The organism is Piscinibacter sp. PDB5-1 (genome assembly GCF_056676035.1).
Genome location: NZ_JBWVZL010000005.1, coordinates 443,883 through 543,090 on the forward strand (window position 1 = coordinate 443,883; position 99,208 = coordinate 543,090).

Here is a 99,208-nt window from a genome sequence, read left to right on the forward strand (position 1 = left end):
CAAACACCCTGCCGTGCGCGTGGGCACTGCGGGGGCTGGGCGGCTCAGCGGTCAGCGGTCAGCGGGCGGCGTCGGGCCGCAAGTCGATGGTGAGTACGCCATCGCGCTGCTGCCAGCGCAGGCGGCCGAGCACGTCCATGCCCAGCAGCGGGTGGCCGTCCAGGCTGGGCAGGGCGGCGATGCGCAGGCGCTCGGCGCGCACGCCGCCTTGCAGTTCGAGGTTGGCCTCGACGAGCTGGCCGGTGACGGGGCCGTTGGCGGTGTTCGACTGGATCTCGCCGCGCGCCGGCAGGCCCAGTTCGCGGGCAAGTTGTGTCGAAATGGCCGTGCCCGTGGCGCCGGTGTCGATCAGGAAGTCCACCCGCTGGCCGTTGATGCGGCCGGGCCAGTGGTAGTGCCCGTCGGCCGAGCGGCGGATCTCGACCACCTCGCCCTCGGCATGAAAACGGGCCTGCTGGGCACGGTGCTGCAGGGCCTGGATGCCCAGAAACACCGCCACGCCGACCAGCAGCCACACCGTGACGACCTTGAGACTGGAGGGAAGCTCGTTTGACATGACGCAAGTGTCGCCCGCCGCCCGGCCAACCCCGATTTGCGGTCCCTCAGGTCGGTGGGCGCACGCCTGCAAAGTGTTGTGAACTCACTCACGGATACACCGAAGCAATCACTGGCATCGCATCCTAGGGATGGCGCTCTTGCCAACTTCAAGTCCGGAGTTTTCGACATGAATCTCATCAAAACAGCACGCTTCAACCGCTGGTCCCAAGACGCTTCGGCGGTGCGGGCCTACGCGGCGCAGCGGAAGCTGTCGGGGGCGGGTACGTTCTTCATCAGCCGCGACCGCAGCGACGGGGCCTACATCGAGGTGGACCGCCACCGACTCATCAACTTTTCGAGCTTCGACTACCTCGGGCTCACCCAGCACCCGCGTGTGCTGGCTGCCTCGCACGCGGCGCTCGACCGCTTCGGCAGCTCGTCGTCCGCCAGCCGCGTGGTGGCCGGGCAGACGGCGGTGCACGACGCGCTGGACGCGCACATTGCCGACTTCCTGGGCACTGAGGCGGCGATCACCTTCAACAGCGGCTTCGCCACCAACGCCAGCACCATCGGCTTTCTGTTCGACGCGCACGACCTCATCATCCACGACAACCTGATGCACCAGAGCGGGCTCGAAGGCATCCGCCTGTCGGGCGCGCAGCGCCTGAGCTTCAAGCACAACGACGTGCGTGCGCTCGAAGCCGTGCTCAAGCGCGAGGCGCACAAGTACCGCAAGGTGCTGGTGCTGGTCGAAGGCGCCTACAGCATGGACGGCGACGTGTGTCCGCTGCGCGAAATCGTCGCGCTCAAGCAGCGCTACGGCTTCCACCTGATGGTCGATGAGGCGCACTCGCTGGGCACGCTGGGCGCCACCGGCCGCGGCATCGCCGAGCATGCCGGCGTGAACCGCGACGACGTGGACCTGTGGATGGGCACCTTGTCGAAGTCGCTGGCCAGCTGCGGCGGCTACATCTCGGGCCGCGCCGAGCTCATCGACTACCTGCGTGGCAACTGCCCGGCCTATGTGTTCAGCACCGCCTTGCCGCCCATCGGCGCAGCGGCGGCGGACGCGGCCTTGTCCGTGATCGAAGCCGAGCCCGAGCGTGTGCGCCTGCTGCAGGCCCGCGTGCGCCAGGCGCAGCAGGCCGCGTTCGGGCTGCGCCTGAACATCGGCACCTGCGACGAGGCGCCCATCCTGCCGGTGATGCTGGGTGAACGCGAGCTGGCGCTGGCCGCATCGTTCACGCTGTACCACCGCGGCGTGTGCGCGCACCCGCTGATCTACCCGGCGGTGCCCAAGGGCCTGGCGCGCCTGCGCTTCTTCATCACCGCGCTGCACACCGAAGAAGAAATCGGCCAGGCGCTCGAAGCCGTGGCCGCGGTCGTGCGCGAGGCCGAGCAGGCCGAGGGCGGTGTGGACGAACCGGTGCGGGTGATCGCCGACACGGCGCGCGAGGCGGCGCCGCAAGGCGAGGTCGAGCACGAGGCCGAAGCGGCCTGAACGGCGAGGCGAACGCTGGGCCGACGGGCCCAGCGTGTCTCAGGACTCGCCGTGGACGTGCGCGACCGTCTGGTCGATGGCGCCAAATACGCTGGCCCCGTCGAGCCCCTTCATCTCGATGCGGATCGTGTCGCCGAAGCGCATGAACTCGGTCTTGGGCTCGCCGCTCTCGATGGTTTCGATGGCGCGCTTTTCGGCGATGCACGAGTAGCCGTGCGACCAGTCCTTGTTGCTCACCGTGCCACTGCCGACGATGCTGCCGGCGCGCACGTTGCGTGTCTTGGCCATGTGGGCGATCAACTGGCCGAAGTGGAAGGTCATCTCGTCGCCCGCGTCGCACAGGCCCACGCGTTTGCCGTTCCAGGTGCTTTGCAGCGCGAGGTGCACGCGCCCGCCCTTCCAGGCGGCGCCCAGCTCGTCGGGCGTCACGGCCACCGGGCTGAAGGCGGTGGCGGGCTTGCTCTGGAAGAAACCGAAGCCCTTGGCCAGTTCGGCCGGAATGAGGTTTCGCAAGGACACGTCGTTGGCCAGCATCACGAAGCGGATGGCGTCGAGCGCCGCGTCGGCATCGGTGCCCATCGGCACGTCGCCGGTCACCACCGCGACCTCGGCCTCGAAGTCGATGCCCATCTTCTCGCTCGGCAGCAGGATGTCGTCGCACGGCCCGATGAAGTCGTCGCTGCCGCCCTGGTACATCAGCGGGTCGGTGTAGAAGCTCTCAGGCACCTCGGCGCCGCGCGCCTTGCGCACCAGCTCGACGTGGTTGATGAAGGCCGAGCCATCGGCCCACTGGTAGGCGCGCGGCAAAGGCGCCATGCACATCTTCGGATCGAAGGGAAACGCGTGCCGCGCCTTGCCATGGTTCAGCGTGGTCGCCAGGTCTTCGAGCTGCGGCGAGAGGAAGCCCCAGTCGTCGAGCACCTGCTGCAGGCGCGTCGCAATGCCGCTCGCATAATGGGCCGTGCTCAGGTCGCGCGAGACAACAACCAGTTGCCCGTCGCGCGAGCCGTCCTTGTAGGTCGCAAGTTTCATGGTGTGTGATTGCGGCGCTGAATGCCGAAGCCTCTATTGTCGATGCAGCCTTGAGGGCCCCGGGTGACGCGGCCCACGGCGCGGCGCGCGCTGCTGGTTTCGGTGGCGGTGGGCTTGCTGATGCACGCCGCGCTGCTGCAAGGCTTCGCGGCGGGTGAATGGGACGATGGCTCCGATCGCGTGAGCGGTGTCTTGCCTGCGGTGCAGGTGCGCAGCGTGGCCCCCGAGGCGCCGCCGACGACGGTCGCTGCCGTACCGGCCCCGGTCGCGGCGAACCAGCGGCCCGCACTGCGCCGGCCTTCAGCGCCCGCTGTGGCACCCGCCGACCCACCGATGCTTGTGCCGTCCCTGCCGGCCGACACCTCGCTGGACGAAGCGCCTGAGCCATCGCCCGAGCCGAGCAGCGAGCCCGAATCCCCGGTCCTCACGCTGGCCGATGCAGCATCCGCGGCTGACACCGGTGCGGCTGTACCCGAGGTCGCCGATGCCGTCCTTGTGGCGCGCGCCTCTGCCGCCTTGCCTTCGGCGTCGGCCCCGGCTGCCGGCGAAGCCTTGCCGACCTATCGCACCACGTTGCCGCCCCCGGTCACCCTGAGTTATGGCGCACAAAGCGGCCGGCTCAGCGGCACCGCCCAACTGGTGTGGAAGCCGAATGCGACGCGTTACGAGGCGCATCTGGAAATGCTCGTGTCGGGCGTCATCGTCCGCACCTGGCACAGCGAGGGGGCGATTGACGCCGCCGGCATTGCCCCCGAACGCTTCACCGATGAGCGGCGCTTTCGCAGCGCACAGGCCGCCAACTTTCGCCGTGACAGCGCGCGCATCACCTTCTCGGGCCCGTCGAACGAATACCCGCTGCACACCGGCACGCAAGACCGCCTGACCTGGCTGCTGCAGGTGCCGGGCATCGTCGCGGCCAACCCCCAGCGCTTCAAGCCGGGCAGCCAGATCCGCCTGTTCGTGGTGGGCGCCCGGGGCGACGCCGACGTGTGGGTGCTGCGCGTGCAGGGCAGCGACGACCTGCGCCTGGCCGATGGCCGCAGCGTGCGCGCCCTGCGCGTGGTGCGCGAAGCCTCGGGCGAACACGGCACCCAGGCCGAGGTGTGGCTCGACCCCACGCGGCACCACCTGCCGGTGCGCGTGCTCATCGGCAACCAGACGCTGGAACTTCTCGACGGTCTGCCGGCTCCACCCTGACGTGATTGCCTCACCCCCCAGCAAGCATGGGGATGCGCTCCCACCGGGTCGGCTTGAAGATTGCTCCAACGACCCGAACTTCGGTGCGAAGGAGAAGCCTCATGCAGATGCTCTACAACTCGGACAGTTTCGTGGTCGTGTCTTTCGACACCCCGATGGGCGACGCGCCCGAGGGGGACGATCGCCTCACGCGCGGCGGCTACGAGATCGTCGACAAGTTCGCGGGCAAAGAGATCTTCATCGAGGGCGCGATGGCCGAAAGCTTCAAGGACGGCGTCGCCGCCTTGATGGAGACCTCGCCCTCCGAGGAAGAGATGGACGACTACATCGGCCGCTACAGCTCCTTGATGCAGCAGCCGGTCGTGCTGCACTGAGGGCACGGGCCTTCTTTTCGCGGGCCCTGCCGCCAGCCGGCGGGCCCACGTCATCTGCGTGAATTGCCGCACGTTCGACTGGCGACCCTGAGCCCATGAGGCCGCGCGCCTCCGTATAAGACGCACTCCACAAGCCCGCGCGCCGTGCAGGGCTTGTGGCTTCGCGCACAGTGCGCCAAGATCGTTCGTGTGCGTTTGCGCTGCGGCGCACAACGGACCCCTCGTTCCGCAGGAGGTGCCATGGCAGCCCGTCACCTTGACGCCCGTGTGGTGTTGTCACCCGGCTTGGTCGAAGCCCCGGTGCTCGACCGCATGTGCTCGCAGTTCGTGTTGACGCTGACCGTGCGGCACGCCTCGCGCTTCAACGTGCGGCGCGACTGGAACAGCCTGCTCGCGCTCACCGGCCGGCACCTCGTGTGGCCGACCTCGGTGCTGGCGCGCCTGCGTGAGTTTCTGAACAACCGCTGCAAGGGCAACGAACACTGGCGTGGCCACGAGGCCCTGGGCGACGAGGCGTTCATCGAACGCCACGGCGCTTGGCGCGGCCCGTATGAAGAAGGCACGCTCTTCTTTTACATCGACGAATACGTCAAGGACGCCCCCAAAGACCTGCTCGCCGTGCTTGGCGCCACCGCCGACTGGCTCGACCACAGCCTGAAGAAAGAAGCCACGCTGGTCGAGAAGAACATCGACGCGCTCGCCGGCCTCTTGCAGCTCAACCCCGCCGAACGCGCGCTGCTGCTCTACGGCACGCTGGCGCGCTACCAGCGCGATCTGCGCAGCCTCCTGGTCGAGTTCAAGGTCTCGAACGCGCAGGAGGCCTATGCGGCTATTGCCAGCGTGGCCGGCGTCAACGAGCAAGACGTCGCCGAAGCCTTGCGCGCCGGCTCGCGGCTCGAGCGCACGGGCATGGTCGAGAACCTCATCTCCGAGCACAACATCACCGACCTGGCCGACCTGATGAAGGTCAGCGAACAGCTGCCGCCGGTGCTGATGCGCCACTACGAAGGCCCGTCCGATTTGATGGCTGTGTTCACGCGGCCTGCCACACGCAGCAGCCTGCAGCCGAGCGATTTCGACTACGTGGGCGACGACCTGCAGGTACTCACTGCCTTGTTGCGCCACGCCGTGCAGCGCAAGGCGCCTGGCGTCAATGTGCTGCTCTACGGCCCGCCCGGCACCGGCAAGACCGAACTCGCCAAGGTGGCTGCGCAGGCCGCCGCGCTGGAACTGTACGAAGTTGAGTACGCCGACCGCGACGGCAACTCGCTCAGCGGGCGCGACCGCTACCGCTCGCTGCAGATCAGCCAGGTGTTCTTGAAGGGCAGCCCGCAGGTCGCGCTGCTGTTCGACGAGGTCGAAGACGTCTTCCCGCCGATCTCGACCGACGCGGCGCAGCTGATGGCGCGGCTCGACACCGGCGACGGCGCCGTGTCGGGCAGCGTGAGCGGCAAGGCCTGGGTCAACCAGATTCTCGAGACCAACCCGGTGCCGGTGATCTGGGTCACCAACCGCATCGAGCAGATCGACCCGGCGTTTCGCCGCCGCTTCCAGTACCACCTCGATCTCAAGAGCCCGCCGCCCGGGGCGCGCGAGGCGCTGGTGATGCGTGCGCTGCAGGGCGTGCCGGTGTCGGAAGGCTTCGCCGCGCGGCTGGCCGAGCGACGCGGGCTCACGCCGGCCCAGGTGCGCACGGCGGTGAAGTTCGCGCAACTGGCCACCGACATGGCGGCAGCGCTCAGCCCGCCGGGCGACGACGTGGCCGCGCAGATCGAGGCGCTGATCGAGCGCCAGTTGGGCAACGCCGACCGCGCGCTCGGCAACGTGCGTGCGAGCAAGGGCGAGCGCCGCGTCGTGACGCAGTACGACCTTTCGCTGGTCAACACCGAATCGCGCTTCGAGGTGCCTAAGATCGTCGAAGCGCTCAAGCGCAAGGGCTTCGGCACGCTGTGCTTCCACGGCGCACCGGGCACGGGCAAGACGGCGCTGGCCGAACACCTCGCGCACGAGTTGCAGCGCCCGCTGATGGTCCGGCAGGCGTCCGACATCGTCAGCAAGTTCGTCGGCGAGACCGAGCAGAACATGGCGCGCATGTTCGAGGAGGCGCAGACCGAGCAGGCCGTGCTGCTGCTCGACGAGGCCGACAGCTTTTTGCGCAGCCGGCGCATGGCCGAGCGCAACTACGAGATCAGCGAGGTCAACGAGATGCTGCAGGGCATGGAGCGCTTCTCGGGCGTGTTCATCTGCACCACCAACCTCTTCGACGACCTCGACGAGGCCGCGCTGCGCCGCTTCACCTTCAAGATCAAGTTCAAGCCGCTGACCGCCGAGCAGCGCGAGCGCATGTTCATTGCCGAGGCGCTGGACGGCGACGCGACGCGTTTGACGACCGAGCAGTCGCGCCGGCTGGCCCAGCTCGACGCGCTCGCGCCGGGCGACTTCGCGGCCGTCAAGCGGCAGGTCGATGTGCTGGGCGAGGTCTTCGAGCCCGACGAGTTCTTGTCACAACTCGAAGCCGAGCACCGGGTCAAACCCGAGGTGCGGCGGCAAAAAGGCATGGGATTCCTGCATTGATCCACATCCGGGGCCTCCTTGACTCAAGGCGCGGAGGGCCCCGCCGATAAGCCTCGGATGGAAAGACACCCGAGGCCCTGATGGACGGCACGACGCTTCCGTGGGCATTCCGCGCTGATTTGTGGGCCGCTGCCGCCGCGATGGCTGCGGGTTCGGCCTACGTCACGCTCGACCTGGCGCGGGGCATCACCTCGCGCCGGCGCAGTGCCGCCTTGCGCGCCCTGCTCGGGGCCGCGTTCGCACTGGCCTGTGGGGTCTGGGCTGGCCACCTGATCGTCATGGCCGATGAGCCGCTGCCTTTCCGCCTCGGCTACCAGGCGCCGTTGGCGTTCGTTTCGCTGGCGCTCACTTACGTTTGCATGGTCGCGGCCCTGAGCACTGGCGTTGGCAGCCCCACGCCCGGCCTGCGCTGGGCCGCCGCAGCGCTCGTGCTGGGCGCGGGGGCCTGCGTCGGCCCGATGCTGCTGCTGATGGCCCTGCACCTGGAGCCGGCGCTGAGGTGGAGCCCCGGCCTGCTGCTCGCGGGATGGGCCGCGACGAGTTTGCTCTCGGCCCTGGCACTGTGCGCCGCCGCGAAGCGTCACCGCGAACTGCCCTGGCTGCGCAGCCGGGCCTGGCACGTGCTGAGTGCGGCTTTCCTCGCCTGCGCGCTGCTGGTCGGCGACGCGGTGGTGTTCCAGGCTGCGCAGGTGCCGTTGCTGGCGCTGTCGTTCACCAGCGGCCGCCTGGCGAGTGCGACGCTGACGGCGCTGGCGACCATCGGGGTGCCGTCGATGCTGGCCTTGCTGCTGCTGGGCTCGGCGCTCGAAGCGCGCTTCAAGACCTTGCTCAAGCGCAGCCGCGACGAGCTGCGCCTGGCCGCGCAGACCGACCCGCTGACCGGGCTGCCCAACCGCGCGATGTTCGAAGAGCTGATGCACGGCGCCGGTCCGCGCGCCGATCGCCAGTCGCACCGACTCGCGCTCTTGTTCATCAACCTCGACGGCATGAAAGCGGTCAACGAATCGTTCGGCCAGGCGGCGGGCGACATGGTCCTGCGCGAGATCGGCCAGCGCTTGCGCGAGCTGATCGGCGAAGGCAACACCGTGGCCCGCGCCGGCGGCGACGAGTTCCTGGTGATGCTGGGCGGCAACCCGGGCGTCACCGACGCCTCGCAGCTCGCCTCGCGCGTGCTGAGCCGGCTGGCCGTGCCCTGCCAGATCGAAGACCACCAGGTCGCGGTGCCGTGTTCGATCGGCATTGCGATGTACCCCGAGCATGGCGCGATGTCCAAGCTCATTGCCCACGCCGACGCGGCCATGCAGGCCGCCAAGCGCAGCGGTGGCGCGACCTATTGCTTCTTCGAGGCGCGCATGGTGGCCGGCACGCGCGAGCAGATCGACCTGCTTCACGACCTGCGCCGCGCCATCGAAAACCAGGAGCTGGAGCTGTACTACCAGCCCAAGATCCACGCGCCCAGCGGCCAGATCACCGGCGCCGAGGCGCTGATGCGCTGGCACCACCCGACGCGCGGCATGGTGAGCCCGGGCGTGTTCATTCCGCTGGCCGAGCGCTTCGGCCTGATCAACGCGATGGGCAACTGGCTCATCGAAGACGTGTGCCGGCAGATCCGCGAGTGGCGCGACCAGGGCCTGCGCATGCGCGTGGCGATCAACCTGTCGGTGCACCAGTTGCGTCAGCCCGACCTGGTTGAGCGCATCGCCGACGCGCTGAAGCGCCATCGCATCGAGCCGGGCCTGCTGACCTGCGAGATCACCGAGTCGGCTGCGATGGAAGACATGCGCGTGACCCTGCAGGTGCTGGAGCAGCTCACCGCTGCCGGCGTGCACCTGTCGATCGACGACTTCGGCACGGGATATTCGAGCCTGAGCTACCTGCGTCAGCTGGCCGCTGAAGAATTGAAGATCGACCGCAGCTTCGTGATGGACCTGGAAACCAGCGTCGATGCCCGCGCCATCGTCGACGCGGTGGTCAAGCTCGCCCAGGCGCTCGGCCTGAAGGTCGTGGCCGAGGGCGTCGAGACGACGCAGCAGCAGGAAATCCTGCGTGGCCTGGGTTGCGACGAGCTGCAGGGCTTCTTGTTCGCCAAGCCGATGTCGGCCAAGGCGCTCGCGTTGTGGGCAACCAAGGACGAAGGCGGGCCGACTTCGCTGGACTTCCGGCCTTCCCTGTTCGGCGACACCCTGCCCGCCCACGCGGATTGACTGCCCCCCAGTCGCTGCGCTCCTGCCCCCAAGGGGCGCCGCCTGGCGGACCGGCAAAGCCGGCTCCGCTGGCGTTGCTTGATGTCGCAGTCGCTGCGCTTCTGCACGGCCTGTTGCAGCAAGACCCCTTGACACCCTTTCTACAATGCTCGGATGAGCACGCCCCGCTACACCCGAGCCGCCGCCCTGCCGGGCATCCTGCAACAGCGCATCGTCATCCTCGATGGCGCGATGGGCACGATGATCCAGCGCTACAAGCTGGGCGAGGCCGACTACCGCGGTGAGCGCTTCAAGGACCACCCCAAGGACCTGAAGGGCAACAACGAGCTGCTGATCTTCACGCGGCCCGACGTCATCAGCGAGATCCACGAGCAGTACCTCGCGGCCGGCGCCGACATCATCGAGACCAACACCTTCGGGGCGACCACCGTCGCGCAAGACGACTACGACCTGGCCGAGGTCGCGCGCGAGATGAACGTCGAAGGCGCACGCCTGGCGCGCGCCGCCTGCGACAAGTACAGCACCCCCGACAAGCCGCGCTTCGCGGCCGGCGCCCTGGGCCCGACACCCAAGACCGCCAGCATCAGCCCGGATGTGAACGACCCGGCGGCGCGCAACATCAACTTCGACCAGCTGAAGGCAGCCTACTACGAGCAGGCCGAGGGCTTGCTCGAAGGCGGGGCCGACCTCTTTCTCGTCGAAACCATCTTCGACACGCTGAACGCCAAGGCGGCGATCTTTGCGTTGGATGAGCTGATGGAAAACACCGGCGAGCGCCTGCCCGTCATCATTTCGGGCACCGTGACCGACGCCTCGGGGCGCATCCTCTCGGGCCAGACCGTCACCGCCTTCTGGCACAGCGTGCGCCACGCCAAGCCGATCGCCATCGGCCTCAACTGCGCGCTGGGCGCGACGCTGATGCGGCCGTACGTCGAAGAGTTGTCGCGCGTGGCAGGCGACACCTTCATCAGCTGCTACCCGAACGCCGGCCTGCCCAACCCGATGAGCGACACCGGCTTCGACGAGACGCCGGCCATCACGGGCGCGCTGGTCGAAGAGTTCGCGCAAGCCGGTTTTTTGAACATTGCCGGCGGTTGCTGCGGCACCACGCCCGACCACATCGCCGAGATCGCCAAGCGCGTGGGCAAGTACAAGCCGCGCTGCACGCACGGCGGCATGTTCAGCGAACTGTTGTCGGCGGCTTGACGGCGGCGGCGCTGCTGCGCGAGACGTTCGCGCCGCGGTCGCTGATCAAGATCTCGACGCGCCGGTTCTTCGAGCGGCCGGCCTCGTCGCCGTTGTCGGCAATCGGGTCGCGTGCCCCGCGCCCGGCCACCGCAAAACTCACCGGCGACAGGCCGCGTGCCACCAGCCAATCGCGCGTGGCGCCCGCGCGGTCGAGCGACAAGGTGTCGTTGGCCGCTGGCGAGCCCTTGCTGTCGGTGTGGCCGACCACACGGAACTGCGCCGCACCGAAGCCCCGCAACGCCACCACCACCTGGTCAAGCGCCGAGCGTGCGGCGGGTTTCAGCGCCGAACGGTTGGCTTCGAAGGCCATGTCGCCCGGCAGGGTCAGCCAGATGCGTTCGTCGTTGGTCTTGGCCACCGTGACGCCGCTGCCGCGCAAGGCCTGGTTGAGGCGGTCGTAGCTGGTCTGCATCTGCGCGGTCCAGCCCGTGCTGGCGGGCGGCTTGGCGCCATAGGCCGGCCCGGCAGCCGAGCCGGGTGCGACGCTGTCGTTCCTGGGCGTGGGCACGACCACGGTCTTCGGGGTGCCGCAGGCGGCCAGCAGGGCGGCGGCGGCCACGGTGGTGAGAAGCAGTCGGCGTGTCATCGTGAAGCGTTCCGGTGAAGGCCCCGATTGGACCGCGTTGCCAGCGGTCGTCCATCGGGCGAACGTGCAGTTTGGCCCTGGCTTTGTAACCAGGGTGCCAACAGGGGCTGCCGCTGCAACACGAGCTTGCATAAAATCGCCCACCTCCAAGGAGCGTTGCGACGGGTGCCCCACCGACCCGCCAGGCTTGGAAGCTCGCAACCACGCTCGCCCCCGCATGAATTCCCACGCATGCGCCGCGGGTGAGCACCGCGGTTCATGCCTTGAGCCCTGCCATGACCGCCACCCAAGCCACGCCTGAAACACCCGCCGTCCCGCCGATGAAGCTGTCGGGGCTGGAGCCGGTCGTCATCGGCGAGGGCTCGCTCTTCGTCAACATCGGCGAGCGCACCAACGTCACGGGCTCGAAGGCCTTCGCGCGGATGATCCTGAACGGCCAGTTCGAAGAGGCCCTGAGCGTCGCGCGCCAGCAGGTCGAAAACGGCGCCCAGGTCATCGACATCAACATGGACGAGGCCATGCTCGACGCCAAGGCGTCGATGGTGCGCTTCTTGAACCTGATCGCCAGCGAGCCCGAGATCTCGCGCGTGCCGATCATGGTGGACAGCTCGAAGTGGGACGTCATCGAGGCCGGCCTCAAGTGCATCCAGGGCAAGGGCATCGTCAACTCGATCTCGATGAAAGAGGGCGTCGAGGAGTTCAAGCGCCAGGCCAAGCTCGTGCGCCGCTACGGTGCCGCCGCCGTGGTGATGGCCTTCGACGAGAAGGGTCAGGCCGACACCTTCGCGCGCAAGATCGAGATCTGCGAGCGCGCGTACCGCATCCTGGTCGATGAGGTCGGCTTTCCGCCGGAAGACATCGTCTTCGACCCGAACATCTTCGCCATCGCGACTGGCATCGAAGAGCACGACAACTACGCGGTCGATTTCATCAACGCCACGCGCTGGATCAAGCAGAACCTGCCCGGCGCCAAGGTCAGCGGCGGCGTGTCGAACGTGAGCTTCAGCTTCCGCGGCAACGACCCGATGCGCGAGGCCATCCACACGGTCTTCCTGTACCACGCCATTCAAGCGGGCATGGACATGGGCATCGTCAACGCCGGGATGATGGGCGTGTACGACAACCTCGACCCGGTGCTGCGCGAGCGCGTCGAAGACGTCGTGCTGAACCGCCAGCCGGTCTACAAGGAAGGCGAGCCGCACCTCACGCCGAGCGAACGCCTGATCGAAATCGCCGAAACGGCCAAGGGCGCGGCCAAGGACGACAGCGCCAAGTACGCCTGGCGCGCCAAGCCGGTGGCCGAGCGCTTGAGCCACGCGCTGGTGCACGGCATCAACGAGTTCATCACCGAAGACACCGAAGAGGTCTACCAAGAGATCAAGGCCCGCGGCGGCCGCCCGCTGCACGTGATCGAAGGCCCGCTGATGGACGGCATGAACGTCGTCGGCGACCTGTTCGGCCAGGGCAAGATGTTCTTGCCGCAGGTGGTCAAGAGCGCCCGCGTGATGAAGCAGGCCGTGGCCCACCTGCTGCCCTACATCGAGGAAGAAAAGCGCCTCTTGATCGAAGGCGGCGGCGAGGCCAAACCCAAGGGCAAGATCGTCATCGCCACCGTGAAGGGCGACGTGCACGACATCGGCAAGAACATCGTGACCGTCGTGCTCCAGTGCAATAACTTCGAAGTCGTGAACATGGGTGTGATGGTCCCGTGCCAGGACATCCTCGCCAAGGCGAAGGAAGAGGGCGCCGACATCATCGGTCTGTCAGGGCTCATCACGCCGAGCCTCGAAGAAATGCAGCACGTGGCGTCTGAGATGCAGCGCGACGAGCACTTCCGCTCGCGCAAGACGCCGCTGCTGATTGGCGGCGCGACCACCAGCCGCGTGCACACCGCGGTGAAGATTTCGCCCAACTACGAAGGCCCGGTGGTCTACGTGCCCGACGCGAGCCGCAGCGTCAGCGTGTGCAGCGACCTGCTCAGCGACGAGAAGGCCGCTGCCTACATTGCCGAACTGAAGAGCGACTACGACAAGGTGCGCGAACAGCACGCCAACAAGAAGGCGACGCCGCTGGTCACGCTGGCGCAGGCGCGCGCGAACAAGACCAAGATCGACTGGGCCTCGTACGGGGCGACGACGCCGAAGTTCATCGGCCGGCGCGTGTTCAAGAACTACGACCTGGGCGAACTCGCGCAGTGCATCGACTGGGCGCCGTTCTTCCAGACCTGGGACCTGGCCGGCCCGTACCCGGCCATCCTCACCGACGAGGTCGTCGGCGAGTCGGCGCGTCGCGTCTACGGCGACGGCACGGCGATGCTGGCGCGCCTGATCAAGGGCCGCTGGCTGACGGCCAATGGTGTGATCGGGCTCTTCCCGGCCAACACGGTGGGCGACGACGACATCGAGATCTACACCGACGAGACCCGCAGCGAGGTGCTGATGACCTGGCGCGGCCTGCGCATGCAGACAGTGCGGCCGGTGGTCGATGGCGTGGCCCGGCCGAACCGCTGCCTGGCCGACTTCATCGCGCCCAAGGGCTCGGGCGTGGCCGACCACATCGGCCTCTTCGCGGTGACGGCCGGCATCGGCACCGAGAAGAAAGAGAAGCAGTTCCTCGACGACCACGACGACTACAGCGCCATCATGCTGAAGGCCCTGGCCGACCGGCTGGCCGAAGCCTTCGCCGAGCGCATGCACCAGCGCGTGCGCACCGACTTCTGGGGTTACGCCACCGACGAGGCCTTGAGCAACGACGAGTTGATCGCCGAGAAGTACAAGGGCATCCGCCCTGCGCCGGGCTACCCGGCCTGCCCCGACCACACGGTCAAGGGCGACATGTTCCGCGTGCTGCAGGCCGACGAGATCGGCATGCACCTGACCGAGAGCTGGGCCATGACGCCAGCGGCCAGCGTGAGCGGCTTCTACATCGCCCACCCCGACGCCACTTACTTCAACGTCGGCAAGATCGGCGACGACCAGCTGCACGACTGGGCCCAGCGCACCGGCCAGGACGAAGGCGCGGTGAAGCGCGCACTCGCGTCGCTGTTGTGAGTTGATCGCTGCGGCGCGCGCGTCGAAGGCGTGCCAGGGTGGGGGCCGCGCGGTGCAGGCGTGGGCGCGCTGCAAGTTCTTACGTGCGACGCATCCGCTTGCAAGGTGGCGAAAACACGGCGCTGTTTCAGATGCGACACGCGGTAAGCGGCCGCCAAACTGCCGATTTTTGACGTTCTCAGGGTCGTTGCAGGCCTGAACAATTCATCCCTTGTGCTTGGTACGCCGCGTGCGTGACCCCGGTCGATACGCGGTCTGTATCCGATCGAAAAAAGCCAGAGGGACGATCCAGTGAGACAGCAAGACAAGACGCCCCACGGGGCCAGCAGGCAGCGCACCGTGCGCTGTGTGATCGGTGCGGCGGCGCTCGCGATGCTCGTCGCCTGCGGCGGCGGCAAGCAAGAGGCAACGACCGCCAGCGACGGGCGCGAGCAGGAAGCCAGCTACCCCGCGCCCACCGGCTCGGACGTGCCGGCTTCGCGCGCGGCCGCGGCGCGGTTCCTGACCCAGGCGAGCTTCGGGCCGAGCGATGCATCGGTGCAGCGCGTGCTCGACATCGGCTACAGCCAGTGGATCGACGACCAGTGGATCAAGCCGGTCACCTCGCACCGCGCGATGTGGGACTCGCTCGACGCGGCGGCCAAGGCGGCCAATGCCACCTCGAGCGCCGGGCAAGACGGCTTCACCCATTCGTTCTGGCGCTCGGCGGTCATCGGTGATGACCAACTGCGCCAGCGCGTGGCTTTCGCGCTGTCCGAAATCTTCGTCATCTCGATGCAAGAGCCAGCGGTGGGCGACAACCCGCGCGCAGCGGCGGCCTACTACGACATGCTGGCCACCACGGGCCTGACCGACTACCGCTCGCTGCTCGAAGCCGTGACCTTGCACCCGATGATGGGCCGCTACCTCACGATGCTCGGCAACCGCAAGGCCGACACGCGCACCGGCCGCGTGCCCGACGAGAACTACGCGCGCGAAGTGATGCAGCTCTTCAGCATCGGCCTGTACGAGCTGAACCCCGACGGCACGCGCCGTCTGGTGGGCGGGCAGCCGGTCGAGACCTACACGGCCGCAGACATCGCCGGCCTGGCGAAGGTGTTCACCGGGTGGAGCTGGGCCTGCCCGGTGGCGCCGACGCTGACGTCGAGCCCGTGCTTCAGCAACGGCACGACGAATGGCCAGTCGGACCCCGACCGCACCTTCAAGCCGATGATTGCCTACCCGCAGTTCCACGCGATCGAAGAAAAGCAGTTCCTCGGCGTCACTGTGCCGGCGCAGGGCACCGAGCGCGCACCTGCGCCGAACCCGGCCGCCAGCCTGCGCGCGGCGCTCGACCGGCTGGCCACGCACCCCAACACGGCCCCCTTCATCAGCAAGCAGTTGATCCAGCGCCTGGTCACCAGCAACCCGAGCCCGACCTATGTGCGCGATGTGGCCCAGGTGTTCACCGACACCGGCGGCGACATGAAGGCCGTGGTCAAGGCCATCCTGCTGCACAGCGAGGCACGCACGATCACCAACACCGGTGGCAAGGTGCGCGAGCCGCTGCTGAAGCTGTCGGCCGTGTTGCGGGCCTTCCGCTTCACGTCGGACTCGGGGCATTACAAGGTCGGCAACACCGACGATCCGGGCCGGCTGTTCGCCCAGACGGCGCTGCGCTCACCGAGCGTCTTCAACTTCTACCGGCCGGGCTATGTGCCGCCGGGGTCGAACGCCGCAAGCCTGAACCTTGTCGCCCCCGAACTGCAGATCGCCCACGAGTCGGCCGCTGCGGGGTATGTGAACTCGATGCGTGAAGTGGTCAGCGCCGGCCTGGGGCAGACCAACCCGGCGCCCTTCAACCGGCGCGACATCCAGCCCGACTTCACCGCAGAGATGGCGGTGGCCGAGCGGCCGGCCGAGCTGGTGGAGTTGATGAACGCACGCCTGATGTACGGGACCATGCCGTCGTCGCTGAGGACCCTCATCACCAACGCGGTGAGCGCGATCGCCATTCCGACGCTGGGCGGCAGCGTGACGCAGACGCAGGTCAACGCCGCCAAGCGCAACCGCGTGAGTGCTGCGATCTTCCTGACGGTCGTGTCGCCTGAATTCCAGGTCCAGAAGTGACCAGGGGCCTTTGATCATGAAAAAACTCAACGCATCACGACGCCTGTTTCTTCAGCAAGCCGGGGCGCTGTCTTCTCTGGGCGCGGTTGGCGGTCCTCTGGCCCTCAACCTCGCCGCGATGGGCTCGGCGGCCGCGCAAACCGCCGGCGACTACAAGGCCATCGTGTGCCTGTTCATGTTCGGCGGCAACGACTCGTTGAACATGGTGCTGCCGACGGATGCCCCCTCGTTCGCCAACTACACCGCCGTGCGCAACCAGGCGCCCGATTCAATCGCGCTGCTGGCCCCGGGCACGCCGGCCGACGCCGCGGCAGCGGCCGGCTCGCCGGCTGGCCTGGGCGGCGTGCTGCCGATCGTGCCGACCAATGCACAGGGTCGCACCTTCGCGCTGCACCCGTCGATGGCGGCGGCACAGGCGCTGTTCAACACCGACAAGCGCCTGGCGATCTTGCCGAACACGGGTCCGCTCGTCATGCCGACGACGAAGGCGCAATACAGCCTGGCCACGCACCGGCGGCCGCCCAACCTCTTCTCGCACAACGACCAGAGCAACCACTGGCAGTCTTTCCGCGCCGAAGGTGCGACGCAGGGCTGGGGCGGGCGCATGGGCGACTACCTGGCCTCGATGAACACCAACGTGGTGTTCACGTCGATCTCGACCTCGGGCAATGCCGTGTGGCTGTCGGGGCAGTCGGTGCGCCAGTACCAGGTGGGCACCAGCGGCGCGGTGCGCATGGGGGTGACGGACAGCACCAACCGCATCTTCGGTTCGGCGGCCGTCGGGCAGGCCATGGCCGACGTCGTGCGCAACGGGCGCGGCGGCCACGCCTTCGAGGCGGACATCGCGGCCATCAACCGCCGCTCGATCGACGCCGAGGTGACCTTGCGCTCGGCGCTCACGGCGCCCGAGAGCCCGCTCTTCGGCACGGCCCCGGCCAGTGGCGGCTACAACCCGAGCAACGACCCCAAGCTTCGCTACACGCACCCGGTGACGGGCGTGGCGGCCTACAACGGCCTGGCGCAGCAGCTGCAGACGGTGGCTCGCATGGTGCAGGCGGCCCCGACCATCGGCACGCAGCGGCAGGTGTTCTTCGTCAGCATCGGCGGCTTCGACACGCACGACGCGCAGAACCGCAACCACGCCGACCTGATGGCGCGCGTGTCGCACGCGCTGGCGTATTTCGACCAGACGCTCGGCAACATCGGCCAGCGCAACGCGGTGACGCTGTTCACCGCGTCGGATTTCGGCCGCACCTTCACGAGCAATGGCGACGGCACCGACCACGGCTGGGGCGCGCACCACTTCGTGATGGGCGGTGCAGTGCGCGGCGGCGACCTGTACGGCAGCTTCCCCGTGCTCGGCGCGAAGAACGCGAACAACAACAACTTTGACAGCAGCCCCGACCAGATCGGCAACGGCGCGTTGATCCCGACCACCTCGGTCGATCAGCTCGGCGCGACGCTGGGCACCTGGTTCGGGCTGAGCCCGACGCAGTGCCTCGACGTCTTTCCTAACCTGTCGAACTTCAGCACACGCAACCTCGGCTTCATGACCTGAGCCACGCGGCCTCCCCGTGCAGCCTGGCCGGCCGCTTCAAGCGGTGGTCAACACACGCCGGTACTGAATGGCCTCGGCCAGGTGCGGTGTCTCGATGCGCGCGCTGCCCGCGAGGTCGGCCACCGTGCGTGCAATGCGCAGCACCCGGTGAAAGCTGCGTGCCGACCAGCCCAGGCGGGCCGCTGTCGTCTGCAGAAACTTCATGCCGGCGGCGTCGAGCGCGCAGTGCGTGTCGAGCGCCTGGCCCGACAGCGCGGCGTTCAGACTGGCCTGCCGCCCGAATTGCACGGCCTGGGCCTGCGTGACGCGCTGCGCGACCTGCGCCGAGCTGTCACCTTCGGGTGCGGCCGACAAGGTTTCGGGCGGCACCGCCGGCACCTCGACCTGCAGGTCGATGCGGTCGAGCAGCGGGCCGCTCAGCCGCGCCTGATAGCGCGCGATCACATCGGGTGAACAGCGGCAGGCCCGCAAGGGGTTGCCGTGGTGCCCACAAGGGCAGGGGTTCATCGCCGCCACGAGCTGAAAGCGCGCCGGAAAGCGCGCCTGCCGCGCCGCGCGCGAAATGACGATGTGGCCGGTCTCCATCGGGTCGCGCAGCGATTCAAGGCTGGCGCGGCTGAACTCGGGCAGCTCGTCGAGAAACAGCGTGCCTTCGTGCGCCAGCGAGATCTCGCCCGGCCGAGGCGGCGACCCGCCGCCCACGAGCGCGACCGCCGATGCGGTGGCATGCGGCGCCCGGTAGGGGCGCTCCATCCAACGGCTGGGCTCGAAGACGCCGACCAGGCTCATCACCGCGGCCGACTCGAGCGCCTGGTTCTCGTTGAGGGGTGGCATCAGCCCGGGCAGGCGGCGCGCCAGCATCGACTTGCCGGTGCCGGGCGGCCCGACCATCAAGAGGCTGTGCCCCCCGGCAGCGGCCACTTCGAGCGCGCGCTTGGCGCCGCTCTGGCCTTTGACCTCCCGCAGGTCCGGCGCGGCCGGCGAACAGGTGGGCGGCAACGCGCTGAAGTGCACCCGGGGCAGCGGACGTGCCGCTTCGCCCGGCAGCAGCGCCTGCACCACGTCGAGCAGGTGCGCGGCGCCGTGGATGCTCAGCCCTGGCACGCGGGCCGCCTCTTCGGCGCTGGCCTGGGGCAGCACGAGCGCACGCACGGGCGTCTCGGGCTGCGCGAGGGCGTGGCGGCGAAGGCCCATCGCCATGGCGAGCGCGCCGCGCACGGGGCGCAGGTCACCGGCTAGGGACAACTCGCCCCCGAACTCGTGTGCGTCGAGACGCGCCGCGTCGATCTGCTCGCTGGCGGCCAGGATGCCCAGCGCGATCGGCAAATCGAAGCGCCCGCTTTCCTTGGGCAGATCGGCCGGGGCGAGGTTGACGGTGATGCGCTTCGCGTACGGAAACGACAAGCCGCTGTTGACCAGCGCGGCGCGTACCCGCTCGCGGGCTTCTTTCACCTCGGTGTCCGCCAGGCCGACGATCGTGAAGCTGGGCAGGCCGTTGGCCAGATCGACTTCGACGGTGACGGCGGGTGCGTTCAGGCCGTCGAGCGAACGCGAGTGCACAACGGCGAGGGACATCGGGGACTCCATCCGGTTCGGCGCGCGGTCGGGTCGCCACGCGCTCGGCGGCGGATTCTCAAAGCCAGAACAGCGGCGTGGACCTCCCGCAGGGGTGCACCCTGACAGGGGAAGGCGAGGCGGCAGCACCTCACCAAGAGAGTGCGCGCACGTGGTCTTGCCCGAAAAAGGCACAAACATGGTGCCAAATTGCGGGCGGTGGAGGGCTGGTGGGCGAAGTCGGGGCGGTCATGCCCCAAAAAGTAGATGGCACAAAAGCTGCAAAAGTGCCCCCGCCTCTTGTCCACCCTCATCTCATGGAGATTTGAATGAAGAACCTGCTCGTTGGTGTGTCGCTCAGCCTGATTGCCGTTGCGGCTTCTGCCCAGGTCGCCACGAATTTCAGCGTGACCACCAACTACAAGTACCGGGGTCAAGACCAGACGTCCAACAAGCCTGCAGTGCAAGGTGGCTTTGATTACGCCATGGGCGGGTTCTACGTCGGCAACTGGAACTCGAGCATCGGCGCCACCGACGCCGGCATCGAGATGGATTTCTACGGCGGCTACAAGGGCGAGATCGCCAAAGGCCTGGGCTTCGACGTCGGCGCGCTGCACTACTACTACCCGCAGAAGGTCAAGGCCGGTGAATACAACACCACCGAGATCTACGGTGGCCTGAGCTTCGGCCCGGCGACGGCGAAGCTGTCGTACACGGTGAGCGACGAGTACTTCGGTGTGCCCGACGCCGACGGCACCCTGTACTTCGACCTGAGCGCCAACCACGAGATCACGAAGGGCCTGACCTTGAACGCCCACATCGGCGCGACCAAGTTCTCGAGCGACGCCCGCAACGCCGGCGCCGTCAACTACTTCGACTACAAGCTCGGCGCGACCTACGACCTGGGCTCGGGCTTCTCGGGCGGTGCCCACGTGGTCGGCGCCAACAAGAAAGACACCTACGGCGACATCAACAAGGCGCGCCTGATCCTCACGATCACCAAATCCATGTGATCTGGCGGCCTGGCCGCAGATCGTTTCCGAGTTCTCAACAGGAGTGTTGTTATGAAGATGGTGACTGCCATCGTCAAGCCGTTCAAGCTTGATGAAGTGCGTGAAGCCCTCAGCGCCATCGGCGTTCAAGGCATCACGGTGACCGAGGTGAAAGGCTTCGGTCGCCAGAAGGGGCATACCGAGCTGTACCGGGGTGCCGAGTACGTGGTCGATTTCCTGCCCAAGGTGAAGATCGAAGCGGCCGTAGACGACGGCATCGTGGACCGCGTCATCGAAGCCATCGAAGGTGCTGCACGCACCGGCAAGATCGGCGACGGCAAGATCTTCGTGTCGCCGCTGGAACAGGTCGTGCGCATTCGCACGGGTGAAACCGGCAAGGACGCGCTCTGACGACGCGCCATACAGAGAGACAACCATGAAGAAACTGATTGCTACCCTGGCCTTGGGGCTCGCAGCCCTGGGCTTCAGCGGCGCGGTGCTCGCGCAAGACGCCGCGTCGGCCCCGGCCGCTGCGGCTTCGATGGCGGCGGCGCCCGCCGAGGCGGCCTCGGCCGCCGCCACCCCGGCTGTTGAAGCGGCTTCGGCCGCTGCAGCCGCTCCGGCTGCAGCCGCTCCCGTGGCCAACAAGGGCGACGTGGCGTGGATCATCGTCGCCACGTTGCTCGTGATCCTGATGACCGTGCCCGGCCTCGCGCTGTTCTACGGCGGCCTCGTGCGCAGCAAGAACATGCTGTCGGTGCTGATGCAGGTGATGGTGACGTTCTCGCTGATCGTCGTGCTGTGGGTCATCTATGGCTACAGCCTCGCGTTCACCGAGGGCAATGCCTTCATCGGCGGGCTCGACCGGCTGTTCCTGAAGGGCGTGTTCGACCCGGCCACCGGCGCCTTCTCGATGGCCGCGACCTTCAGCAAGGGTGTCTACATCCCTGAGCTGCTGTTCGTTGCCTTCCAGGCCACGTTCGCCGGCATCACCTGCTGCCTGATCGTGGGCGCCTTCGCCGAGCGCATCAAGTTCTCGGCCGTGCTGCTGTTCATGGTGCTGTGGTTCACGTTCAGCTACGCGCCGATCGCCCACATGGTCTGGTTCTGGATGGGCCCGGACGCCTACTCGGCTGCCGGCGTCGTCGACGAGATGACCAGCAAGGCAGGCCTGATCTGGCAATGGGGCGCGCTCGACTTCGCGGGCGGTACCGTGGTGCACATCAACGCGGCCGTCGCCGGCCTCGTGGGTGCCTACATGGTGGGCAAGCGCATCGGCTACGGCAAAGAGGCGTTCACGCCGCACTCGCTGACGCTGACGATGGTCGGTGCCTCGATGCTGTGGGTGGGCTGGTTCGGCTTCAACGCGGGCTCGGCCCTCGAAGCTGGCAACAGCGCCGTGCTGGCCTTCATGAACACCTTCTCGGCCACCTCGGCGGCCGTGCTGGCCTGGTGCCTGGGTGAAGCGCTGCTCAAGGGCAAGGCCTCGATGCTGGGTGCTGCCTCGGGTGCCGTCGCCGGCCTCGTCGCCATCACCCCGGCCGCCGGCAACGTCGGCCTGATGGGCGCCCTGGTGATCGGTTTCATCGCCGGCTTCGCCTGCCTGTGGGGTGTGAACGGCCTGAAGAAGCTGCTCGGTGCCGATGACTCGCTCGACGTGTTCGGCGTGCACGGCGTCGGCGGCATCGTCGGTGCCCTGCTGACCGGCGTGTTCAACACGCAATCCCTGGGCGGCCCGGGCCTCGTGACCGACTGGGTCACGGCGACCGTCGGTTCGGCCTCGATCGGCGCGCAGGTGTGGATCCAGCTGAAGGGCGTGCTGCTGACCGTCGTGTGGTCGGGCGTCGTCTCGGTGATCGCCTTCAAGGTGGTCGACCTCGTCATCGGCCTGCGTGTGCCCGAAGAGGAAGAGCGCGAAGGCCTCGACATCACCTCGCACGGCGAAACGGCTTATCACAAGTGACGTGATCAGACCTTGATGCAAGAGTGATTGAGGACCGGGTGGCGCAAGGGGTGTCGCCCGGTCCTCAAGAGCAAGGCCACCGCAAGGTGGCCTTTTTTCATGGCCGGCGGCTTTTTCTCGCGCTGGGGGCGCTGGCGGCGTGGGGGGCGGGTGATCGGGGTTGTGCCCAGCCGACACACCCCCACTTGCCTAGAATTCGTCCACCTCTCCCACGCCTCGGGCCCCGTCCATGGTTCCTCACCTCATCACCGCGCTCACCGGCCCGATCAACGAACTGGAGCAGCGCATCCTCGAATCGCTGCCCGCCATCGAGCGCTGGTTCCGCCTCGAATGGATGGAGCACACGCCGCCGTTCTACACCTCGGTGGACGTGCGCAACGCCGGCTTCAAGCTCGCGCCCGTCGACACCAACCTCTTCCCCGGCGGCTTCAACAACCTCACGCAAGAGATGCTGCCGCTGGCCGTGCAGGCGGCGATGGCGGCGATCGAGAAGATCTGCCCCGAAGCGAAGAACCTGCTGCTGATCCCCGAGAAGCACACGCGCAACACCTTCTACCTGGCCAACGTCGCGCGGCTGAAGCAGATCTTTCACCAGGCCGGCCTGAACGTGCGCCTGGGCACGCTCGACGACACCATCAAGGCGCCCACGCAGATCGACCTGCCCGACGGCAGCTCGCTCACGGTCGAGCCGCTGGTGCGCACGCGGGGCCGCCTGGGGCTGAAAGACTTCGACCCCTGCACGATCCTGCTCAACAACGACCTGTCGGCGGGCATCCCGCCCATCCTCGAAAACCTGCACGAGCAGTACCTTCTGCCGCCGCTGCACGCGGGCTGGGCGGTGCGCCGCAAGACCAACCACTTCCAGGCCTATGAAGAGGTGGCGAAGAAGTTCGCCAAGCTGCTGGGCATGGACCCGTGGCTCATCAACCCGCTGTTCGCCCGCTGCGGCGAAGTCAACTTCACCGACGGCACCGGCGCCGACTGCCTGATGAGCAACGCCGAGGCGCTGCTGGCCAAGGTCAAGCGCAAGTACAAGGAATACGGCATCCAAGAGAAGCCGTTCATCATCGTCAAGGCCGACGCGGGCACCTACGGCATGGGCATCATGACCGTGCGCGACCCGAAGGAACTGGGCGATCTGAACCGCCGCTCGCGCAACAAGATGAGCGTCATCAAGGACGGCCAGGAGGTCAGCGAGGTCATCCTGCAAGAAGGCGTGCCGACCTACGAGCGCATGAACGACGCGGTCGCCGAGCCGGTGGTCTACATGATCGACCGCTACGTGGTCGGCGGCTTCTACCGGGTCAACGCCGAGCGCGGCATCGACGAGAACCTCAACTCCCCGGGGGCGAGCTTCGTGCCGCTGGCCTTCGCCGAGACCAACCAGCTGCCGCGCCCCGGCGCGAAGCCGGGCGCCAGCGCGCCGAACCGCTTCTACATGTACGGCGTGATCGCGCGCCTGGCGATGCTGGCGGCGAGCTACGAGCTGGAAGCGACGGACCCGGACGCCGAAATCTACGAGTAGGCCACCTCACCCCTGCGGAGAGGGGCGGGGCGAGGTTGTCGGCAGAAGATTGATTCAGCCGGCGGTTCTGCGCGGGCGCGAGCCCTCACCCCCATCCCTTCCCGCCGGCGTGGGGTGGGCGCCCCTGTGGCATTGCCGCGCAAATCTGAAGTTGCCGCGCCGCAACATCACCCTGTCAAGGCCGGTGGCGTGCGGGCCTCGGCGCACAATGTGCACCCTTCCGTCTCCTGAGCCGCCCCCTCCCGTGGGCCGCGGTGGATCGTGACCCAGCCTCGACCCAGCTCCGGCCTTGCGGCCCTCACGCTTGGCGCCATCGGCGTCGTTTATGGTGACATCGGCACCAGCCCGCTGTATGCGATGAAGGAGGTCTTCGCGCATGGGCGGGTGCCACTCACGCCCGACAACATCCTCGGCGTGCTGTCGCTGATGTTCTGGACCATCACCGTGGTGGTCTCCCTCAAGTACGTCGGGCTCATCCTGCGGGCCGACAACAACGGCGAAGGTGGCTTGATTGCCATGCTGGCGCTCGCGTCGCAGGCCGTGAAGGACCGCCCCCGGCTGCGCTCGTGGCTGCTGGTGCTGGGCATCTTCGGCACCGCGATCTTCTTCGGCGACGGCGTCATCACGCCGGCCATCTCGGTGCTGTCGGCGGTCGAGGGCATCGAGGTCGCCGCACCCGGCCTGCACCGCTACATCGTGCCGGTGACGCTGGTGGTGCTGACGCTGCTGTTCGTCGTGCAGCGCCATGGCACGGCGAGCATGGGCAAGTTCTTTGGGCCGGTGACGGCGCTGTGGTTCATCGTGATGGCGGTGCTGGGGCTGATGCACATCGGTGACGACCCGCGCGTGGTGCTCGCGCTCAGCCCGCACTACGCGATCGGCTTCATGCTGGCGCACCCCGGCGTGGCCTTCGTGGCGCTCGGCGCGGTGGTGCTGTGCGTCACCGGGGCCGAGGCGCTGTACGCCGACATGGGGCACTTCGGCAAGCGGCCGATCCGCATCGCGTGGTTTGCGCTGGTGATGCCGGCGCTGCTGATCAATTACTTCGGCCAGGGCGCGATGCTGCTCGCCCACCCCGAAAACGCGAGCAACCCGTTCTACGAGATGGCGCCCAAGTGGGCGCTGTACCCGCTGATCGCCATGGCGACCTGCGCCACCGTGATCGCCTCGCAGGCGCTCATCACCGCGGCCTTCTCGGTCACCAAGCAGGCCATCCAGCTCGGCTACCTGCCGCGACTGCGCATCCTGCACACCTCGGTGAAAGACACCGGCCAGATCTACGTGCCCTTCGTGAACTGGGGCCTGTACGTCTGTATCGTCTTCGCGGTCGTGCTGTTCGGCAGCAGCAGCAAGCTCGCCTCGGCCTACGGCATCGCGGTGACGATCGACATGCTGATCACCACGACGATGACCTTCTTCGTCATCCGCTACGGTTGGAAGTACCCCTGGGCGCTGTGCATCGCGGCCACCGGCTTCTTCTTCCTGGTCGATTTCGTCTTCTTCGCCGCCAACATCGTGAAGGTGATCGACGGCGGCTGGTTCCCGCTCGTGATCGGCGGCGTGATGTTCCTGCTGCTGATGACCTGGAAGCAGGGCCGCGAGCTGATGTACGCGCGGCTGCGCGAAGACTCCATCGACCTGAAGAGCTTCCTCGAAGCCGTGTTCGTGAACCCGCCCACGCGCGTCACCGGCACGGCCGTGTTTCTCGTCAGTGACCAGGGCATCACGCCCAACGCCTTGCTGCACAACCTGAAGCACAACAAGGTGCTGCACGACACCAACCTCTTCGTCACCGTGCGTCACCACGAGGTGCCGTGGATCAGCTTCGACCGGCGCTGCGAGATGGAGCCCCTGGGCAACAACTGCTGGCAGGTCACGCTGCACTTCGGCTTCAAGAACGAGCCCGACGTGCCCGAGGCGCTGCTGCTGCTGCGCGGCCAGGGTTGCCAGCTCGACGACATGGAGACCTCCTACTTCCTGTCGCGCGACATCGTCGTGCCCACCATCGGCGGCGGCATGACACCGTGGCGCGAGAAGCTCTTCGCCAGCATGCACCGCAACGCGGCCGCGGCGGCCGACTTCCTGAGCCTGCCGACCAACCGCGTGGTCGAGCTGGGTTCGAAGCTCGAGATCTGATCGCGGCGCTGTTCAGCGTTTGATCGCGCGATGACCCGCTCGCTGCTGCGCGACAGCTCCGTCTCCACCGTCACGGCGGGGTTCATCGCGGTGCTGGTGGGCTTCACCAGCTCGATCGCCATCGTCTTCCAGGCGGCCGTGGCGCTCGGGGCCGACACCGCGCAGGTCAGCTCGTGGATGTGGGCGCTCGGCGTGGGCATGGCCGTGTGCAGCATCGGCCCCTCGCTGTGGTGGCGCAAGCCGGTGATGATCGCGTGGTCCACGCCCGGTGCGGCGGTGCTCGCCACGGCCGGCGCGGGCGGGGCCTTCGGCATGCCCGAGGCGGTCGGTGCCTTCCTGGTGTCGGCGGCGCTGGTGGTCCTGGTCGGCGCGACCGGCTGGTTCGAACGCGTGATGGACCGCATCCCCATGCCCATGGCCAACGCGCTGCTGGCCGGCGTGCTGGCGCGCTTTGGGCTCGATGCCTTCGTCGCCGCGCAATCGGCCCTGGGCCTGGTGCTGGCGATGTTCGCGGCCTACCTCGTGGGGCGGCGCTTCTGGCCACGCTTCGCGGTGCCCGGCGTGCTGGCGCTCGGCGTGGCCTGGGTCGCGCTGGCGGGGCAGTTGCAGCTGCAGGCGGTGTCGTGGTCGCTGACCTGGCCGGTGTTCACCGCGCCGGTCTTCACGGGCTCGGCGCTCGTGAGCCTCGCGCTGCCGCTGTTCGTAGTGACCATGGCCTCGCAAAACCTGCCCGGCGTCGCCGCCATCCGCACCGCCGGCTACGACCTGCCGGTCTCGCGCCTGATCACGCTGAGCGGCGTGGCCACGCTGGTGCTCGCGCCCTTCGGCGGCTTCGCGCTCAACCTCTCGGCCATCACCGCGATGATCTGCATGGGCCGCGAGGCCCACGAAGACCCGGCACGCCGCTACGCCGCGGCCGTGGCCTGCGGGGCGATCTACCTGGTGATCGGTTGCTTCGGCGCGGCGGTGGCGGGGCTGCTGGTGGCCTTTCCGCGCGAGCTGGTCGCGGCCATCGCGGGCCTGGCCTTGCTGGGCAGCATCGGCGGCGGCCTGGCCGGTGCCTTGAAGGACGAGTCGCACCGCGAAGCCGCGCTCATCACCTTTCTCGTCACGCTCAGCGGGCTGAGCCTGTGGGGCATCGGCTCGGCCTTCTGGGGCGTGGTGGCCGGCGCGGTCGCGCTGTTTGTGCAAAAGTGGCGGCCCGCCTTGCCCTGATGACCCATCGGATTGCCATGAAGCTGCTGTTCGTCGCCGACCCTCTCGACGGGTTCAACACCCACAAAGACTCGACCTTCGCGATGATGCGCGAGGCCGCCTCGCGCGGGCACACGCTGCTGGCCTGCGAGCCCAAAGACCTGGTGTGGACACGCGGCGGCCGTGTCAGCGCCTGGCTGTGGCAGGTCACCCTCACCGGCGACGCGGTCAACTGGTACCTCGCCAAGGCCCATGGCGACCACCCCGTGGCGCTGGCCGATGTCGATGCGGTCGTGATGCGAAAGGACCCGCCCTTCGACCCCGAGTACTTCTACGCCACGCACCTGCTCGGCCAGGCCGAGCGCGAAGGGGCGCGCGTGTTCAACCGACCGGCCGCGCTGCGCGACCACCCCGAGAAGCTGGCGATCCTCGAATTTCCGCAGTTCATCGCACCGACGCTGGTGACGCGCAGCGAGGCCGAGGTGAAGCGCTTCCACGCCGAGCACAAGGACATCATCCTGAAGCCACTCGACGGCATGGGCGGCATGGGCATCTTCCGTGTCGGGCCCGATGGCCTGAACCTCGGCAGCATCACCGAGACGCTGAACCAGGGCGGCGCGCAGACGCTGATGGTGCAGCGCTACCTGCCCGCCATCGCCCAGGGCGACAAGCGCGTGCTGGTGATCGACGGCGAACCGGTGCCGTTTGCGCTGGCGCGCATCCCGCAGGGCAGCGAGATCCGCGGCAACCTCGCCGCCGGCGGCAAGGGCGTGGCGCAGCCGCTCACGGCGCGCGACCGCGAGATCGCCGAAGCGCTGGGGCCCGTGCTCGCCGCGCGCGGCCTGCTGCTGGTGGGGCTCGACGTGATCGGCGACTGCCTCACCGAGATCAACGTCACCAGCCCGACCTGCTTCCAAGAGATCACGCAGCAGACCGGCTTCGACGTGGCCGAGCGCTTCATCGATGCGCTGGAGGCAAAGCTCGCGGGGTGAGGCGGCAGCGGAGCTGGGGCCAAGTGTTTTCACCGCCAAGGCGCAAAGAACGCAAAGGTCGCCAAGAAAGAAGGAAGAGGCGCGGGGGCTCCGAGGCAACACCTTCTGAAACCCCTTGGCGTTCTTTGCGCCTTGGCGGTGAAAAAGACCACCCCACACCGCCGACCCACCTTTCAGCACACCCCCACCGAAACGCCACCCGGATAATCCGCCGCTTCGTTCTTCAATCGCCTCCGGGCATGCCATGGCCGTCCTCTCGCTTTCCAATGCCCACCTGGCTTTCGGCCACGTCGCCCTGCTCGACAACGCCGCGTTCTCGCTCGAAGCCGGCGAGCGCCTGGGCCTCATCGGCCGCAACGGTGCGGGCAAATCGTCTCTGCTGAAGATCATCGCGGGCATCGAGAAGCCCGACGACGGCCTCTTGCAGATGACCCAGGGCGTGCGCATCTGCTACGTGCCGCAAGAGCCGATCTTCGATGCCGCGGCCACCGTGTTCGACGTGGTCAGCGAAGGCGTGGCCGAGGCCAAGCGCGTGCGCCAGCAGTACGAAGAGCACGCCGAAGGCTGCGACCTCGACGCGCTGCAGACGCGCATCGAAGCCCTCGACGCGTGGACCTGGGAGCAGCGCGTGGACACCACGCTCGCGCAACTGCACCTCGACGGCGCGCGTGTCGTCGGTGAACTCTCGGGCGGCATGAAAAAGCGCGTGGCGCTCGCGCAGGCGCTGGTCGCCGTGCCCGAGGTGCTGCTGCTCGACGAGCCGACCAACCACCTCGACCTCGACTCCATCGCCTGGCTCGAAGAACTGCTGCGCGGCTTCAAGGGCAGCGTGATGCTGATCACCCACGACCGCGCCTTCCTCGACAACGTCTGCACCCGCATCATCGAGTTGGACCGCGGCCTGATCCGCAGCTACCCCGGCAACTTCAGCGCCTACGAGCGCACGAAAGAAGAACAGCTCGCGTCTGAAGCTCTGGCCAATGCGCGCGCCGACAAGCTGCTCGCGCAAGAAGAGGTGTGGATCCGCAAGGGCGTCGAAGCCCGACGCACCCGCAGCGTGGCGCGCATCGAGCGGCTGAAGGTGCTGCGCGACCAGCGCCAGAAACGGCGCGACTCGCTCGGCCAGGTGCGACTCGAAGTGGACTCGGGCGTGCCCAGCGGCAAGATCGTGGGCGAGTTGAAAGACGTGTCGCTGCGCTTTGGCGACAAGGTCATCGTCAAGGATTTCAGCGCCACCGTGCTGCGCGGCGACAAGGTCGGCCTGATCGGCCCCAACGGCGCGGGCAAGACCACGCTGCTCAAGCTCATCCTCGGTGAATTGCAGCCCGACAGCGGCACGGTGTGCCAGGGCGCGCGGCTCGAAGTCGCCTACTTCGACCAGATGCGCAGCACGCTCAACCTCGAAGCGACGCTGGCCGACACCATCAGCCCCGGCAGCGAATGGGTCGAGTTCAATGGCCAGCGCAAGCACGTCATGAGCTACCTGAACGACTTCTTGTTCTCACCCGAACGCGCGAACTCGCCCGTGCGCACGCTCAGCGGCGGCGAGCGCAACCGCCTGCTGCTGGCGCGCCTGTTCGCGCTGCCGGCCAACGTGCTGGTGCTCGACGAGCCGACCAACGACCTCGACATCGACACGCTCGAACTGCTCGAAGAACTGCTGCAGTCGTACGCGGGCACGGTGTTCTTGGTCAGCCACGACCGGCGCTTCCTCGACAACGTGGTCACCAGCACCATCGCGTGGGAAGGCGACGAATCGCCTGGCCTGTGGCGCGAGTACGAAGGCGGCTACGAAGACTGGAAGACCCAGCGCGCCCGCGCCCTGAGCCTGCGCGACAAGGCCAAACCGGCGGCTGCGGCGCCGGCCCCTGCTGCGGCTTCGGCACCGGCGGCCCCCGCGCCGGCCAAGCGCGCCAAGCTCAGCTACAAAGAGCAGCGCGAACTCGACGGCCTGCCCGCGCGCATCGAAGCGCTCGAAGCCGAACAAAAGCAGTTGAGCGAGCAACTGGCCGGCACCGAGATCTACATGGGCGACGCGAAGCTCCTGGCCCAGGCGCAGAAGCGTTACGCCGACCTCGACGGCGAGTTGCTCGCCGCGATGGAGCGCTGGGAAGAACTGGGCTCGAAATGAGCCAGGGCGCTGCCTCGACGGCACTGAGCTGGGATTGCATGCGAAGGAGTGTCGTCATCGCTTCTCTCTTGTTCAGCGCCCTGGGCGCCTTGGCCCAGTCGCCCCGGCCCGAGGCCGGCATCACCGTCGACAAGACATTCGCGGTGAGGCAGCTTGCCGCTGCACCCGTGCCCTGCATCGCCGTGGCGACAGACAGCGCCGAGGTCGAGGTGCTGCTGGGGAGGCGAGATCTGGAGGCGCTGGTCAAGGCCAGGCCGGCCGCCGACTGGGACACGATTCGCTTGAACAAGGCCGAACGTGAGGCCGGGCGCATGGCCCTGATCCACGGCAACCAGGCGAAGGCCCTGCTCGATGTGGCGACCGCTCCGCCCGATGAAAAGGGCTGTCAGACCGTCAGGGGGCCGTTGAGCGCCGATGTGCGCTACCTGCTCATCAGGGCGCTGGACCACGGACAAGCAGCCGTGCGCGATACCCGCAGCGGCCGACTGGTGCCGCATGTGCACGTCCGCTACTTCGGCGACCGCTGCGGGCCGATGTGCGGCCGGGGCGACATCCTGGTGCGTCTGCCCGATGCGGCAGCGCCGTTTCTCGCGGTGAGCTGGTGGGTGTCGTGAGCGCGCCCGCTCCCGGCCGCCGGCGCTGAAGTCAGCTCAAGACCGCAGCGCGCCGAACCACGAATCGGCCATGGCCGCCTTGTGCGTGCGGCTCAAGATCAGCCCCGACTGCAGGTACAGCGCGTTGAGCAGGCGCGCCGCGCGTTCGGTGTCGAAGCCCGGCCAGTCGGCGATCTCGCGCAGCGTGCTGCTCTTGCGCTGCAGCTTCTGCACCGCCGCGGCGAGCACGCCCGAGGCGCGCAGCACGCCCAAATCCAAGCCGGCGGCCACGCGGTAGACCACAGGACCGGCGATCTCGGGCAGCAGGCTCGTGCGCGAGCCGCGCAAGGCCAGTTCCCACAGCACCGGGCCCAGCGAGTGGTAGTGGTGCTCGTCGCCCACCAGCGACGCCTCGGCATCGCCGGGCGGCCGCAGCACCGCGGGCTCGACGTGCAGCACGCGCAGCTGCGTGGGGCGCTGTTCGAGCAGGTGGTTCAGGCTGATCGGGCAGTGCACCAGGCGTTCGCGCGCAAACACCGTCAGCGGCACGACCGATTCGCCCATCTGCAGGTGGATGACGACCTCTTGCGCGTGACGCACGCAGGCGGCCAGCACTTCGAGCACCTCGGACGACTGCCCGCCGCGCTCGAAGCGGCCCAGGTCGGCCAGCAGCGAGGGGCTCAGCGCCGACGCGTGCGGCCCTTCGGCCACCACGCCGAGCGCGCGGGGGCCGCCGGGCTCGTGCAGGTAGCGCTCGAAAGCGCTGACCCGCATCAGCTCGGGTTCGCCGAAGGGAATGGTGGGTTCGAACATCAATGGGAATTTGTCACGATCTGACACTGTAGAGGACGCCAATGTCCGGGGGCAAACCCTGCCCTGGGGGCCATGGGGTTTTGCGAACGCTCATGCGGAAGCGCCAGTTCGCCGCTCGCGGGCCCGCTGCAGGGCCGTCCAGAAGCGCGCGTCCTGCGTGGTGGCGAAGTTGATGCGCATCAGCGTGGTCGGCCGGGGTGTGGCGTGAAAGATCGAGCCGGGCGCGAGCAGCCAGCCGTCTTCGAGCATGTCGCGCGCGAGCCACTCGGTGTCCACCCCCACATCGACCCAGCCGAACAGGCCTTGCGGCGGCGCGACGAAGCGGCAGCCGGCCGCTTCGGTCAGGCGCACGCTGCGGGCGCGGGCAGCGTCGAGCTTTTGCACCACGCGCTCGGCGTGGCGGCGCAGCAGGCCCTGTTCGAGGCAGTGGGCGAGCGCCTGCTCGGTGAGGCCCGGCGTGCTGAGGCTGGTGAGCAGCTTGGTGTCGATGAAGCGGTCGGCCAAGGCGGGTGACGCGGCCAGGTAGCCCACGCGCCAGTTCGGCACCAGCACCTTCGAGAAGCCCGAGATGTAGACCGTGCGCTCCAGCCCGTCGAGGGCCGACAGGCGGGGCAGGTGCGGCGGCGCGAGGTGGGCGTAGGTGTCGTCTTCGGCGATCACGAAGTCGTTGGCCTGCGCGAGCTGCAAGAGCCGATGCGCGTGGCCCATCGACAGCGAGGCGCTGGTGGGGTTGTGCAGCACCGAGACGGTCACGTACAGGCGCGGGCGCTCGGCGGGTTTTTGCGCGTCGATCAGGCGCTGCATCACCGCGAGGTCGGGCCCCTCGGCGCCGCGTGGCACCGGCAGCACGCGCAGGCCCAGCGCCGCGAGCCGGGCGAATTCGACCGACCAGCCGGGCTCATCGACCAGCACGGTGTCGCCGGCACGCAGCAGCGTGCGGGTGACGACGTCGAGCGCCTGTGTGGCGCCGAGCGTGGTGACGATCTGCGCCGGCCCGGCCTTGATGCCCAGGTCGGCCAGGCGCTGGCCGAGCGCGCGGCGCAGGCGCAGGTCGCCGGCCGGCTCGCCATATTGCAGCGACAGCGCCGCGAGCTGGTCGCCGCTGGTGACACGGCGCAGCGCGCTGGCGAGCATGGGCAGGTCCAGCCATTCGACCGGCAGCGTGCCCAGGCCCGGCATGGCGCGCGCGCCGGCCGGCTGGAACATGTTGCGAGCGAGCGCGGTCGCGCTGACCGGTGGCAGTGGGCGCATCGCGGTCGGGGGGCGGGCCACGGACGCCGGGGCCGTGCTGCCGCGCACGAAGAAGCCGCGCTGCTTGCGCGCTTCGACCAGGCCGGCGGCGAGCAGGCGGTCGTAGGCGGCGACCACCGTGTGCGGGCTCACGCCATGGCGCCGCGCGCATTCGCGCACCGAGGGCAGCCGCGTGCCGGGCAGCATCAGTTGTTGGCGGATGCGCTCGGCAAAACGATCGGCGAGTTGTTCGGTGAGCGTCGCGTCGGCATGGCGCGACAGAACGGGCAGGGCGTCCATGGGCGTCGTCTGTGCTGGTGGCGAAGCCAGCACAGTGAGAGTGGTGTGCTGCAAAAGTGTACCGGTTGTGTGTTGGTGTCGGCGCCTAGACTGCCGCGCATGCTTCGACCTTCTTCCCCCGCAGCCGACGCCGCCGTGACACGCGGCATGGCCTATGGGCTTCTCGGCGTCGTGATCTTTGCGATGACCTTGCCGATGACGCGCTGGGCCGTCGGGCCGGCCAGTGACCCGCAACTGCCGCCGCTCTTCGTGGTGGCGGGCCGCGCGGCGCTCGCCGGGCTGCTGAGCGCGCTGTACCTGTGGGTCACGCGCGCGCCCGTGCTGCGCCGTGAAGACCTGCCCGCGACCCTGCTCTGCGCGGCCGGCACGGTGCTGGGTTTTCCGCTCGGGCTGGGCTGGGCGGTGCGCGAGGTCGAGGCGATGCACGCGGCGGTCATCACCGGGGTCTTGCCGCTGGCCACGGCGGTGGCGGCGAGCCTGGCCTTTCGCCAGCGGGCGTCGGCCGGCTTCTGGGGCTGCGCGGTGGCCGGCTGTGCGCTGGTCCTGGCGTTTGCCGCACGCGAGAGCAACGGGCTGCGCAGCGGCGACGCCTGGCTGCTGTTCGCGCTGCTGAGCGCCGCGATCGGCTACGTGGCCGGCGCGCGCCTGTCGCAGCGGGTGTCCCCGGCCCAGGCGATCTGCTGGGTGCTGGTGGTCTGTCTGCCCATCACCGGGCCGGTGGCCGTGGCGACCTGGCCGCGCACGCCGGTGCTGCCCAGCGCCTGGTGGGGCTTTGCCTACGTCACGCTGTTTTCGATGTGGCTCGGCTTCTTCGCGTGGTACCGCGGCCTGGCGCTCGGTGGCAGCCTGCGCGTGAGCCAGGTGCAACTGGTGCAGCCCTTCGTGACGATGCTGGTCGCCGTGCCCTTGCTGGGCGAGCGCCTGCGCTGGGATGCGCTGGTGTTCCTGCTCGCCGTGGTCGTGGTGGCCGCCCTCGGCCGGCGCATGCCGGTGGGTGCACCGGGCTCGGCGGCGGGCGTGTTCTCTTCTTTCAGGCGTGTGCCCCCATGACATCCATCGACCACCCCTGGCGGCTTGCGCGACGTGCGCAGCGCATGAACCCCTCGATCATTCGAGAGATCCTCAAGGTGACCGAACGGCCCGGCGTCATCTCGCTGGCCGGTGGCTTGCCGGCGCCTGAGGGGTTTCCCGTCGAGGCGGTGCGGGAGGCCAGCGCGCGCGTGCTGCGCGACGCGCCCCGCGAGGCGCTGCAATACGCCGCGAGCGAAGGCTTCGGGCCCTTGCGCGAGTGGGTGGCGCAGCACCTGCGCGAGGCGCAGGGCATGGTGGTGGACGCGGCGCAGGTGCTCATCACCACCGGTTCGCAGCAGGGGCTCGACCTGGCCGGCAAGGTGCTGATCGATGTGGGCAGCCGGGTGGCCGTCGAGTCGCCGACCTACCTGGGCGCTTTGCAGGCCTTCGCGCCCAGCGAGCCCGAGTTCGTGCCCGTGGCCTGCGACGGCGAAGGGCCCGTGCCCGAGGCGCTGGCACAGGGCGAAGGCGCACGGTTTCTGTACGTGCTGCCGACCTTCCAGAACCCGAGCGGCCGCTGCATGGGTGACGCGCGGCGCGATGCGCTGGTCAACGCCGCCCAGCGCATCGGCCTGCCGCTGCTCGAAGACAACCCCTACGGCGACCTGTGGTTCGACGCCCCGCCGCCGCGCGCGCTGGCCTCGCGCTGGGCCGAGGGCACGCTGTACCTGGGCTCGTTCTCGAAGGTGCTCGCGCCGGGCCTGCGGCTGGGCTACGTGGTGGCGCCGCCGGCGCTGTACCCGAAGCTCTTGCAAGCCAAGCAGGCGGCCGACCTGCACACCCCTGGCTTCAACCAGCGCCTCGTGCACGAGCTGGTGCGTGACGGCTTTCTCGACGCCCATGTGCCCGCCGTGCGGGCGCGCTACCGGGCGCAGCGCGACGCCATGCAGCGCGCGCTGCAACGCCACCTGCCGCCCGGCTGCCGCTGGGACGTGCCGCTGGGCGGCATGTTCTTCTGGGTGCAATGGCCGCCTGGCACCGATACCCTCGCGCTCTTGCCCCACGCCGTGCAGCGCGGCGTGGCCTTCGTGCCGGGCGCGGCGTTCGAGGCCGACGCCCAGGCGGTGAGCGCCTGGATGCGGCTGTCGTTCGTGACGGCCGCCCCCGACGACATCGACCGCGGCATCGCGGCCCTGGCCGAGGCCTGGGCCGCGCAGGCCTGACGCGTGGGCCGGACGCGTGGGCCGAACGCGCCCCGTGCATCCCAACTCGGAGACCCCATGAGCCCCTTTCGCTTCAACCAGGTCGATGTGTTCACCGACCGCCCCTTGCGCGGCAACCCGCTGGCCGTGGTGCACGGGGCCGACGCGCTGAGCGATGCGCAGATGCAGGACTTCGCGCGCTGGACCAACCTGTCCGAGACCACCTTCCTGTTGCAGCCCACCGACCCCCGCGCCGATTACCGGGTGCGCATCTTCACGCCCACGCGCGAGCTGCCTTTCGCCGGCCACCCCACGCTCGGCAGCTGCCATGCGTGGCTGGAGGCGGGCGGCGCGCCGCGGGCGCCGGACGAGCTGTTCCAGCAATGTGGCGTGGGGCTGGTGCGGCTGCGGCGTGAGGGCACGCGCACGGCCTTCGAGGCGCCGCCGGTGCGCATCGAGCCGGTCGATGCGGGCGTGCTGGGTGCGGTGATGGCGGCGCTGGGGGTGGACCCGTCGGCGGTGGCCGATGCCCGGTGGCTCGACAACGGCGTGCGCTGGCTGACGCTGCGCCTGCGTGACGCGCAGCAGGTGCTGGCGCTGGAGCCCGACCACGCCGCCCTGCGCCATCTGGCCGAAGTGGGTGTGGTGGGTCCGCACGCCAACGGGGATGAATGCCAGTTCGAACTGCGCGCGTTCGCCGACCCCATCGGCGTGCCCGAAGACCCCGTCACCGGCAGCCTCAACGCGAGCGTCGCGCAATGGCTGATGGCCACCGGCGATGCGCCGACGGCGTATGTGGCCGCTCAGGGCACCCGCCTGCACCGCGCCGGCCGCGTGCACCTGCAGCAGCGCGACGGCGCGGTGTGGGTCGGTGGCGATTGCGTCAGCTGCGTGCGGGGCGAACTGCGCCTGTGAGGCGTCTTTGAGTCGGCCCCGCCGAAGCCTCAGCGCCGCCAGCGCCAGGCCTGCGCGAGGCCTTGCCAGGCCTTCGCTTGTTCGGGATCTTGCTCGCGGCTGAGGCGCAGGTAACGGCGCGCAACCACGAAGGCGATCGACGCCAGCAGCGCGGCCAAGGTCGTTCCCATCACGATCAGCGCGCGGGCGGGCTTGGACTTGCGGTCGGGCGGCTGGGCCACGTCCACCTGCTGCAACGCGGGGCCGTCCTTGGCTTCGTCCAGCTTGGCGACCTCGAACTGGCGCAGCATGCTCGCGAGCATCGTTTCCTGGAACTTCACCTCGCGCAGCGCCCGCACGTAGTCCACCGACGCGGCCGGCAGGCGGCCCACCGGGATGTCGATGCTGCCGCTGCGGCCGGCTTTGCCGCCGGACGACGACTCCATGCGCGCCAGCTCGCCGCGCAGGGCCGAGAGTTCGGAGCTGAGGCGCTGCAGGTCGGGGTTCTGGGCCGTGCTCATGGTGCGCATCACCTTCAGCTGCACCTCGCGTTCGGCGATGCGTGCCTTCAGGCCCGCGACCGCTTCGATGATGGCTTCGGCCTGCTTTTCGAGCACCACCATGCCCGACTTCTCTTGCACCTGACGCAGCGCCTGCTCGGCCTGGATCAGGTTTTCTTTCGACTCCTTCAACTGATCCGCAAAGAACACCCGGCGTTGCTGCGCCTCGGACACCGCCAGGCGACCGAGCAGCTTGGTGATTTCGCTGGCGTGGGCGTTGGCCAAGTCGGCCGCGAACTTGGGGTCTTTGTCGTCCACCTCGACGGTGATCACGCCGGACTTCTTGTCCGACGAGACGCGGATGTACTTGGGCAGCGTCTTGCGCAGCACCTCGTAGGTCTCGATCTCGTAGCGCTTGCGCAGGCCGAAGCGCTTGTCGAGCGCACGGTGCACCGTGTCGCTCTTGAGCAGGGCCACATACAACTCGTCGGGTGTTTTCGACGCCAAGCTGCCCGCGACACCCCCAAGCGCTCCCAACGCGGCCAGCGCGGCCGCCGAGCTGCTTTGCTGCTGCGAATTCGGTGGCAGCAGCGTCGTGCGCGCGGTGTAGATGTCAGGCTTGAGCAGAGCAACCGCGACCGAGCCCACGATGGCCAGGCTCACGGCCACGGCGATCAGAAGCTTGCCCTCGCCGATCCAGGTGAGCAGGTCCACCAGCGAGACCGTGGGGCCATCGTCCAGTTCGTCATCTTGCGATGCCGGCGGCGCGGAGAGGAGGGCGTCACGAGAAGCGTTCATGGCGCTCAGTTCTTTCGCAGGGTTTCGATGGCGGCTGCGCCCAAGCCGAACTGGTAGAAGATCTGCGACCAGTCTTTCAGGTTGCGCACGAAAGCGCGCCCCCAGGTTTCGAAATCGACTTGGCTCGGGACGATGATCGCGTCCCCCGGGTTGAGTTTCTGGCTGCGGATGCCGCCCAAGCCCAGGAAGCCCCGGTTGGCGGCGTGGTCCACGGTGCCGTCAGCGCGCAGGATGAAGATGGCCGACCCGTCCGCCGTTTCATCCAGACCCGCGATGTCCAGGTAGTCACCGGCGGTGCGGTCAGGTTTCCAAAGGAAGGAATTGTTGTTGACCACGGCGCCGGCTGCGGTCACGAAGCCTGGGCGCGGGGGGACGACGATGCGGTCGGCGTTCTCCAGCGGCAAGTCGGGCAGCTCGTCGGGCGAGTAAACGCCCGGCTGGAGTTCCAGTGCAATCCGGCCGTTGGGACGCATGCGGTTCAGGCGGGCCAACTGCGCATTCGTGGCCGATGCGTTGACCTGTGACGACGCCGTGTCTCGCTGGTTGGCCGTGTCTCTGGCCATCTGTGTCGCGGCGGCCGCTTCGAGCCGCGCCAGCGCCGCGTCGAGGTTTTGCTGCTGCTTGATCCGCGTTTCTTCGCGGGTGAACTCCAGCCCATAGACGTAGGCCTGGGGTGTGAAGCCGCCGGCACGCAGCACCAGTTGTCGCAGCGTTTCGCCGGGCAACACCTGGTAGACACCCGGTGAATTCACCTCGCCCTCCAGCGACACGAGGCGGGTTTGCCGAGACACCGGCACCTTGACGTCCTTCTGGCTGTAGATGGTGACCACATCACCGGCCAGCAGTTCGATGTTGTGGGCGGCGTCGCCCGCCAGCACCGCTTTGCCGAGGTTGAACGCTATCACCTGCGTACTCAGGTCGGCGGGATTCAGGCGCTCGACCACCGCGTAGTCCCAGTTGAGTTCGTCGAACAGGGCTGCCGGCGCCTTGCGCGCCTTTTCGACCATGCGCTGGTCGTCGCGCAGCCGGCGAAGTTCATTCGATTCGCCCTCGCCCTCGCCGCCGCTCTCGCTAACGCGCGACTCGCCATCGCGCAGCGGCTTCCAATCTGCCCCGTCGTTGGCCTCGTTCTGCACCAGCAGGTTCTTGCGACGGTAGAAGTCGGGCGAAATCAGGGCGTCCTTGTCCGGGATGAGGTCGCGGATGCGCATGCCGGGCGTGAACGGATAACGCAGCGGCTGGGCCACGTGGCCCTTCAGCGTGACCTCGTTCGAGAACTTGGGCGAGATCGGCAGGAGCGCGAGCACATCGCCGTTGCGCAGCACCTTCTTGCGTCCGGTCTCGTCGAGCTTGAATTCCTCGACAGAGCGAGCCCCCCCGGACTGCGTTGCGTCGATGCGCTCCAGATGCACGCGGTGCGGATTGGCCAGCACCGAGGCGCCACCGGCGTAGCGCAGCAGATCGGTCAAGGTCTCCTGCGAGGACTTCAGTTCATAAATCGCTGGCGTGTCCAAAGCCCCGTGCAGCGCCACTTGCGGCCCCGCCGGCTGGAACACCACCACGTCGCCGGCCATCAATTGCAGGTCCTTGGACTTGTCGCCTTGCACCAGGAACTCGTACATGTCGAGCTCGGACACGACCCGTCCATCGCGCCGCAACAGCACCTTGCGCATCGACCCGTTCGCGCCCGGGCCTCCCGCAGCGACCACGGCCGACAGCAACGTCGACTGGCTCGACAGGGTGAACACCCCCGGCAGCCGGGCCGGACCCACCACGAAGACCTTCACGCCACGCAACTGGCCCAGCGACACGCTGAGGCTGAAGTTCGTGTACAGACGCCCGATCTGAGCGCGCAGGTGGCGCTCGAGATCGGCCGCCTTCGTTCCCGCGACGGTGAAGCTGCCCACCTTCGGCAGGTTGATCTGCCCGTTGCGGTCCACGGTGGCGCGGTAGTCCACGTCGATGCCGCCCCAGGCGCGCACGAGGATCTCGTCCCCGGGGCCGACCGTGTAGTCCGCCGAGACCGGCACGTTGTCCACCGGCGCAAACGAATCCGCCGCGTCGTCGAAGAAGCGGGTGCCGAAGACCGGGATCACGCGACCCGTGCTGGCTTCGACGAAGCGCTGGAAGGCGCTGGGTGCCCGGGGCGCGAGCCGCGCGCTGCTGCGGTTCGGGTTGAGCGGTGCTGCGCCTTTCTGCCCCTCCATCGAAGAGGCGCCCGATCGATCGCCGCGCTCACCCGCTGCGCGCCGGGCTGCGGCGTTGCGAACGCTGCGATCGTTGGCTTGTGAATTGGCCGGGGTGGCGCCACGTTCCATGCGCTCCGACGCCCGGTCCGTCGTTGACGAGGGCATTTCCGACGGTGAATAGCCCGGCGCGTTGAAGGTCTGTCCCGGCTCGTTCTCCTCGGCCCCCGACGCCCCGCCGATCAACACCACACCCGAAAGAAATGCGGCCGTCAGGCGCGCAGCAGTGCGAAGGCAAAACGAAGTCATGCGCATTGGATCCGGAGAGGGCCGCACTCGCGGCGGGAGACGGGTCTTCGGCCGCATCGTTTGTGTTGCGGCGACCCCCGTCTTTCGAGCAGCCGCGAATGGTAGCGGATGGCTTGCGAGGCCTCGCGTGCCCCGCTGGGGGCGGATGCCGCAGCTAAACTGGGCCGCTCCCCCTCGAGCGGATCGCATGCAAGACACCCCGCAGATTCGGCTTTCCACGCCCGACTCGCCCGAGTCGCTGGAGGCGGTGCGCGACATCTTTCGTGAGTACGCGGCCAGCCTTGGCATCGACCTGTGCTTTCAGGATTTCGAGGCTGAACTTGCCCACCTGCCGGGCGCCTACGCCGCACCGGGCGGGCAGTTGCTGCTGGCCTGGGTGGACGACGAGGTCGCCGGCTGCGCCGCCATGCGCCCGTTGCGCGACAGCGACTATGCGAACGCGTGCGAGATGAAGCGTCTCTACGTGCGCCCCGCCTTCCGCCGCTTCGGCCTCGGGCGCTTGCTGGCGCAGGCCCTGCTCGACGAAGCGCGGCGCGCAGGGTACTCATCCATGGTGCTCGACACCCTCGACGACATGGAGGCGGCGCGCGGCCTCTACGCCACGCTCGGTTTCAGCGACATCCCGCCCTACTACTACAACCCGATCCCTGGCGCGCACTACCTCAAGGCGGACCTGGACTGAAGCCACGGCCATGGACAGCCCCTCATCGAACCTGGTCGCGCCCGTCATCGAGCGCGTCACCGAACACCCGGCTGCGCTGGGCGAGTCGCCCGTGTGGCACCCCGCGGCGCAGGTGCTCTATTACTGCGACATTCCGGGCCGAGCGGTCCGTTGTTGGAATCCATCGACGTGTGTCGAGCGCTGCTGGCCGATCGACAGCGAGGTCGGAAGCCTGGCCCCCATCGCCCACAGCGACGACCTCCTGCTCGCATGTCGCGATGGCCTTTGGCGCTTCGACACGCGCACCGGCCGCCGTCATCTTCTCGTGCTGCCGCCCTACGATCCCGCGCAAGAGCGCTTCAACGACGGCAAGTGCGACCCGCAGGGGCGCTTCTGGGTCGGCACCCTGCACGACGCGCGCCAACCGCTTGCTTCGCTGCATTGCTTCGACGGGCACCAATTGCAGCTGAAGGCATCGGGCATCACCACCTCCAATGGCTTGGCGTGGAGCCCCGACCAGCGCACGCTCTACTGGAGCGACACCCGCGTCCACACGGTGTATGCCATGGACGTCGATCCCGACACCGGGGTGCTCGGCGCAGACCGCCGGGTCTTCGCCCGATTCCCGGGTCCGAACGAGGCGTCGGAAAAACGCCTCGGCGTGTACGGGGGGCGCCCCGACGGCGCAGCGGTCGATGTTGCCGGTCGCTACTGGGTGGCGATGTTCGAAGGAGCCCGGCTGTTGTGCCTGGCCCCCGATGGCGCACTCGTCCACGACATCGCACTGCCGGTCCAGTGCCCCACGATGCCCTGCTTCGGTGGTGTCGACCTGCGCACGCTCTACATCACCACCGCGCGCAACAAGCGACCTGCAGACGAGTTGGCGCGTCAGCCGTGGGCGGGCTACGTGCTGCGCTTGAGGGTGGACATCCCGGGTCTTCCCGCGAACGCTTTTCGCTGGCCCGACTGACCCCGCCCGGGTGAGGTCCCAAGAGGTCCTGGAACGTCGTGCAACGACGAATGCGGAAATGAGCGGGTTTCCACGTATAATTCCAAGGCTTTGCTGACGCCGCACCCCAAATCTCGGTCATGAGCGACCCCATCGACCATGACCGAAGCCCCGAAGAAGGGCCAGATGCGGATCACGAGCCGCCTTTCAAGGTGCTGACGCGAGAGGAAGCGGCGGCACTCAGGGCAACAAATCCGGTGGTTTCGCCTTGGCGAATCGTTGCGGCGCAAGCCGCGGCGGGTTTGCTGTGTGCGTTGGTCGTCGCTGCGGTCACGCAGCGGTGGGCAGCCGTCGGGTCGGCGCTGTATGGCGCTGCTGTCGTGGTAATTCCGGGCGCCTTGCTGGCGCGTGGCATTGCCCGAGGGGCAAGAAGTCCAGCGGCTGCGGCTGCCGGCTTCATGTTCTGGGAGTTGGTAAAGATTGCGTTGGCGGTGGCCATGTTGGTGGCGGCCGCCAAATTTGCGCCCAACCTGAGTTGGCCGGCCTTGCTGGTGGCGATGGTGGTGTGTACGAAGTTGGGTTGGCTGGCGCTTTGGCGCCGCCGCTGATGGATCAAACAAGAGAGTCGTTCGACATGGCTGCCGATAACGCTGCTCACACTTCCGGCCCCAGCGCTGGTGAATACATCCAGCACCACCTGCAGCATCTGCAGAAGAACTTCTCCTTTGAAAGCGTCAAGCAGACGTCCATCGTGGACTTCAGCGTTTTCAACCTCGATTCCCTCGTCTACTCGATCCTGCTCGGCGTGATCGGCTGCTTCGTGCTGTGGCGCGTGGCGCGCAACGCCACCTCCGGTGTGCCCGGGCGCTTCCAGGCGGCGATCGAAATCCTGGCCGAAATGGTCGAGAACCAGGCCAAGGGCGTGATCCACAACGCCAAGAGCCGCAAGCTTGTGTCGCCGCTCGCGCTGACGGTGTTCATCTGGATCTTCCTGATGAACTTCATGGACATGCTGCCGGTCGACCTGCTGCCGCAAATTTGGCACAGCGCCGGCCCGGCGCTCGGTTTCAAGGACTACATGCGCGTCGTGCCGACCGCTGACCTCTCCACCACGCTCGGTCTGTCGACCAGTGTGCTGATGGTCGTGCTGTTCTACAGCGTGAAGATCAAAGGCGCCGGCGGATGGGCGCACGAACTTGTCGCCGCCCCGTTCGGCGACAAGTGGTTCCTCTATCCGGTGAACTTCCTCATGCAAATGATCGAGTTCATCGCCAAGACCGTTTCGCACGGCATGCGGCTGTTCGGCAACATGTTCGCAGGCGAACTGGTGTTCATGCTGATCGCGCTGATGGGTGGCGTGTGGGCGTGGCAGTTCAACCCTCTGGCCGGTGGTTTCTGGCTGGGTGTTGGGCACGTGGTGGCGGGCACCATCTGGACCCTCTTCCACATTCTCGTGATCACGCTGCAAGCCTTCATCTTCATGATGCTGACGCTGATTTACGTGGGCCAGGCGCACGACGCGCACTGATCTATCTCCCCTTTCTTCCTCTCTCGTTTTTTATTCCAACTTAGGAGCAATCATGGAAAACATCCTCGGTCTCGTCGCGCTGGCTTGTGGTCTGATCGTTGGCCTCGGCGCCATCGGTGCCTCGATCGGCATCGCGCTGATGGGTGGCAAGTTCCTCGAAGCCTCGGCTCGCCAGCCTGAGCTGATGAACGAACTGCAAACCAAGATGTTCGTTCTGGCCGGCCTGATCGACGCCGCCTTCCTGATCGGCGTGGCCATCGCCCTGCTGTTCGCCTTCGCGAACCCGTTCGTGATCGCCTGATTTCCTGGCTTCCCTTTCACACTTCCACGGTTGAAAGGATCGTGCAGTGAATATCAACGCAACCCTGTTCCTACAAGCGATCGTCTTCGCGATCCTTGTCTGGTTCACCATGCGCTACATCTGGCCGCCTTTGACCAAGGCGCTGGACGAGCGTGCCGCCAAGATCGCCGAAGGGCTGTCGGCGGCCGACAAGGCCAAGACCGAACTCGCTGCCACGCAGCAGAAGGTCGGCGCCCAGCTGTCGGCTGCGCGTGACGATGCCACCAAGCGCCTGGCCGATGCCGAGCGCCTGGCGCAATCGATGATCGAAGAGGCCAAGGGTCGTGCCAACGACGAAGCCGCCAAGATCATCGCGTCGGCCAAGGCCGAGGCGCAGCAGGAATCCGTGCGTGCACGTGAAGCCCTGCGCGACCAGGTTGCCGCACTGGCCGTCAAGGGTGCCGAGCAGATCCTCAAGAAGGAAGTCAACGCCGGCGCCCACGCCGACATGTTGAACCGCCTGAAGACCGAGCTGTGAGGTGACCCATGGCTGAGCTTGCAACCATCGCCCGCCCGTACGCCGAAGCCTTGTTCAAGGCTTCGGTCAACGCCGACCTGAACGCGCTGGCGCAGCAGGTGCAGTCGCTGGCCGAAGTGGCCGGCAATGCCCAGTTGCGTCAGTTCGCTGCCAACCCCAAGGTCACGGCCCAGCAGGTGTTCGACCTCGTCACTTCGGTGCTGAAGTCGCCCCTGTCGAGCCAGGCGCAGAACCTGCTGCGCACCATGGTCGAGAACGACCGCCTGGCTGCCTTGCCTGAAGTGGCATCGCAGTTCCAGCAGCTCGTGAACGCCAAGTCTGGCGTGTCGCGTGCGGTGATCCACAGCGCGTTCGCGATCGATGCGGCACAGCTGGGCGATGTGGTCGCGGCGCTCGAAAAGCGCTTCGGTCGCAAGCTCGACGCCAGCGTCGTGGTCGAACCCGAGCTGATTGGCGGCGTTCGCGTGGTGGTCGGTGACGAGGTGCTCGACACCTCGGTCAAGGCCCGTCTTGAACAAATGAAGGTGGCGCTCACGGCGTAAGCCGCAAGCCCGCCGTTGCCCATCGGCCATCCAAGCTGCGACGAAGGCGCTTCGCCCTGCGCAGACCGGAGAGAAGCAATGCAACTGAATCCCGCAGAAATTTCCGAACTGATCAAGAGCCGCATCGAGGGCCTCGGCGCCTCGGCGGACATCCGCAACCAGGGCACCGTGGTGTCCGTCACCGACGGCATCGTCCGCATCCACGGCCTGTCGGACGTGATGCAGGGTGAAATGCTGGAGTTCCCGGCGACTGCGGACGGCACGCCCACCTTCGGTCTGGCCCTGAACCTCGAGCGCGACTCCGTCGGCTCGGTGATCCTGGGTGCCTACGAGCACATCTCGGAAGGCGACACCGTCAAGTGCACGGGCCGCATCCTCGAAGTGCCCATCGGCCCCGAACTCAAGGGCCGCGTGGTCAACGCGCTCGGCCAGCCGATCGACGGCAAGGGCCCGATCAACACCAAGCTGACCGCCCCGATCGAAAAGATCGCCCCGGGCGTGATCGCGCGGAAGTCGGTGGACCAGCCGATGCAGACCGGCCTCAAGTCGATCGACTCGATGGTGCCGATCGGCCGTGGCCAGCGCGAGCTGATCATCGGCGACCGCCAGACCGGCAAGACCGCCGTGGCGATCGACGCGATCATCAACCAGAAGGGTCAGAACATGACCTGCATCTACGTTGCGATCGGCCAGAAGGCATCGTCGATCAAGAACGTGGTGCGCGCGCTGGAAGCCAACGGCGCGATGGAATACACCATCGTCGTGGCCGCCTCGGCCGCCGAATCGGCCGCCATGCAGTACGTGTCGGCCTACTCGGGCTGCACGATGGGTGAGTACTTCCGCGACCGCGGCGAAGACGCCCTGATCGTGTACGACGACCTGTCGAAGCAAGCCGTGGCCTACCGCCAGGTCTCGCTGCTGCTGCGCCGCCCGCCGGGCCGCGAAGCCTTCCCTGGCGACGTGTTCTATCTGCACAGCCGCCTGCTGGAGCGCGCCGCCCGCGTGAACGCCGACTACGTCGAAGCCTTCACCAAGGGTGAAGTCAAGGGCAAGACCGGTTCGCTGACCGCGCTGCCGATCATCGAAACGCAAGCCGGCGACGTCTCGGCCTTCGTTCCGACCAACGTGATCTCGATCACCGATGGCCAGATCTTCCTGGAAACCAACCTGTTCAACGCCGGCATCCGCCCCGCCATCAACGCCGGTATCTCGGTGTCGCGCGTCGGTGGTGCTGCGCAGACCAAGGTGATCAAGGGCCTGTCCGGCGGCATCCGTACCGACTTGGCGCAGTACCGTGAACTGGCCGCGTTCGCGCAGTTCGCGTCTGACCTCGACGAAGCGACCCGCAAGCAGCTCGACCGCGGTGCCCGCGTCACCGAATTGCTCAAGCAGGCGCAGTACTCGCCGCTGTCGATCAGCCTGATGGGCTCGACGCTGTTCGCCGTGAACAAGGGCTTCCTTGATGACATCGACGTCAAGAAGGTTCTCGCGTTCGAACACGGCCTGCACCAGCACCTGAAGACGAGCCATGCCGCGCTGCTGAAGAAGATCGAAGACAGCAAGCAGCTCGACAAGGACGCCGAGGCCGAGCTGACCAGCGCGATCACCGCGTTCAAGAAGTCCTTCGCCTAAAGCGCGCCGGAGCCCCGACCTCAACCCCCGGGGCGTCCCGTCGTGCAACCTGACAGGAACTAGATATGGCAGCAGGCAAGGAAATACGCGGCAAGATCAAATCGGTGGAAAACACCAAGAAGATCACCAAGGCCATGGAGATGGTGTCCGTCTCCAAGATGCGCAAGGCCCAGGACCGCATGCGCGCGGCACGCCCCTACGCTGAAAAAGTTCGCAGCCTCGCTGCGAACCTGGCGCAGGCGACGCCCGAGTACAAGCACCCGTTCATGGTCCAGAACGACGGCGCGAAGACGGTGGGTTTCATCGTCGTCACGACCGACAAGGGCCTGTGCGGTGGTTTGAACACCAACGTGCTGCGCGCGGTGACGGCCAAGTTGAAGGACGTGACCGGGCAGGGCATGAAGGCCGAGGCTGTCGCCATTGGCGGCAAGGGTCTGGGGTTTCTGAACCGCATCGGCGCGAACGTGGTGTCGCAGGTTTCGCAGCTCGGTGACAAGCCGCACCTCGACAAGCTGATCGGCCCCGTGAAGGTGCTGCTCGACGCGTATGCCGAAGGCAAGCTCTCGGCGGTGTACCTCTGCTACACCCGTTTCATCAACACGATGAAGCAGGAAGCCATGGTGCAGCAGCTGTTGCCGCTGGCGCCTGAGGCCCTGGCCACCGAGAAGTCGGCCCACGACTGGGACTACATCTACGAGCCCGATGCGCCGTCCGTGATCGACGACCTGCTGGTGCGTTACACCGAAGCTTTGGTGTACCAGGCGGTTGCCGAGAACATGGCCTCCGAACACTCGGCCCGCATGGTCGCCATGAAGGCGGCCACCGACAACGCGGGCACCGTGATTGCCGACCTGAAGCTGGTCTACAACAAGACGCGTCAGGCAGGCATCACGAAAGAACTGTCCGAAATCGTGGCCGGTGCGGCTGCCGTCTGATCGGCACCCCGCTCTTTCACGGCTTCACGGTTTGCACATCAAGATTTGAGATTCAAAGGAAACAACATGGCTGACGGCAAGATTGTTCAGTGCATCGGCGCGGTGGTGGACGTCGAGTTCCCCCGCAACGAAATGCCCAAGGTGTACGACGCCCTGAAGATGGTGGGCACCGACCTGACGCTCGAAGTGCAGCAGCAGCTGGGCGACGGCGTGGTCCGCACGATTGCGCTGGGTTCGTCCGACGGCCTGCGCCGTGGCCTGACCGTGCAGAACACAGGTGCCGCGATCGCGGTGCCCGTGGGCCGCGCGACGCTGGGTCGCATCATGGACGTGCTGGGTTCGCCGATCGACGAACGCGGCCCCGTCAGCCAGGAGCTGACCGCTTCGATCCACCGCAAGCCGCCGGCCTACGACGAGCTGAGCCCGTCGCAAGACCTGCTCGAAACCGGCATCAAGGTGATCGACCTGATCTGCCCGTTCGCCAAGGGCGGCAAGGTGGGCCTGTTCGGTGGCGCCGGCGTCGGCAAGACCGTGAACATGATGGAACTCATCAACAACATCGCCAAGGCCCACAGCGGTCTGTCGGTGTTCGCTGGTGTGGGCGAGCGCACCCGTGAGGGCAACGACTTCTATCACGAGATGGCCGACTCGGGCGTCGTGAACCTCGAGAAGCTCGAAGACTCGAAGGTGGCCATGGTCTACGGCCAGATGAACGAGCCCCCGGGCAACCGTCTGCGCGTGGCCCTGACCGGCCTGACCATCGCCGAGTCGTTCCGCGACGAAGGCAAGGACGTGCTGTTCTTCGTGGACAACATCTACCGCTACACGCTGGCCGGTACCGAAGTGTCGGCTCTGCTGGGTCGTATGCCTTCGGCCGTGGGCTACCAGCCGACGCTGGCCGAAGAAATGGGCCGCCTGCAAGAGCGCATCACCTCGACCAAGGTCGGCTCGATCACCTCGATCCAGGCCGTGTACGTCCCTGCGGACGACCTGACCGACCCGTCGCCGGCCACGACCTTCGCCCACTTGGACTCGACCGTCGTGCTGTCGCGTGACATCGCCTCGCTGGGCATCTACCCCGCCGTGGACCCGCTCGACTCGACCTCGCGCCAGCTCGACCCGAACGTGGTCGGCGAAGACCACTACAACACCGCCCGCGCGGTGCAAGGCACGCTGCAGCGCTACAAAGAGCTGCGCGACATCATCGCCATTCTGGGCATGGACGAACTGTCGCCGGAAGACAAGCTGACCGTGGCCCGCGCCCGGAAGATCCAGCGTTTCCTGTCGCAGCCGTTCCACGTCGCCGAAGTGTTCACCGGCTCGCCGGGCAAGTACGTGCCGCTGAAGGAAACCATCCGTGGTTTCAAGATGATCGCCAGCGGCGAGTGCGACAGCCTGCCGGAACAAGCGTTCTACATGGTCGGCACGATCGACGAAGCCTTCGAAAAAGCGAAGAAGCTGCAATAAGCAGCGCACTCGGGCGGGATGCGGCGCTGCCGCGCTCGCCAGACATGAGTCTGGCTCCGCGTGGCGCTTTGCCTCCCACCCGACTGCTTGCTTCTGGCACCTTCTTCTTCGCTAGGAATCATTCATGGCAACCATTCACGTTGACGTCGTCTCCGCAGAAGAGAGCATCTTCTCGGGCGAGGCCAAATTCGTCGCGCTGCCGGGCGAAAACGGCGAATTGGGCATCCTGCCCCGACATACGCCGCTGATCACCCGCATCAAGCCGGGCGCGGTGCGCATTGAGCGTGCCGACAACGGCCAGGAAGAGTTCGTGTTCGTCGCCGGTGGCATCCTCGAAGTGCAGCCGGGCACGGTCACCGTGCTGGCCGACACCGCCATCCGTGGCAAGGACCTGGACGAAGCCAAGGCCACCGAGGCCAAGAAGCTCGCCGAAGAAGCGGTGAAGAACGCCAAGAGCGACCTCGACCTGGCGACGGCACAGAACGAACTGCTCACGCTGGCTGCGCAACTGGCAGCGCTGCGCAAGTACCGCAAAAAGTGACCCGCTGCTGACGCACCGCCCGCGACAGCGGTGCCTCATCAAAACCCGCCCCTGCCACCGCAGCGGCGGGTTTTTGCTTTCTGCGTGCGCGCTTTCGGGGTGTGGTCGGACGAGAGAAAGCGTTCGCGGCTGCGCTGGCCTTGCATCGGCACCGGCAGGGCCACGGCGCGACCTCGGGACTGCCCGCATTGCCGAGCGGGGGGCCGTCGCCGTCCAATGGGTCGGCTCTTCGTTCCGTCGCGGACGGGCAGCACCGCAGCGGCTCCTCAGGACCGCGCTCGACAACATCAGGAGACAGATCATGTTCAAACAACTTCGTCGCGGCGTGATCGCCGCCGGCCTGCTGGCGGCCGCGTGCCTGCCGGCCTCGGCCGCTTTCTGGAACCTCACGGGTGACATCGGCGTGCACGACCCGTCGATCATCAAGGAGGGCACCGCCTGGTACACCTTCAGCACCGGGCAGGGCATTCAGGTGCTGCGCGGCGACAGCACTGGCCGCAACTGGACGCGTGCGCCGCAGATCTTCCTGACGCCACCCTCGTGGTGGAAGACCTACGTGCCGGGCCAGGCCACCAACGACGTGTGGGCGCCCGACATCCACAACTACAACGGCAAGGTCTGGCTGTATTACTCGATCTCGACCTTCGGCAAGAACACCTCGGCCATCGGCCTCGCCTCGGCGACCAGCGTGGGCGCCGGCCGCTGGACCGACAACGGCTTGGTGATCCGCAGCACCAGCGCGAACGACTACAACGCGATCGACCCGAATCTTGTGATCGACGCGAGCGGCAACCCGTGGCTGGCGTTCGGGTCGTTCTGGAGCGGGCTGAAGATCGTGCGCCTCGACAAGACGACGATGAAGCCCACGGGCTCGCTGACCTCGATCGCCAAGCGCAGCGCAGGCATCGAAGCGCCAGCCATCATCTACCGCAACGGCTACTACTACCTGTTCGCGTCGATCGACAAGTGCTGCTCGGGCGTGAACAGCACCTACAAGATCATTTACGGCCGCTCGCGCAGCATCACCGGCCCCTACCTCGACAAGGCCGGCCGCCGCCTGCTCGATGGCGCCGGCACGGTGCTGGACACCGGCAACACGCGCTGGAAAGGCCCGGGCGGCCAGGACGTGGGGGATGGCGTGATCGCGCGCCACGCCTACGACGCCACCGACAACGGCAACCCCAAGCTGCTGATCAACGACTTGAACTGGACTTCGGACGGCTGGCCGGCCTATTGAGGTTGAGCCTTCGCGCAGCCGGCCGTCACCGCGCTGCGCGAAGGCGAGGGGCCACGCCGCGGCCACCGATGGCGGCATCCGCACACGTCATGGGTTCGTCGCCTGGATGACCGGGCTCAGCACCACCAAGCGGTCGCCGTAGGCCACGATCCGCCCGCTGCCTGGGTGCACGGCCAGGCCCTTGAACCGCGCCGTGCTGCGCAGGGGCACGGGCTGCCAGGTCAGCCCGGCGTCGGTCGAGCGCAGCAGCAGGCCGTCGCGGCCGATCAGCAGCAGGGCGTCCGTGTGAGGCTCATTGATCAATGCCCGCAGCTGCGTCGTCGTGGAGAGGGCGATCGCCGTCCAGCGCTCGCCGCCATCGACCGAACGCAGCAAGCTGCCTTCGACCCCGGTGATGAAGAGGGCGCCGCTGCGGGCATCGCGCGAGATGCGGCGCAGGTCGTGGCGGCTGCCGGTGTCGATGCGATGCCAGCTGCGCCCCTGGTCGGTTGAGCGCAGCACCGTGCCTTGCGCGCCCACTAGCCACCCATGGCCGGTGGTGGGGTCGAAGAGGCCTGCCGTGAGCGACTGCGTGTTGGGCGATGCGACCGCAGCCCAGTTCGGCTCGTCCTCGGTTGCGTCGCCGTCCAGCCGCAAGATGGCGCCGCCCTCGCCAAAGGCGACCAGGCTGCCGCTGCGGGCATCGGCCATGGCGCCGGCAAAGTCAGCGGTGCTCGCGGCGGTTTGCGCCGGCGTCAGCATGCGCGTCTTGCGCCCCCCGTCGCGCACCTGCAGCACCGTGCCGCCGTTGCCGACCAGGTAGGCGTCTCCGTTGCGCGGGTGCGCGACGGCGGCCACGAACACGGGGCCTTGGGCGTCGCTGCGGTGCTGCCAGGTCTGGCCACCGTCCGCCGTGGCCAGCATCGAGGCCTGCCCCCCGGCGGCGATGAGTGCGCCGCTGCGGGGTTCTTCGACCGCATCGAACAGGTAGGCCGGTTCGGCCAGCTCGTGCATCGTGCGCGGCATCCAGCCCATGCCGCCGTCGCGCGAGATGGCCACGGTGCGGTGCGTGCCGAAAGCGATGAGGTGACCGCTGCGCCGGTCGTGCGCCACGTGGTGAACGTATCGGCCCAGGCCGGGGCGCACCGTGCGCCAGCTGCGCCCGGCGTCATCCGAGGCGATCACGAGCCCTCCGGGGCCGACCGCGATGAAGCGACCGCTGAGGGCATCGACCGCCAGGGCATCGAGGTTGTCCGGCACAGGTGTGGGCATGCGCTGCCAACTGCGGCCCTGGTCGGCCGAGCGCAGTGCCAGCCCCTTGTCGCCCACGGCGACCCACACCGCTTCGCGCGGGTGTTCGGCCACTGCCGAGAGGTATTCGCGCGGCGTGGCACGGTGCAGCGACCAGCGCTGCCCGTTGGCGGCTGCTGTGGCCAGCAGGCCGCCATTGCCCACCGCGACGAGGCGACCTTCGCGCGAGCGCATCAAGGCGCTGATGTAGTCGGGTTGTGGCAGGTGGGTGACCTGCCACCGCTGGCCGCCGTCGCGCGTGAGCAGCACGCGGCCTTCGGACGTGGCCGCGTGCACATGCCCGCGGCGCGCATCCACGACGGCGGCGGTGAAAGCATGACTTGCGCGTCCGCCGCTGTGCGACCAGGTGCGCCCGCCGTCGCACGAGCGGGCCATGACGCCGCGCTCGCCCAGGCCGAGGAAGCATCGGTGGCTGGGGTCGTATACCGCCACCCCGAAGCTGGCCGATGTGACCTGCGGCACCTGCTGCCAGCGTGTGCCGGCATCGGCCGAAAACATCAGGCGCCCGCGCACCCCCACCGCGAGCAACGCGTCGGCGCCATCGCTGGCGAGGGCGAGCAGGTCCTGGTCATCGCCGGTGAGTCGCTCTTGCCACCGTTGGCCCCGGTCGTCGGACGTGGCGATGCGGCCTTCGAGTCCCACAGCCACCAAGCGCTGGCCGCCGCGGGCGAGGGCGAGCGCACGCACGGCCGGTGCGAAGACCGCGGTCTCGCTGTCGTGCCACTGCCGGCCGGCGTCGTCGCTGCGCCACACGGCGCCATCGGTGCCTGCCGCCCACACGGGCCCGCCCGGTGCGGCGTGCAGCAGGTAAAGGTTCGGGTTGACGACGTGAGCGCGGTACGCAGGGCTCGGCGCAGCCGCGGCCGCGCTGGCCGGCCGCGGAGCCACTTGCGCCGACGCCCCCACCGCGACCGCCGATGCCGCAAGCAGCGCCAGCACCGCCTGCCGCCAGGACCACTGGCGCGTCATTGGCCGGGCGCCTTGGCGCGTGGGACGTTCGTGGGCATCGACACGCCGCCGTGCGCGGTTGCGCCAGCGAGGCCTGGCACGACACCCGCGGCGACAAACGCGCGACGGGCTTTGAAGAAGCGGAGGAATGCGGAAGTCAGGTGGCGCATGCGGACCGCGGCCCCGTTGGGCCGCCTGAGATGACCTCGCGGCTGCGGGCGTTTGGTATGGGCCGTGCGGCGCACCCGCAGATCAGCAAGCCGTGGTCGGGATTGGAATGCGCGCTGCGAGTGGGCCCGCGAGCACGTCATCCCAGCGGCGTCCCTCGCGATCGGCGAAGGACGCCTGGCTGGATCAGTAGGCCTTCACGTCGGTCGTGCGGACGTTGCAGGCCGCGGTGCCCCAGCGCTCGCCGATCTTGGTGGACTCGCTGCCCTTTTGCACCCCCCGGTACTCGACGCAGACCTTGGGCGTGCCGGGGCGGTAGCCCTTGATCTGCAGCGTGCGAATGGTGGCCACGTCGCCGTAGTTGCTGTTGACGCCGGCCACTTCGGACACCTTCTCGATCTTGGTGTTGGCGAGGTTCAGGCGACGCGGGCCACCGTTGTTTTCGCAGTTGCCGCATGAACGGTACAGCTTGCCGATCGAGCCTTTGGCGGTGAAGCCATCGATGCTGATCGTGCTGCCCTTGCCGTTGTGCTGGAAGACCTTGTCGGACGCATTGGCGGCCGACCCGCCGCGCACGCGCATGATCTTGCCGCTTCCGCCCTTCATGGTGGCCGCGTCTTCGCAGACGTCCTGCCAGACCACGTTGTTGATGTTGCAGTTGCCTTCGCAGTGCACGCCGTCGGCCGCCTTGGCGGTGATGACCACGTTCTGCAACGTGGCGCCATCGCGCAGCAGAAACACCGGCTGTTGCGACTCGGAGGCGCCGTCGCACGAGGTGCCGTAACTGCGGCCGCCGCCGTCGAATGTTCCCGTGACGATGGTCGTGGCCGAAGCCGCGAACGACAGGGCCGCCAGCACGGTGGCGGCCATGAATTTCTTGCTCATTGCTTTGTCTCCTCTGATGGGTTTGATGACTGCGCTCGTCTGATAGAGCACATCGGAATTGGACGTTTGGGCCAAGAGCGACACCATCGGTTCGAACCCGCAACATCGAACGACAAGTCCCGGGGGAGGGCAAACCGTCTCGACCGGCGGGCCGCTGATGTTCGCGTCCACCTCGTCAGTGGCGGCGGCGTCAGAGCCCGCGGCTGGTGCGCTGGCGCTTCCACCACTGGTGGAGGCTTGTCCACCAGCGAGATTGCGCTGGACGCGCGGAGCCTTGCGACACCGGGGGTGGACGAGCGGGGAGGATTGCCGTCGCGCCGACTGCCGTGTCCTCGGGATGCGGCTTCTGCGCCGAGGCAGTCAAGCCATCGCCGGGTGGTGTGGTATCGGCTGTCGAGCATGCGCTTGTCTTCATCAGAGGAGCGGCGAGTTGCGTCGGCAGCACGGCGGTCTCACCCCTGTGCACTGGACTTTCGGCAGGCGAAGAATCCGGTGGCGGATCACGTTGCAAGACGGCGGACTCCGCCAGCAACCCAGTGGCGGTTGCGGGCGCGTGCAAAGCGGTGGATGTGGGCGGTGGAGGTGGTGCGAGTGGCGGCGCCGCCGCATGGCGCAAGGCGCTGCCCGGTTGATCCAGCACCATGGCTGCAGCCGTGCCGGCCACCACTCCGGCCAGCACATCCAGCGGACTTGCCACGTGGCCGGCCGCTGCCTTGACCACGTGCGTGTAGATCATGGTCGTGCTGACATCGCTGTGGCCAAGCAGCTCTTGCACCGTGCGGATGTCGGTGCCCGATTGCAGCAAGTGGGTGGCGAACGAGTGACGCAGCGTGTGCACACTGGCAGCTTTGGCAATGTCGGCCTGCTTGAGGGCGTGCTTCAGCGCCCGTTGCAGCCGCTGTTCCGACGCGTGGTGCCTTCGGCGCTCACCCGTCCGCGGATCGGTCGAAATCTGGGGCGCCGGGAAAACCCATTGCCACTGCCACGACTTGCCCGCCATCGGGTACTTGCGCCCCAACGCGGCTGGCATGTGGACGCCGGCGCAGGCCGACGCGCAATCCTGCATCCACAAAGCGCGCGCGTACTGCAACTGCTGACGCAACGGTTCGTGCAGCGACTGAGGCAGCATCACCACGCGGTCTTTGCCGCCCTTGCCGTCGCGCACGACGATCACGCTGCGCGAGAACTCCACATCCTTGACGCGCAGGCGCAAGCCCTCGAGCAGGCGCATTCCGGTGCCATACAGCAATCGCGCGAGCAGGGCGTTCTCGCCATCGAGACAGCCCAGCACCGCGGCCACCTCGGCCGTCGTCAGCACCTCGGGAATTCGTCGCGTGTGTGTCGGCCGAGCCAGTTCGGTCATCCACGGCAATTCAGCTCCGAGGACTTGGCGATAGAGAAACAGCAGCGCTGAAAGCGCCTGCCGGTGCGTCGATGCAGCCACCTTTCGCGCATTCGCCAAATGCGTCAGGTAGCTTTCCACCTCCGCCTGACCCATGTCGGCCGGATGCCGCAACTCGTGAAAGTGAATGAAGTCCCGCACCCAATAGACATAGGCATCCTCGGTACGGATGCTGTAGTGCATGTACCGAACCCGCTCGCGCAGCCGCGACAACAAACGCGTCGATGGAAGGGCCCCTTGGTCGTGTTCGACGTTTTCAGCTCCACTGTGCATGCGTACAGTATTGCTGTAATGTGCTTGATGTCAAGAGGCTGACCAGCGTCTCTGCTGGCTGGGGTTGGACGTCAGCGTCGCACCGTCTCTGGCGCGGAGGAGCGGTTTGTTATCGTTTGGGGGATTTCGAAATTACGTTAGACATCGGCCGATTGGTAGTGGTGCCATGCGAGCAGAGGCATGCCGGGTTCCTCGTGGGCTGTCCGTCCGCTGGCGGCCAGCGCACCGACTGAGCGTGTTCACCGGGCACGGGGCTGCGGTCGGCACCGTGTGGCGGCGAAGTCCGAGCCAGCTCCGTTGCGGTCTGGCCGGCACGGACCGAGCCAAGGTGCGAGGTGCTATGCAATCGGTGGTCGTTCAGAGAAAACTTCTCAACCAGGGCGCGCATGAAAGGCAATGCCGTGTTTAACAGGCAGCGTGCACGGCCAGTTCCGCCGAGCCGGTCGCTGTCTAACCATTCCATCGAGGGGATGTCTTGCCGGCTGCGCCGTCAAGCCACCCCTCATGTCAAACGTTAGACCTCAGTGTTGGGTCAGGCAGCGTGCCTCCGAAAGCAGTGCGAGTTATGCAAACGGTGCTTCATCAAACGACTGCGCGATCCGGCCAAACTTGGCGGTCACGCGCATCGCGTGGGCATCCGCTGGCGGCGGCTTCGGTCGGCAGGTCGCAGCAGTTGACGCGGGCTGTCCGTCCGTTGGCGGCCAGCGCACATAACGTGGTTCATCGGGCCTATCGGTTTGTCAGCCGTGCTGGCTCAAGCTGCGGTTCGTCTGCGGGCATTCCTCTGTGGCTTCGTCCACAGAGGTCTAACCCCTCCATCGAGCGGACTCGCCTTCGGCGAGCCGCTCATGTCAAACGTTAGACCGCATAGGAGCAACCGTGCGTGTGCAGGCATTGCTAGTGCTTCTCCTTCCCGGCTGGTGCTACAGCGCGGGCGCAGATGACACGTACTTCTACGGGTTGCGCGCTAACGGCGCCCTTGTCGAACTTGAGTTCAAGAGCGATCCGAAGCTATGGTCTGAGCGGTCGTTCGTGTACGGCACCAAGTCGGACGGTGCTCTGGCCTACTGCTGGCCTACCTCCATGAACGAGGTGCGCACGAGGTTGTCGTGCACAGCCAAGCAGGGGGTTAAGTCCACGCTGGTCTACAGCGCGCTTCCAGCGCCCGACGGAGGAGTGCATCCTCCAAAGGGGAGTCCGTACAGTGGTGAGTACCGCGAGGTTTCAAAGCAGGCTCGTCTAGGCACAGGGGAGAAGCGCGGCGACGGAACCGTTACAGCCATCTACACGTGCCTCCAAGGCTGTTCACAAGATGTGCCGTCCCGTATGTACGAAGTTGTGAAGTACGACTGACCGCCGAAGCCAGATGCGGTCTAACCATTCCATCGAGGGGATGCCCGACCGGCTGCGCCGGCCGGTCACCCCTCATGTCAAACGTTAGATCTCAGTTCGGCCCGAGCGCATGTGCCGTCGAGAAGCATCTGAAATGGCTGTCCTTCTGACCCGTGGCTCGGAGTGTCTTGCTGGCGCCCAGCGTCTGCGTGGCGGTGGTGGCTTCACCTCCAACGGCGCTGCGAGCGGGCAGGTGTCACGCGCCGAGCGTCAGCCACCAGGGTTGGGTCGGTTCGTTATTAGCATGGGGCAGCGGCTTCGGCAGCTCGGGGCATGCCTTCGGCCACAGAGATCTAACCATTCCATCGAGCGGATGCCACAAAGGCTGCGCCTTTGTGTCCCCGCTCATGTCAAACGTTAGACCTCAGTGTTGGGCCAGGCAGCGTGCCTTCGAAAGCAGTGCGAGTTATGCAAACGGTGCTTCATCAAATGACTGCGCGATCCGGCCAAACCTGGCGATCACGCGCATCGCGCGGGCATCCGCTGGCGGCGGCTTCGCTGGGTAGGGCGCAGCGGCTGACGCGGGCTGTCCGTCCGTTGGCGGCCAGCGCACATAACGTGGGTCATCGGGCCTATCGGTTTGTCGGCCGCGCTGGCTCACACCGCGGATCGCCTGCGGGCATTCCTCTGTGGCTTCGTCCACAGAGGTCTAACCCTTCCATCGAGCGGATTCGCCTTCGGCGAACCGCTCATGTCAAACGTTAGGCGTCGCAAGAGGAACAACGGTGACCGAACCGATTCGGGTTCTATCGATCTGGGTGGACATGTGGAAAGACCACACAGTCCAGGCTAACGATGTGGCCTACGTTCTGCAGCGCTTGCTTGCCGAAACAGAAGACTTCAGTCTCTTCGTTTCTTCTCCACCTGAAATACAGCATGAACTCCTCTCCATCAACGAGCAGTTCAAGCGGACTGGTGTCCAAGAACTTGGGGTGTCTGGCGGCAGCGGATTCGTTGATACATCAAAGCAGGCGTCTGTCTGTGCCAAAGTTCTCGAAGCCGCAATGCAGAATCCAACGATCTGCCATTCAAGCGAAGGCCAAGCGGGTGACGCCTAACCCTTCCATTGAGCGGATTCGCCTTCGGCGAACCGCTCATGTCAAACGTTAGGCGTCGCGTATGCACGAAACCTTGATCAACGACTTTCTGAGGTGGTGGGCGACTGGGAGCCCAGCAATCGCCGATCAGATCTTCCACCCAGATGCATCGTATGTTGATTGCATCGGAGCGGGCGGAGTCCCCAAACGCATTTGCGACGATGTGCCAGGACAAGATGGCGCCGGGCTGGTTCCCCACAAAATTGTTCAACAGGGAGACGAGGCCACAGTCTTTTTTGAAAAGGTTGATGAAATCACCGGGCTCCTATATCGGCAGGCGGTATATCTTCGCTCAGCCGGGGACAGGCTCGCGGAGGTCATTCACATAAAAGAGTCAGTTGCTCGCCGCGGTACCTTCAATGTGGAACGGTTTAGATAATTGTCCGAACAAAAGTGGACTCAAAGTGGTTGGCGAGTTGCAACGCCTAACCCTTCCATCGAGCGGATGTCTTGCCGGCTGCGCCGTCGAGCCACCGCTCATGTCAAACGTTAGACATCATGGAACCAGCGGCTGTTACTGCGGTAGATGAATTCGCTCGGGTAGCGCGCGGCTTTTGCGATTGGTGCGAAGGCGCTGTATCGCTTACCCCAGCTGATGTCGCTGCATCGGTTTGGTTGGCGAAGCTTCACGCTGCCGCACTCACCTTGCCGGACGTCGAACCCGAGAACGAAGACGGGTTGCCCGAGCTTCCCGCGAATGCCGCGGCACTCGCAAAGAAGACGTTTTCGGAGTTCGACGGGCTCTACTACCGGGAGTACTTCGATCCGAACCCCTGCCTCGCGGATGAGTCGGTCGTCGGAGACGTCGGCGACGACCTGGGCGATACATACAAAGACATTCGTGCCGGTTTGCTTCTCTACGACGCAGGCAAGCGCGCTGAGGCACTCTGGTTCTGGTCATTCCTACATCGGATTCACTGGGGTCGTCATGCGGTGGGAGCGCTCTTCGCTCTTCAGTGCGCACGCTGTTTCAGCGCCGATGAGCGGCATGATGTCTAACCATTCCATCGAGCGGATGTCCAACCGGCTACGCCGGTCGGCCACCGCTCATGTCAAACGTTGGGCGTCAGGTTGAACCGTCATCTCAACGCCACGAACTTGGAGTAACTGCATGCCCGGAAAACGCACCTTCCGCAATCTACTCGCGACCTGTTTGTCCGCTGTCTTCGCTCCGGCTTGGGCAGCCTCATTCGACATCGGCGCGACCGAGGTCGCTATTCCAGCGCCAGCAGGCTTTGTGGAAGTGACGCCGAAGATGCGGCAGATTTGGCAGATTGTCCAAGCTGGGCAGGGGGATAACCGCATCGTGGCCTTCTACATCCCTCAAAAGGAAGAAGGTGCTGCTCTAGCCGGCAAGGATGTCGATCTCTCGAAAAACATCAATGTCCAAGTTCGACGAAGGTTTCAGGGAACTTCGCTGACCGAAGCTGACTTTCAACGCGTAAGAAAGCAAGTCGAATCGTTGATTTCCACTCGCCAGGTAGATGCCGAACAAGCCAAAGTCTTGGAGCAGTTCAATGGGAATATACAAAAGTCGATGGGCTTGAACTTGTCCCTGGCTCAATCCAAAAACGTAACGCTTCCAGCACACATAAATCGACCTGGTCATTTCGCTTACTCAGAAATATCTACGGTGCAAGCGACCATGCCGGATGGATCTACGCAGCAGGACGAAGTGACTTCTACTGCGGCTGCGGTCCTCGTGAAGGGAAAGCTTCTGATGTGCTACACGACCGGTTCAAAGGGCGATCTCGAGTGGACCCGATCGGCTGCAAGGAAGTGGGTGGAAGCCATCGTTTCTGGAAACCAACCGTAGTTGGTCTGGGGGCGCTGACGCCCAACCCTTCCATCGAGAGGACTCGCCCCGGCAAGCCGGGTCGAGCCTCTCATGTCAAACGTTAGACATCGGCCAACAACCGACTGAGTGCCTTGTGGTCAGAGCATCTGCGAAGTTCGAAAGCGGAATCGAGGCCGGGCGATTCGTGCTGGTTCAGGCGCGGAGTGGGCTGCCCGTCCGCTGGCGGCCAGCGCACCGACTGAGCACGTGCACGATGAGCCGGGCCGAGAGTGGCACGATTGCGAACCTTCAGCGCGCGGCCACGAGCGGTGCCCTCGGTTCGTCGCACCGCACGGTTCGTCAACAGCGAGTCGTCTACAGGCCGAGCTTCCGTGGTTTGTCGAGCACGTGTCGCATGGCAAGGTTCAGGGGTTGCTTCGCTCGGCTCCGTGCTTCGGCGAAAGTCCGAGGTCGTGTGGTGCGGGCGCTGTCTAACCCTTCCATCGAGCGGATTCGCCTTCGGCGAACCGCTCATGTCAAACGTTAGACATCGGCCAAGCAACGACTGAGCGCATCGTGTCTGAGAATCTTCAAAGCCGGGAACCGTTGGCGAGAGTTGAGTTCGAGGTGGTTCGAGTTCTGCGTGGGCTGTCCGTCCGTTGGCGGCCAGCGCACCGACTGAGTCAGCGCGCCATGAGCCATGCCGAGAGCGGCACGCTTGCAGACCGTCGGCACTAGGCCACGGGCGATGCCCTCGGTTCGCTGCACCGCACGGTTCGCCAACGGCGACGCGACTACGGGCCATGCTTCCGAGGTTTGCCGAGTGCGTGCCGCATGGCAAAGTTCAAGGGGGGCTTCGTTCATCCGCGTGTTTCGTCGAAAGTCCGAGGTCTTGCGGTGCGGGCGCTGTCTAACCCTTCCATCGAGCGGATGTCTTGCCGGCTGCGCCGTCAAGCCACCGCTCATGTCAAACGTTAGGCGTCGCATGAACTACTTCTGAAATTGCTTACCGGCTACAAGCTGTTCATCTACAACCACTCCATCATTTCTCAAATGAATCTCAGAACTGCATTCTGCGCACTCATCGTCTCAGCTCTTTCTGCAGGCTGCGGAACGGTCCACCTTGGTGACAAGGACACGCAAGCCAACCTTCAAAGAATGACATCAGTTCCGGGCAAGGCTAGTCTCTACGTGTGTCGCGAGCCTGCCCTCCTATGGGGTGTTGGTAACAACACAACCGTCTTCGTTGACGATCAACCTATTGGAACCCTGAGGCCCAACACCTTTGCGCACACCCTGGCGAACCCCGGACTTCATGATGTCTATGTGAAGCGAAATCCAGGTGGCAATAGCGGCACCCTGAAAGTCGGCTCTCAGGCTGGAGAAGTTGTCATTCTTTGGGTGGGAATGACTGGCGGAGGAATGGGGGTGCTAACTCTTGACTACTTCTCGAACAGAAGCGAAGCGGAACAATGTGTCCGGGGCGCGGAGTATGCCGTGCGGGCAAAGTCGTAGTCGGCAGTCCTCTAGTTACTGAAGTGAGTTGCAAGTCATGTTTGTCGGAGTCCGTCGCTAGGGCTGAGCAAGACGGGCGCTTCGGATCGCTCGCAGTTTTTGCCAGGGTGACGCCTAACCGTTCCTTCGAGCGGACAGTCAACCGGCTGCGCCGGTCGCCCGCCGCTCAAGTCAAACGTTAGATCTCAGTTCGGCCCGAGCGAATGTGCCTTCGACAAGCAAATGAAATGGCTGTCCTCCTGACTCGTGGCTCGGTGAGCTGTGCTGACGCCCAGCGTCTGCGTGGCGGCGGCGGTGTCGCCAGCCTTGGCGCTGCGAGCGAGCAGGTGTCACGCGCGGAGCAGAAGCCACCGGGGTCGGGTAAGCGAAGCAACTCGGTCTTCGGCTTCGTCTGGCTGAGGGGTGCCTTCGGCCGCAGAGATCTAACCATTCCTTCGAGGGGACGTCGCCCGGCTTCGCCGGTCGCCGCCCCTCAAGTCAAACGTTAGGCATCGTCAGAACCCATATGCGCACAGCATCGGTCGTCTTGTTCGTCTTGAGCTTGCTTGCGTGCAGTGACTTCAATGCAAGGGAGATGTTCGCGCTGCATGCAACTTCAGACGCTAGCAGCGAGGTCAAAAGTCTTCGCGGAGGAAAGGTCGCATGCATCCACTGCCCGATGTACTTCGCGTTCGAGGCAACTCCTGCGTTGGTCGGGGAGATCATTCGCGCGCAGAGACTCAAGCAAGTAGAGAGCTTGCCTCAGCCTGCCAAGCAGCTGGAAGAGTTGGTCAAACGTGAGGCAAGCTGGTGGCGGTCAGCCAGCCCGAACTCGCAAGACAAGGTCTACTGGGTTCACTATCGCCCGAAGTACCCGGGGAAAGAGCCAGTTTCTCGCCTCCTCGTTCTCAAAGGTGGTTGGGCGTTCTTCATCACTTCGGGCCATTTCTCTAGTGAGCACTACGTGCCGGACAATGCCTAACCCTTCCATCGAGCGGATTCGCCTTCGGCGAACCGCTCATGTCAAACGTTAGGCGGCCTAGAAACCTCCATGAAACCGAACACCCTTCTCTTTCTCCGCGTACTTCCGATACCCGTTGGCATCGGTATCGTGTATGTAGGCGCCTTGGGAATTTTGACTTTCGGAAAACCGACCAAGCTCCTCGCAGCAACATTGTTTTTGTGGCTCATGGTGCATGCCAATAGCTGGTACTACGTTCATCTTCTTCGAAGAATGAAGGTGCCACTGGTCCCGCCTCAATCTCGCGATAGAGCTATAGGGCACATGCTGTTCTTTGTCGGTGCCCTAGCGGGGGGATGTGCGTTCACCTTCGCCGCCGGCAACAAGATCCTTCTTGGCGTCGTCGCCATCCTCGCCGGAGTCTGCTTCGTGATCGCAGATGACAAGCTTGCACCTAAGCCACTCTTCTCGAAGCTTGCCTCCATGGCTTCGCGGAAATCAAAGCCAGGACCATCTCCTATTGGCATAGAAGAGAAACGACCGGTCCTGAGGCCACGCAGTCAAGAGAAAGATGGCAGCAGTGCCTCACCGCCAGCCGCCTAACCATTCCATCGAGCGGATGTCCAACCGGCTGCGCCGGTCGGCCACCGCTCATGTCAAACGTTAGGCGTCACCCAACGCAGTCGGAGGTGTGCCAAGAACAAGCGGCGTGTTCTTCGCGCCACGCAAGTTTTCGGCGTCGACCGCCGGCCTTGCCTGCCAAGTTAGCCGTCGGCAAGATACGCCCGGTCCCACGCTGACGTGCCGTAAGTTGTTGCAGGCCCAGAAGTTATTGGCCAAGTCCACCCGTTGTTAGGTGGCACCCCGGCAGGTTATGCGTCACACGGCAGGAAATCTGCCGGATTTCGAAATTACGTTATACGTTTGCTTCGCGTCACCAAGGTTGTCCTGCGCATTGAGGTCGTCGTGAGTCAAGCCAACACGGAAGCGGTCAACGTTCAGGCACATCGCAGCACCGAGCGGCTCGCGCCGTTCAGTGGCGTTCGCGGGTTGGTCGGTTCATCGGGCGCGCGCAGAAGCCGTGCTTTCTTTCGGCTCGTGGCAGTGAAGTGCTTGCCACCACGCAACCGGCCTTTCAGAGTTCGCGGTGTGCCAAGCTTCGTTCAGCAGCGTGGGCAGGTCATGGTCAGTGCTGGTCATGGGCCTACGCATAACAAGTCCATCGAAGGGACATGCCCCGGCAAGCCGGGTCATGCCCTTCATGTCCAACGTTAGACATCGGCCGATTGAAGGCGGTGCCATGCGAGAAGTAGCGTGCCGAGTTCTTCGTGGGCTGTCCGTCCGTTGGCGGCCAGCGCACGGACTGAGAGGGTTCACCCAGCGCTTTGCAGACAGCAGCGCGTGCGGGAAACTTGGCAACCGAGGCAGCGAAAGGCCAGGTCCGTTCAATCGGTCTGTGTGGCGCCGGTTGTTGGGCCAAGCGAGCCGGGCGCTGTCTAACCCTTCCATCGAGCGGAGATCAACCGGCAAGCCGGTTGCTCCCGCTCATGTCAAACGTTAGGTTTCAAGAGATGCCATTCGGTCGTCGTCCCTTTCTCGCGCGCGACTTGGTTCGCGTCGTGGCGGACTCCTTGGGCTCACAAGTTGATGGAAGCAGGCGATTGAATCAGCTGGTCGTCGGGCAAAACGTTCGAAAACTGCCCGACTTCTGGGTCGTTGATGAGCTCACCGGCGAATACCTTCTGCTGCTGAGGCCTGAAATGCGAGAGGACCATGGGCAGGACAGCTTCTTGTTCTTCAGCCATGGCGCGTTGATCGCCATTTGGATGAAGTCAATGCATGACGACGCTTCCATCCAGAACCTTCCTTGCCATCTGGAAGCTCATCGGAGTGCGGTCCAAAGCCGCTTTGTCCAAGCGGTGCGAGAGCATGGAGTTGAGCGATGGATTGAGGGTCAGGTAGAGCCGAAGTTTGTGGAAGACAACCTCAACTTCTGCTCGGACCTATGAAACCTAACCATTCCATCGAGGGGATGCCTTGCCGGCTGCGCCGTCAAGTCACCCCTCATGTCAAACGTTAGACGCCAACAAAATGCGCCTCCTACATCTGATCTCGGTTCTCGCGTCGATAGTGCTGCTGGTCCAGCACGCGAAGGCTCAGTCGAGCTATGAGAACCCGGTCGACAAGAAGACCTACGTCACCTCGGGCCAGTTCAAAACCTACCAGCCAGCCACTCCTCGGGATACAAGAGGCCAGCGCGTCACCACGGGTGGAGTCATCCTCCTAACCGGGGAGCCGCAGCTAAAACAGCGCGTCAAGGTTGAGGATCTCGCTGGCTTTATCAAGGCAGTGGAGGTCCGCGCATACAGCGAACTGGCAAAGAACAAGAAAGCGATGGTTGCGTTGGTTCAGTTCAACTGCCAACCCGAAAAGTGCGAGGTCAAGTTGGCGAGCCAAGGTGACGCTGCCGAATCGACGTTGCAAGCCCTATATGACTCGCTTTCTCGCTTACCTCCACTGAAGGCGAGTGGCGAAGTTGCCTTCCAGGTCAAGTTCGATGTTGGCGCCTAACCCTTCCATCGAGAGGACGCTGCCCGGCAAGCCGGTCAGCGCCTCTCATGTCAAACGTTAGACATCGGCCGATTGAAAGCGGAGCCATGCGAGCAGAAGCGTGCCGAGTTCTTCGTGGGTTGTCCGTCCGTTGGCGGCCAGCGCACCGGCTGAGCAGGTTCACCGGGCGCTTTGCACGCCGCAGAGCTTGCGGGAAACTTGGCTGCCGAGGCGGCGAAAGGCTAGGGCCCTTCAATCGGTCTGCGTGGCGCCGGTTGTTTGGCCAAGCGAGGCGGGCGCTGTCTAACCATTCCATCGAGGGGATGCCCAACCGGCTGCGCCGGTCGGTCACCCCTCATGTCAAACGTTAGACATCGGCCGAAGGAAAGTGATGCCATGCGAGCAGAAGCGTGCCGAGTTCTTCGTGCGCTGTCCGTCCGTTGGCGGACAGCGCACCGACTGCGCGGGTTCGCCAGGCGCTTTGCAGGCGGCGGCGCGTCAGCGAAACTTCGGAGCCAGAGTTGCGAAGGGTTGGCGCAGTCTACGTGGCGCGGGTTAACCGGCCGTGCGAGCCGGTCGCTGTCTAACCCTTCCATCGAGCGGATTCGCCTTCGGCGAACCGCTCATGTCAAACGTTAGACATCGGCCGATTGAAAGCGGTGCCATGCGAGCAGAAGCGTGCCGAGTTCTTCGTGGGCTGTCCGTCCGTTGGCGGCCAGCGCACCGGCTGAGCAGGTTCACCGGGCGCTTTGCACGCCGCAGAGCTTGCGGGAAACTTGGCTGCCGAGGCGGCGAAAGGCCAGGGCCGTTCAATCGGTCTGCGTGGCGCCGGTTGTTTGGCCAAGCGAGCCGGGCGCTGTCTAACCATTCCATCGAGGGGATGCCCAACCGGCTGCGCCGGCCGGTCACCCCTCATGTCAAACGTTAGGCGTCGAATGACAATCCACTCTACCTATCCACTGTTGACTGACTTCATGGAGCAGTTCCTGTTCCAGCTTGCAGCGCCCACATTCGAGGAAGCGGTGGCTGCTTACGGCCTAAACGGGGTGCAGGAAACCAGAGCGCTTGTTGAAGAGATTGATCGCGTACTGGCAAACGTGAGCGATGAGGCCGAGCTCTCCGAATACGTTGCTCGCCACAGCGACTACATGACCGGCACTGGAAAAGAGACACTTGGCGCCGCCAAGGAAATCCTCTCTGCGTGGTTAGCGAAAACCCAAGCGATATGAAGCTGCGGATTTCGCCTTCAGTAGTCGGTCGTCTACCGGCGCGTCAGTGCAAAGTAAGGTGCGCATATGGTCACAAGATGCGCGCCTGCCCCTATACCCATCGCCGATGTTCGCGAGGCTCACAATGATTGGGTCGAGGCCTAACCCTTCCATCGAGCGGATGTCCAACCGGCTGCGCCGGTCGGCCACCGCTCATGTCAAACGTTAGCCGTCAGTTCCACCTATGCCTGAAGTTTCAAGTGAAGTCGTCGCGTTGCTCGGGTACTTGCTCCCTGGCTTCTTGGTCGCTTGGCTGTTTTACGCGCTTACGTCCCATCAGAAGCCAAATCACACAGAACGAGTGATCCAGGCGCTCATATTCAACTTGATGGTTAGCGCGATCGTCGTTGTTCAGAAGCACATTGCACTGCTTCTTGGCGCCCTCGTGACAATAGGAGTCTGGGATGAAGACGCCCAGCTCGTTGCCTCCGTTCTAACCGCACTGGTGCTCGGCTTCGTAATTGCGCACATCGCTAATACCGATGCATTGCATTCGGTATTCCGAAAGTTGAAGATTTCTCAGCGAAGCGCATCGCCCAACGAGTGGTGCACTGTGTTCTCGCCTAGAGAGCAGTTCGTCGTGGTGGAGCTGAAGGATGGCCGACGAGTCTATGGTTGGCCAAAAGTATGGCCGTCAGATCCAGACAAAGGGCATCTCTTTCTAACCTTTGCATCCTGGGTTCATGGCGATCAACCTGTTGAGTTGTCGCAGTCAGAAGGTGTTCTCGTGGACGTGAAGGATGTGTCTCACGTTGAGTTTGTCAAAGCAGAAGGAAACTAGATGAGTACCCGGATTCCGGTTAGTCCTCGCCCGCCTGGTCACCAAGAGAAGGGCGGCAACATCAAGCCTCAGCCAAGCTATCCAAAGCCTCCTCCGCCCCCTCCCCCCCCGCCGCCACCCAAACGCTGACGGCTAACCCTTCCATCGAGGGGATGTCTTGCCGGCTACGCCGTCAAGCCACCCCTCATGTCAAACGTTAGACATCGGCAGCCGAAAGCAGAGCAATGCGGTTCGAGGCTTCGGCGGAACGTGAGCTTCATCGGAGTCGTTGGTCGGTTCTGCGTGGCAGTGGTTTGCGTCCATCGCTGGCCCTGCGGCTGAGCCGCAGAGCCGAGAGTTTGGGTTCGGTGAGGCATCGGCTTTCAGCCCATGCCCGGGGCGGGCAAAGCGCTTGGCGGCTTCTGGGTGCTGCGCCGAGTTCTTCGCGTGCTGTCCGTCCGCTGGCGGCCAGCGCACCGACTGAGGTGGGTCAACGGGTGCTTTGCAGAGAGTGCGGCGTCAGCGAAACTGTTCAGCCAGGGCAGCGTAAATGAAGACGAGGTTGCAAATGAAGCAGGGTGCTTCGCGAGGTCTCGAAGGCCAAGCAAACCGGGCGCTGTCTAACCCTTCCATCGAGGGGATGGTCAACCGGCTTCGCCGGTCGCCCACCCCTCATGTCAAACGTTGAGCGTCACAAGCGAGGGAGAAGCTGTTGAATTCCGCTAAGGCGACCATCCTCGGCTCCCTGCTTGCCCCCATGCCGCCGGCGGCCGTAATGCTTTTCAGCGGCGAGAGTTCTTGGGCCTGGGAAGTGGAATCGATGCTCCAAGAGTTCCTGTTCTTCTATTGGTTTGCCTTTCTTGCCGGGCTACTAATCGGCGAGCCGCTGCTATGGGTCGCCTGTCATCGCCAAGTGGTCAGTTGGTGGTCCGTTCTGGCCTGTGGTGCGTTGACGGGAGCGCTTGCATCTATCCTCGTGCATTCGTTTGATGCCGGTTGGGCTAAGAAACTAGCTCTCTATTCCGTGTCAGGTTTGCTTTCTGCGTTGCTGTTTTGGTTTGTGTGGCGAAAGGGTCTTCAAAGGGTTCACAAGACTTGATTCCACATTCAGTCGGGTCCCGCACATTTCGCGTTTTCGGTGACGCCCAACCCTTCCATCGAGGGGATGCCCAACCGGCTGCGCCGGTCGGTCACCCCTCATGTCAAACGTTAGGCGGCTCGTCCCAGCATGAATCAATTGAAGTTTGCAATTGCCGCACTGCTTGCATTCGGTCTGATCAGCGAGCCCGTAGATGCCGCGCCCTGGAGGGCCCCAGCTACCGGTGAAGGCGCTATCCAGTATGGGAACGTCTCCCAGGCGCTGGATGCGCTGAAGCGCAAGCCTGGCGTCACCATTCATGGGCAGGCGCCGCAACGTGTTCTGATTTCAGAGCCTGACAACAGAACTGAGTGGTCTTTCGTGGAGTTCGATCACCCGGCCTATCCCGCAGTGGTGCGGCGTGTGCTCGGTGCCAGCCCTGACGCTAGGAGCGAGGTTTCCATTCTTTGCGACAAGAAGTCTGTGCATTGCGAAAAGCTTCTATCTATCTACAAGCTCAGGGCCGCCGCGGCTGGAGCGCCACTCCTGGGGCTCCAGCCACCCGCACGGGCGGCATCACAGTGAAGCGCACCAAGCCGCCTAACCCTTCCATCGAGCGGATGCCCAACCGGCTGCGCCGGTCGGACACCGCTCATGTCAAACGTTAGGCATCAGAGGAACCATGCTCTACCTCAGGCAGTTCGCCTTATTGATCGCAAGTTTCATGTTCTGCACGATGGCCCAGGCAGTAGATGAAAACGTTGTCCGAGAAGCTCAGGACGCGCAGAAAGAACTCCACGTAGAACTCCTTGAGCAGGTTAGGCGCGACTTCGAAGTCTTGCGTCAGCGGGAGCTGAGTACGACGGATGCACAAGAGCTGCGCAAGCTAAAAAAGGAGCAGATTCGCCTGGCTGATCTGATCGCAGAAATTGAGCGCAGAATTGAGCGGCCTCCTCGAACGTACTACTCATCCCCAGCAAGAAAAAGCCCGGTCTTCGATTCATATAGAAGCCATGTGGCTCAACGAATAGAAGCGCTCGGTACGTCGAGATTTCCGACGAGCGAGAGTGGTTCGCTCTACGGAATGGTTCTCGTCAACATTGGCATCAATTCAAGCGGAGCTGTTGAATCAGTTGATGTTGTAAAGAGTTCGGGTGTTGCGGAACTGGATCGACATGCAGTTCGAACTGTCAGAGCAGCAGCCCCCTTCAGAGCGTTCAGCAGGGAGATGAGATCGCTGGCTGATCGTCTTGTTCTCGTATTTCCGTTTGACTACACCAGACAAGATGGAAAGTGATGTGGAGTCTGAGCGTCTGCTGCCTAACCCTTCCATCGAGGGGATGCCAAGCCGGCTGCGCCGTCTTGTCACCCCTCATGTCAAACGTTAGGTTTCATGGCCACCCACGAGCAACTCCACAGAACGTTGAGAGCGGCGGCGCAGCTTCTCGACAGCGCTGCCACTCAGATTCGCGATCTCCCGCTACAACCCACGCGTGACAACATTCGACTTGTTGGAGAAGCGCTCGCAGTTGTGTTTCAAGTACAGCACAACATTGAAGTCGAGCGGCCCGAGTTGTCAAAGCAGTACTCGGAACCAACCGAGGAAGAGAGCGCGGCCAATAGGCGGTTCGGCGAGGCTATTCTGGAGGCGGACGACTTGTCACAAGAGCAGTCGAATGAAGCTGCCGCGCTCTTCCTGGAACAATTCGCCCGGCAAGAGCCTTCTGCGCATCACCGAGACCTCGCGCTCCTCGAAGCAGGGCGGTATAGGTTGCGCGATGAAACCTAACCATTCCATCGAGCGGAGATCAACCGGCAAGCCGGTTGCTCCCGCTCATGTCAAACGTTAGACATCGGCTGCCCCACGACTGAGGTCATCGTGTCTGAGCATCAGCGAAGCCCGAGGCGGGCGGTGAGACCTGAAATTGCGACGAGGTCGCATTCTGCGTGGGCTGTCCGTCCGTTGGCGGCCAGCGCACCGGCTGAGCGCATCCGGCACGAGCCACGCTACGAGTGGCGCGCTTGCCGACACCGAAGTGGTTGCCGGCCGTTCCTCCATGGTTTGCCAGGCGCTTCCGGCATGGCAAAGTTCAAAGGCAGCGTTGTCAGGCCATGTGCATGGGTGATGGTCCGAGGTTCCACGGTGCGGGCGCTGTCTAACCCTTCCATCGAGCGGATGCCCAACCGGCTGCGCCGGTCGGTCACCGCTCATGTCAAACGTTAGGCAGCAGAGTCAGAGGGAGATCTTTGTGCGACTACTTACCCTTCCAACTGCCGCGCACGAGTGCGAATCGATGTGGAGGAAGTACGAACTCTATGACGACTTTCTTTCCAACTTCGTTCTTTCCAGAATCGAAGATATGAAAACCGTCGAGTACGAGCTCTTCGACCTCTTCTCGGTTGAGGCTGTCGCGGCAATCCTTCGATCCGGGATCATTACTATCGACGCAAATCGTGCGGGCTCTCGCATGGCAACCTTCGGTTCTTGTGGGGTCACCTCTGGAAGTCTCGGTGATGGCGAGAGGTTTGAGGGACTATTCGCAGACTGGGCGGCCCGTGGTTGGATCACGTTTGTAGCCGAGAACGAGAGCGGGAAGGCCAGCGCGGCAGTGGCGTTGAATGCGATGAGCAGATTTCCTGATCAGAACGATCGATCGTGATCTATTTCAATCTCGCGCTGCCGCCTAACCATTCCATCGAGCGGATGCCAAGCCGGCTGCGCCGTCTTGTCCCCGCTCATGTCAAACGTTGGGCGTCATAGGCATGGACATTGCGACCTTCAAGGCCGTCACCTACGGCGTAGCTACTTCTCTGAGATGGCGGGTTGTGACGATCAGCGAACCGAGCGTCACGCCAAACTTCTGGGCCGCCGAACTCGTGCAAGGAGACACCAGGCACTACTTGCTCTGTTCCGAAAATGGCGATTGGGCGGTGAGTTCAAGCTTCGATTCTGGATGCTCTCACCTACAGTTCGAAGACTGCGAACAGCTGGCATCGCAACTCAAGGACCTGTACCAGATTCACGTATTAAGCAAGATTGAGTTAGAGGCTCCCTTCGCGGCGAGAAGTTGCTTCAGCGAATCCGATGTCGCGTACTGGAAGCCAAAAACCGCGGGCGACGCGCTGTTCAACTGGTGGGATTGAATGTGATTCATCAATACGCATCGCACGTATGACGCCCAACCATTCCATCGAGGGGACAGCCAACCGGCTTCGCCGGTCGTCTGCCCCTCATGTCAAACGTTAGACATCATGGAACCAGCGGCTGTTACTGCGGTAGATGAATTCGCTCGGGTAGCGCACGGCTTTTGCGATTGGTGCGAAGGCGCTGTATCGCTTACCCCAGCTGATGTCGCTGCATCGGTTTGGTTGGCGAAGCTTCACGCTGCCGCACTCACCTTGCCGGACGTCGAACCCGAGAACGAAGACGGGTTGCCCGAGCTTCCCGCGAATGCCGCGGCACTCGCAAAGAAGACGTTTTCGGAGTTCGACGGGCTCTACTACCGGGAGTACTTCGATCCGAACCCCTGCCTCGCGGATGAGTCGGTCGTCGGAGACGTCGGCGACGACCTGGGCGATACATACAAAGACATTCGTGCCGGTTTGCTTCTCTACGACGCAGGCAAGCGCGCTGAGGCACTCTGGTTCTGGTCATTCCTACATCGGATTCACTGGGGTCGTCATGCGGTGGGAGCGCTCTTCGCTCTTCAGTGCGCACGCTGTTTCAGCGCCGATGAGCGGCATGATGTCTAACCATTCCATCGAGCGGATGTCCAACCGGCTACGCCGGTCGGCCACCGCTCATGTCAAACGTTAGCCATCACATGATCCGCGTCGGTTCCAGTGAAGAGTTCAAGAGACTCGTCGATGCACTTGCGCACGACGTTGGAGACGCCAATATCCACTGGCGCCTCTTTCGTGACATCCATCGAGCCGTTGGGGAAGACGAGCATCTTGTTTACCGACAAACACCGACCTTCTGGCATCTCACGCTGAATGCGCACAAGTACGCGGCTCTTCAAAGCATCGCTCGGGCATACGACCAGAATCAGACCTCTCTACATCTGCTCAGTTGGCTCCGAACCATCAAGGAGAACATGCACTTGTTCGCGGAAGCTGAATTCAGGAAGCGCCTTGCAGGGAATCCATTCGTGGATTCCCTCGCGGAACATGTGCGCATCCCCGATCCGGCGCAGCTAGACCGTGATATCGCTGAGTGCTCAGTTCACGATCCGGCGGTGAAGGCGCTGACGCTGCACAGGGGCAACATCACAGCTCATAGGAACGCGAGAGCGACTGCTTCAGGTCGCGATCTGACCGAGGCGTTCGCTGTATCGGTCGCTGATCTCGAGGTCCTCCTCGACAGGGCGCATGTAATCGTCAACCGATACTCAAACCTATTCGCCGCAAAAACATACTCGCGGCAAATCATCGGGCACGACGACTTCACGTATGTCATTCAGTGCGTGAGAGAAGCCACATTGGCCGCTCGGAGGCGCTGCGATGGCTAACCATTCCATCGAGGGGATGTCCAGCCGGCTGCGCCGTCTGGCCACCCCTCATGTCAAACGGTAGATCTCTTGGCGACCGGTGCCCGTCCTGTGTGGCTACGGCCGGACCCAAGCGTTGCAGTTGATCGTGCTGTGCTGGCGTTCTTCGCGCCGATCCGCTTGTTTATCGTTTGGCTGCGGGCGTCCTTCGCTCGCGGGGTTCTGGGTTGCCGTGCGTTGGGCGGCACGCCATCATTGATGCTCAATTCAAGCGGTTGGTTTCTCGGTTTGCTGGGGTCATCGTGTTTGCCCTCGCCAAGAGACCTACCGGGTCGCTCAAGCGGACAGCCTTCGGCTGCCGCTTAGCTCAACGTTAGAACTCAGTTCGCCGCTGAGGCCGTGCCTTCGAGAAGCAACGAATGAAGCGAAGAGTTCTAACGCCGCCTGTGGTGTGCTTCGGCACCACCCAGCGGCTCGGAGCATCGAGCGGGCCTCCACTGTCGGTGGTTTCGGTCGGCATGCCGCACTGGTTGGCGCGGGCTGTCCGTCCGTTGGCGGCCAGCGGGCATAACGTTGGTAATCGAACCTATCGGTTTGTCGAGCGTGCGGTCTCAAACTCTGGCTCGTCTGCCGGCAGTTCCCTGCGGCTCCGGCCACAGAGTTCTAACCACTCCATCGAGCGGACTCGCCTTCGGCGAGCCGCTCATGTCAAACGTTAGACATCGGCCGATTGGTCGTGGTGCCATGCAAGCAGAGACGTGCCGAGTTCTTCGTGGGCTGTCCGTCCGTTGGCGGCCAGCGCACTGGCAGCGCGGGTTCACCAGATGGTGGGCGAGCGGCGGCGCGTCAGCGAAACTTGCCAGCCAGGGCAGCGAAGGGTTGGCCCGGTCTGCGTGGCTCGGGTTAACGGGCCATGCGAGCCGGTCGCTGTCTAACCCTTCCATCGAGCGGATGCCAAGCCGGCTGCGCCGCCTTGTCCCCGCTCATGTCAAACGTTAGGCGTCATCCAACGCAGTCGGAGGTGTGCCAAGAACAAGCGGCGTGTTCTTCGCGCCACGCAAGTTTTCGGCGTCAACCGCCGGCCTTGCCTGCCAAGTTAGCCGTCGGCAAGATACGCCCGGTCCCACGCTGACGTGCCGTAAGTTGTTGCAGGCCCAGAAGTTATTGGCCAAGTCCACCCGTTGTTAGGTGGCACCCCGGCAGGTTATGCGTCACACGGCAGGAAATCTGCCGGATTTCGAAATTACGTTAGACCTCAGTTGTTGCACTAAACCACAGGAACCGAAGATGTCGCTCAGAGAACGTGCAGTTGAAGAATTCAAACGTAGTCCAATTGCAGTGAGTGCAACGGTCGCTGGCGTCCTGATTGCCTTGATAGCTCTGCTCGTGGCTTGGCTTCAATATGCTGGTCCAGCCACCCTAGCTACGTCGAGCCCGGTTGTTTCTCCAGCATCAAATTTTCATCTTACGAATCTCCTACTGGTGACCTCGTTCTTCTTGGCTAGCTCACTGTCACTTGCTTCGCTCATCCATATCCTTGATCGAACGCACCCGTTTCACGCCATGATCTTGTCGATTCCAGCAGCGGTGCTATCGGCGTTCTTTTCTCTACTGGTGCTACAACTCGCGCCCCCTCGCCCGCCGACAGAGCAAACACTCGAACTGGCCAAGGATGCTGCTTTTTGGGCGACTCTCTTCGTCTTTCTTGCAATGAATGGTCGGTCTGCCGCGGCAGGATTGGTCGATTCGAGACCTTCATTTAAATCCGAGTCTGGAAGCGAGAAGTTAAACGACGAAGCGCGCGAAGGCGGCGGAGCGCTGTTCTTTCTCGTTCTGCTACTTCTGGTGTGGGGCGCGCTGGTTTCTGCAGGGATATCTAAGCTAGTCGAGCTATTCCTAAGATAGACAAAGGCTGAACATGCCTAACGGGCTGCTGAGGTCTAACCGTTCCATCGAGGGGACGACTTGCCGGCTGCGCCGTCAAGCCACCCCTCATGTCAAACGTTAGGCGTCGGAAATGCCATCCACAGTTCGCATCTCCAAAGAAGCAGCAGCATTCGTTCTTGCGGCCGCTGCGAAGAATGGGTACGAAAGCCCGGGAGTGGTAGTGCATCGCATCGCTCCAATCGGGGATGTAAAGCGAACCGATGCTGGCGGAACGGAGTGGAAGATCGAACGATCGAACTCTTGGCGCATAGAAGTCAAAGACTTCTCAAAGCACGCCGCCATTCCTGAACTCATCAAAGAGCTAGACGAAGGTCGAATTCAGTTGCTAGTTCTGCCTCCTCAAGTCCAAGCCGCAGTAGAGATATCACTAAAAGCTGGAGAGTTGCATGCCGAGACCCCCGACGCCTAACCCTTCCATCGAGAGGACGTCGCCCGGCAAGCCGGTCGCCGCCTCTCATGTCAAACGTTAGACCTCAGTGTTGGTCCAGGCAGCGTGCCTTCGAAAGCAGTGCAAGTTATGCAAACGGTGCTCGATCAACCGACTGCGCGTTCCGGCCGAGCCTGGCGGTCACGAGCGCCGTGCGGGCATCCACCGGCGGTGGTTTCGTTGGGCAGGTCGCAGCGGCTGACGCGGGCTGTCCGTCCTTTGGCGGCCAGCGCACATAACGTGGGTCATCGGGCCTATCGGTTGGTCGGCCGCGCTGGCTCACACTTCGGCTTGTCTGCGGACATTCCTCTGTGGCTTCGTCCACAGAGGTCTAACCCTTCCATCGAGCGGATTCGCCTTCGGCGAACCGCTCATGTCAAACGTTAGGCGTCTGAAAGGAGCATCGAAGCCATGCTGAAGCAGTACGAAGAGATTGCTGTCCTTGAGCAGGGCGATGATGGCGCTGTCGTCTCAGTGCGTGGTACGGGAGGGCCATCGGTTCTCCTGGGGCCTGTATATCTTGCACACCTGCATCACGTCGCTACTCAGGCAAGGCAAGAGCTAGCCAAAGTCCAGGCAGTCGGCCCGGTACAAAGTCTGGCGCTTCTATGTGCAGAGGTTCAAACCATTCTCGCTACGCACCAAGAGGCTTGCAACAAGTACGAGGGCGGACTGTCCACAACAATGACACTGGCTAGGGCAATGGAAGAGCTTGCGGAGCTGCGGCGTGCACTCGGAAACCTCTAGATCTCATCGAAAGTGCGGGAAGGACTCCTTGGCGACTCCGACGCCTAACCCTTCCATCGAGCGGATTCGCCTTCGGCGAACCGCTCATGTCAAACGTTAGACATCGGCCAAGCACCGACTGAGCGCATCGTGTCTGAGCATCTGCAAAGCCCGGAGCCGTTGGCGAGAGTTGAGTTCGAGGTGGTTCGAGTTCCGAGTGGGCTGTCCGTCCGTTGGCGGCCAGCGCACCGACTGAGCGAGTGCGCCATGAGCTATGCGGCGAGCGGCACGTGCGCAGACCATCGTCACGAGACCACGAGCGGTGCCCTCGGTTCGTTGCACCAAACGGTTCGTCAACAGCGAGGCGACTACAGGCCGTGCTTCCGTGGTTTGCCGAGCGCGTGCCACATGGCACAGTTCAAAGGTGGTTTCGTCCAGGCGCGTGCTTCGTCGAAAGTCCGAGGTCGTGTGGTGCGGGCGCTGTCTAACCCTTCCATCGAGCGGATGCCGAGCCGGCTGCGCCGTCTCGTCCCCGCTCATGTCAAACGTTAGGCCCCATAAGTGACCCCTGAGCGTCGCAAAGAACTGAAGCGGCAAGGCAAGGCGGAAGTTGAGCGCCGGTCGCTCTCACGCAAGGCCGAGTCTGATGCGCTACTTCCAGACATGCTTGCGGCACTAGCTCACTCTGGTCGACCGCCGTCGGACACATCGCGCCTGAGCGACGATGAGCTTTCACGCAGCAAACGGGAGGCATGGTTGGCCTCCGCGAAGCCGGTGCTTCATCGAGAGCGGCTGCATGACGAGTTCGTCTCGCTGCCGGATACCAAGCGGAAGTGGGCAGGCCATCCATTCAGCTACCTGTTATGCAAAAAGTGCGGCTCTGCCCTACCGGAAAAGTCGCGGCCTGCTTTATTGAAGCTTTCACGCTGCGCATGCGGGAACATGCGGCGTCTTCAGCTGGCGCGGCGCCAGTGGCTAACAGTAAGAGAAAAGGCGATGGTGCTTCCGGTTGCGCTCTTTGGGCGAGCAGACAATCAGAATGTGGCCTAACCATTCCATCGAGGGGATGCCCAACCGGCTGCGCCGGTCGGTCACCCCTCATGTCAAACGTTAGGCCTCGCAAGTAGCCAAGAGAACGCTGTCATGTTTTACAAGCCAAAGAAGCCGAATCCTTCAGTGCAAGATGAGTTGCTCACCAACGAAGAGATCGAGGCAGAGTACTTTCCTGGCGCAGTGCAGTTGGTGCCCAGTCAACCAGACATCGATCTCAAATCGTTGAGATTCATTGACGGCGAATGGGAAGGATCAACAACGCATATTGATGTGGTACTTTGCGGTACTGAAGTTGCTCCGAGCGGGAGCGCCCTGCACACGCTGCAGGAGGTGCTTCTTCACTGGGAGAATATAAAGGAATATTCCATTGCGGTAGCTCGTTCGTTCACTCGCGATGAAGGTCACTGGTCAATTGATTCAATCAACCTTGGTGTACAAGCGACTAAAAATGAAAGCGACTTCATTGTTGAGCTTCACCTGTCGCCAGAAAACGGATCGAACGCATACGAATACACGTCGTTTCTGGCGTGCTTCAAAGCACCGAGCTCGCTAGGCAATATCAAGTTTTCAGTTCACCGCTTCGTGGTCGAATTTCAATGAGTCCGCGCGCCGCGGCGAGGCCTAACCTTTCCATCGAGCGGATGCCCAACCGGCTGCGCCGGTCGGCCACCGCTCATGTCAAACGTTGGGCGTCAGCGGAATCCGAGGTGGTTGTTCGTGCGGTGCTAATCGAACAAGGTGACGTTGGGCGCAACAACGTAGAGTCAGAAGGTTGAGGCCGCCGCTATCGCGGGGAGAGGCGATTGAGGTCCATCGCGGGATTCGGAGGTGAGGTGGTGAAGCGGTGGCAAAAGGCTGCGTCGTCGGCTGCGTCCCGCATGGCGGCGGAGGCCGAGCCGACGCCCAACCATTCCATCGAGCGGACTCGCCTCCGGCGAGCCGCTCATGTCAAACGTTAGACATCGTCCGAAGGAAAGCGGTGCCATGCGAGCAGAAGCGTGCCGAGTTCTTCGTGGGCCGTCCGTCCGTTGGCGGCCAGCGCACCGGCAGTGCCCGTTCACCAAGTGGTTTGCAGGCGGCGGCGCGTTGGCGAAACTTAGCAGCTAGGGCAGCGAAGGTCTCGTGCGTTCAGCGTGGCTCGGGTCAACGGGCCATCCGAGGCGGTCGCTGTCTAACCATTCCATCGAGGGGATGTCTTGCCGGCTGCGCCGTCAAGCCACCCCTCATGTCAAACGTTAGACCTCAGTGTTGGGCCAGGCAGCCTGCCTTCTAAAGCAGAGCGAGTTATGCAAACGGTGCTTCATCAAACGACTGCGCGTTCTGGTCAAACTTGGCGGCCGCGCGCATCGTGCGGGCATCCGCTGGTGGCGGCTTCGGTCGGCAGGTCGCAGCGGTTGACGCGGGCTGTCCGTCCGTTGGCGGCCAGCGCACGTAACGTGGGTCATCGGGCCTATCGGTTTGTCAGCCGTGCTGGCTCAATCTGCGGATCGTCTGCGAGCATTCCTCTGTGGCTTCGTCCACAGAGGTCTAACCCCTCCATCGAGCGGATTCGCCTTCGGCGAACCGCTCATGTCAAACGTTGGGCGTCACCAATGACCATACGTACCCACCTTGCCACTCTTGTTCTTGTATTGGCTTCCTCCTTGCCGTTCGGGGTCGTGAGTGCACAAAGTCCGCAGGAAACGCAGCAGTTATCTCAGTCCACTGAGGCTCTTGCACTGCAGCCGAGGTCCGCTGCGTACGGTCGATTCATTGACCTGCACCTGATCTCAGCTCCGCATGCGGACAAGGGAATACAGGGATTCATTGATCGAGCGCGGAAAGGAGACAAAGACGCCTTTGCTTTCGTCAGCTTCTTGATCTGGCAAGGCTATGCGGGCTTTCGCGCGAGCCAGGTTAACGCCAAGATTGCGCTTTCATCAGCAGTGAACGACGGCAGTGCAACCGCCGCATACCTCATCGGGGAAACGTTCGTCCAAGCGTCAGTACGAGATGACTCTGAGCGGGCGCAGCGCTACGCCGATGCCTTGCACTGGTATGGAACCGCTGCAGGCATGGGTGAAGCTCGCGGGCATGATCGGGCTCTTGAGATCATTAAGGTCCTAGCTCCGTCGAACCAGGAGCATCGCCGCGCGTTCATGAGCCTTTACAACGCCGGCTTAGAGCAGGGTGCACGAGCCAAACGGGAGGCACAGCCGAAGTGACGCCCAACCATTCCATCGAGCGGACTCGCCTCCGGCGAGCCGCTCATGTCAAACGTTAGGCGTCTATGCGCAAACTCGAACAACTGATTGACCGTGCCGACCCCGCCCTTCCGCTCGTGCAGGAGTGGATATCTGCAGCGCCGCAACCCGTCGAAGTGCTTGAGCCATCTGTGGCGCGAGGGGACGTTTTAGTTGGTCTACGGGTGACGACCAGATCGCCGATGGGTGCTATCGCGTATGAAACTGGGGGAGTCCTTGTGGCCAACGGATGGCTGAGGTTCCTTGGATCTGGGCACCCAAGGTTGAAGAGAAGCCTCGCGGACTGGAGTGTTGATCGAGCGTCTGCTCACTTGCTCATCGCAGATGATGCCGTTGGCGGGTTCTTCTCCTTAAACGGTGGGGCGTTTGGCGGCGACACCGGAACCGTCTACTACTGGGCGCCTGATACGCTGAAATGGGAACCGCTAGGGCTCAGTTACTCTGGGTTCTTCCGCTGGGCGCTGAGCGAGAAGCTGGACAAGTTCTACGAATCGCTTCGGTGGCCCGGTTGGGAGTCAGAAGTGGCAAGCCTGAATGGTGACGAGTGCTTTAACTTCTATCCATTTCTGTGGACGAAGGAGGGTTCTGTGAGTTCGAGCTCTAGAAAGGCGATCGATGTGGCCGAGCAATATGCCCTCAACACTCAACTTCTCAGCCGCATTAAAGGAGACGCCTAACCATTCCATCGAGCGGATGTCCAACCGGCTGCGCCGGTCGGCCACCGCTCATGTCAAACGTTAGACATCGGCCGATCGAAAGCGGTGCCATGCGAGAAGAAGCGTGCCGAGTTCTTCGTGAGCTGTCCGTCCGTTGGCGGCCAGCGCTCCGGCTGAGCAGGTTCACCAAGTGGTTTGGGGGCAGCGGTGCGTCATCGATACTTCCGATCCATGGCAGCGAAGGGTTTGCCCAGTCGGCAGGGCTCGCGTTAACGGGCCATGCGAGCCGGTCGCTGTCTAACCATTCCATCGAGCGGATGTCTCAAGGGCTGCGCCCTTGTGCCACCGCTCATGTCAAACGTTAGATATCGGCCGAAGGAAAGCGGTTCCATGCGTGCAGAAGCGCGCCGAGTTCTTCGTGGGCTGTCCGTCCGTTGGCGGCCAGCGCACCGGCTGAGCGGGTTCACCGCGCGCTTTGCGGGCAGTCGCGCTTGCGGGAAACTTGGAAGCCGAGGCAGCGAAAGGAACGGGCCGTTCAATCGGTCTGCGTGGCGCTGGTTGTTGGGCCAAGCGAGCCGGGCGCTGTCTAACCATTCCATCGAGGGGATGCCTTGCCGGCTGCGCCGTCAAGCCACCCCTCATGTCAAACGTTAGACATCGGCCGATTGAAGGCGGTGCTATGCGAGCAGAAGCGTGCCGAGTTCTTCGTGGGCTGTCCGTCCGTTGGCGGCCAGCGCACCGGCTGAGCGGGTTCACCGGGTGCTTTGCAAGCAGCGGCGCGTCAGCGAAACTTCTCAGCCAAGGCGGCGAACGGTTGGCGCAGTCTGCGTGGCTCGGGTTATCGGGCCATGCGAGCCGGTCGCTGTCTAACCCTTCCATCGAGCGGAGATCAACCGGCAGGCCGGTTGCTCCCGCTCATGTCAAACGTTAGACATCGGCCGAGGAAAGCTGGTGCCATGCGAGAAGAGACATGCCAAGTTCTTCGTGGGCTGTCCGTCCGCTGGCGGCCAGCCCACGGGCTGAGCTGGTTCACCAGATGCTTTGCAAGTAGCAGCGCGTCAGCGAAACTTGTCAGCCAAGTCAGCGAAGGGTTGGCGCAGTCTGTGTGGCTGGGGTTAACGGGCCATGCGAGCCGGTCGCTGTCTAACCCTTCCATCGAGGGGATGTCTTGCCGGCTGCGCCGTCAAGCCACCCCTCATGTCAAACGTTAGACATCGGCCGAGGAAAGTCGGTGCCATGCGAGCAGAAGCGTGCCGAGTTCTTCGTGTGCTGTCCGTCCGTTGGCGGCCAGCGCACCGGCTGAGCGAGTTCACCAGGTGCTTTGCAAGCAGCGGCGCGTCAGCGAAACTTCTCAGACAACGCAGCGAAAGGTTGGCGCAGTCTGCGTGGCTCGGGTTAACGGGCCATGCGAACCGGCCGCTGTCTAACCATTCCATCGAGCGGATTCGCCTTCGGCGAACCGCTCATGTCAAACGTTAGGCGTCAGGCGGTGTCAGGAAAAGCGAAGCATGGATACACATCGACAAGAAATCGCAGAGTACCGTCTGGCGCTTGCCAAGAGAGCCCAGCGGTGCAAGCAGGTCGGAAGTGCTTGCGCTGTTGTCTTCGGCTCCTGCCTAACCGCTGCATATCTGTACGGCCCATCTAATGGCTGGCCTTGGCTACTTGGTGCACTGGCATTCTTCTTTGCCAGTCTCGTTTCTCTTTGCGAGGGGAATCACGCTGAGATCATGTCTGCTATACAAGCGGTTCCAATTGCGACCACGCTACTGAGCAGAGACGTCGATGCAGAGAGACCGGCTACTGAAGGTGGGCGAAATGACGCCTAACCATTCCATCGAGCGGATGCCCAACCGGCTGCGCCGGTCGGTCACCGCTCATGTCAAACGTTAGGCGTCCTTAGCCATGTAACGAAACTGCGCGAGACGGAGTGCAGGTTCTGTTCTGGCGCCGAAGCAAGGAATCCAGTGATGCTCAAGCTCACGATCACCAACAGAAACAAGATCAATCCACGGTTCCTAGGAAAGAGTAACGTTCCTTGCATCTGCCGAATCGGCGCGGCGTTTGAGATCTTGTTTCCGCCACCCTTGCCCGGTTGGGAGGGCGTCATCAAGGAATGGAATCTGGATGAAATTACGACCCGCACAGAGATCGGTGCGGGTGGCACCTGGCTCTTGCATCAGTACGGCACGATCACCCTGGACCCGATTGACAGCAACGACTATGCGATCCTGCAACTATCCCTTTTTAGCCCGATGCTCGGCTGGAGAACTATCGTGATGAACGGCGAATATTCCGCGGAGCTCTACAGGGGAGATGAAGACAACTAACGAGAGACTGGTTCCGAGTGAAAGTGAAATCGGCATGGCTTCAGCCTCGCGGTCTACGCTCTGATGCGAGATGACGCCTAACCCTTCCATCGAGGGGATGTCTTGCCGGCTACGCCGTCAAGCCACCCCTCATGTCAAACGTTAGGCCTCCTAAGCACAGGTCACAGTCCATGCGCACATTCTTCGTCGCTGCAATTCTTCTCGTCGCTTCGGGTGCCATGGCGGCGCCCAGTAAGAGTCGCGTTGTTTCCTCGGGCTTATGCGAACAGCCTAAGCCGACCGCACACTATGCCCAGCCGCAGTCCACGGCGGGGTATGCCACTCTCGGCGATCTCGTGATAACAAAGCAAACCGAAGTCGTGCCACTCTGAAAAGGAATCGGTTTCGGCTTCACCTGGAGAGCCGAAGGCCTGCCGAGCGTCGTGAAGGTTGTCTACTTGATTGAACACCCACTGATCACAAGGCCGGACGGCAAGCAACTGCGATCGTTCGAAGAGTCGATGGAGCACGAGACGCGAGGTGGAGTGCTCGAAACGACCGATTGCTACATGCTGAGCGAGGATCACGAACTCGTAGCTGGCGAGTGGTCTATGACGATCCTCTACAACGGTTCGCCATTGGCCAAACGCACGTTCCGGGTCTTTCGTGAGCAGTAGGCCTAACCCTTCCATCGAGCGGATGACACAAAAGCGAAGCCTTTGTGTCCCCGCTCATGTCAAACGTTAGACGGCAGCTATCTTTCGATAGTTTCACTTCAAGAAGGAGGGGAAATGGGTTCGATCATCGTCGTGGTCATTGTTTACACCGTGCTGGTTGTACTTCCATTCAAGCTGGCCGCAAACTGGCTGGGTACTGATCGCTCAGACTGGGTGTCCTGCTTTGTTGCGGTGTTGGTGGCCGGCATTCTGGGTGGTGGCCTATCCGGGATTCTTGGCGGAGGAATGGGGTGGGCATTCTTCGGCGCAACACAAGGAATCTTGTCGTTGGCGATCGTCGCCATGATCTCTGGTCTCACTAACAAGTTTGTACTAGGCACGACCTTCATGCGAGGTGTAATGGTCACGGTGATTGGTGCTCTTGTGATCCCGGGTGTGTTCGTCGGTGCTTTCTTTATCGCAACGAAGTCAGCCGTCTCTTAGTCGAAATGCGTGACTTCACTTGACCGAACGTGCAGCGGTCTAAGCCAAGGGTAGTGCGATGCGGGTGACGAAAATGCTGGTTCTCATCTTGGTACTTGGGCTTCTGTACGGTGCGAGGCTCATCAATGAATCGCTTATCGTGCTGCGGGCAACTGAGCTGGCGCAGCAATACAGCAAGACTCCCTCCGCGAAAGTCGGTGGGGGTGACGCGTCGCTTGGTGAAGCATTCTTGCTACTGGGACTCGTTGTAGCGACAGCAGTGGAGCCCACGACGCTGAATGGCGTTGTCCGTGAGGCTACTTTCACGCTGATCTTTGGCTGCATCTTGATCGTTAGCGCAACTCTCGGCCTCGGCCTACTCCTGAGGGCTCACATCAAGTCGGGAAAAAAATCGGCCCTCGAAGGTGCAAGGCGGCGTAGAAGGTCAAACCTATGAGTGCTTTGAGGCCGCTGCCGTCTAACCCTTCCATCGAGCGGAGATCAACCGGCAAGCCGGTTGCTCCCGCTCATGTCAAACGTTAGGCATGCGTATGCTCAATGACACGGGCGAAGTCCTCTTAAAACTCATCAACCGGCTTGCTGAAATTGATGATCGCGATCGAGAGTCTCGCGCAAGACGAATCGTCTGGGCCTCTCAGCACCAACCTCATCTTTCTTGGTCTCTTGGAACCGTCGAGGCAATGAGGCTCATGGCAGAAGCCCGAGAAACCTATGTGTTTGGACAATACATAGCTTGCGTCATGCTGGCAACGGCCTACATTGAGCACACCCTGGTCAATAGACTTCAAGTCGCCGGGCACGTCACCGGATCGCCGTCGTTTGCACAGGCAATTCGTATCGCCAAAAAGAAAGACTTGTACCAAAGCGATTTACTCGAACGCTGTGACAAGCTTCGGGAGATCAGGAACCCATTTGCACACAAGCGTCCAAACACCGATCCAAAGACACTTGGGAATCGCTACTTAGCAGAGCGCAAGCATCCTCAGCTAGTCCTTGAAGGAGATGCGCAGGAGGCACTAGCTGTCATGTACAAGTTCTTTTCTCCTTTGCCCGCGCATGCCTAACCCTTCCATCGAGAGGGACGTCCAAGGGCTATCGCCCTCGGCCGCCCCTCATGTCAAACGTTAGACATCGGCCGAGGAAAGTCGGTGCCATGCGAGCAGAAGCGTGCCGAGTTCTTGGTGGGCTGTCCGTCCGTTGGCGGACAGCGCACCGGCTGAGCGAGTTCACCAGGTGCTTTGCAAGCAGCGGCGCGTCAGCGAAACTTCTCAGCCAGGGCAGCGAAGGGTTGGCGCAGTCTGCGTGGCTCGGGTTAACGGGCCATGCGAGCCGGCCGCTGTCTAACCATTCCATCGAGCGGATCCGCCTTCGGCGGCCCGCTCATGTCAAACGTTAGACGTCAGAAGCGGCGAGCCCACCAATGCAGCGTGCCCATGCCTACGCCGTGCTCGCGGAGCACCTTGACCGCCTGAGCAAGTTGCCGAGCCAGCAACTGGAGCAGCATGTGGGCGCAAAGCCCATCGAACTTGCTGCGCAAATCGAAGCAGAGGAACTGAACCTAGAGTTCGTTGTCACGTGGGCAAACAAGGAGCGGTGTGCCCTACACATTGAAGGCACAGCGAGAGGGCCGAGTTCTTGGCGGGTCGAGTACCTCCGCGAGAGTATTTCAGTGCCTGTGGCGAAAACACCATCCGAAGCGGAAGGGGGCAAGTAGTGGGAGCGATCGAGGACCACAGGTCGGTGTGTGAAACACTGACGTCTAACCATTCCATCGAGCGGATTCGCCTTCGGCGAACCGCTCATGTCAAACGTTAGAACTCAGTTCGCCGCAGAGGCCGCGCCTTCGAGAAGCAACGAATGAAGCGAAGAGTTCTAACGCCGCCTGTGGTGTGCTTCGGCACCACCCAGCGGCTCGGTGCATCGAGCGGGCCTCCACTGTCGGTGGCTTCGGTCGGCATGCCGCACTGGTTGGCGCGGGCTGTCCGTCCGTTGGCGGCCAGCGGGCATAACGCTGGTAATCGAACCTATCGGTTTGTCGAGCGTGCGGGTTCAAACTCTGGTTCGTCTGCAGGCAGCTCCCTGCGGCTCCGGCCACAGAGTTCTAACCACTCCATCGAGCGGACTCGCCTTCGGCGAGCCGCTCATGTCAAACGTTATACGTTTGCTTCGCGTCACCAAGGTTGTCCTGCGCATTGAGGTCGTCGTGAGTCAAGCCAACACGGAAGCGGTCAACGTTCAGGCACATCGCAGCACCGAGCGGCTCGCGCCGTTCAGTGGCGTTCGCGGGTTGGTCGGTTCATCGGGCGCGCGCAGAAGCCGTGCTTTCTTTCGGCTCGTGGCAGTGAAGTGCTTGCCACCACGCAACCGGCCTTTCAGAGTTCGCGGTGTGCCAAGCTTCGTTCAGCAGCGTGGGCAGGTCATGGTCAGTGCTGGTCATGGGCCTACGCATAACAAGTCCATCGAAGGGACATGCCCCGGCAAGCCGGGTCATGCCCTTCATGTCCAACGTTAGGCGTCTCACGAGATGATGAAGTGCAGGGCATTTGAGTTCGCAGCCGAAGTTGATCGGCAGATTGAGCAGCTCACAACAGAGGAGCTTCTTCGCCGCCAGGGCCGAAGCAAACGTTTGCAGGAAGAGTTGCTCCCGATCAGTCGCCTCGCCTTGCACCTGAAGCTACCTGGCTTGAATGTCCAAGTTGAGGGCTTCGAGAACGATGGGCCGGTTGATGGAGCGATATCGATTTCGGGCTTCTATTCGGATGAATTCAATGTCGAAGTGACGTGCTCGCACAGCTATGAGGAGTCGTTGAGAAGAGAGCTTCTTGTTTATCGAGGCGTTGTCCCGGGGGCTGGGCCCATCAGTCGCAATAAAGAAACGGGGAAAGTTGAAGCGCAGATGGCAACTGTGAGTGCCTGCCCTGAGCACTGTGTTTTGGATGTCGCACGCATCGTGAAAGAGCTCTTCGAAAAAAAGGCCAAGAAGTGCTACCCAGAAAAGACGGCACTTCTCATCGCCTTCGACAACGTGTCGATCTACCGAACCGAACTTTGGGGCGCGCTTCTAGCCGCGATTGATGCAGATGGTGGTGTCAGAGGAAGCAAGTTCCGCTGGGTGTACCTCTTCAACTGTGCCAACAATGAGATCACCCAAGCCGCCTAACCATTCCATCGAGCGGATGTCCAACCGGCTGCGCCGGTCGGCCACCGCTCATGTCAAACGTTGGGCGTCACTCGACGCAGCGTTCACCCGATCATCAATTTCACAAGACGATGGCCTCTCCCGATACCGATACCAACGAAGCCCCGATCGACATACCGAAGCGACTCGAGGCCGCCAAGCTCGGGATGCTGGTCCCGCGGGCTATCGCCCACACACTGGACGTCGCTCTCATCATCTGCTTCTTCATGCTGTTCCAGCGCCTCACCGGCCTCGGACGAGAAAGAAGCGATGGTCTGTTTTTGCTAGGCTGCGTCGCAGCGCTCAGCTACTTCCTGGTATGTGAGTGGCGTTGGGGAAAGACACTCGGAAAGCGAGTTCTTGGGCTTGCTGTAGTGGATCGCGACGGGCGACCAATCTCCTTCGGCCAATCTCTTGGCAGGAACCTACTTAGGCCATTCGAGGCAAGCTTGGGGCCAATCTGCTTCGTTGGTGCCGCATTTATCCTTTTCACGAAAGACAGTCAGCGACTCGGAGACCTCTTGGTCGAATCGTTTGTCGTTCCCACCTCGCTTCTCAGGCAGCCCAAAAGCGGTTCGGCAAGGTGACGCCCAACCATTCCATCGAGCGGATGTCCAACCGGCTGCGCCGGTCGGCCACCGCTCATGTCAAACGTTAGAACTCAGTTCGCCGCCAAAGTCGTGCCTTCGAGAAGCATCAAATGAAGCGAAGAGTTCTAACGCCACTCCCGGGGCGTTTCAGCACGATCCAGCCGTCCGGTGCATCGAGCGGGTGTCCCCCAGCGTTGGCGTCGATCGGCAGGTCGCACCGGTTGGCGTGGGCTGTCCGTCCGTTGGCGGCCAGCGCACATAACGTTGGCAATCGAACCTATCGGTTTGTCCAGTGTGCTGGCGCAAGCCCAGGCGCGTTTGCCGGCAGCTCTCTGTGGCTTCGGCCACAGAGTTCTAACCATTCCATCGAGCGGAGATCAACCGGCAAGCCGGTTGCTCCCGCTCATGTCAAACGTTGGGCGTCAGCGGAGTCCGAAGTGGTTGTTCGCGCGGTGTTGATCCAACAGCGTGCCGCTGGTGGCAGCGCAGGAAGTCAGAAGGTTGAGGCCGCCGCTATCGCGGGGAGAGGCGATTGAGGTCAATCGCGAGGCATCGGTGTCAGGCGAGCGGGCGGTGGCAAAGGGCCGCGGTGGCTGCTGCCCAGAGCGGTGGCCGTTGGGGGCCGCCGACGCCCAACCATTCCTTCGAGCGGACTTGCCTTCGGCAAGCCGCTCAAGTCAAACGTTAGACATCAAGAACCATGATTCACAGGCGAACATTCTGTCTCTCAATCGGCACCCCATTTTTGGGCAATCCAGCGAGTGCCCAGGCCCCATCAAAGACAAATTTGGGAGCAATTCTTCTGAGTGAAGTCACTGGTCATCCCGCTAGAGCCTTTTCGACGCAAGATTTTGGTCGCGAGAAGTACTTCAAGGCACGGTCGGTGCTGGTGCCAATGAAGAAGGCAGAGGCCCTTCTTCCCACACTGAGAGAGAGGCTGCCTCAAGGTTTGATCGCCTTTGTTGGCACTATGAACAGCTTGGCAGAGCCGGAGCCAGATGGCGTTGAGCTCGTAGTTGCAGAGGGGGATGACCAGTTCGAAATTCTTCGTGTCGCGGCAACCGACGGTGTCAATCATGGGCTCAACACCGAAGCCATCATCGCTGAGCTGAGGCAGTGGGATCGAGTGCTTGGAATCGACATCTGGCAGGCGTCAACCGATGTTGTCTCACTTCGACTGAAGTCACTCCCCAAGAACGTCGACGCGTTCTCTAGGCGCGTCTATAAGTTCTGCCCCGATATCGTCGATCAGGGATTTGGGGATGTCGGCAAGCTAACGCGGCACATCGCTACAAAGAAATCTGTATATCTGTGGTGGGGCTGATGATGTCTAACCGTTCCATCGAGCGGATGCCAAGCCGGCTGCGCCGTCTTGTCCCCGCTCATGTCAAACGTTAGGCCTCTGAGCATGCGCACTGAAGAAGAGCACCTTGCCTCCCTGCGGGCGCTCCTGACGCAGCAGATTCTTGATCCGATTGAGTACGTCAACACCGTCCGCGGGAAGTCGCTCAGGCAAGAGTTCAAGAAGTTGGCTTCGCGCATGGAAAGCGGAGACGAACTGTGGGAGTGGGAATGGTGGAGCACGGGCGCGCCAAGGAACTCTTATTCCTTGGGTTGGTGCATTGTTCGACAAGGCGTTGCTATCGCATCGCACTGCCACTCGTCTTCATAGCTGCGGCCGCACAATGTCGCGCTACGTTGTGAGGCCTAACCATTCCATCGAGTGGACTCGCCTTCGGCGAGCCACTCATGTCAAACGTTAGACCTCAGTGTTGGGCCAGGCAGCGTGCCTTCGAAAGCAGTGCGAGTTATGCAAACGGTGCTTCATCAAACGACCGCGCGATTCGGCCAAACCTGGCGGTCTCGCGCTTCGTGCGGGCATCCACTGATGGCGGCTTCGCTGGGCAGGTCGCAGCGGTTGGCGCGGGCTGTCCGTCCGTTGGCGGCCAGCGCTCGTAACGTGGGTCATCGGGCCTATCGGTTGGTCGGCCGTGCTAGCTCAAACTTCGGCTCGTCTGCGAGCATTCCTCTGTGGCTTCGTCCACAGAGGTCTAACCCCTCCATCGAGCGGATTGGCCTTCGGCGAACCGCTCATGTCAAACGTTAGGCGTCACGCACAACAGCCTCTTCACATGCAATCCAAGCCGAAAGCCAAGACCCAGCCGTTGCAACTTTGGCGGGAGCGGAATCAACAGGTTTTTGAACTGTTTCTTCCCGAACTGGCAGCTCATCTCGGTCGAGAACAGGACGAAGTTCGAAGAGCCGGCATCTTGGGCGCTGAGTTCCCCTATCAGCGAGTTCGGGTCTACTACGGTGATGACCCGGCCACATGCGATTCAGTGTTCGACTTTGGATTCGCTTTTCCGGTGATCTCGCCAAAGAGAGAGGCGATTGCGGTGTTTGCGCAGAACGCTGGCTACTACGCGTTCAATCACCTCTGCACAGTCGGTTTGAGAACTAGTCGCCGAGCCCGCAAGGAGAAGGTTATATGGGGAGTTGCCGACTGGTGGGCGCATCTAAAGTCTGGCAACGAAGGATGACGCCTAACCCCTCCATCGAGCGGATGCCAAGCCGGCTGCGCCGTCTTGTCCCCGCTCATGTCAAACGTTAGGCGTCATGCATGCAACCTGAATTGCACTTCCACGTAGAAGTCTTCGCTCCGAACGGGTTGGTCGGAATCGAGCGGTTCCTGCCGGAGTGCCACCTCGGAGTCGCGACACGAAAGTCGGGATTTAATGGCCAGGTGATCTTGGTGCTGGATGGCCGAACTGACGACTTGGAACTCTCAATGGACCCTTCAACGGAAGACACGATGCACGGGTCGGGCTACATCGCGTGCGAGCCAGAGCTTGCTTGGGGGCGGTTGATGTCCCTCTCCCACGCTCTAAAGAGAGCCGGCTTCCCACATTGGATAGGGATGGATGACGATCAAGCCGGCAGCGCATACCTGTTTTGCCATGGGTGCTCATGGTCAGGAAACCCGAGGTGGAATGCCGCCTAACCATTCCATCGAGGGGATGCCCAGCCGGCTGCGCCGGCCGGTCACCCCTCATGTCAAACGTTAGCAATCACGGAGCACATCTTGAGAACCGGCAACTTCATAAACCTAGATGCGGAATTGCTCGACAAGCCCGTGTATCGGATCATGTCAATCTCTCGCGTGCTCCAGGCGTTACAAGAGGAGACGCTCGTTCTAGTAAAGCCAAAGAAGTGGGATGACCCGTTCGAGAACGCATTGCTCGCATCTGCTTTTGAGACGTCCGACGGCGAAACAACTACTTTCGCTGCGAAAGAGTCTGTCTATGGGCAATGCTGGACGCTTCATCGCGAAACAGACGCCATGTGGAGAATCTATTCGGCAAACAAAGATGGTGTGCGCATCACGTCCACACCACGCAAGCTACTAAACGCTCTTCAAAAGAGCGATCCAAAATACAACAAGGTTCGTTGCTTCCTAGGGCGAGTAAATTACCTCTCTAAAACCGATCTTCTTGAAAAACTCGGCGGTATCGAGCTTCTGAGAACAGATGGATCGGGCGTCGCTGAGTCTCTTCTATACAAGCGAAGAGAGTTCATTCATGAACGCGAAGTGCGTCTCATCTACTGCGGGCCCGATGGGCAGTGCACAAGTGATATCTACCCATTCGCCATCGACACGAACGACGTCTTTGAAAGGTTGACCTTTGACCCGCGGATGGATCCTGAACTTAGAACTGCCTACAGGCTTGCGTTCAAGGCAAAAGGCTATACCGGAAAGATAACAACTTCCACTCTCTACAAGCCGCCGGAAGGCCTAGTGTTCAAGCTGTGATTGCTAACCATTCCATCGAGCGGACTCGCCTTCGGCGAGCCGCTCATGTCAAACGTTAGGCGTCGAAGCGAGATTCCCTACTTTGGTCGCCGCATCTTGAGGTCTGCGATATGGAGCGTCAGCATCTCGTGTGCTTGAGAAGCAAGACCATGCACCGCACCAAGTGTTTCCTCTGACTCAATGCCCTTCCTGAAGCTGTCCGCCACAGACTCAAGCTTGTGGTTGACCATCAACCAGGCTTGTGTATTTGGTCCGTCCGACAGATGAAGGATGGGGACTGTCCTCATTACCGCCGCAAGCATATCGAACTGTTTGCTCGTGAACTCGCGAAGAGCTGTCCGACCAGAAGGCTCCGTCGAGGCGCGGAGACGATCTATTGCATCCATAAGAGCTGCAACCGATCGTTCGATGATTGCTGCCAGAATCGCTATGGTCTTGGCCTCTTCGTCCAAAGCTAGCTGATGCTGCCGTCGCTCGCTGGCTCGTTGCAGCAATACGGGAATCGCAATGGCTATACCGATGGCGACAATCGAGCCAATCGCCTGCATCCACCCGGACCACTCTGCCTTGGTCATGCACGCTGCCCAATGGTCGATAGAGAGCAAACAGTACTCGGGAGTTGGAGTGGTGGGAGACGTAGATTCCATAGGGTTCCCCATATTAGTTATGACGACAGACGGCAGAATGTAATGCTGTATACGACGCCTAACCCTTCCATCGAGCGGATTCGCCTTCGGCGAACCGCTCATGTCAAACGTTAGGCATCGCATATGGAAGATCCTGTCTCACTAACGCTTTGGGGGAGAGTGAATCCCGAGTGGAGGCAACAGGCGCTCTCCTTCGTGAGAGATCAGCTTGTCTTCTCCTCCGAGATAGAACTCCGCAAAGCCGTGTCTGAGGCAGTACGAACGGAAAGGAGCATGCAAATTTCCGCCCCATTCGGCTACGAAGAGATTCGCGCCCTTGCAGCTTCCGCTAGCCCAATTTTCTCCGATCTAACTTTTTGCCAAGAAAGCTATTCGCCAACGCCCAATCCGGAGGGCGGATTCTGCGAAAAGCACAACTTTCACTTCGGTGGCTGTTTGGGCTGCCATCTATGCTCTGGCTTCTATAGAGCCTAGGCACTCCGCTACTCCAGAGATATGAAGCCCTGGCAGTGCACTCCCTGCGCGGTAGCGATGCCTAACCCTTCCATCGAGGGGATGTCTTGCCGGCTGCGCCGTCAAGCCACCCCTCATGTCAAACGTTAGACCTCAGTGTTGGATTGGGCAGCGTGCCTTCGAAAGCAGTGCGAGTTATGCAAACGGTGCTTGATCAAACGACTGCGCGATCCGGCCAAACCTTGCGGTCACGCGCATCGCGCGGGCATCCGCAGGCGGCGGCTTCGGTCGGCAGGTCGCAGCGGTTGACGCGGGCTGTCCGTCCGTTGGCGGCCAGCGCACGTAACGTGGGTCATCGGGCCTATCGGTTTGTCAGCCCTACTGGCTCACACTTCGGCTTGTCTGCGGGCATTCCTCTGTGGCTTCGTCCACAGAGGTCTAACCCCTCCATCGAGCGGATTCGCCTTCGGCGAACCGCTCATGTCAAACGTTAGACCTCAGTGTTGGGCCAGGCCGCGTGCCTCCGAAAGCAGAGCGAGTTATGCAAACGGTGCTTCATCAAAAGACTGCGCGTTCCGGCCAAACCTGGCGGCCACGCGCATCGTTCGGGCATCCACTAGGAGCGGCTTCGCTGGGCAGGTCGCAGCGATTGGCGCGGGCTGTCCGTCCGTTGGCGGCCAGCGCACGTAACGTGGGTCATCGGGCCTATCGGTTTGTCGGTCATGCTGGCTCACACTGCGGCTCGTCTGCGAGCATTCCTCTGTGGCTTCGTCCACAGAGGTCTAACCCTTCCATCGAGCGGATTCGCCTTCGGCGAACCGCTCATGTCAAACGTTAGACGCCATGAGATCCAAGATTGATGCCACTCAGCTAGCCCAAGCTCAACTGGGCGAGTTCGATTCCGAAGAGGGGCCGTTCGCCATTCTGGATGTTGAGGAACACGAAGTAGGTTGGGTCGTTTGGTGGCAAACAGCGCTCTGCGTTCGCACCGGTAATCCGAGCGACGGCCTGGAAGGTCACTCCCCAATTTTTGTGCCGAGAGACGGCTCACCTGTTCAGTTCATAAGCTATCTGAGGCTGAAAGAGGGTCTCCGGGCGTTTGAGCGTTGTGGTGACACACGAGCTACCGAACAAGCTGAAATTGAAATTTTGGTTGTGACGGATACAGCTCGGCGTGACGAAGCAGCCATTGCAGTGCGTGAGCACACGAAGCTCAGCCTCGGCAGGGCAAAACAAGAGCTGAACGCGTCGTCTTCCCCCGCACTCATCAAGATAAAGACGAGGAGCGTCGCAGACGCCGAATGTCTCGTTACCAAGCTAGAGAAATTCGGGTTTGTGTCGCGAGTCACCTATGGCGTCTAACCCTTCCATCGAGGGGATGCCCAACCGGCTGCGCCGATCGGTCACCCCTCATGTCAAACGTTAGGCATCGCATGGCACGCAACCGCGGTTCGCTTGAAGTGGCAGCAGGCAAGCTAATCTCCGCTATCCAGCACGAATGGAACGAGGAAGTTGGCAGGCCCGAGGCCACAGACAGCGAAGCGGTCATGCACTCATCACACGACTTGCTTCAGGCGGCCAAGTGCGGGTCTATCGCCGCAGTCGTTGGCACGGGGTCAGTGCGCGAGTTTCTGGGTAGCGAGTGGGTAGAAGCGCACCCGAAAGTCTTGCCGTTCATCGAGGCACTTGAATGCGCAGTTCCGGGCGAGCGCAATGCCTAACCATTCCATCGAGGGGATGTCCAGCCGGCTGCGCCGTCTGGCCACCCCTCATGTCAAACGTTAGGCCTCGCAGGTGTCGGCCAGTCTCTTTCGTTCGAACAAACATGCCAAATATTCTCGGAAAGCATTCCTCATCGAACAAGTGGCTGTCGCGGTTGGGCTATCTGTTGGTCCTGCTTGGGTTGCTGCTTTTCACGCCTGCAGCGGATCTACTCCCCGTGGACTTTTTGTCCCTGTTTCAGTCAGAGTCACGTAGAACCTACTTCCGAGTTGTTCCGCTGCACGGCGAAGCCTTTGCTATTCAACCCGTCTTCGTGGTTGGAGCGTTCCTTGTTCTTGGAGGCATCGTACTCATCGCAATAGCTCGGATCGGCGGAAGGTGCGCCAAACCATGAACGGCTTGTTCGACAACGCTGATGTCGCGCTTCGTAAACCTGAAGAACGCCTGTGCCCCAGGCATCCAAAGGCGAGGCCTAACCATTCCATCGAGCGGATGCCAAGCCGGCTGCGCCGTCTTGTCCCCGCTCATGTCAAACGTTAGGCATTCCTGGTGACAACCTCGCCTCGCATCCTTTGGTGGCTATCGCTGCTTGTCGCGGTCGCGTTTCCATTCGCCGCGCATCAGCTTCTGCTAGAGGCGGGAGGGGTGTTCATGGAAAGCATCTCAGCCCGGAACTATTCAGCCTTCACGCTTGCCGTTACAGCCATTGCGGGAATGGCGCTGATCCTTCTCCTTCGCCTGCCAGATAGGGCTCCAGTCCTGCGCCGTTTTCTGCGAGTCCTTTTGTACCTAGGGTGTGCCTTGTGTGTGGCAATGCTCTTGGTGACCTGCTCGGTGACGACAAATTGCGAGCCCGATCCGGTTCAGCTGGCGAGTCCGTTTAAGAAGGCAGTTCCTTCTCTCCGCGTGGCTAGCGATTGCTCATGAGAAGAAAATGCCTAACCATTCCATCGAGCGGATGTCCAACCGGCTTCGCCGGTCGGCCACCGCTCATGTCAAACGTTAGGCATCAGATGAACAACTACGAAAGGCCAGCCTCCGTTGCGGAGCGACTGGTACAGCTTGCGAAGGTTCGGGACTTCTCCTTTCGACATACGCCAAAGGAGCTGGCCGATCGGTACTTGCAGGCTATGGTCGACTTTCGAGGATTGAGTGCCGATGAGGTCATGCAATTGGAGCGGGACCTCGGGGGTTCCTGTCCGGCGGAACTGCGAGCCTTCCTGTATCGGTTTGGCCGGAGCTATGGCAGGTTGTTCCGCGGTAGCGACGTGGCGTTTGCGCCAAATGATGTAAGGGAGCTTCGAGCGTCAGCTGATGAACTCCTCCGTGAAGCAGGAGAGAGCTTTAGCCTTACACCGGGTGATCTCGTATTCCTCATGCACCAGGGCTACACCTTCTGCTATGTACGGTTTGATGGTCAGGACGTTTCTCCCGTATATCAGTACATGGAAGGCGATGGGCCGCCACGCGTCGCCTCAAGTTCCTTCATGGACTTTGTTGAAGCAGAAGTGCAAGCGATGGAAGAGGTGACGCGCGAGTCACGAAAGCTTGGGGGTTACTTTCTGACGGTGTTTCCCGATGGTGGCGAGCATCAAGAGCATCCGGCGCTTGCCTCACGGATTCGACCAGTCGACGTGGGAGACACATTCGAATGATGCTCTTCATGGGGGGGCTGATGCCTAACCCTTCCATCGAGAGGACTCGCCCCGGCAAGCCGGGTCGAGCCTCTCATGTCAAACGTTAGGCATCCGATGCAACATCCATACTTTCATCGGTTCCAAAGCACGGGAGCGATGCTTGAGGCGGAGCGCGAACTCCTTGAGCTTGGTACCCACGCTGTCCCGATACTGATGACGCTCTTTGCCGGTGAGGCCCGCAATGAGTTCGGCGTTCCTTACCGGCAGCTTGGGCTCCCTCTTCGCTGCGCCATCGAAGTGGCTGGCAACTTGGGGCCAATCGCTAAGCCGTTAGAGCCGTTCTTGCGAGATGAACTCAAGAAGGGCGATCACATAGCCGCAATGGCTATGGGCTCGTTGGGATCGATCGATGCTGAGTCAGTTAGAGCACTCGCCGAATCGTTGGATGGCGAACTCGATCTTTCCATCGAATCGGCGCGTGCTCTCATTCGGTGCGGAGTGAGCGACAGCGCAGTCGTCCAAGAGTCCATCGCACGATCTGAAAGAGCTGCTGCAGCGCTCACCAGGGCTTCGTCGCGCTTGCAGCCGAGGAGATCGAATTGAGCGCTTCTCGCCAGATGCCTAACCCTTCCATCGAGCGGAGATCAACCGGCAGGCCGGTTGCTCCCGCTCATGTCAAACGTTAGGCATCAAGAGTGATAACAAGTCTTGCCACCATTGATTGGACGGCGATCGGCAGTATTGCCACCGCGCTTGCGCTCCTACTTGGCATCGGGACATGGCACTGGCAGCATCAGGCTCAGGTAAAGGGAGAGCGGCACACTCGTTCTGGCTTTGCTCTGGAGGCATGTTTGACCGCATATCGAGCCGCTCTTGGCCGGCTGGAAGATGGAAACAACGATCGAGTTACTTGGATCACCTCAGCCCGCATGATCCAGCGAGCCAACGAGCTTGCGGGGTTCGTCACAGAGCCACCTCATCGCGCGGCATTGGAGGTCGAGCGAGAGCAGATCCGGGACCGCGCTGCTGATGTGCTCGGGTATGACGACCCATCTAAGGGCGAATGGTTCTTCCGAGGAACTGTCGACCCTGAAACTACGCCGAAGGTCCACAAGCGGCGGAGCGTCGGACGTAACCGAACAGAAGAGCTCTCGCTTGATTCGATTGCCGTGGTCTATGAACTGGCATCCTTCCCCAAGGACTACGAGGAGCCGCTTCGTGGCCACAACTTCGATGAGAAGGTCGGAGTGGAAATGCGAGCTGGCTTTCCTGGCCTCTTCTCGTCCTTGGCGGACAAGCTCAGTCGCGAGCGGGCATCGCCGGGCGATGATGCCTAACCATTCCATCGAGGGGATGTCCAGCCGGCTGCGCCGTCTGGCCACCCCTCATGTCAAACGTTAGGCATCGGCATAGACTTTGAGGTTGTTGAAAAAGCATGCGGAGGGAAACATGGATTCAACGGTAGAAGCAGCCTGGATCGCGGGTGCATTTACTCTCGTGGGAACAGTAGCGACGCTTGTGTACACACATATCCGCGAAGGAAGGCCCTTCGAGCCCATCGCTAAAGAACTGAAAGATGCGTTCATCGGCCAGTGGCACGGAAAGATTGTGCAGCCACCATTGCAAGCCGATATGGAAGTCCGCTTAGATGCCAATCGCAAGAAAGTCATCGGAACCGCAGAGCTTCGATTCGAGTATGGCGGAGCAAACCGGCATTTAGTTCTAGATCTCGCCGGCGGCTTTCGAGGAGATCGGCTCTTGAAACTCGACTACACCAAGAAGACAAGGGATGGGTCGCTCCAGTTCGGCTCACTAATTGTCAAGCTCTCCGATGACGCGAAAGAGTTGTGCGGTCACTATGCTGGCTATGGCTCCATTACTGGACGCATAGTGTCTGGAGAGGTATCGCTCGCAAAGCGAGTTCCTTAGCCGGCCAATGCCTAACCCTTCCATCGAGCGGATGCCAAGCCGGCTGCGCCGTCTTGTCCCCGCTCATGTCAAACGTTAGGCCGCACGAATGACCACCGAAGACTTTCTGCGAGTACTTCTTGCAATCGACTTCCCAGAGAAGTATTGGTCTCTGTGCGATCGCTACTCATCCAGTCCAACCACGACCTACAACGGGCAAAAGGCAGAGGTTCTTTCTGCCTTCGAGTCGCTCGGCGTCAAGCCTCGCTACGACGGCCGAGATCGTTCATACGCCATCGAGACCGAAAAGATCGGTGAGGTGGAATGGAGCGCTTTGTTCGCAAAGCAACGCCATGGCCAAGAACTCATGATTTCAGGCGTAGGACCAAACGGCAGGGTTGGGTCGAACTTTGCGTCTTTGGCATATGACGCGAAGCGCCTTTCAGACCCTGGCTTCTCCAGAAGTCCGTTCTCCGGTCCACCTCCCTATCCGAGACCACAAGTAGCCGATTCAGCCGCACTGGCGGGGCTAGTTCAGGAATTCGTCGCACTCGTGCACGAGATAAAGGCAGCTCTTCGTGCGCGTGCTGCCTAACCCTTCCATCGAGAGGACGTCGCCCGGCAAGCCGGGCGCCGCCTCTCATGTCAAACGTTAGGCGTCTGATGAAACGAACCCAGTTCTTGGCGCATTTCTCGTTCCCGATGCTGGTAGCCTTGATCGGGCTTCTCCAATCGTTGCGCCACGAACCGCTGACTGGCGAGTTGGCTCTCACGCATCTCGCATGGGCGGCCTTGTTCTACGCCGCGCCCCACCTTCTTTGGGTAGTTGTCGCAGCGAGGGTCAAGCCTGCACTCTGGGTATGGCATGCAGGCCTTGGCGCCGCTTCATGTGCGTTGCTGGCGGTCGCGTCACTTTCGGTATGGGGGCCACGTGATCAATCAGGTTTGCCTTATCAGTGGTTCCTGTATTGGCCGCTTGCCGGCCTACTTCTGGCAATCGTCGGGGTTGGTTGGCTTCTGGCAAGGCGCCCACACTGCCGAGACGCCTAACCCTTCCATCGAGGGGATGGTCAACCGGCTGCGCCGGTTACCCACCCCTCATGTCAAACGTTAGACGTCTCACACCCTGAGCACCTGCTGTATGGATGACGCGAAATTCTCTGAACAGGTCGAGTGGTTCCATTGGCTCGCGAAGCAGCCCTTGGATCAAGTCGCACTGCAGGCTACGGAGGAAAACAGAGCGCGGGTGGCGCAGTACGTTGCCATGTGCCTCCCAGGGCATTCAATGCCCGAAAATCTGTCGCCTGAAGAGTTCGCTCGCTCCGTTCTTGACCTTAGAGAGAACCAGCGTGGCTGGAATCAGGCTCTCATGAAGGCTCTTATCGAAGCGGATGACTTGCATGCGGCGAAAGAGCCGAACGCTGCCGCAGCCTCTCTCCGAGCATTTTCTGAGTTGTGCCCGTGGAAGCTCTTTCAAGAAGTCGCCAGAGGCCAAGCATGCAACTACGAGCCTCAGTAGAAGTTGTGAGCACGCCGTATGCAGCGCAAAGCAACCAGACGTCTAACCCTTCCATCGAGGGGATGCCCAACCGGCTGCGCCGGTCGGTCACCCCTCATGTCAAACGTTAGGCGTCTGAAGGGAGCATCGAAGCCATGCTGAAGCAGTACGAAGAGATTGCTGTCCTTGAACAGGGCGATGATGGCGCTGTCGTCTCAGTGCGTGGCACGGGAGGGCCATCGGTTCTCCTGGGGCCTGTATATCTTGCACACCTGCATCACGTCGCTACTCAGGCAAGGCAAGAGCTAGCCAAAGTCCAGGCAGTCGGCCCGGTACAAAGTCTGGCGCTTCTATGTGCAGAGGTTCAAACCCTTCTCGCTACGCACCAAGAGGCTTGCAACAAGTACGAGGGCGGACTGTCCACAACAATGACACTGGCTAGGGCAATGGAAGAGCTTGCGGAGCTGCGGCGTGCACTCGGAAACCTCTAGATCTCATCGAAAGTGCGGGAAGGACTCCTTGGCGACTCCGACGCCTAACCCTTCCATCGAGCGGATTCGCCTTCGGCGAACCGCTCATGTCAAACGTTAGGCCGCACGAGATGACGCCTTGGTATATAGCGATCAGACCATTCAATCCCGACCTCAACACCGAGGAGTGGGCGAAGTACGTTGAGGCGTCAGGATTGCGCCAACTGCGCGAGCTGGTCACGCTTGACCAGGCACTCTGTCCGCCAATTTTGAGTGAGATAAGAAACGAGTACTGGTCGCACATAGTCAATGAAGACTTCATGCTTAACTTCTTCAC

86 protein-coding genes and 1 riboswitch are annotated in these 99,208 nt (G+C 63.4%); of the genes, 74 read left to right on the top strand and 12 right to left on the bottom strand.

The window, feature by feature from the left end; genetic code table 11:
- Positions 1–58 precede the first annotated feature (58 nt).
- Positions 59–556, bottom strand: coding sequence for a retropepsin-like aspartic protease family protein (locus tag AC1KAT_RS20950; protein WP_480329041.1), 498 nt, complete (start codon positions 554–556; stop codon positions 59–61).
- A 168-nt stretch (positions 557–724) separates the two neighbouring features.
- Here AC1KAT_RS20950 and AC1KAT_RS20955 point away from each other — a divergent pair, with 168 nt between their 5' ends.
- Positions 725–2,038: an aminotransferase class I/II-fold pyridoxal phosphate-dependent enzyme gene (locus AC1KAT_RS20955; protein WP_480329043.1), complete on the top strand. Its 1,314-nt coding sequence runs from the start codon at positions 725–727 to the stop codon at positions 2,036–2,038.
- Between the two features lie 39 nt (positions 2,039–2,077).
- Here AC1KAT_RS20955 and AC1KAT_RS20960 read toward each other — a convergent pair whose 3' ends face one another.
- The gene (locus AC1KAT_RS20960) at positions 2,078–3,070 is read right to left on the bottom strand and encodes a fumarylacetoacetate hydrolase family protein (RefSeq protein ID WP_480329045.1); all 993 of its coding nucleotides are present in this window, start codon (positions 3,068–3,070) and stop codon (positions 2,078–2,080) included.
- A 63-nt stretch (positions 3,071–3,133) separates the two neighbouring features.
- Between AC1KAT_RS20960 and AC1KAT_RS20965 the strand changes: the two genes are divergently transcribed.
- The 5 genes from AC1KAT_RS20965 to AC1KAT_RS20985 all read left to right on the top strand — a co-directional run bounded on the left by AC1KAT_RS20965 (position 3,134) and on the right by AC1KAT_RS20985 (position 10,625).
- A complete protein-coding gene (locus AC1KAT_RS20965) occupies positions 3,134–4,267 on the top strand; it encodes a DUF3108 domain-containing protein (RefSeq protein ID WP_480329047.1) in 1,134 nt (377 codons plus the stop codon).
- Positions 4,268–4,368: 101 nt separating this feature from the next.
- Positions 4,369–4,641 carry a BTH_I0359 family protein gene (locus AC1KAT_RS20970; RefSeq protein ID WP_480329049.1) on the top strand — a complete coding sequence of 91 codons (273 nt, stop codon included), beginning with the start codon at positions 4,369–4,371 and terminating at the stop codon, positions 4,639–4,641.
- Between the two features lie 240 nt (positions 4,642–4,881).
- On the top strand, positions 4,882–7,215 hold the full coding sequence (locus AC1KAT_RS20975) for an AAA family ATPase (protein ID WP_480329051.1): 2,334 nt from the start codon (positions 4,882–4,884) through the stop codon (positions 7,213–7,215).
- Positions 7,216–7,355: 140 nt separating this feature from the next.
- On the top strand, positions 7,356–9,419 hold the full coding sequence (locus AC1KAT_RS20980) for a putative bifunctional diguanylate cyclase/phosphodiesterase (protein WP_480329053.1): 2,064 nt from the start codon (positions 7,356–7,358) through the stop codon (positions 9,417–9,419).
- Between the two features lie 153 nt (positions 9,420–9,572).
- Entirely contained in the window at positions 9,573–10,625 is a 1,053-nt protein-coding gene (locus tag AC1KAT_RS20985; protein WP_480329055.1) for a homocysteine S-methyltransferase family protein, read from the top strand.
- On the opposite strand, the gene AC1KAT_RS20990 is transcribed toward AC1KAT_RS20985, so the two are convergent.
- Complete coding sequence (locus AC1KAT_RS20990) at positions 10,600–11,253, bottom strand: OmpA family protein (protein ID WP_480329057.1); 654 nt, start codon at positions 11,251–11,253, stop codon at positions 10,600–10,602. The two genes, AC1KAT_RS20985 and AC1KAT_RS20990, sit on opposite strands and share 26 nt — an antisense overlap.
- 142 nt (positions 11,254–11,395) lie before the next feature.
- A riboswitch (S-adenosyl-L-homocysteine riboswitch) is annotated at positions 11,396–11,469 on the top strand.
- Positions 11,470–11,474: 5 nt separating this feature from the next.
- Between AC1KAT_RS20990 and metH the strand changes: the two genes are divergently transcribed.
- The 3 genes from metH to AC1KAT_RS21005 all read left to right on the top strand — a co-directional run bounded on the left by metH (position 11,475) and on the right by AC1KAT_RS21005 (position 17,970).
- Complete coding sequence (metH, locus tag AC1KAT_RS20995; RefSeq protein WP_480329225.1) at positions 11,475–14,303, top strand: methionine synthase; 2,829 nt, start codon at positions 11,475–11,477, stop codon at positions 14,301–14,303.
- 291 nt (positions 14,304–14,594) lie between these two features.
- On the top strand, positions 14,595–16,412 hold the full coding sequence (locus tag AC1KAT_RS21000) for a DUF1800 domain-containing protein (protein WP_480329059.1): 1,818 nt from the start codon (positions 14,595–14,597) through the stop codon (positions 16,410–16,412).
- Positions 16,413–16,428: 16 nt separating this feature from the next.
- Positions 16,429–17,970 (top strand): DUF1501 domain-containing protein, encoded by a 1,542-nt coding sequence (locus tag AC1KAT_RS21005; RefSeq protein ID WP_480329061.1) that lies wholly within the window; start codon positions 16,429–16,431, stop codon positions 17,968–17,970.
- A 36-nt stretch (positions 17,971–18,006) separates the two neighbouring features.
- Here the strand turns inward: AC1KAT_RS21005 and AC1KAT_RS21010 are convergent, their stop codons facing one another.
- Positions 18,007–19,545, bottom strand: a complete 1,539-nt coding sequence (locus tag AC1KAT_RS21010; RefSeq protein ID WP_480329063.1) for a YifB family Mg chelatase-like AAA ATPase — start codon at positions 19,543–19,545, stop codon at positions 18,007–18,009.
- 308 nt (positions 19,546–19,853) lie between these two features.
- Here AC1KAT_RS21010 and AC1KAT_RS21015 point away from each other — a divergent pair, with 308 nt between their 5' ends.
- The 9 genes from AC1KAT_RS21015 to AC1KAT_RS21055 all read left to right on the top strand — a co-directional run bounded on the left by AC1KAT_RS21015 (position 19,854) and on the right by AC1KAT_RS21055 (position 31,071).
- On the top strand, positions 19,854–20,537 hold the full coding sequence (locus AC1KAT_RS21015) for a TorF family putative porin (protein WP_480329065.1): 684 nt from the start codon (positions 19,854–19,856) through the stop codon (positions 20,535–20,537).
- Between the two features lie 51 nt (positions 20,538–20,588).
- Positions 20,589–20,927, top strand: a complete 339-nt coding sequence (locus AC1KAT_RS21020; protein ID WP_480329067.1) for a P-II family nitrogen regulator — start codon at positions 20,589–20,591, stop codon at positions 20,925–20,927.
- 25 nt (positions 20,928–20,952) lie between these two features.
- A complete protein-coding gene (locus tag AC1KAT_RS21025) occupies positions 20,953–22,479 on the top strand; it encodes an ammonium transporter (RefSeq protein WP_480329069.1) in 1,527 nt (508 codons plus the stop codon).
- Between the two features lie 229 nt (positions 22,480–22,708).
- A complete protein-coding gene (gene gshA, locus AC1KAT_RS21030) occupies positions 22,709–24,004 on the top strand; it encodes a glutamate--cysteine ligase (RefSeq protein WP_480329071.1) in 1,296 nt (431 codons plus the stop codon).
- A 261-nt stretch (positions 24,005–24,265) separates the two neighbouring features.
- Positions 24,266–26,140, top strand: coding sequence for a potassium transporter Kup (locus AC1KAT_RS21035; protein ID WP_480329073.1), 1,875 nt, complete (start codon positions 24,266–24,268; stop codon positions 26,138–26,140).
- Between the two features lie 30 nt (positions 26,141–26,170).
- The gene (locus AC1KAT_RS21040; protein ID WP_480329075.1) at positions 26,171–27,355 is read left to right on the top strand and encodes a benzoate/H(+) symporter BenE family transporter; all 1,185 of its coding nucleotides are present in this window, start codon (positions 26,171–26,173) and stop codon (positions 27,353–27,355) included.
- Positions 27,356–27,372: 17 nt separating this feature from the next.
- Complete coding sequence (gshB, locus tag AC1KAT_RS21045) at positions 27,373–28,326, top strand: glutathione synthase (protein ID WP_480329076.1); 954 nt, start codon at positions 27,373–27,375, stop codon at positions 28,324–28,326.
- Positions 28,327–28,570: 244 nt separating this feature from the next.
- Positions 28,571–30,457: an ATP-binding cassette domain-containing protein gene (locus AC1KAT_RS21050; RefSeq protein WP_480329078.1), complete on the top strand. Its 1,887-nt coding sequence runs from the start codon at positions 28,571–28,573 to the stop codon at positions 30,455–30,457.
- Positions 30,454–31,071, top strand: coding sequence for a hypothetical protein (locus AC1KAT_RS21055; RefSeq protein WP_480329080.1), 618 nt, complete (start codon positions 30,454–30,456; stop codon positions 31,069–31,071). The genes AC1KAT_RS21050 and AC1KAT_RS21055 overlap by 4 nt, the downstream gene beginning before the upstream one ends.
- A gap of 36 nt (positions 31,072–31,107) precedes the next feature.
- Here AC1KAT_RS21055 and AC1KAT_RS21060 read toward each other — a convergent pair whose 3' ends face one another.
- The gene (locus tag AC1KAT_RS21060) at positions 31,108–31,863 is read right to left on the bottom strand and encodes a hypothetical protein (RefSeq protein WP_480329082.1); all 756 of its coding nucleotides are present in this window, start codon (positions 31,861–31,863) and stop codon (positions 31,108–31,110) included.
- A 90-nt stretch (positions 31,864–31,953) separates the two neighbouring features.
- On the bottom strand, positions 31,954–33,393 hold the full coding sequence (locus AC1KAT_RS21065) for an aminotransferase-like domain-containing protein (protein WP_480329084.1): 1,440 nt from the start codon (positions 33,391–33,393) through the stop codon (positions 31,954–31,956).
- Between the two features lie 99 nt (positions 33,394–33,492).
- Here AC1KAT_RS21065 and AC1KAT_RS21070 point away from each other — a divergent pair, with 99 nt between their 5' ends.
- From AC1KAT_RS21070 to AC1KAT_RS21080, 3 genes are read left to right on the top strand one after another with little or no spacing between them, the layout of a single operon-like run.
- Entirely contained in the window at positions 33,493–34,443 is a 951-nt protein-coding gene (locus AC1KAT_RS21070; protein WP_480329086.1) for a DMT family transporter, read from the top strand.
- A complete protein-coding gene (locus AC1KAT_RS21075; RefSeq protein ID WP_480329088.1) occupies positions 34,440–35,627 on the top strand; it encodes an aminotransferase-like domain-containing protein in 1,188 nt (395 codons plus the stop codon). Before AC1KAT_RS21070 ends, AC1KAT_RS21075 begins: the two co-directional genes overlap by 4 nt.
- A gap of 57 nt (positions 35,628–35,684) precedes the next feature.
- Positions 35,685–36,521 carry a PhzF family phenazine biosynthesis protein gene (locus tag AC1KAT_RS21080; RefSeq protein WP_480329090.1) on the top strand — a complete coding sequence of 279 codons (837 nt, stop codon included), beginning with the start codon at positions 35,685–35,687 and terminating at the stop codon, positions 36,519–36,521.
- Between the two features lie 29 nt (positions 36,522–36,550).
- Here the strand turns inward: AC1KAT_RS21080 and AC1KAT_RS21085 are convergent, their stop codons facing one another.
- A complete protein-coding gene (locus AC1KAT_RS21085) occupies positions 36,551–37,798 on the bottom strand; it encodes a GumC family protein (RefSeq protein WP_480329092.1) in 1,248 nt (415 codons plus the stop codon).
- A 5-nt stretch (positions 37,799–37,803) separates the two neighbouring features.
- A complete protein-coding gene (locus AC1KAT_RS21090; protein ID WP_480329094.1) occupies positions 37,804–40,350 on the bottom strand; it encodes an SLBB domain-containing protein in 2,547 nt (848 codons plus the stop codon).
- Between the two features lie 130 nt (positions 40,351–40,480).
- Here AC1KAT_RS21090 and AC1KAT_RS21095 point away from each other — a divergent pair, with 130 nt between their 5' ends.
- The 12 genes from AC1KAT_RS21095 to abnA all read left to right on the top strand — a co-directional run bounded on the left by AC1KAT_RS21095 (position 40,481) and on the right by abnA (position 50,603).
- On the top strand, positions 40,481–40,975 hold the full coding sequence (locus AC1KAT_RS21095; RefSeq protein ID WP_480329096.1) for an N-acetyltransferase family protein: 495 nt from the start codon (positions 40,481–40,483) through the stop codon (positions 40,973–40,975).
- Positions 40,976–40,985: 10 nt separating this feature from the next.
- Positions 40,986–41,924, top strand: a complete 939-nt coding sequence (locus AC1KAT_RS21100) for an SMP-30/gluconolactonase/LRE family protein (RefSeq protein ID WP_480329098.1) — start codon at positions 40,986–40,988, stop codon at positions 41,922–41,924.
- Positions 41,925–42,043: 119 nt separating this feature from the next.
- Positions 42,044–42,511 carry an ATP synthase subunit I gene (locus AC1KAT_RS21105; protein WP_480329100.1) on the top strand — a complete coding sequence of 156 codons (468 nt, stop codon included), beginning with the start codon at positions 42,044–42,046 and terminating at the stop codon, positions 42,509–42,511.
- Between the two features lie 26 nt (positions 42,512–42,537).
- Entirely contained in the window at positions 42,538–43,431 is an 894-nt protein-coding gene (gene atpB / locus AC1KAT_RS21110; RefSeq protein WP_480329102.1) for a F0F1 ATP synthase subunit A, read from the top strand.
- Positions 43,432–43,483: 52 nt separating this feature from the next.
- Positions 43,484–43,732: a F0F1 ATP synthase subunit C gene (gene atpE / locus AC1KAT_RS21115; RefSeq protein ID WP_480329104.1), complete on the top strand. Its 249-nt coding sequence runs from the start codon at positions 43,484–43,486 to the stop codon at positions 43,730–43,732.
- A 46-nt stretch (positions 43,733–43,778) separates the two neighbouring features.
- Positions 43,779–44,249 carry a F0F1 ATP synthase subunit B gene (locus tag AC1KAT_RS21120; RefSeq protein WP_480329106.1) on the top strand — a complete coding sequence of 157 codons (471 nt, stop codon included), beginning with the start codon at positions 43,779–43,781 and terminating at the stop codon, positions 44,247–44,249.
- Between the two features lie 8 nt (positions 44,250–44,257).
- On the top strand, positions 44,258–44,791 hold the full coding sequence (locus AC1KAT_RS21125; protein WP_480329108.1) for a F0F1 ATP synthase subunit delta: 534 nt from the start codon (positions 44,258–44,260) through the stop codon (positions 44,789–44,791).
- A 78-nt stretch (positions 44,792–44,869) separates the two neighbouring features.
- Positions 44,870–46,423 carry a F0F1 ATP synthase subunit alpha gene (gene atpA, locus AC1KAT_RS21130; RefSeq protein ID WP_480329110.1) on the top strand — a complete coding sequence of 518 codons (1,554 nt, stop codon included), beginning with the start codon at positions 44,870–44,872 and terminating at the stop codon, positions 46,421–46,423.
- Positions 46,424–46,488: 65 nt separating this feature from the next.
- The gene (gene atpG, locus AC1KAT_RS21135; protein WP_480329112.1) at positions 46,489–47,358 is read left to right on the top strand and encodes a F0F1 ATP synthase subunit gamma; all 870 of its coding nucleotides are present in this window, start codon (positions 46,489–46,491) and stop codon (positions 47,356–47,358) included.
- Positions 47,359–47,424: 66 nt separating this feature from the next.
- Positions 47,425–48,825, top strand: coding sequence for a F0F1 ATP synthase subunit beta (gene atpD, locus AC1KAT_RS21140; protein ID WP_480329114.1), 1,401 nt, complete (start codon positions 47,425–47,427; stop codon positions 48,823–48,825).
- Positions 48,826–48,949: 124 nt separating this feature from the next.
- Positions 48,950–49,366, top strand: a complete 417-nt coding sequence (locus tag AC1KAT_RS21145; RefSeq protein WP_480329116.1) for a F0F1 ATP synthase subunit epsilon — start codon at positions 48,950–48,952, stop codon at positions 49,364–49,366.
- Between the two features lie 301 nt (positions 49,367–49,667).
- Positions 49,668–50,603 (top strand): arabinan endo-1,5-alpha-L-arabinosidase AbnA, encoded by a 936-nt coding sequence (abnA, locus tag AC1KAT_RS21150; RefSeq protein ID WP_480329118.1) that lies wholly within the window; start codon positions 49,668–49,670, stop codon positions 50,601–50,603.
- Between the two features lie 87 nt (positions 50,604–50,690).
- Here abnA and AC1KAT_RS21155 read toward each other — a convergent pair whose 3' ends face one another.
- The 3 genes from AC1KAT_RS21155 to AC1KAT_RS21165 all read right to left on the bottom strand — a co-directional run bounded on the left by AC1KAT_RS21155 (position 50,691) and on the right by AC1KAT_RS21165 (position 55,569).
- On the bottom strand, positions 50,691–52,862 hold the full coding sequence (locus tag AC1KAT_RS21155) for a WD40/YVTN/BNR-like repeat-containing protein (protein WP_480329120.1): 2,172 nt from the start codon (positions 52,860–52,862) through the stop codon (positions 50,691–50,693).
- 333 nt (positions 52,863–53,195) lie between these two features.
- Complete coding sequence (locus AC1KAT_RS21160) at positions 53,196–53,894, bottom strand: pectate lyase (protein ID WP_480329122.1); 699 nt, start codon at positions 53,892–53,894, stop codon at positions 53,196–53,198.
- Positions 53,895–54,084: 190 nt separating this feature from the next.
- Positions 54,085–55,569: an integron integrase gene (locus tag AC1KAT_RS21165; RefSeq protein ID WP_480329124.1), complete on the bottom strand. Its 1,485-nt coding sequence runs from the start codon at positions 55,567–55,569 to the stop codon at positions 54,085–54,087.
- Between the two features lie 2,117 nt (positions 55,570–57,686).
- Between AC1KAT_RS21165 and AC1KAT_RS21170 the strand changes: the two genes are divergently transcribed.
- The 32 genes from AC1KAT_RS21170 to AC1KAT_RS21325 all read left to right on the top strand — a co-directional run bounded on the left by AC1KAT_RS21170 (position 57,687) and on the right by AC1KAT_RS21325 (position 90,536).
- Positions 57,687–58,019: a hypothetical protein gene (locus AC1KAT_RS21170; protein WP_480329126.1), complete on the top strand. Its 333-nt coding sequence runs from the start codon at positions 57,687–57,689 to the stop codon at positions 58,017–58,019.
- A gap of 537 nt (positions 58,020–58,556) precedes the next feature.
- Positions 58,557–59,057, top strand: coding sequence for a DUF5063 domain-containing protein (locus AC1KAT_RS21175; RefSeq protein WP_480329127.1), 501 nt, complete (start codon positions 58,557–58,559; stop codon positions 59,055–59,057).
- A gap of 112 nt (positions 59,058–59,169) precedes the next feature.
- A complete protein-coding gene (locus AC1KAT_RS21180; protein WP_480329129.1) occupies positions 59,170–59,874 on the top strand; it encodes a hypothetical protein in 705 nt (234 codons plus the stop codon).
- A 963-nt stretch (positions 59,875–60,837) separates the two neighbouring features.
- Complete coding sequence (locus AC1KAT_RS21185) at positions 60,838–61,350, top strand: hypothetical protein (protein WP_480329131.1); 513 nt, start codon at positions 60,838–60,840, stop codon at positions 61,348–61,350.
- A 526-nt stretch (positions 61,351–61,876) separates the two neighbouring features.
- The gene (locus AC1KAT_RS21190) at positions 61,877–62,311 is read left to right on the top strand and encodes a hypothetical protein (RefSeq protein WP_480329133.1); all 435 of its coding nucleotides are present in this window, start codon (positions 61,877–61,879) and stop codon (positions 62,309–62,311) included.
- A gap of 69 nt (positions 62,312–62,380) precedes the next feature.
- The gene (locus AC1KAT_RS21195; RefSeq protein WP_480329135.1) at positions 62,381–62,893 is read left to right on the top strand and encodes a hypothetical protein; all 513 of its coding nucleotides are present in this window, start codon (positions 62,381–62,383) and stop codon (positions 62,891–62,893) included.
- Between the two features lie 1,058 nt (positions 62,894–63,951).
- Positions 63,952–64,299, top strand: a complete 348-nt coding sequence (locus AC1KAT_RS21200) for a hypothetical protein (RefSeq protein ID WP_480329137.1) — start codon at positions 63,952–63,954, stop codon at positions 64,297–64,299.
- A 121-nt stretch (positions 64,300–64,420) separates the two neighbouring features.
- Complete coding sequence (locus AC1KAT_RS21205) at positions 64,421–64,861, top strand: hypothetical protein (protein ID WP_480329138.1); 441 nt, start codon at positions 64,421–64,423, stop codon at positions 64,859–64,861.
- A gap of 953 nt (positions 64,862–65,814) precedes the next feature.
- Positions 65,815–66,069: a hypothetical protein gene (locus tag AC1KAT_RS21210; RefSeq protein WP_480329140.1), complete on the top strand. Its 255-nt coding sequence runs from the start codon at positions 65,815–65,817 to the stop codon at positions 66,067–66,069.
- A 223-nt stretch (positions 66,070–66,292) separates the two neighbouring features.
- A complete protein-coding gene (locus AC1KAT_RS21215) occupies positions 66,293–66,889 on the top strand; it encodes a DUF6338 family protein (RefSeq protein WP_480329142.1) in 597 nt (198 codons plus the stop codon).
- A 691-nt stretch (positions 66,890–67,580) separates the two neighbouring features.
- Complete coding sequence (locus tag AC1KAT_RS21220; protein WP_480329144.1) at positions 67,581–67,967, top strand: hypothetical protein; 387 nt, start codon at positions 67,581–67,583, stop codon at positions 67,965–67,967.
- Between the two features lie 129 nt (positions 67,968–68,096).
- Entirely contained in the window at positions 68,097–68,531 is a 435-nt protein-coding gene (locus AC1KAT_RS21225; protein ID WP_480329146.1) for a hypothetical protein, read from the top strand.
- A 97-nt stretch (positions 68,532–68,628) separates the two neighbouring features.
- Positions 68,629–69,243 carry a TonB family protein gene (locus AC1KAT_RS21230; protein ID WP_480329148.1) on the top strand — a complete coding sequence of 205 codons (615 nt, stop codon included), beginning with the start codon at positions 68,629–68,631 and terminating at the stop codon, positions 69,241–69,243.
- A gap of 96 nt (positions 69,244–69,339) precedes the next feature.
- Entirely contained in the window at positions 69,340–69,735 is a 396-nt protein-coding gene (locus AC1KAT_RS21235) for a hypothetical protein (RefSeq protein ID WP_480329150.1), read from the top strand.
- A 505-nt stretch (positions 69,736–70,240) separates the two neighbouring features.
- Entirely contained in the window at positions 70,241–70,606 is a 366-nt protein-coding gene (locus tag AC1KAT_RS21240) for a hypothetical protein (protein ID WP_480329152.1), read from the top strand.
- Between the two features lie 103 nt (positions 70,607–70,709).
- Complete coding sequence (locus AC1KAT_RS21245; protein ID WP_480329154.1) at positions 70,710–71,090, top strand: hypothetical protein; 381 nt, start codon at positions 70,710–70,712, stop codon at positions 71,088–71,090.
- 108 nt (positions 71,091–71,198) lie between these two features.
- Complete coding sequence (locus AC1KAT_RS21250; RefSeq protein ID WP_480329156.1) at positions 71,199–71,699, top strand: DUF5063 domain-containing protein; 501 nt, start codon at positions 71,199–71,201, stop codon at positions 71,697–71,699.
- 71 nt (positions 71,700–71,770) lie between these two features.
- Positions 71,771–72,457 carry an AbiU2 domain-containing protein gene (locus tag AC1KAT_RS21255; RefSeq protein WP_480329158.1) on the top strand — a complete coding sequence of 229 codons (687 nt, stop codon included), beginning with the start codon at positions 71,771–71,773 and terminating at the stop codon, positions 72,455–72,457.
- Positions 72,458–73,723: 1,266 nt separating this feature from the next.
- Positions 73,724–74,341 carry a hypothetical protein gene (locus AC1KAT_RS21260; protein WP_480329159.1) on the top strand — a complete coding sequence of 206 codons (618 nt, stop codon included), beginning with the start codon at positions 73,724–73,726 and terminating at the stop codon, positions 74,339–74,341.
- A 112-nt stretch (positions 74,342–74,453) separates the two neighbouring features.
- A complete protein-coding gene (locus AC1KAT_RS21265) occupies positions 74,454–74,792 on the top strand; it encodes a hypothetical protein (RefSeq protein ID WP_480329161.1) in 339 nt (112 codons plus the stop codon).
- Positions 74,793–76,679: 1,887 nt separating this feature from the next.
- Positions 76,680–77,189 carry a hypothetical protein gene (locus AC1KAT_RS21270; RefSeq protein WP_480329163.1) on the top strand — a complete coding sequence of 170 codons (510 nt, stop codon included), beginning with the start codon at positions 76,680–76,682 and terminating at the stop codon, positions 77,187–77,189.
- A 992-nt stretch (positions 77,190–78,181) separates the two neighbouring features.
- Complete coding sequence (locus AC1KAT_RS21275; protein ID WP_480329165.1) at positions 78,182–78,793, top strand: hypothetical protein; 612 nt, start codon at positions 78,182–78,184, stop codon at positions 78,791–78,793.
- Positions 78,794–78,858: 65 nt separating this feature from the next.
- Positions 78,859–79,509, top strand: a complete 651-nt coding sequence (locus AC1KAT_RS21280) for a DUF2625 domain-containing protein (protein ID WP_480329167.1) — start codon at positions 78,859–78,861, stop codon at positions 79,507–79,509.
- A gap of 1,949 nt (positions 79,510–81,458) precedes the next feature.
- Positions 81,459–81,818 (top strand): hypothetical protein, encoded by a 360-nt coding sequence (locus tag AC1KAT_RS21285; RefSeq protein ID WP_480329168.1) that lies wholly within the window; start codon positions 81,459–81,461, stop codon positions 81,816–81,818.
- 377 nt (positions 81,819–82,195) lie between these two features.
- On the top strand, positions 82,196–82,474 hold the full coding sequence (locus AC1KAT_RS21290) for a DUF3859 domain-containing protein (protein ID WP_480329227.1): 279 nt from the start codon (positions 82,196–82,198) through the stop codon (positions 82,472–82,474).
- A gap of 114 nt (positions 82,475–82,588) precedes the next feature.
- On the top strand, positions 82,589–82,957 hold the full coding sequence (locus AC1KAT_RS21295; protein ID WP_480329170.1) for a hypothetical protein: 369 nt from the start codon (positions 82,589–82,591) through the stop codon (positions 82,955–82,957).
- A gap of 524 nt (positions 82,958–83,481) precedes the next feature.
- Positions 83,482–84,021 carry a hypothetical protein gene (locus AC1KAT_RS21300; protein ID WP_480329172.1) on the top strand — a complete coding sequence of 180 codons (540 nt, stop codon included), beginning with the start codon at positions 83,482–83,484 and terminating at the stop codon, positions 84,019–84,021.
- Positions 84,022–85,481: 1,460 nt separating this feature from the next.
- The gene (locus AC1KAT_RS21305; protein ID WP_480329174.1) at positions 85,482–86,117 is read left to right on the top strand and encodes a hypothetical protein; all 636 of its coding nucleotides are present in this window, start codon (positions 85,482–85,484) and stop codon (positions 86,115–86,117) included.
- Between the two features lie 110 nt (positions 86,118–86,227).
- The gene (locus AC1KAT_RS21310) at positions 86,228–86,722 is read left to right on the top strand and encodes an RDD family protein (protein ID WP_480329176.1); all 495 of its coding nucleotides are present in this window, start codon (positions 86,228–86,230) and stop codon (positions 86,720–86,722) included.
- Positions 86,723–87,620: 898 nt separating this feature from the next.
- Positions 87,621–88,049: a DUF4253 domain-containing protein gene (locus AC1KAT_RS21315; protein ID WP_480329178.1), complete on the top strand. Its 429-nt coding sequence runs from the start codon at positions 87,621–87,623 to the stop codon at positions 88,047–88,049.
- A gap of 808 nt (positions 88,050–88,857) precedes the next feature.
- Positions 88,858–89,265 (top strand): hypothetical protein, encoded by a 408-nt coding sequence (locus AC1KAT_RS21320; RefSeq protein WP_480329180.1) that lies wholly within the window; start codon positions 88,858–88,860, stop codon positions 89,263–89,265.
- 542 nt (positions 89,266–89,807) lie between these two features.
- Positions 89,808–90,536, top strand: coding sequence for a DUF2971 domain-containing protein (locus tag AC1KAT_RS21325; RefSeq protein ID WP_480329182.1), 729 nt, complete (start codon positions 89,808–89,810; stop codon positions 90,534–90,536).
- A 77-nt stretch (positions 90,537–90,613) separates the two neighbouring features.
- On the opposite strand, the gene AC1KAT_RS21330 is transcribed toward AC1KAT_RS21325, so the two are convergent.
- Positions 90,614–91,111 carry a hypothetical protein gene (locus AC1KAT_RS21330; protein WP_480329184.1) on the bottom strand — a complete coding sequence of 166 codons (498 nt, stop codon included), beginning with the start codon at positions 91,109–91,111 and terminating at the stop codon, positions 90,614–90,616.
- A 1,368-nt stretch (positions 91,112–92,479) separates the two neighbouring features.
- Here AC1KAT_RS21330 and AC1KAT_RS21335 point away from each other — a divergent pair.
- The 9 genes from AC1KAT_RS21335 to AC1KAT_RS21375 form a co-directional block, all read left to right on the top strand.
- On the top strand, positions 92,480–92,998 hold the full coding sequence (locus AC1KAT_RS21335) for a hypothetical protein (protein WP_480329186.1): 519 nt from the start codon (positions 92,480–92,482) through the stop codon (positions 92,996–92,998).
- Between the two features lie 71 nt (positions 92,999–93,069).
- Positions 93,070–93,357 (top strand): hypothetical protein, encoded by a 288-nt coding sequence (locus tag AC1KAT_RS21340; RefSeq protein ID WP_480329188.1) that lies wholly within the window; start codon positions 93,070–93,072, stop codon positions 93,355–93,357.
- A gap of 1,014 nt (positions 93,358–94,371) precedes the next feature.
- Positions 94,372–95,013 carry an SMI1/KNR4 family protein gene (locus AC1KAT_RS21345; RefSeq protein ID WP_480329190.1) on the top strand — a complete coding sequence of 214 codons (642 nt, stop codon included), beginning with the start codon at positions 94,372–94,374 and terminating at the stop codon, positions 95,011–95,013.
- Between the two features lie 195 nt (positions 95,014–95,208).
- Positions 95,209–95,598 carry a hypothetical protein gene (locus tag AC1KAT_RS21350; RefSeq protein ID WP_480329192.1) on the top strand — a complete coding sequence of 130 codons (390 nt, stop codon included), beginning with the start codon at positions 95,209–95,211 and terminating at the stop codon, positions 95,596–95,598.
- 248 nt (positions 95,599–95,846) lie between these two features.
- On the top strand, positions 95,847–96,332 hold the full coding sequence (locus tag AC1KAT_RS21355) for a hypothetical protein (RefSeq protein ID WP_480329194.1): 486 nt from the start codon (positions 95,847–95,849) through the stop codon (positions 96,330–96,332).
- A gap of 112 nt (positions 96,333–96,444) precedes the next feature.
- Complete coding sequence (locus AC1KAT_RS21360) at positions 96,445–96,924, top strand: hypothetical protein (protein WP_480329196.1); 480 nt, start codon at positions 96,445–96,447, stop codon at positions 96,922–96,924.
- 88 nt (positions 96,925–97,012) lie between these two features.
- On the top strand, positions 97,013–97,498 hold the full coding sequence (locus tag AC1KAT_RS21365; RefSeq protein ID WP_480329198.1) for a hypothetical protein: 486 nt from the start codon (positions 97,013–97,015) through the stop codon (positions 97,496–97,498).
- Positions 97,499–98,044: 546 nt separating this feature from the next.
- Positions 98,045–98,422, top strand: coding sequence for a hypothetical protein (locus tag AC1KAT_RS21370; protein ID WP_480329200.1), 378 nt, complete (start codon positions 98,045–98,047; stop codon positions 98,420–98,422).
- A 580-nt stretch (positions 98,423–99,002) separates the two neighbouring features.
- Positions 99,003–99,208, top strand: a 206-nt coding sequence (locus AC1KAT_RS21375; protein WP_480329202.1) for a hypothetical protein, incomplete at its 3' end; no start/stop codon positions are given.

Bases quoted from the DNA above. Each gene is read 5' to 3' on its own strand.
- AC1KAT_RS20950 (WP_480329041.1), bottom strand. From the start codon at position 556: ATGTCAAACGAGCTTCCCTCCAGTCTCAAGGTCGTCACGGTGTGGCTG.
- AC1KAT_RS20955 (WP_480329043.1), top strand. From the start codon at position 725: ATGAATCTCATCAAAACAGCACGCTTCAACCGCTGGTCCCAAGACGCT.
- AC1KAT_RS20960 (WP_480329045.1), bottom strand. From the start codon at position 3,070: ATGAAACTTGCGACCTACAAGGACGGCTCGCGCGACGGGCAACTGGTT.
- AC1KAT_RS20970 (WP_480329049.1), top strand. From the start codon at position 4,369: ATGCAGATGCTCTACAACTCGGACAGTTTCGTGGTCGTGTCTTTCGAC.
- AC1KAT_RS20975 (WP_480329051.1), top strand. From the start codon at position 4,882: ATGGCAGCCCGTCACCTTGACGCCCGTGTGGTGTTGTCACCCGGCTTG.
- AC1KAT_RS20980 (WP_480329053.1), top strand. From the start codon at position 7,356: ATGGCTGCGGGTTCGGCCTACGTCACGCTCGACCTGGCGCGGGGCATC.
- AC1KAT_RS20985 (WP_480329055.1), top strand. From the start codon at position 9,573: ATGAGCACGCCCCGCTACACCCGAGCCGCCGCCCTGCCGGGCATCCTG.
- AC1KAT_RS20990 (WP_480329057.1), bottom strand. From the start codon at position 11,253: ATGACACGCCGACTGCTTCTCACCACCGTGGCCGCCGCCGCCCTGCTG.
- AC1KAT_RS21005 (WP_480329061.1), top strand. From the start codon at position 16,429: ATGAAAAAACTCAACGCATCACGACGCCTGTTTCTTCAGCAAGCCGGG.
- AC1KAT_RS21010 (WP_480329063.1), bottom strand. From the start codon at position 19,545: ATGTCCCTCGCCGTTGTGCACTCGCGTTCGCTCGACGGCCTGAACGCA.
- AC1KAT_RS21015 (WP_480329065.1), top strand. From the start codon at position 19,854: ATGAAGAACCTGCTCGTTGGTGTGTCGCTCAGCCTGATTGCCGTTGCG.
- AC1KAT_RS21020 (WP_480329067.1), top strand. From the start codon at position 20,589: ATGAAGATGGTGACTGCCATCGTCAAGCCGTTCAAGCTTGATGAAGTG.
- AC1KAT_RS21025 (WP_480329069.1), top strand. From the start codon at position 20,953: ATGAAGAAACTGATTGCTACCCTGGCCTTGGGGCTCGCAGCCCTGGGC.
- gshA (WP_480329071.1), top strand. From the start codon at position 22,709: ATGGTTCCTCACCTCATCACCGCGCTCACCGGCCCGATCAACGAACTG.
- AC1KAT_RS21040 (WP_480329075.1), top strand. From the start codon at position 26,171: ATGACCCGCTCGCTGCTGCGCGACAGCTCCGTCTCCACCGTCACGGCG.
- gshB (WP_480329076.1), top strand. From the start codon at position 27,373: ATGAAGCTGCTGTTCGTCGCCGACCCTCTCGACGGGTTCAACACCCAC.
- AC1KAT_RS21050 (WP_480329078.1), top strand. From the start codon at position 28,571: ATGGCCGTCCTCTCGCTTTCCAATGCCCACCTGGCTTTCGGCCACGTC.
- AC1KAT_RS21055 (WP_480329080.1), top strand. From the start codon at position 30,454: ATGAGCCAGGGCGCTGCCTCGACGGCACTGAGCTGGGATTGCATGCGA.
- AC1KAT_RS21060 (WP_480329082.1), bottom strand. From the start codon at position 31,863: ATGTTCGAACCCACCATTCCCTTCGGCGAACCCGAGCTGATGCGGGTC.
- AC1KAT_RS21065 (WP_480329084.1), bottom strand. From the start codon at position 33,393: ATGGACGCCCTGCCCGTTCTGTCGCGCCATGCCGACGCGACGCTCACC.
- AC1KAT_RS21070 (WP_480329086.1), top strand. From the start codon at position 33,493: ATGCTTCGACCTTCTTCCCCCGCAGCCGACGCCGCCGTGACACGCGGC.
- AC1KAT_RS21075 (WP_480329088.1), top strand. From the start codon at position 34,440: ATGACATCCATCGACCACCCCTGGCGGCTTGCGCGACGTGCGCAGCGC.
- AC1KAT_RS21080 (WP_480329090.1), top strand. From the start codon at position 35,685: ATGAGCCCCTTTCGCTTCAACCAGGTCGATGTGTTCACCGACCGCCCC.
- AC1KAT_RS21085 (WP_480329092.1), bottom strand. From the start codon at position 37,798: ATGAACGCTTCTCGTGACGCCCTCCTCTCCGCGCCGCCGGCATCGCAA.
- AC1KAT_RS21090 (WP_480329094.1), bottom strand. From the start codon at position 40,350: ATGCGGCCGAAGACCCGTCTCCCGCCGCGAGTGCGGCCCTCTCCGGAT.
- AC1KAT_RS21095 (WP_480329096.1), top strand. From the start codon at position 40,481: ATGCAAGACACCCCGCAGATTCGGCTTTCCACGCCCGACTCGCCCGAG.
- AC1KAT_RS21100 (WP_480329098.1), top strand. From the start codon at position 40,986: ATGGACAGCCCCTCATCGAACCTGGTCGCGCCCGTCATCGAGCGCGTC.
- AC1KAT_RS21105 (WP_480329100.1), top strand. From the start codon at position 42,044: ATGAGCGACCCCATCGACCATGACCGAAGCCCCGAAGAAGGGCCAGAT.
- atpB (WP_480329102.1), top strand. From the start codon at position 42,538: ATGGCTGCCGATAACGCTGCTCACACTTCCGGCCCCAGCGCTGGTGAA.
- atpE (WP_480329104.1), top strand. From the start codon at position 43,484: ATGGAAAACATCCTCGGTCTCGTCGCGCTGGCTTGTGGTCTGATCGTT.
- AC1KAT_RS21125 (WP_480329108.1), top strand. From the start codon at position 44,258: ATGGCTGAGCTTGCAACCATCGCCCGCCCGTACGCCGAAGCCTTGTTC.
- atpA (WP_480329110.1), top strand. From the start codon at position 44,870: ATGCAACTGAATCCCGCAGAAATTTCCGAACTGATCAAGAGCCGCATC.
- atpG (WP_480329112.1), top strand. From the start codon at position 46,489: ATGGCAGCAGGCAAGGAAATACGCGGCAAGATCAAATCGGTGGAAAAC.
- atpD (WP_480329114.1), top strand. From the start codon at position 47,425: ATGGCTGACGGCAAGATTGTTCAGTGCATCGGCGCGGTGGTGGACGTC.
- AC1KAT_RS21145 (WP_480329116.1), top strand. From the start codon at position 48,950: ATGGCAACCATTCACGTTGACGTCGTCTCCGCAGAAGAGAGCATCTTC.
- abnA (WP_480329118.1), top strand. From the start codon at position 49,668: ATGTTCAAACAACTTCGTCGCGGCGTGATCGCCGCCGGCCTGCTGGCG.
- AC1KAT_RS21155 (WP_480329120.1), bottom strand. From the start codon at position 52,862: ATGACGCGCCAGTGGTCCTGGCGGCAGGCGGTGCTGGCGCTGCTTGCG.
- AC1KAT_RS21160 (WP_480329122.1), bottom strand. From the start codon at position 53,894: ATGAGCAAGAAATTCATGGCCGCCACCGTGCTGGCGGCCCTGTCGTTC.
- AC1KAT_RS21165 (WP_480329124.1), bottom strand. From the start codon at position 55,569: ATGCACAGTGGAGCTGAAAACGTCGAACACGACCAAGGGGCCCTTCCA.
- AC1KAT_RS21175 (WP_480329127.1), top strand. From the start codon at position 58,557: ATGGAACCAGCGGCTGTTACTGCGGTAGATGAATTCGCTCGGGTAGCG.
- AC1KAT_RS21180 (WP_480329129.1), top strand. From the start codon at position 59,170: ATGCCCGGAAAACGCACCTTCCGCAATCTACTCGCGACCTGTTTGTCC.
- AC1KAT_RS21195 (WP_480329135.1), top strand. From the start codon at position 62,381: ATGAAACCGAACACCCTTCTCTTTCTCCGCGTACTTCCGATACCCGTT.
- AC1KAT_RS21210 (WP_480329140.1), top strand. From the start codon at position 65,815: ATGGAGCAGTTCCTGTTCCAGCTTGCAGCGCCCACATTCGAGGAAGCG.
- AC1KAT_RS21215 (WP_480329142.1), top strand. From the start codon at position 66,293: ATGCCTGAAGTTTCAAGTGAAGTCGTCGCGTTGCTCGGGTACTTGCTC.
- AC1KAT_RS21225 (WP_480329146.1), top strand. From the start codon at position 68,097: ATGAATCAATTGAAGTTTGCAATTGCCGCACTGCTTGCATTCGGTCTG.
- AC1KAT_RS21230 (WP_480329148.1), top strand. From the start codon at position 68,629: ATGCTCTACCTCAGGCAGTTCGCCTTATTGATCGCAAGTTTCATGTTC.
- AC1KAT_RS21235 (WP_480329150.1), top strand. From the start codon at position 69,340: ATGGCCACCCACGAGCAACTCCACAGAACGTTGAGAGCGGCGGCGCAG.
- AC1KAT_RS21240 (WP_480329152.1), top strand. From the start codon at position 70,241: ATGTGGAGGAAGTACGAACTCTATGACGACTTTCTTTCCAACTTCGTT.
- AC1KAT_RS21245 (WP_480329154.1), top strand. From the start codon at position 70,710: ATGGACATTGCGACCTTCAAGGCCGTCACCTACGGCGTAGCTACTTCT.
- AC1KAT_RS21250 (WP_480329156.1), top strand. From the start codon at position 71,199: ATGGAACCAGCGGCTGTTACTGCGGTAGATGAATTCGCTCGGGTAGCG.
- AC1KAT_RS21255 (WP_480329158.1), top strand. From the start codon at position 71,771: ATGATCCGCGTCGGTTCCAGTGAAGAGTTCAAGAGACTCGTCGATGCA.
- AC1KAT_RS21260 (WP_480329159.1), top strand. From the start codon at position 73,724: ATGTCGCTCAGAGAACGTGCAGTTGAAGAATTCAAACGTAGTCCAATT.
- AC1KAT_RS21265 (WP_480329161.1), top strand. From the start codon at position 74,454: ATGCCATCCACAGTTCGCATCTCCAAAGAAGCAGCAGCATTCGTTCTT.
- AC1KAT_RS21270 (WP_480329163.1), top strand. From the start codon at position 76,680: ATGTTTTACAAGCCAAAGAAGCCGAATCCTTCAGTGCAAGATGAGTTG.
- AC1KAT_RS21275 (WP_480329165.1), top strand. From the start codon at position 78,182: ATGACCATACGTACCCACCTTGCCACTCTTGTTCTTGTATTGGCTTCC.
- AC1KAT_RS21280 (WP_480329167.1), top strand. From the start codon at position 78,859: ATGCGCAAACTCGAACAACTGATTGACCGTGCCGACCCCGCCCTTCCG.
- AC1KAT_RS21285 (WP_480329168.1), top strand. From the start codon at position 81,459: ATGCTCAAGCTCACGATCACCAACAGAAACAAGATCAATCCACGGTTC.
- AC1KAT_RS21295 (WP_480329170.1), top strand. From the start codon at position 82,589: ATGGGTTCGATCATCGTCGTGGTCATTGTTTACACCGTGCTGGTTGTA.
- AC1KAT_RS21300 (WP_480329172.1), top strand. From the start codon at position 83,482: ATGCGTATGCTCAATGACACGGGCGAAGTCCTCTTAAAACTCATCAAC.
- AC1KAT_RS21305 (WP_480329174.1), top strand. From the start codon at position 85,482: ATGATGAAGTGCAGGGCATTTGAGTTCGCAGCCGAAGTTGATCGGCAG.
- AC1KAT_RS21310 (WP_480329176.1), top strand. From the start codon at position 86,228: ATGGCCTCTCCCGATACCGATACCAACGAAGCCCCGATCGACATACCG.
- AC1KAT_RS21315 (WP_480329178.1), top strand. From the start codon at position 87,621: ATGAAGAAGGCAGAGGCCCTTCTTCCCACACTGAGAGAGAGGCTGCCT.
- AC1KAT_RS21320 (WP_480329180.1), top strand. From the start codon at position 88,858: ATGCAATCCAAGCCGAAAGCCAAGACCCAGCCGTTGCAACTTTGGCGG.
- AC1KAT_RS21330 (WP_480329184.1), bottom strand. From the start codon at position 91,111: ATGACCAAGGCAGAGTGGTCCGGGTGGATGCAGGCGATTGGCTCGATT.
- AC1KAT_RS21335 (WP_480329186.1), top strand. From the start codon at position 92,480: ATGAGATCCAAGATTGATGCCACTCAGCTAGCCCAAGCTCAACTGGGC.
- AC1KAT_RS21340 (WP_480329188.1), top strand. From the start codon at position 93,070: ATGGCACGCAACCGCGGTTCGCTTGAAGTGGCAGCAGGCAAGCTAATC.
- AC1KAT_RS21345 (WP_480329190.1), top strand. From the start codon at position 94,372: ATGAACAACTACGAAAGGCCAGCCTCCGTTGCGGAGCGACTGGTACAG.
- AC1KAT_RS21350 (WP_480329192.1), top strand. From the start codon at position 95,209: ATGACGCTCTTTGCCGGTGAGGCCCGCAATGAGTTCGGCGTTCCTTAC.
- AC1KAT_RS21360 (WP_480329196.1), top strand. From the start codon at position 96,445: ATGGATTCAACGGTAGAAGCAGCCTGGATCGCGGGTGCATTTACTCTC.
- AC1KAT_RS21365 (WP_480329198.1), top strand. From the start codon at position 97,013: ATGACCACCGAAGACTTTCTGCGAGTACTTCTTGCAATCGACTTCCCA.
- AC1KAT_RS21370 (WP_480329200.1), top strand. From the start codon at position 98,045: ATGGATGACGCGAAATTCTCTGAACAGGTCGAGTGGTTCCATTGGCTC.